The 112,734-nt window shown below is 71.4% G+C and carries 107 protein-coding genes and 2 riboswitches (2 of these 109 only partly in view); of the genes, 69 read left to right on the forward strand and 38 right to left on the reverse strand.

The features are described from left to right. The 3 genes in view from ACBR40_RS13745 to ACBR40_RS13755 are tightly spaced (at most 51 nt apart) and all read left to right on the forward strand, a layout consistent with a single transcriptional unit that may run on beyond the window. Window positions 1-2,280: the 3' portion of a hypothetical protein gene (locus tag ACBR40_RS13745; RefSeq protein WP_371248898.1), read on the forward strand. Its footprint begins 627 nt before the window's first position; only the last 2,280 of its 2,907 coding nucleotides appear in the window; its start codon lies off the left edge, out of view; its stop codon occupies window positions 2,278-2,280. Beyond that, window positions 2,277-3,500, forward strand: a complete 1,224-nt coding sequence (locus ACBR40_RS13750; RefSeq protein WP_371248899.1) for an enolase C-terminal domain-like protein — start codon at window positions 2,277-2,279, stop codon at window positions 3,498-3,500. Before ACBR40_RS13745 ends, ACBR40_RS13750 begins: the two co-directional genes overlap by 4 nt. Window positions 3,501-3,551: 51 nt before the next feature. Then, a complete protein-coding gene (locus tag ACBR40_RS13755) occupies window positions 3,552-4,946 on the forward strand; it encodes a S10 family peptidase (RefSeq protein WP_371248900.1) in 1,395 nt (464 codons plus the stop codon). Here the strand turns inward: ACBR40_RS13755 and ACBR40_RS13760 are convergent. From ACBR40_RS13760 to ACBR40_RS13780, 5 genes are all read right to left on the reverse strand, one after another. Then, window positions 4,905-5,723 (reverse strand): hypothetical protein, encoded by an 819-nt coding sequence (locus ACBR40_RS13760; protein ID WP_371248901.1) that lies wholly within the window; start codon window positions 5,721-5,723, stop codon window positions 4,905-4,907. The two genes, ACBR40_RS13755 and ACBR40_RS13760, sit on opposite strands and share 42 nt — an antisense overlap. Before the next feature lie 68 nt (window positions 5,724-5,791). Then, window positions 5,792-6,214, reverse strand: coding sequence for a peptidase inhibitor family I36 protein (locus tag ACBR40_RS13765; protein ID WP_344213629.1), 423 nt, complete (start codon window positions 6,212-6,214; stop codon window positions 5,792-5,794). 109 nt (window positions 6,215-6,323) lie between these two features. After that, window positions 6,324-7,094, reverse strand: a complete 771-nt coding sequence (locus ACBR40_RS13770; RefSeq protein WP_371248902.1) for an SDR family NAD(P)-dependent oxidoreductase — start codon at window positions 7,092-7,094, stop codon at window positions 6,324-6,326. Continuing rightward, window positions 7,091-8,104, reverse strand: a complete 1,014-nt coding sequence (locus ACBR40_RS13775) for a DUF4432 family protein (RefSeq protein ID WP_371248903.1) — start codon at window positions 8,102-8,104, stop codon at window positions 7,091-7,093. The genes ACBR40_RS13770 and ACBR40_RS13775 overlap by 4 nt, the downstream gene beginning before the upstream one ends. Next, window positions 8,101-9,222 carry a DUF4185 domain-containing protein gene (locus ACBR40_RS13780; protein ID WP_371248904.1) on the reverse strand — a complete coding sequence of 374 codons (1,122 nt, stop codon included), beginning with the start codon at window positions 9,220-9,222 and terminating at the stop codon, window positions 8,101-8,103. Before ACBR40_RS13780 ends, ACBR40_RS13775 begins: the two co-directional genes overlap by 4 nt. Before the next feature lie 133 nt (window positions 9,223-9,355). On the opposite strand from ACBR40_RS13780, the gene ACBR40_RS13785 reads away from it, so the two are divergent. The 6 genes from ACBR40_RS13785 (at window position 9,356) to ACBR40_RS13810 (ending at window position 17,028) form a co-directional block, all read left to right on the forward strand. Next, entirely contained in the window at window positions 9,356-10,360 is a 1,005-nt protein-coding gene (locus tag ACBR40_RS13785; RefSeq protein WP_371248905.1) for a hypothetical protein, read from the forward strand. 86 nt (window positions 10,361-10,446) lie between these two features. Continuing rightward, on the forward strand, window positions 10,447-11,382 hold the full coding sequence (locus tag ACBR40_RS13790; RefSeq protein ID WP_371248906.1) for a teichoic acid biosynthesis protein C: 936 nt from the start codon (window positions 10,447-10,449) through the stop codon (window positions 11,380-11,382). 45 nt (window positions 11,383-11,427) lie between these two features. Continuing rightward, window positions 11,428-13,038 (forward strand): ABC-F family ATP-binding cassette domain-containing protein, encoded by a 1,611-nt coding sequence (locus ACBR40_RS13795; RefSeq protein WP_371248907.1) that lies wholly within the window; start codon window positions 11,428-11,430, stop codon window positions 13,036-13,038. A 144-nt stretch (window positions 13,039-13,182) separates the two neighbouring features. Beyond that, window positions 13,183-13,902 (forward strand): hypothetical protein, encoded by a 720-nt coding sequence (locus tag ACBR40_RS13800; protein ID WP_344213615.1) that lies wholly within the window; start codon window positions 13,183-13,185, stop codon window positions 13,900-13,902. A gap of 104 nt (window positions 13,903-14,006) precedes the next feature. Then, window positions 14,007-15,836 carry a hypothetical protein gene (locus ACBR40_RS13805; protein ID WP_371248908.1) on the forward strand — a complete coding sequence of 610 codons (1,830 nt, stop codon included), beginning with the start codon at window positions 14,007-14,009 and terminating at the stop codon, window positions 15,834-15,836. Window positions 15,837-15,918: 82 nt separating this feature from the next. Further along, window positions 15,919-17,028, forward strand: coding sequence for an NlpC/P60 family protein (locus ACBR40_RS13810; protein ID WP_371248909.1), 1,110 nt, complete (start codon window positions 15,919-15,921; stop codon window positions 17,026-17,028). Window positions 17,029-17,047: 19 nt separating this feature from the next. Here ACBR40_RS13810 and ACBR40_RS13815 read toward each other — a convergent pair whose 3' ends face one another. Further along, on the reverse strand, window positions 17,048-17,542 hold the full coding sequence (locus tag ACBR40_RS13815) for an inorganic diphosphatase (RefSeq protein ID WP_091081296.1): 495 nt from the start codon (window positions 17,540-17,542) through the stop codon (window positions 17,048-17,050). 80 nt (window positions 17,543-17,622) lie between these two features. On the opposite strand from ACBR40_RS13815, the gene dacB reads away from it, so the two are divergent. From dacB to ACBR40_RS13870, 11 genes are all read left to right on the forward strand, one after another. After that, entirely contained in the window at window positions 17,623-19,050 is a 1,428-nt protein-coding gene (gene dacB / locus ACBR40_RS13820) for a D-alanyl-D-alanine carboxypeptidase/D-alanyl-D-alanine-endopeptidase (protein ID WP_371248910.1), read from the forward strand. Between the two features lie 24 nt (window positions 19,051-19,074). Further along, window positions 19,075-20,151, forward strand: a complete 1,077-nt coding sequence (locus ACBR40_RS13825) for a zinc-dependent metalloprotease (RefSeq protein WP_364460625.1) — start codon at window positions 19,075-19,077, stop codon at window positions 20,149-20,151. Between the two features lie 25 nt (window positions 20,152-20,176). Then, the gene (gene tilS / locus ACBR40_RS13830; protein WP_371248911.1) at window positions 20,177-21,178 is read left to right on the forward strand and encodes a tRNA lysidine(34) synthetase TilS; all 1,002 of its coding nucleotides are present in this window, start codon (window positions 20,177-20,179) and stop codon (window positions 21,176-21,178) included. A 10-nt stretch (window positions 21,179-21,188) separates the two neighbouring features. After that, entirely contained in the window at window positions 21,189-21,740 is a 552-nt protein-coding gene (gene hpt, locus ACBR40_RS13835) for a hypoxanthine phosphoribosyltransferase (protein WP_329588489.1), read from the forward strand. Window positions 21,741-21,989: 249 nt separating this feature from the next. Beyond that, window positions 21,990-23,990 (forward strand): ATP-dependent zinc metalloprotease FtsH, encoded by a 2,001-nt coding sequence (ftsH, locus tag ACBR40_RS13840; protein ID WP_344213602.1) that lies wholly within the window; start codon window positions 21,990-21,992, stop codon window positions 23,988-23,990. Further along, window positions 23,987-24,592 (forward strand): GTP cyclohydrolase I FolE, encoded by a 606-nt coding sequence (gene folE / locus ACBR40_RS13845; protein WP_051112430.1) that lies wholly within the window; start codon window positions 23,987-23,989, stop codon window positions 24,590-24,592. Before ftsH ends, folE begins: the two co-directional genes overlap by 4 nt. Window positions 24,593-24,710: 118 nt before the next feature. Further along, a complete protein-coding gene (gene folP / locus ACBR40_RS13850; RefSeq protein WP_344214076.1) occupies window positions 24,711-25,517 on the forward strand; it encodes a dihydropteroate synthase in 807 nt (268 codons plus the stop codon). Beyond that, window positions 25,514-25,960 carry a nuclear transport factor 2 family protein gene (locus tag ACBR40_RS13855; RefSeq protein WP_020540842.1) on the forward strand — a complete coding sequence of 149 codons (447 nt, stop codon included), beginning with the start codon at window positions 25,514-25,516 and terminating at the stop codon, window positions 25,958-25,960. Before folP (ACBR40_RS13850) ends, ACBR40_RS13855 begins: the two co-directional genes overlap by 4 nt. Continuing rightward, window positions 25,950-26,315 carry a dihydroneopterin aldolase gene (folB, locus tag ACBR40_RS13860; protein WP_371248912.1) on the forward strand — a complete coding sequence of 122 codons (366 nt, stop codon included), beginning with the start codon at window positions 25,950-25,952 and terminating at the stop codon, window positions 26,313-26,315. Before ACBR40_RS13855 ends, folB begins: the two co-directional genes overlap by 11 nt. After that, a complete protein-coding gene (gene folK, locus ACBR40_RS13865) occupies window positions 26,312-26,815 on the forward strand; it encodes a 2-amino-4-hydroxy-6-hydroxymethyldihydropteridine diphosphokinase (protein ID WP_344213597.1) in 504 nt (167 codons plus the stop codon). Before folB ends, folK begins: the two co-directional genes overlap by 4 nt. Beyond that, on the forward strand, window positions 26,812-27,270 hold the full coding sequence (locus tag ACBR40_RS13870) for a DUF3180 domain-containing protein (protein ID WP_344213595.1): 459 nt from the start codon (window positions 26,812-26,814) through the stop codon (window positions 27,268-27,270). Before folK ends, ACBR40_RS13870 begins: the two co-directional genes overlap by 4 nt. 77 nt (window positions 27,271-27,347) lie before the next feature. On the opposite strand, the gene ACBR40_RS13875 is transcribed toward ACBR40_RS13870, so the two are convergent. Then, window positions 27,348-28,493 carry an NADH-quinone oxidoreductase subunit D gene (locus tag ACBR40_RS13875; protein WP_344213593.1) on the reverse strand — a complete coding sequence of 382 codons (1,146 nt, stop codon included), beginning with the start codon at window positions 28,491-28,493 and terminating at the stop codon, window positions 27,348-27,350. Window positions 28,494-28,631: 138 nt separating this feature from the next. Here ACBR40_RS13875 and ACBR40_RS13880 point away from each other — a divergent pair, with 138 nt between their 5' ends. Next, a complete protein-coding gene (locus ACBR40_RS13880; RefSeq protein ID WP_371248913.1) occupies window positions 28,632-29,339 on the forward strand; it encodes a DoxX family protein in 708 nt (235 codons plus the stop codon). 23 nt (window positions 29,340-29,362) lie between these two features. On the opposite strand, the gene ACBR40_RS13885 is transcribed toward ACBR40_RS13880, so the two are convergent. Further along, window positions 29,363-30,655, reverse strand: a complete 1,293-nt coding sequence (locus ACBR40_RS13885; RefSeq protein ID WP_371248914.1) for an aminotransferase class V-fold PLP-dependent enzyme — start codon at window positions 30,653-30,655, stop codon at window positions 29,363-29,365. Window positions 30,656-30,698: 43 nt separating this feature from the next. Beyond that, window positions 30,699-30,814, reverse strand: a riboswitch (SAM riboswitch). A 114-nt stretch (window positions 30,815-30,928) separates the two neighbouring features. On the opposite strand from ACBR40_RS13885, the gene ACBR40_RS13890 reads away from it, so the two are divergent. Then, on the forward strand, window positions 30,929-31,696 hold the full coding sequence (locus ACBR40_RS13890; RefSeq protein WP_371248915.1) for a TerC family protein: 768 nt from the start codon (window positions 30,929-30,931) through the stop codon (window positions 31,694-31,696). Beyond that, complete coding sequence (locus ACBR40_RS13895) at window positions 31,696-32,892, forward strand: cytochrome P450 (protein WP_371248916.1); 1,197 nt, start codon at window positions 31,696-31,698, stop codon at window positions 32,890-32,892. The genes ACBR40_RS13890 and ACBR40_RS13895 overlap by 1 nt, the downstream gene beginning before the upstream one ends. A gap of 15 nt (window positions 32,893-32,907) precedes the next feature. On the opposite strand, the gene ACBR40_RS13900 is transcribed toward ACBR40_RS13895, so the two are convergent. Next, on the reverse strand, window positions 32,908-33,870 hold the full coding sequence (locus ACBR40_RS13900) for an SAM-dependent methyltransferase (RefSeq protein WP_344213585.1): 963 nt from the start codon (window positions 33,868-33,870) through the stop codon (window positions 32,908-32,910). Between the two features lie 198 nt (window positions 33,871-34,068). Between ACBR40_RS13900 and ACBR40_RS13905 the strand changes: the two genes are divergently transcribed. The 5 genes from ACBR40_RS13905 to ACBR40_RS13925 all read left to right on the forward strand — a co-directional run bounded on the left by ACBR40_RS13905 (window position 34,069) and on the right by ACBR40_RS13925 (window position 39,785). After that, window positions 34,069-34,296: a chaplin family protein gene (locus ACBR40_RS13905; protein WP_371248917.1), complete on the forward strand. Its 228-nt coding sequence runs from the start codon at window positions 34,069-34,071 to the stop codon at window positions 34,294-34,296. A gap of 312 nt (window positions 34,297-34,608) precedes the next feature. Next, complete coding sequence (locus ACBR40_RS13910) at window positions 34,609-35,499, forward strand: DUF2520 domain-containing protein (RefSeq protein ID WP_344213583.1); 891 nt, start codon at window positions 34,609-34,611, stop codon at window positions 35,497-35,499. Between the two features lie 55 nt (window positions 35,500-35,554). Further along, complete coding sequence (panC, locus tag ACBR40_RS13915) at window positions 35,555-36,391, forward strand: pantoate--beta-alanine ligase (protein ID WP_371248918.1); 837 nt, start codon at window positions 35,555-35,557, stop codon at window positions 36,389-36,391. A gap of 79 nt (window positions 36,392-36,470) precedes the next feature. Further along, on the forward strand, window positions 36,471-38,999 hold the full coding sequence (locus ACBR40_RS13920) for an L-aspartate oxidase (protein ID WP_371248919.1): 2,529 nt from the start codon (window positions 36,471-36,473) through the stop codon (window positions 38,997-38,999). Window positions 39,000-39,002: 3 nt separating this feature from the next. Continuing rightward, on the forward strand, window positions 39,003-39,785 hold the full coding sequence (locus tag ACBR40_RS13925) for a type III pantothenate kinase (protein WP_371248920.1): 783 nt from the start codon (window positions 39,003-39,005) through the stop codon (window positions 39,783-39,785). A 102-nt stretch (window positions 39,786-39,887) separates the two neighbouring features. Here the strand turns inward: ACBR40_RS13925 and ACBR40_RS13930 are convergent, their stop codons facing one another. Continuing rightward, entirely contained in the window at window positions 39,888-40,367 is a 480-nt protein-coding gene (locus ACBR40_RS13930) for a hypothetical protein (RefSeq protein ID WP_371248921.1), read from the reverse strand. Window positions 40,368-40,513: 146 nt separating this feature from the next. Here ACBR40_RS13930 and lysX point away from each other — a divergent pair, with 146 nt between their 5' ends. Then, window positions 40,514-41,995 (forward strand): bifunctional lysylphosphatidylglycerol synthetase/lysine--tRNA ligase LysX, encoded by a 1,482-nt coding sequence (lysX, locus tag ACBR40_RS13935; protein ID WP_344213575.1) that lies wholly within the window; start codon window positions 40,514-40,516, stop codon window positions 41,993-41,995. On the opposite strand, the gene ACBR40_RS13940 is transcribed toward lysX, so the two are convergent. Beyond that, on the reverse strand, window positions 41,989-42,981 hold the full coding sequence (locus tag ACBR40_RS13940) for a cytochrome P450 (protein ID WP_371248922.1): 993 nt from the start codon (window positions 42,979-42,981) through the stop codon (window positions 41,989-41,991). The genes lysX and ACBR40_RS13940 overlap by 7 nt on opposite strands. Before the next feature lie 469 nt (window positions 42,982-43,450). On the opposite strand from ACBR40_RS13940, the gene ACBR40_RS13945 reads away from it, so the two are divergent. Further along, window positions 43,451-43,663, forward strand: a complete 213-nt coding sequence (locus tag ACBR40_RS13945) for a LuxR C-terminal-related transcriptional regulator (protein WP_091081333.1) — start codon at window positions 43,451-43,453, stop codon at window positions 43,661-43,663. 37 nt (window positions 43,664-43,700) lie between these two features. Here the strand turns inward: ACBR40_RS13945 and ACBR40_RS13950 are convergent, their stop codons facing one another. Further along, window positions 43,701-44,642: an NlpC/P60 family protein gene (locus ACBR40_RS13950; RefSeq protein WP_371248923.1), complete on the reverse strand. Its 942-nt coding sequence runs from the start codon at window positions 44,640-44,642 to the stop codon at window positions 43,701-43,703. Between the two features lie 107 nt (window positions 44,643-44,749). Further along, a riboswitch (cyclic di-AMP (ydaO/yuaA leader) is annotated at window positions 44,750-44,900 on the reverse strand. Between the two features lie 276 nt (window positions 44,901-45,176). Here ACBR40_RS13950 and ACBR40_RS13955 point away from each other — a divergent pair. The 6 genes from ACBR40_RS13955 (at window position 45,177) to ACBR40_RS13980 (ending at window position 53,473) form a co-directional block, all read left to right on the forward strand. After that, window positions 45,177-45,746 (forward strand): amino-acid N-acetyltransferase, encoded by a 570-nt coding sequence (locus ACBR40_RS13955; protein ID WP_344213568.1) that lies wholly within the window; start codon window positions 45,177-45,179, stop codon window positions 45,744-45,746. 85 nt (window positions 45,747-45,831) lie between these two features. Beyond that, on the forward strand, window positions 45,832-47,220 hold the full coding sequence (locus tag ACBR40_RS13960) for an RDD family protein (protein ID WP_371248924.1): 1,389 nt from the start codon (window positions 45,832-45,834) through the stop codon (window positions 47,218-47,220). A 126-nt stretch (window positions 47,221-47,346) separates the two neighbouring features. Continuing rightward, on the forward strand, window positions 47,347-47,835 hold the full coding sequence (locus tag ACBR40_RS13965; RefSeq protein WP_344213564.1) for an RDD family protein: 489 nt from the start codon (window positions 47,347-47,349) through the stop codon (window positions 47,833-47,835). A 510-nt stretch (window positions 47,836-48,345) separates the two neighbouring features. Beyond that, window positions 48,346-48,678, forward strand: coding sequence for an Lsr2 family protein (locus ACBR40_RS13970; protein ID WP_329588529.1), 333 nt, complete (start codon window positions 48,346-48,348; stop codon window positions 48,676-48,678). Window positions 48,679-49,557: 879 nt separating this feature from the next. After that, window positions 49,558-52,059, forward strand: a complete 2,502-nt coding sequence (locus ACBR40_RS13975; protein WP_329588530.1) for an ATP-dependent Clp protease ATP-binding subunit — start codon at window positions 49,558-49,560, stop codon at window positions 52,057-52,059. Between the two features lie 475 nt (window positions 52,060-52,534). After that, a complete protein-coding gene (locus ACBR40_RS13980) occupies window positions 52,535-53,473 on the forward strand; it encodes a TIM barrel protein (RefSeq protein ID WP_344213562.1) in 939 nt (312 codons plus the stop codon). 6 nt (window positions 53,474-53,479) lie between these two features. Here the strand turns inward: ACBR40_RS13980 and ACBR40_RS13985 are convergent, their stop codons facing one another. Further along, window positions 53,480-53,950, reverse strand: coding sequence for a MarR family winged helix-turn-helix transcriptional regulator (locus tag ACBR40_RS13985; RefSeq protein WP_371248994.1), 471 nt, complete (start codon window positions 53,948-53,950; stop codon window positions 53,480-53,482). Window positions 53,951-54,014: 64 nt separating this feature from the next. Between ACBR40_RS13985 and ACBR40_RS13990 the strand changes: the two genes are divergently transcribed. Continuing rightward, on the forward strand, window positions 54,015-54,392 hold the full coding sequence (locus tag ACBR40_RS13990; protein WP_344213558.1) for a cupin: 378 nt from the start codon (window positions 54,015-54,017) through the stop codon (window positions 54,390-54,392). 14 nt (window positions 54,393-54,406) lie between these two features. Further along, window positions 54,407-54,823, forward strand: coding sequence for a cupin (locus ACBR40_RS13995; protein ID WP_364462200.1), 417 nt, complete (start codon window positions 54,407-54,409; stop codon window positions 54,821-54,823). A gap of 9 nt (window positions 54,824-54,832) precedes the next feature. Here the strand turns inward: ACBR40_RS13995 and ACBR40_RS14000 are convergent, their stop codons facing one another. Further along, the gene (locus ACBR40_RS14000) at window positions 54,833-55,591 is read right to left on the reverse strand and encodes an A/G-specific adenine glycosylase (protein ID WP_371248995.1); all 759 of its coding nucleotides are present in this window, start codon (window positions 55,589-55,591) and stop codon (window positions 54,833-54,835) included. A 196-nt stretch (window positions 55,592-55,787) separates the two neighbouring features. Here ACBR40_RS14000 and ACBR40_RS14005 point away from each other — a divergent pair, with 196 nt between their 5' ends. Beyond that, window positions 55,788-56,471: a hypothetical protein gene (locus ACBR40_RS14005; RefSeq protein ID WP_371248925.1), complete on the forward strand. Its 684-nt coding sequence runs from the start codon at window positions 55,788-55,790 to the stop codon at window positions 56,469-56,471. Window positions 56,472-56,484: 13 nt separating this feature from the next. Here ACBR40_RS14005 and disA read toward each other — a convergent pair whose 3' ends face one another. The 4 genes from disA to ACBR40_RS14025 form a co-directional block, all read right to left on the reverse strand. After that, on the reverse strand, window positions 56,485-57,558 hold the full coding sequence (disA, locus tag ACBR40_RS14010; RefSeq protein ID WP_344213550.1) for a DNA integrity scanning diadenylate cyclase DisA: 1,074 nt from the start codon (window positions 57,556-57,558) through the stop codon (window positions 56,485-56,487). Between the two features lie 40 nt (window positions 57,559-57,598). Beyond that, window positions 57,599-59,008, reverse strand: coding sequence for a DNA repair protein RadA (gene radA, locus ACBR40_RS14015; RefSeq protein ID WP_344213548.1), 1,410 nt, complete (start codon window positions 59,006-59,008; stop codon window positions 57,599-57,601). Window positions 59,009-59,088: 80 nt separating this feature from the next. Next, window positions 59,089-59,394, reverse strand: a complete 306-nt coding sequence (gene trxA / locus ACBR40_RS14020) for a thioredoxin (RefSeq protein WP_364462191.1) — start codon at window positions 59,392-59,394, stop codon at window positions 59,089-59,091. Between the two features lie 4 nt (window positions 59,395-59,398). Then, complete coding sequence (locus ACBR40_RS14025; RefSeq protein WP_344213544.1) at window positions 59,399-59,767, reverse strand: MerR family transcriptional regulator; 369 nt, start codon at window positions 59,765-59,767, stop codon at window positions 59,399-59,401. Between the two features lie 343 nt (window positions 59,768-60,110). Between ACBR40_RS14025 and ACBR40_RS14030 the strand changes: the two genes are divergently transcribed. Beyond that, complete coding sequence (locus ACBR40_RS14030) at window positions 60,111-60,893, forward strand: hypothetical protein (protein WP_371248926.1); 783 nt, start codon at window positions 60,111-60,113, stop codon at window positions 60,891-60,893. Between the two features lie 60 nt (window positions 60,894-60,953). Here the strand turns inward: ACBR40_RS14030 and ACBR40_RS14035 are convergent, their stop codons facing one another. Continuing rightward, the gene (locus ACBR40_RS14035) at window positions 60,954-61,652 is read right to left on the reverse strand and encodes a class I SAM-dependent methyltransferase (protein ID WP_371248927.1); all 699 of its coding nucleotides are present in this window, start codon (window positions 61,650-61,652) and stop codon (window positions 60,954-60,956) included. A gap of 57 nt (window positions 61,653-61,709) precedes the next feature. Here ACBR40_RS14035 and ACBR40_RS14040 point away from each other — a divergent pair, with 57 nt between their 5' ends. The 7 genes from ACBR40_RS14040 to ACBR40_RS14070 all read left to right on the forward strand — a co-directional run bounded on the left by ACBR40_RS14040 (window position 61,710) and on the right by ACBR40_RS14070 (window position 68,608). Next, window positions 61,710-62,519 carry a sugar phosphate isomerase/epimerase gene (locus ACBR40_RS14040; protein ID WP_344213538.1) on the forward strand — a complete coding sequence of 270 codons (810 nt, stop codon included), beginning with the start codon at window positions 61,710-61,712 and terminating at the stop codon, window positions 62,517-62,519. A gap of 11 nt (window positions 62,520-62,530) precedes the next feature. Then, window positions 62,531-63,286, forward strand: coding sequence for a class I SAM-dependent methyltransferase (locus ACBR40_RS14045; protein WP_371248928.1), 756 nt, complete (start codon window positions 62,531-62,533; stop codon window positions 63,284-63,286). 153 nt (window positions 63,287-63,439) lie between these two features. Beyond that, window positions 63,440-64,018, forward strand: a complete 579-nt coding sequence (locus tag ACBR40_RS14050; RefSeq protein ID WP_371248929.1) for a TetR family transcriptional regulator — start codon at window positions 63,440-63,442, stop codon at window positions 64,016-64,018. 149 nt (window positions 64,019-64,167) lie between these two features. Then, on the forward strand, window positions 64,168-66,273 hold the full coding sequence (locus ACBR40_RS14055) for a (Fe-S)-binding protein (protein WP_344213532.1): 2,106 nt from the start codon (window positions 64,168-64,170) through the stop codon (window positions 66,271-66,273). A gap of 148 nt (window positions 66,274-66,421) precedes the next feature. After that, window positions 66,422-67,216, forward strand: a complete 795-nt coding sequence (locus ACBR40_RS14060; protein ID WP_344213530.1) for a hypothetical protein — start codon at window positions 66,422-66,424, stop codon at window positions 67,214-67,216. Next, on the forward strand, window positions 67,213-68,289 hold the full coding sequence (locus ACBR40_RS14065) for a glycosyltransferase (protein WP_371248930.1): 1,077 nt from the start codon (window positions 67,213-67,215) through the stop codon (window positions 68,287-68,289). The genes ACBR40_RS14060 and ACBR40_RS14065 overlap by 4 nt, the downstream gene beginning before the upstream one ends. A gap of 37 nt (window positions 68,290-68,326) precedes the next feature. Then, on the forward strand, window positions 68,327-68,608 hold the full coding sequence (locus ACBR40_RS14070) for a metal-sensitive transcriptional regulator (protein ID WP_026213852.1): 282 nt from the start codon (window positions 68,327-68,329) through the stop codon (window positions 68,606-68,608). A gap of 116 nt (window positions 68,609-68,724) precedes the next feature. Here the strand turns inward: ACBR40_RS14070 and ACBR40_RS14075 are convergent, their stop codons facing one another. After that, window positions 68,725-68,886, reverse strand: a complete 162-nt coding sequence (locus tag ACBR40_RS14075; RefSeq protein WP_020540796.1) for a hypothetical protein — start codon at window positions 68,884-68,886, stop codon at window positions 68,725-68,727. 215 nt (window positions 68,887-69,101) lie between these two features. After that, complete coding sequence (locus ACBR40_RS14080; RefSeq protein WP_371248931.1) at window positions 69,102-70,442, reverse strand: hypothetical protein; 1,341 nt, start codon at window positions 70,440-70,442, stop codon at window positions 69,102-69,104. A 53-nt stretch (window positions 70,443-70,495) separates the two neighbouring features. On the opposite strand from ACBR40_RS14080, the gene ACBR40_RS14085 reads away from it, so the two are divergent. Further along, on the forward strand, window positions 70,496-71,398 hold the full coding sequence (locus ACBR40_RS14085) for a hypothetical protein (RefSeq protein WP_344213523.1): 903 nt from the start codon (window positions 70,496-70,498) through the stop codon (window positions 71,396-71,398). Here the strand turns inward: ACBR40_RS14085 and ACBR40_RS14090 are convergent. Beyond that, window positions 71,370-71,891 carry a gamma carbonic anhydrase family protein gene (locus ACBR40_RS14090; protein ID WP_371248932.1) on the reverse strand — a complete coding sequence of 174 codons (522 nt, stop codon included), beginning with the start codon at window positions 71,889-71,891 and terminating at the stop codon, window positions 71,370-71,372. The genes ACBR40_RS14085 and ACBR40_RS14090 overlap by 29 nt on opposite strands. A gap of 149 nt (window positions 71,892-72,040) precedes the next feature. Here ACBR40_RS14090 and ACBR40_RS14095 point away from each other — a divergent pair, with 149 nt between their 5' ends. Next, window positions 72,041-73,132, forward strand: coding sequence for a hypothetical protein (locus ACBR40_RS14095; RefSeq protein WP_371248933.1), 1,092 nt, complete (start codon window positions 72,041-72,043; stop codon window positions 73,130-73,132). Between the two features lie 24 nt (window positions 73,133-73,156). On the opposite strand, the gene ACBR40_RS14100 is transcribed toward ACBR40_RS14095, so the two are convergent. From ACBR40_RS14100 to ACBR40_RS14110, 3 genes are all read right to left on the reverse strand, one after another. After that, window positions 73,157-73,564 carry a hypothetical protein gene (locus tag ACBR40_RS14100; protein WP_344213517.1) on the reverse strand — a complete coding sequence of 136 codons (408 nt, stop codon included), beginning with the start codon at window positions 73,562-73,564 and terminating at the stop codon, window positions 73,157-73,159. Between the two features lie 113 nt (window positions 73,565-73,677). Further along, window positions 73,678-74,430, reverse strand: a complete 753-nt coding sequence (locus tag ACBR40_RS14105; protein WP_329588567.1) for a GntR family transcriptional regulator — start codon at window positions 74,428-74,430, stop codon at window positions 73,678-73,680. A 152-nt stretch (window positions 74,431-74,582) separates the two neighbouring features. After that, the gene (locus ACBR40_RS14110; protein WP_371248934.1) at window positions 74,583-75,125 is read right to left on the reverse strand and encodes a VanZ family protein; all 543 of its coding nucleotides are present in this window, start codon (window positions 75,123-75,125) and stop codon (window positions 74,583-74,585) included. A 164-nt stretch (window positions 75,126-75,289) separates the two neighbouring features. On the opposite strand from ACBR40_RS14110, the gene ACBR40_RS14115 reads away from it, so the two are divergent. The 5 genes from ACBR40_RS14115 to ACBR40_RS14135 are packed head-to-tail and all read left to right on the forward strand — an operon-like array spanning window position 75,290 to window position 79,410. Then, complete coding sequence (locus ACBR40_RS14115) at window positions 75,290-76,699, forward strand: aldehyde dehydrogenase family protein (protein WP_371248935.1); 1,410 nt, start codon at window positions 75,290-75,292, stop codon at window positions 76,697-76,699. Next, window positions 76,692-77,489: a 2-keto-4-pentenoate hydratase gene (locus ACBR40_RS14120; RefSeq protein ID WP_371248936.1), complete on the forward strand. Its 798-nt coding sequence runs from the start codon at window positions 76,692-76,694 to the stop codon at window positions 77,487-77,489. The genes ACBR40_RS14115 and ACBR40_RS14120 overlap by 8 nt, the downstream gene beginning before the upstream one ends. Before the next feature lie 13 nt (window positions 77,490-77,502). Further along, window positions 77,503-77,925, forward strand: coding sequence for a RidA family protein (locus tag ACBR40_RS14125; protein WP_020540786.1), 423 nt, complete (start codon window positions 77,503-77,505; stop codon window positions 77,923-77,925). Beyond that, a complete protein-coding gene (locus tag ACBR40_RS14130; RefSeq protein ID WP_344213508.1) occupies window positions 77,922-78,437 on the forward strand; it encodes a 3-hydroxyanthranilate 3,4-dioxygenase in 516 nt (171 codons plus the stop codon). Before ACBR40_RS14125 ends, ACBR40_RS14130 begins: the two co-directional genes overlap by 4 nt. A gap of 1 nt (window position 78,438) precedes the next feature. Continuing rightward, the gene (locus ACBR40_RS14135; protein ID WP_344213506.1) at window positions 78,439-79,410 is read left to right on the forward strand and encodes an amidohydrolase family protein; all 972 of its coding nucleotides are present in this window, start codon (window positions 78,439-78,441) and stop codon (window positions 79,408-79,410) included. A gap of 4 nt (window positions 79,411-79,414) precedes the next feature. On the opposite strand, the gene ACBR40_RS14140 is transcribed toward ACBR40_RS14135, so the two are convergent. Both ACBR40_RS14140 and ACBR40_RS14145 read right to left on the reverse strand, forming a co-directional pair. Beyond that, window positions 79,415-79,600, reverse strand: coding sequence for a hypothetical protein (locus ACBR40_RS14140; protein WP_344213504.1), 186 nt, complete (start codon window positions 79,598-79,600; stop codon window positions 79,415-79,417). 23 nt (window positions 79,601-79,623) lie between these two features. Beyond that, entirely contained in the window at window positions 79,624-81,297 is a 1,674-nt protein-coding gene (locus tag ACBR40_RS14145; protein ID WP_371248937.1) for a PucR family transcriptional regulator, read from the reverse strand. A 124-nt stretch (window positions 81,298-81,421) separates the two neighbouring features. Between ACBR40_RS14145 and ACBR40_RS14150 the strand changes: the two genes are divergently transcribed. Together ACBR40_RS14150 and ACBR40_RS14155 are read left to right on the forward strand one after the other, a co-directional pair. Next, on the forward strand, window positions 81,422-82,687 hold the full coding sequence (locus tag ACBR40_RS14150) for an MFS transporter (RefSeq protein WP_371248938.1): 1,266 nt from the start codon (window positions 81,422-81,424) through the stop codon (window positions 82,685-82,687). Between the two features lie 49 nt (window positions 82,688-82,736). Then, window positions 82,737-84,359, forward strand: coding sequence for an amidohydrolase (locus tag ACBR40_RS14155; protein WP_344213498.1), 1,623 nt, complete (start codon window positions 82,737-82,739; stop codon window positions 84,357-84,359). Here the strand turns inward: ACBR40_RS14155 and ACBR40_RS14160 are convergent. After that, on the reverse strand, window positions 84,356-85,402 hold the full coding sequence (locus ACBR40_RS14160) for a DUF2293 domain-containing protein (protein ID WP_371248939.1): 1,047 nt from the start codon (window positions 85,400-85,402) through the stop codon (window positions 84,356-84,358). The genes ACBR40_RS14155 and ACBR40_RS14160 overlap by 4 nt on opposite strands. 90 nt (window positions 85,403-85,492) lie before the next feature. Here ACBR40_RS14160 and ACBR40_RS14165 point away from each other — a divergent pair, with 90 nt between their 5' ends. Beyond that, on the forward strand, window positions 85,493-86,332 hold the full coding sequence (locus ACBR40_RS14165) for a hypothetical protein (RefSeq protein WP_344213494.1): 840 nt from the start codon (window positions 85,493-85,495) through the stop codon (window positions 86,330-86,332). A 3-nt stretch (window positions 86,333-86,335) separates the two neighbouring features. Here the strand turns inward: ACBR40_RS14165 and ACBR40_RS14170 are convergent, their stop codons facing one another. Then, complete coding sequence (locus ACBR40_RS14170; protein WP_371248940.1) at window positions 86,336-87,685, reverse strand: NERD domain-containing protein; 1,350 nt, start codon at window positions 87,683-87,685, stop codon at window positions 86,336-86,338. A 60-nt stretch (window positions 87,686-87,745) separates the two neighbouring features. Here ACBR40_RS14170 and ACBR40_RS14175 point away from each other — a divergent pair, with 60 nt between their 5' ends. From ACBR40_RS14175 to ACBR40_RS14185, 3 genes are all read left to right on the forward strand, one after another. Next, the gene (locus tag ACBR40_RS14175) at window positions 87,746-88,363 is read left to right on the forward strand and encodes a DJ-1/PfpI family protein (protein WP_344213490.1); all 618 of its coding nucleotides are present in this window, start codon (window positions 87,746-87,748) and stop codon (window positions 88,361-88,363) included. After that, on the forward strand, window positions 88,360-88,809 hold the full coding sequence (locus ACBR40_RS14180) for a MarR family transcriptional regulator (RefSeq protein ID WP_344213488.1): 450 nt from the start codon (window positions 88,360-88,362) through the stop codon (window positions 88,807-88,809). Before ACBR40_RS14175 ends, ACBR40_RS14180 begins: the two co-directional genes overlap by 4 nt. An 81-nt stretch (window positions 88,810-88,890) precedes the next feature. Next, the gene (locus tag ACBR40_RS14185; RefSeq protein WP_371248941.1) at window positions 88,891-89,712 is read left to right on the forward strand and encodes an SAM-dependent methyltransferase; all 822 of its coding nucleotides are present in this window, start codon (window positions 88,891-88,893) and stop codon (window positions 89,710-89,712) included. Between the two features lie 11 nt (window positions 89,713-89,723). Here the strand turns inward: ACBR40_RS14185 and ACBR40_RS14190 are convergent, their stop codons facing one another. Both ACBR40_RS14190 and ACBR40_RS14195 read right to left on the reverse strand, forming a co-directional pair. Continuing rightward, window positions 89,724-90,602, reverse strand: a complete 879-nt coding sequence (locus ACBR40_RS14190) for a helix-turn-helix transcriptional regulator (RefSeq protein ID WP_344213484.1) — start codon at window positions 90,600-90,602, stop codon at window positions 89,724-89,726. A 157-nt stretch (window positions 90,603-90,759) separates the two neighbouring features. Continuing rightward, a complete protein-coding gene (locus ACBR40_RS14195) occupies window positions 90,760-91,338 on the reverse strand; it encodes a class I SAM-dependent methyltransferase (protein WP_344213482.1) in 579 nt (192 codons plus the stop codon). A gap of 333 nt (window positions 91,339-91,671) precedes the next feature. On the opposite strand from ACBR40_RS14195, the gene ACBR40_RS14200 reads away from it, so the two are divergent. After that, window positions 91,672-91,974, forward strand: coding sequence for a hypothetical protein (locus ACBR40_RS14200; protein ID WP_344213480.1), 303 nt, complete (start codon window positions 91,672-91,674; stop codon window positions 91,972-91,974). A gap of 217 nt (window positions 91,975-92,191) precedes the next feature. Here the strand turns inward: ACBR40_RS14200 and ACBR40_RS14205 are convergent, their stop codons facing one another. Beyond that, complete coding sequence (locus ACBR40_RS14205; RefSeq protein ID WP_371248942.1) at window positions 92,192-92,722, reverse strand: C40 family peptidase; 531 nt, start codon at window positions 92,720-92,722, stop codon at window positions 92,192-92,194. 369 nt (window positions 92,723-93,091) lie between these two features. Here ACBR40_RS14205 and ACBR40_RS14210 point away from each other — a divergent pair, with 369 nt between their 5' ends. After that, entirely contained in the window at window positions 93,092-93,436 is a 345-nt protein-coding gene (locus ACBR40_RS14210; protein ID WP_371248943.1) for an STAS domain-containing protein, read from the forward strand. Between the two features lie 9 nt (window positions 93,437-93,445). Here the strand turns inward: ACBR40_RS14210 and ACBR40_RS14215 are convergent, their stop codons facing one another. The 5 genes from ACBR40_RS14215 to ACBR40_RS14235 are packed head-to-tail and all read right to left on the reverse strand — an operon-like array spanning window position 93,446 to window position 100,501. Further along, complete coding sequence (locus ACBR40_RS14215; RefSeq protein WP_371248944.1) at window positions 93,446-95,632, reverse strand: germacradienol/geosmin synthase; 2,187 nt, start codon at window positions 95,630-95,632, stop codon at window positions 93,446-93,448. Window positions 95,633-95,651: 19 nt separating this feature from the next. Further along, window positions 95,652-97,019 carry a family 2B encapsulin nanocompartment shell protein gene (locus tag ACBR40_RS14220; protein WP_371248945.1) on the reverse strand — a complete coding sequence of 456 codons (1,368 nt, stop codon included), beginning with the start codon at window positions 97,017-97,019 and terminating at the stop codon, window positions 95,652-95,654. 40 nt (window positions 97,020-97,059) lie between these two features. Then, window positions 97,060-98,469 carry a family 2B encapsulin nanocompartment shell protein gene (locus ACBR40_RS14225; protein ID WP_371248946.1) on the reverse strand — a complete coding sequence of 470 codons (1,410 nt, stop codon included), beginning with the start codon at window positions 98,467-98,469 and terminating at the stop codon, window positions 97,060-97,062. Window positions 98,470-98,495: 26 nt separating this feature from the next. Further along, entirely contained in the window at window positions 98,496-99,437 is a 942-nt protein-coding gene (locus ACBR40_RS14230) for a 4-hydroxy-3-methylbut-2-enyl diphosphate reductase (RefSeq protein ID WP_371248947.1), read from the reverse strand. A gap of 14 nt (window positions 99,438-99,451) precedes the next feature. Next, complete coding sequence (locus ACBR40_RS14235) at window positions 99,452-100,501, reverse strand: polyprenyl synthetase family protein (protein WP_344213465.1); 1,050 nt, start codon at window positions 100,499-100,501, stop codon at window positions 99,452-99,454. Between the two features lie 154 nt (window positions 100,502-100,655). Between ACBR40_RS14235 and ACBR40_RS14240 the strand changes: the two genes are divergently transcribed. The 5 genes from ACBR40_RS14240 to ACBR40_RS14260 all read left to right on the forward strand — a co-directional run bounded on the left by ACBR40_RS14240 (window position 100,656) and on the right by ACBR40_RS14260 (window position 105,065). Further along, window positions 100,656-101,837 (forward strand): zinc-dependent alcohol dehydrogenase, encoded by a 1,182-nt coding sequence (locus ACBR40_RS14240; protein ID WP_371248948.1) that lies wholly within the window; start codon window positions 100,656-100,658, stop codon window positions 101,835-101,837. Window positions 101,838-101,877: 40 nt separating this feature from the next. Continuing rightward, on the forward strand, window positions 101,878-102,927 hold the full coding sequence (locus tag ACBR40_RS14245; RefSeq protein ID WP_371248949.1) for an NAD-dependent epimerase/dehydratase family protein: 1,050 nt from the start codon (window positions 101,878-101,880) through the stop codon (window positions 102,925-102,927). A gap of 243 nt (window positions 102,928-103,170) precedes the next feature. Further along, window positions 103,171-103,641, forward strand: a complete 471-nt coding sequence (locus ACBR40_RS14250) for an ATP-binding protein (RefSeq protein ID WP_371248950.1) — start codon at window positions 103,171-103,173, stop codon at window positions 103,639-103,641. A 112-nt stretch (window positions 103,642-103,753) separates the two neighbouring features. Then, window positions 103,754-104,653, forward strand: a complete 900-nt coding sequence (folP, locus tag ACBR40_RS14255) for a dihydropteroate synthase (protein WP_371248951.1) — start codon at window positions 103,754-103,756, stop codon at window positions 104,651-104,653. A gap of 10 nt (window positions 104,654-104,663) precedes the next feature. Then, a complete protein-coding gene (locus ACBR40_RS14260) occupies window positions 104,664-105,065 on the forward strand; it encodes a DUF1992 domain-containing protein (RefSeq protein WP_364462077.1) in 402 nt (133 codons plus the stop codon). Window positions 105,066-105,201: 136 nt separating this feature from the next. On the opposite strand, the gene ACBR40_RS14265 is transcribed toward ACBR40_RS14260, so the two are convergent. Further along, on the reverse strand, window positions 105,202-107,553 hold the full coding sequence (locus tag ACBR40_RS14265; protein ID WP_371248952.1) for a glycoside hydrolase family 6 protein: 2,352 nt from the start codon (window positions 107,551-107,553) through the stop codon (window positions 105,202-105,204). A 317-nt stretch (window positions 107,554-107,870) separates the two neighbouring features. Between ACBR40_RS14265 and ACBR40_RS14270 the strand changes: the two genes are divergently transcribed. Continuing rightward, entirely contained in the window at window positions 107,871-110,771 is a 2,901-nt protein-coding gene (locus ACBR40_RS14270; RefSeq protein WP_371248953.1) for a glycoside hydrolase family 48 protein, read from the forward strand. Continuing rightward, window positions 110,714-112,734 carry the 5' portion of a glycoside hydrolase family 9 protein gene (locus tag ACBR40_RS14275; RefSeq protein ID WP_371248996.1) on the forward strand. It continues 562 nt past the right edge of the window, so only the first 2,021 of its 2,583 coding nucleotides appear in the window; it begins with the start codon at window positions 110,714-110,716; the stop codon falls past the right edge of the window. Before ACBR40_RS14270 ends, ACBR40_RS14275 begins: the two co-directional genes overlap by 58 nt.

Here is a 112,734-nt window from a genome sequence, read left to right on the forward strand (position 1 = left end):
TGCTCGACGGAGGAGCTGCACCGGCAGCTCCGCTTCGCCCGCGAGTCGGGGCTGCCGGTCACCTCCGCCATGCACACCGACGTGCCGGGCGCGGTCGTCGGGCTGGTGGACGCGCTCAGCGCGGCAGGCGTGCGCTACCTCGCGGCGGCGCACAACTGGGCCGGGCGGTCGGTGCCCTACCTGCACGGCGGCGACAAGCTCACCCGGCCGTTCCGGTGGCGGGCGCCGAGCGGGAACGAGATCCTCGTGTGGTTCACTGACACGCCGCACGGGATGGCGTACATGGAGGGCAACACGGTCGGGCTGACCGACTCCTACGAGCTGGCCGACGACCTGCTGCCGCGCTACCTGGCGGCGCTGGCCACGCGCGGTTACCCGTACGGGCCGGGGACGTTCGGGTGGCAGGGCCCTGACGCGCCCCGGGAGCCGTACGAGCTGGACGTGCTGCACCTGCGGGTGCAGGGCGCGCACGCCGACAACGCGGGTCCGTCGATCGTGCCGGCCTCGATCGCCCGCCGCTGGAACGAGCAGTGGGCCTGGCCGCGGCTGCGCTCGGCGGTCAACAGCGACTTCTTCGCGCACGTCGAGGAGCACCACCTGGACCGGCTGGCGGTGCACGAGGGCGACTGGACCGACTGGTGGGCCGACGGGCTCGGCTCGGGTGCGCGCCCGCTCGGCTACGTACGCCGGGCGCAGTCGGCGCTGCGCGTGGCCGAGACGCTGCACACGCTGGCCGGCGTGGACGTCACCGCGCAGGTGGACGCCGCCTACGACGGGGTCGCCCTGTTCAACGAGCACACCTGGGGCGCGGCCAACCCGTGGGAGGACGCCGAGGAGGCCGGCGACTCCGGCGGCCTGCAGTGGACGCGCAAGTCCTCCGGCGCCTACCAGGCCCAGGACGACGCGGCGGACCTGCTGCACGCGGCCGTGCGCCGCTTCGCCGCCGCGCTGGCCGAGGGGGAGGGTCGGCCCGCGTTCGCGGTGTTCAACCCGGCCACCCGCGCGCGGACGGACGTCGTGCGCGCGTTCCTGCCGCGCGACGTGGTGCCGGTGGACGTGCCGATCGCGCTGGTGGACGCGCGGACCGGGGAGACGGTGCCGCACCACGAGGAGTTCGTGGACCCCGACGACTGGCCGACCCGTCCGATCGGGCGGCACGTGCACGCGGTGGTCCGTGACGTGCCGGGCTTCGGGCACGTCCGGCTCGACGTGGTGCGGGCCGAGGCGCAGCCTCCCGAGCCCGCCGAGCCGCCGGTCGACGCGGTCATCGAGAACGAGTTCTACCGGGTGGCCTACGACGTGCGCGAGGGCCACCTCAGCTCGGTCTTCGACAAGCGGGCCGGGCGCGAGCTGGTCAACGGCGACGCCGCGGCCGGCTTCGGCCAGTACGTCTACGACCAGTACGCCACCGCCCCCCACTTCAACCACCTGTCCGGCCACGTCGGCGCGCACGACCGCACGCTGCTCGGCGACCGGGCCATCGGCCGGCACGCCACGGTCACCGAGTGCCGGCGCACGGCGGTCGGCGAGCGGCTGGTGGTCGAGCTGCGCGGCAAGGGCGTCGACTGGATCCGCACCACGATCGAGCTGCACTACGGCGTGCCCAGGCTCGACCTGACCTACCAGCTCGCCAAGCAGGGCACCCCGGCCAAGGAGGCGGTGTTCCTGGCCTTCCCGTTCGCCGCGGGGCCGCCCTCGGCGTGGGAGCTGACCGGGGGCGTCGGCGGGCCCGACGTGCCGCGGGTGCCGGGTTCGGCGGCGTACATGCTGCCCATCCGGCACTGGATCGCCTTCGAGGACCCCGAGCTGACCGTGGCCTGGGCCACGCTGGAGGCTCCGCTGGTGCAGCTCGGCACCATCCACATGCCGTACGCGCCGTTCCCGCCCACGCTCGACCAGGAGGACGGCACGGTCTACTCCTGGGCGCTCAACAACATCTGGGACACCAACTTCCCCGCGCAGCAGCAGGGCGAGACCACGTTCAGGTACGCCGTGGCCTCCGAGGCGGGCGCCCCCGCCCGCCGGCTGGGCGCGGCGGCGGCGGCCGGGCTCACCGAGCCGTTCGTCGGCGCGCTGGTCACCGACGCCGCGCCGGTCACCACCACGTACGCCTCGGTGGACCATCCCGACGTGCTCATCACCTCGATCGGGCAGAACGGGGTCAGGCTCCAGTCGCTGGCCGCCGAGCCGGTCGAGGCGACGGTCGCCCTGGGGAACGAGACCACAACGGTACGGCTGCCCGCCTGCGGGGTGGCGGTCGCGGAGGGAACGCGCCTGTGAAGATCGTCGACGTCCGGGCCACCACGGTGGCCGTGCCGCTGGAGGCGCCGCTGCGGCACAGCAACGGCGCGCACTGGGGGCGCTTCGTCCGTACGATCGTCGAGGTCGAGGCCGACAACGGGCTCGTCGGCCTGGGCGAGATGGGCGGCGGCGGCGAGAGCGCCGAGTCGGCCTTCCGCGCGCTGCTGCCGTACCTGAAGGGCCACGACCCGTTCCAGCTCGAAGCCCTGCGGTTCAAGATCGCCAACCCGACGGCCTCGCTCTACAACAACCGCACCCAGCTCCTCGCCGCGATCGAGTTCGCCTGCCTCGACCTCATCGGGCGGCACCTCGGGGTGGCGGTGTGCGACCTGCTCGGCGGGCGGGTGCGCGAGGAGGTGCCGTTCGCCTCCTACCTGTTCTTCCGTTACGCCGACGACGGGTACGCCGAGGTCCGCACCCCCGACCAGCTCGTGGAGCACACCCGGCGGCTGAAGGAGGCGCACGGCTTCACCGTCCACAAGCTGAAGGGCGGCGTCTTCCCGCCGGACTACGAGCTGGAGTGCTACCGGGCGCTCGCCGCGGCGTTCCCCGGCGACCGGCTCAGGTACGACCCCAACGCCGTCCTGTCGGTCGCCGAGGGGCTGCGCTTCGGCAAGGCCATCGAGGGGCTGAACAACGACTACCTGGAGGACCCGGTCTGGGGCCTGGAGGGGCTGCGCGCGGTGCGCGAGCAGGTGCGGGTGCCGCTCGCGACCAACACCGTCGTCGTCAACTTCGAGCAGCTCGCCTCCAACGTGCTGCGCAGGGCCGCCGACGTCGTGCTGCTGGACACCACGTTCTGGGGCGGGATCCGGCCGTGCGTGAAGGCGGCGGGGGTGTGCGAGACGTTCCAGCTCGGCGTGGCCGTGCACTCGTCGGGGGAGCTGGGCATCCAGCTCGCGACCATGCTGCACCTCGGCGCGGTGCTGCCCAACCTCACCTACTCCGCCGACGCCCACTACCACCAGCTCCGCGACGACGTCATCGAGGGCGGCAAGCTCGCCTACGCGGGCGGGGCCGTCGCGGTGCCGACCGGGCCGGGGCTCGGGGTGGAGCTGGACCGCGAGCGGGTGGAGCGCTACGCCGAGCTGTACCGGGAGCTCGGCGGCTATCCGTACGACCGCGATCCCGGCCGGCCCGGCTGGTACGCCACCGTCCCGAACGAGCGTTTCGCGGACCCCGAGGTAGCCACTCCATAATGGGGCGCTATGTCGGAAACATCACAGCCTGCCCCTCCCGCTGACAACCTGGTGACCACCTCCCATTCCCTCCCCTCCGGCCAGACGTACACCGCCGTGACCGGCACGATGGTGCTGCGCGAGGAGGTGTTCACCGAAGGCAGGTTCGACGGGCTCCGGCCGAAGGCCGAGGTCTTCGTGACGGCGTACACGCTGGACGGCGCCGACCCCGCGAGCCGGCCCGTCACCTTCGCCTTCAACGGCGGGCCCGGCTCGTCCAGCGTGTGGCTGCACCTCGGCGTGCTGGGGCCGCGCCGGGTGGTGATGGGCGACGCGGGAGCGCTGCTGCCGCCCCCGTACGGGCTGGCCGACAACGAGGAGACCCTGCTCACGGTGAGCGACCTCGTCTTCATCGACCCGGTCTCCACCGGCTACTCGCGGGCCGCCGAAGGGGAGAAGGCGGAGCCGTACCACGGCTTCACCGGCGACCTGGAGTCGGTCGGCGAGATCATCCGGCTCTGGACCACCAGGAACGGGCGCTGGATGTCGCCGAAGTTCCTGGCCGGCGAGTCGTACGGCACGGTCAGGGCGGCCGGCCTCGCCGACCACCTGCAGTCGCGCTACGGCATGTACCTCAACGGCGTCATGCTGATCTCCTCCGTGCTCGACTTCATCACCGGCGACTTCAACCAGGGCAACGACCTCGCCTACGCCCTCTACCTGCCGACCTACGCCGCCATCGCCCACTACCACGGGCTGCACGGCGACCGGCCGCTCGCCGACGTGCTGCGCGAGGCCGAGGAGTACGCCGCCCGCGACTACCCGTGGGCGCTGGCCCGCGGCGCCCGCCTCACCCCCGAGGAGCGCGCGGCCGCCGTCGCGAAGATCGCCGCGCTGACCGGGCTGAGCGAGGACTACGTCGACCGGGTGGACCTGCGCGTCGAGCACATCAGGTTCTTCACCGAGCTGCTGCGCTCGCGCCGCCAGGTCGTCGGGCGGCTCGACGGCCGCTTCGTCGGCTGGGACCCCGACGCCGGGCGCGAGCACTTCACGGCCGACCCCAGCATGAACGCGATCATGGGGCCGTACAGCGCCGCGCTCAACCACTACCTGCGGACCGAGCTGGACTACGCGAACGACCTGCCGTACGAGCTGCTCACCTCGCGGGTGCACCCGTGGTCGTACAAGGAGTTCGAGGGCGCGCACGTGCAGGTCGTCGACAAGCTGGCGGCGGCCATGCGGGCCAACCCGCACCTGCGGGTGCACGTGGCCTGCGGCTACCACGACGGCGCGACGCCGTACTTCGCGGCCGAGCACAGCTTCGCGCACCTGCCGGTGCCGCCCGAGCTGGCGGGCAACGTCGAGTTCGCCTACTACGAGGCCGGGCACATGATGTACGTCCACGAGCCCAGCAGGCTGCGCCAGTCAGCCGACCTGGCCGCTTTCGTGCGCGGCGAGAACGGCTGAGGCCCGCCGCAGCCGGTACGCCAGATCGGCGCGGAGCGCGGCGAAGCGGGCGGCGTTGTCGCGGACGAGCGCCCGCTGCAGCGCCGCGTCGGCCGCGTGCCAGGCGGCGACCAGGCCCGAGGACTGCTTGCACCGCGTGTCGGCGACCGCAATGCGTTTCTCGTCCTCGGTGACGGCCGGCTCGTCGAGGTTCCAGCGGCTGTCGGTGATGGCCGCCTCGGGCGACGGGTAGTCGTGGCCGGCCCGGCTCATGCACGCCCGCCAGCGGCCGGCCGCCGCGACCACCTCGGGAGCCTTGGCGGAGCGCTCCAGCGTGAGCACGTCCTGGCGGGAGAGCCACGGCCAGTCCGCCTTGCGCGCGCCGCGCTCCAGGACGAGCGAGGCCCGGTCCAGGCAGCCGCGCCGCTCGCCGGCGCCGTACAGGTAGCTCTGCGTGGCGGCGGGCAGCTCGGCCCAGGCGGCGGTCGTGTCGGGGGACGGCGGGCGGGCGAGGTGGTAGCCGTAGCGGCCGGCCGCTGCGGTGTCGGTGACGCCGTAGCGGCGCGAGTTGCCCGGGTCGAGCGCGGCGATGAGCGCCGCGTCCTCGGCGGGCGGCTCGACGGCGACGCCCCGCTCGCGCATGCACCGCGCCACCAGCAGGTTGTGCGCGTTCCCCAGCGTGGCCCGCTGCTCGGGGGTGGTCTTGTACGCGTCGAAGGGCAGCGTCAGCGGCGTGGTGGTGCTCACCGGTGCGGCTGGCTCCTCCGCCCCGCAGGCGGTCACGGCCAGCAGTGACATGCCTGCGAGAAGAGCGCGACAGCCGGTTCCCAGCGGCCAGTTCCGGGAACCGGCGCCTGCGTTCACGGTCAGCGGCACCAGATGTCGAGCGAGCTGGCGCGGTTGTTGCCGATGGCGTTGTTCTCCAGGAACCCGTCGTTGGAGTTGTGGGTGAAGGTGCTGTGCGCGCCCGTGTAACCCGGGTGCTGCCAGAGCGTGGCGCTGCAACCGACGCGGTTGCGCACCGAGCTGGTGTCGTTGTCGATGCTTCGCCAGGAATTGCTGAAGTCCCAGTTCAGCCAGTTGTTGTCGGCGAAGTTCGCGTCGTCGGCGACGAAGTCGCGCCAGAGGTCGGTCTGCCCGCGGTTGTAGTCGAAGCCCGCGTACAGGCAGACGCGCCCGCCGTAGCAGGTCGAACGGGGGCTGGCCAGCGCGCTCGCGGCCGGGGCGGCCACGGTGAACAGGGCGGCGGCCGCCACGACGAAGCCGGCGGCCTTTTTGCTGAGCCTCACGAGGGTCTCTCCTTCTGTCGGGTGGGTTGTCGCGACCACCCAATCGCGGGAGTGACCTGTGAGTTCTCGGCGTTGACGCAATTCTTGCCATTCAGGAAAGGAAAAACGCCTATTCGGGGAGCGCGGCCGGGTTCTGCGCCAGCAGGCCGCCGTCCACGCGGTGCTCGGCCCCGGTGATGAACGACGAGCGCGGCCCGGCGAGGAAGGCGACCAGCTCCGCCACCTCCTCCGCCCGCCCCACCCGGCCCAGCGGATGCGCCCGCCCCCACTGCCGGACCTGCTCCTCCTGCGACAGCTCGCCCCGCCACAGGTCGGCCGCCCAGCGCAGCATCGGCGTGTCCACCGACCCCGGGCACACCACGTTGACCCGGATGCCGTCGGCCGCGTGGTCGAGCGCCATGGCCCTGGTCAGGCCGTTGATCGCGGCCTTGCTCGCGGTGTAGGCCGCCACCTGGGCCTGCGAGGAGAACGCCTGCACCGACGACATGAGCACGATCGAGCCGCCGCCGCGCTCCCTGAGCCGGGGGACGGCGGCCTTGCAGGTGAGGTAGACGCCCTTGAGGTTGATGTCCAGGACCTCGTCCCAGACCTCCTCGGGGGTGTCCTCGACGGTGCCGTAGCGCTGCACGCCCGCGCAGGTCACCACGACGTCGAGCCCGCCGAACCTGGACACGGCCAGCTCCACCAGGTCGCGCATCTGGGCGGCGCGCCGCACGTCGGCGACCTGGCCGACGACCCGCTCGCCGTCGCACTCGGCATCCTGGTCCACCCCGCAGAACACCACGGACGCGCCTGCGGCGGCCAGCCGGTCGACCACCGCCCGCCCGATCCCCGTCGAGCCGCCCGTGACCAGCGCCACCTTGCCGTCGAACTCGCTCACGCCAGCACCTCCGCGCGCATCCGCAACCTCTTCGTCTCGTGGGGGCCGAGGGCGAGGGCCGTCCCGTTGGCCACCGCGGCGGCGAGGCCGTCGGTCGGCAGGCTGGAGAACGGTTCGAGGCCCACCGTGTACGCCCGTCCCCACCAGGGGTAGCCGGTGGACGCGCCCAGCTCCTGCCACATCCACAGGTAGGGGAGGAGCGTGGCATCCCACTCCACCCGCATGCCGATATTTTCGGAAATTTCGTACCAACCTGTGTCGCCGAAGCCCGTCACGTACACGATGTCGCTCGGCGACCCCGGCTCCTGCACCACGCTCAGATCCGTCACCCCGCCCGCGTCGGCGGGGACCAGCGGCCACTCCCACGGCCCGCCCGCGCGCACCCGCCGCCCGCCGGCGCCGATCGCGCTCGCGTGCGGGATCACCCGCACGCCCTCCGGCAGCCTGATCCTGGCCCCCGGGCGCAGGAACGGCCGGCCGTACACGATGTGCTGACCCCACATCGCGTGCAGCGGGACCGGGGCGTCGTTCGTGGCCGCCCCCTCGACCTCCAGCGCGGCCGTGCCCGCCCGCAGCCGGAGCACCTTCTCCAGCCGGTACGGCAGCCGCCGCGTCCGCACCGCGAGCCGGACCGCGACCTCGTCCTCGCGGTCGGCGACGATCTCGTACGACCACGGCAGCCCCGCGACCTCCCCGTGCTGGGCCAGCCGTGCGCCCTCGTACTCGCTGGGCGCGCCGCCGTTCGGGAAGACCTCCTGCCAGCCGCCCTCGTAGTGGTCCACGAACTGGGCGACGTCGTCGGCCGCGCCCTGGAGGTGGTCGCGCGGGCTGCGCAGGCCCTGCGGCGAGAGCCAGACGAAGTCGGTGTCGGTGGGCTTGTGCAGGAACTCCACCACGTCCCCGCCCTTGTCGACCAGGACCGTCACCCGCAACCGCTCGTTCTCCAGCACGACGGCCCGCAGCCCGTCGACCGTGACCTCCCGCAGCCGAGCTCCCCAATTGCGTCTCACTCGAAGGTCACGTCCAGGAAGCGAGGGCGGTAGATGGTGACGTCGCGGTAGTGGTCGGTGTTGACGAAGCTGTTGACGTTGTACGACACCACGAGCCCGTCCCCCGCTACGTCGGGATGGGCGTGGGCGTTGTAGGTGAAGATGTTCCCGCCGGTCTCGGGCGTCGTGTAGACGTGCTGCCTGCCGGTGAACGGCCCGGCGGGGGAGCACGAGGTGTAGGCCACGATGTTGGGGCTCAGCGGCTCGGACGTGTCATGCGTGATCAGGACATATGAGGATCCGACCTTGGTGACGCTGTACTCGTTCGCCACCCCGCTCATGATCCGCGCCGAGTCGGTCTCGTTCCGCGACCAGGTGCCGTCCGCCGTCAGGAACTCCCACGTCCCCAGCAGGCTCTGCCCCCGCACCCGCGCCAGGTGCATGTACTTCGGCGAGCCCAGGTCCTCGACCCCGTACACGTAGGTGTAACCGCCGTCCTTGAGCGTGGCGGAGGCCCAGGCGACGCCGTGCCCCGAGGGCAGGTCGTGCACGCTGATCGGCCGCTCCAGCCGTCCCGGGGCGAACCTGGCGACCACGTTGCGGTGCCAGCGCCAGTCCCACGCGCCGGTGCCGAAACGCTCGTACTCCTGGTAGGTGGCCTCGACGATGCCGCCCGCCAGCGTCGCGTCGCCGGCCCAGTACCAGTGGTTCTCGTCGCGCGGCGGCATCACGGCCGTCGGCTCGGCGGCGGTGCCGTCGTGGATGGTGGAGAGCCGGCCGTCGCGCTCGACGGCGAAGGAGTTGTTGAGGAAGACCGTCGTGCCGCCCTCCTCGACCACCGGCGGGCGCGAGCCGTCCGGGTTGACCCGGCCGAGGAAGGTGTCGGAGAAGATCCACAGCTCCTTGCCGCTCGGCAGCCGGAGCGAGTAGGTGCCGTCGGCGCCGGTCCAGTCGTCCAGGCGGCCGTTGTCGTTGCCGTACGCGGTGAACAAATTGGTCAGCCGGGCGTCCGTGGTCGCGCCGGCGACCACGGCGGGGGTGCAGGCGGCGGGGGGCGCGGCGGCGGCCGGGAGCGGCACCGCCGTGAACCCGAGCAACGCGATGGCCAGGGGTGCGAGGGCGGGACGGGATCGCGTCATGGTGGTTCCTAGGGGGGTGAGGTTCCCTACAGTTCTAGTCATTAGATCACTTGCTGTCCAGGGTCCCCCGGCTTCTCCCGAGTAGCTGCTAGCTTTGTGCGCTTTGACAGGAAAAGTTGGTGAGGTTGACTCGATGCGGCGATTGATGTGGTTGGTGGGGTTCTGGGCGATGGCGGGGTGCTCAGTCCTGCCAGGGATCGGGCCGAAGGCGCAGGCCCCGACCGCATCGCCCACCAGCACGCCGGCGGCCTCGGCCGGGCCCGGCACGCCCGAGGGGATCGCCGCGTTCCTGGCGGCCTACGTCAAGCGCAACAACGCCGCCAACAAGGCCATGAGCGCCAAACTGCTGGCGGGCTACGAGGGCGGCTCCAGCCTCGCCATCGACAAGGCGGGCTACCTCTCCCAGCTCAAGCTCGGCGACCGCGACCATGTGCCGTTCGGCTACACCCAGCCCACTCCCACCGTGACGGCCGTCAAGGGTGGGGGCTGGTTCGTGACCACGGCGTACTGGAAGGGCAAGAAGGAAACCGCCAAGGAGCCGACGTACCTGCTGTTCGCCCGCGACGGCGAGTCGTGGCTGCAGATGTACGCCCCCGACGTCTTCAGCGACCAGGCCGTGGACGAACTCCCCGAGATCGCGAAGGACGCCTCGGGAGCGGCCGTGGAAGTGGCCCAGGCCGATGCCGCCGGGCTGATGATGTCGCCCGCCGCGTTCGCCAGGAGCTACGCCGCCCACCTGGTGGGCAAGGGCGCCGCGGCGTCCAAGAGCCGCTTCGCCGCCGACCGGCTCACCACCGGCGCCGCGAGCACCCGCATCAAGATGGCCCCGTACGCCAAGCTCACCGAGAGCGCCCGCCCGGCCGCCGCGTATCCCTCCTACGCCGTGCGCACGGCCGACGGCGGAGCGCTCGCCTTCACCACCGTCGAACGGACCCGGCGCTATGACGTACGGCAGGGGCCGCAGCGCAACTACGTCCAGCAGAAGAACAGCGGGTTCCTGCCCGGCAAGTACTACACCTACATGAAGTTCACCGAGCTGATCCAGATCGTCGCCCACATCCCGCCGAGGACGGCCGGACCCGGCCAGGTCGAGGTGATCGGTTCCTACAGCGGCATCACGTCGGGCAGTGGCCGCTAGCGCGGCGAGATCGTGCTTTTCGCAGTCTTTTCCGATCTTCGCCCACTAGGGTGTTGACTCCGCGAAACACCCCGAGTGGAGGTCACATGTCGTTGAGCCGTCGCGGTCTGCTCACGATCGGCGCGGGACTCGCCGCGACCGTCGCCGCGGGCACGTCGCGTGCCTCGGCCGCCGCCGGCCGCTTCGACCTGGCCGCGCCCGCCACCCAGCTCATCTGGAAGAAGGCCCTGTACGACGAGACCGTGCTGCAGTCGTTCGCCTTCGACAACCCGAAGGGGCACATCTACGCGGTCCAGCTCAAGAACGGCGCCGCCTCGGCCGCGGCCGGCGACCTCTGCCTGACCAGGCTCAGCCTGTCGGGCGCGGTGCTCGGCCACATGTATCTCAAGGGCTTCGGCCACGGGGTGCAGATCGGCGTCGAGTCGCCGGGCGTTCTCTGGACGGAGACCGACGCCGCGCCCGACAGCTCGGGCGCCATGTGGGGCAGGCGGCTGGCCCGCTTCTCCTTCGCCGACGGGCGCACGCTGACGCCGTCCTCCTCCGGCGTCACCACGTACACGCTGATCTCCGGCGCGACCAACACCACCTGCGCGATCGACCCCTCGACCGGCCGCCTGGTCATGCGCTACCTGCTCGACGGCCAGATGCGGTACGCGGTCTACGCGCTGTCGGCCGTCAAGGCGGGCGGGAAGGACAAGCTGTACGACGTCGCGCAGCCGTCCGGGCTCGGCGTCTTCCAGGGCTACGCCGCCTACGGCGACTATCTCTACCTGCTGGACGGCACCGCCTACAGCGCCTCCAACCCCGCGCCGGGCAACACCTACATCACCTGCGTCGACCTGCGTACCGGGGAGCAGGTGCAACGCTCGCTCACCCAGGCCGGCAAGTCGCTCGACCACCGCGAGCCCGAGGGCATGGCGATCCAGATCGTCTCGGGCGCTCCCCGGCTGTGCCTGGGCCTGGCCTCCGGGGCGTCGGGGGCGCGCAGGGCGAGCATCTTCTACAAGAGCGCGCTCGTGTAGAAAAATCGGATGCGAGGGGCGGAAGCGCCCGGATAGCCTGCGCGGGTGGGCCACGTCGAAGTAGGACATCTGACATACGTGCTGCCCGACGGGCGCCCTCTGCTCAACGACGTCTCCTTCCGCATCGGCGAAGGCGTCAAGGCGGCACTCGTCGGGCCCAACGGCGCGGGCAAGACGACGCTGCTGCGCCTGATCGCCGGCGACCTCCAGCCGGTGGACGGCTCGGTCACGAGCTCCGGCGGTCTCGGCGTGATGCGCCAGTTCATCGGCAGCGTGCGCGACGGCAGCGGGGTGCGCGAGCTGCTGCTCGGCGTCGCGCCGCCGGCCGTGCGGCAGGCCGCCGAGCGGCTCGACGCGGCCGAGCTGGCGATGATGGAGCGCGACGACGAGAAGACGCAGATGCGTTACGCGCAGGCCATCGCCGACTACACCGACGCGGGCGGCTACGAGATCGAGGTGCTCTGGGACACCTGCACGGTGGCGGCGCTCGGGGTGCCGTACGAGCGGGTGAAATACCGGGACGTGGCGACGCTGTCCGGCGGCGAGCAGAAGCGGCTCGTGCTGGAGGCGCTGCTGCGCGGCCCCGACCAGACCCTGCTGCTCGACGAGCCCGACAACTACCTCGACGTGCCCGGCAAGGAGTGGCTGGAGCAGCAGCTCAGGGAGACGCCGAAGACGGTGCTGCTGGTCAGCCACGACCGCCAGCTCCTCGCCAACGCCGCCGACCGGATCGTCACGGTCGAGTCCGGCGGGGTGTGGATCCACGGCGGCGGCTTCGGGACGTACGCCGAGGCGCGCAAGGCCCGCAACGAGCGCCTGGACGAGCTGCGCCGGCGCTGGGACGAGGAGCACGCCAAGCTCAAGACCCTGGTCAACATGTTGAAGAACAAGGCCAGGTACAACGACGGCATGGCCCCCGCCTACCACGCGGCCCAGACGCGGCTGCGCAGGTTCGAGGAGGCGGGCCCGCCCGAGGTGGCCCCCGCCGAGCAGAACATCCGGATGCGGCTGCGCGGCGGACGCACCGGCAAACGCGCGGTGATCTGCGAGCGGCTGGAGCTGACCGGGCTCATGCGCCCGTTCGACCTGGAGGTCTGGTACGGCGAGCGGGTCGCGGTGCTCGGCTCCAACGGCTCGGGCAAGTCCCACTTCCTGCGCCTGGTCGCCGGCGAGCCGGTCGCGCACGAGGGCGTGGCCCGGCTGGGCGCCCGCGTGGTGCCCGGCCACTTCGCCCAGACCCACGCTAGGCCCGATCTGAGAGGCCGCACCCCGGTCGAGATCGTCATGACCGAGCACGCCCGGCTCAAGAACGAGGCCATGAAGGCCCTCGCCCGCTACGAGCTGGCCGGCCGGGTCGCCGAGCAGCGGTTCGAGACGCTGTCCGGCGGCCAGCAGGCCCGGCTGCAGATCCTGCTGCTGGAGCTGTCCGGGGCGACGCTGCTGCTGCTCGACGAGCCGACCGACAACCTCGACCTGGCCAGCGCCGAGGCGCTGCAGGCGGGGCTCGACGCCTTCGACGGCACGGTGCTGGCGGTCACCCACGACCGCTGGTTCGCCGCCGACTTCGACCGCTACCTCGTCTTCGGCTCCGACGGCAACGTCTACGAGTCGCCGCAGCCGGTGTGGGACGAGACCAGGGTGGCGCGCCCGCGTTAAAGAGTTGGTACGGCTGGCGCGTGTCACCGCCGGCCGTGCCCATGCGCGGGTTATCACGGCAAAGTGATCCCACGCAGCCGAACCGTCAGCCTTCTCGCACTCGGGGCGATCTGCCTCGCGGCGTGCTCCAGCGAGAAGCAGCCCGTGCAGGAGCTCAAGCCTCTCGCGCTCAAGGAACAGGTCTCGACCATCGCCAAGTCGGCGGACGGGTACGCCGTCAGCTGGGCCGGCGTGCTCAGCAACGCCAACCCGTGGCACTTCGGCGAGCACGTGGTGGCCACGATCGTCGGCCAGGACGCCAAGGGCGCGGAGGTCGTCCGGCTGGACCAGCCGCTCGACGCCGTGCCGCCGGGCGGGACGCTGGAGTTCACCGGCCAGGCGACCGCCGCCGAGCGGCCCGCCAAGGTGTCGATCCAGTACCGTCCCGCGCAGTGGCGGCAGGCGGCGCGGGTCCCGTCCGCGTTTCAGCGGTTTCCCGTCACTCGGGTGCAGACAATGCGCCAGAAAGACGGTTCTTACCTTATTACGGGATATGTGGGGAATCCGTACCAGCTGGTGGCCGGAAGTCTGGTGGTGAACGCGCTGCTGCGCGACAAGGCGGGCAAATTGCTCGGCGGCGGCAGCACGTTCGTGGACGACGTCAAAGCCGGCAGCCCGCCCCGCTTCATCCTGACCGTCTCGGGGCTGCCCCGCGGCACCGACGTGGCCAGGACCGACGTCACGGCCCGTACGTGGGGCTCCACCGGGCGGCCCTTCGAGGACCTGGCGCTGGCCGGGGCCGTGCCGGTGCACACGGTGAAGCCGACGACCGAGCCGTTCGCGGAGGATCGGCGCACGCAAATCATTGCGGATACTCAGCAATAGATACCGAAAAATCGGCATGTAATTCTTGGTGGTAGCGCGACAAGCGATGCCATCGGCGCGGAAACGGTAGAACTATTAGTTACCAATCCATTACCCTCGGTCATATGAACGACCGCAACCTGGTGGAAGCCCTTCGCGCCCGCGATCCCGGAGCCCCAGCCGTGCTCTACGACGCGTACGCGGAGGGCGTCTACCGCTACTGCCGGTCCCTCCTCCGCGACGCGGACGCCGCCCAGGTGGCGCTCCGCGACGCGCTCATAGCCGCCGAGGCACACGCCGACGCCCTGGCCGAGCCCGCCCGGCTGCGGTCCTGGCTGTACGCCCTGGCCCGCGCCGAATGCCTCCGCCGCCGCACCGCCACCACCCGCACCCCACCCTCCTCGACCCCGCCCAGCTCCGGCGCGGCCGGCTCGGGAGCGGCAGGTTCGGGGGCGGCCGGCTCGGGCTCGCCCGGCTTCAGCCCGCCCTCCTCTGGCTCGCCCTCCTCGGGCTTGCCCGGCTCCACCCCGCCATCCTCGGGCTCGCCGGGCTCCGCCTCGTCGGGCGCCGGTCCGCGATCCCCAGGTTCACCCGCCCCCGTCTCACCTGCCCCCGTCCCGCCCGCCGCTGTCCCGCCCGCCGCGGGCACGTCCGCCTCTGCCGCACCAGGCGCCGGCGCGCCCGACGCCGAGTGGACGCCGGACGCCGAGTGGCCCTTGGACGAGCTGCCGGACGGCCCGGGGGACTCGCGGCTGCAGATCATGGCGTGGGACGCCGTGCACAGCCTGCCGCCCGCCGACCGCGAGCTGCTGGAGCTGACGATCCAGCACGAGCTGCCGGACGCCGAGCTGGCCCTGGTGCTCGGCATCCCCGGCCGCCAGGTCGAGCCCGCGCGCGATGCCGCGCTCCGCCGCCTGCGCGACGCCATCACCGTCGAACTCCTCGCCGGCCAGGACCCGGGCGACTGCCCGCGCCGGGCCGCCATCCTGAGGGGCTTCTCCGGCCGCCTGACCACGGAGAAGCGCGAGCGGCTGGTCCGCCACCTGTCGGAGTGCGCGATCTGCGCCCCGCGCCGGGGCCGGCAGGTCGCCGCGGCCAAGGTCTTCGAGCTGCTCCCGAAGCCGGAGCTGCCCGACGCGTTGCGACTGCGGGTGCTGAGCTGCTTCGCCGACCCCGAGCTCGCGCCCTACCGCCGGTACGTCGCCCGCCGCACCTCGCGCCTGGGCGTCGCCGGGTTTCCCCTCCCCCAGAAGAAGGCGGCTCGGCGGTGGCCGAGGGCGCTGGCGTGCCTCCTGGCGGCGGTCGGGGCCGTGGTGGCGATAGCGGTCATCCTCCAGGGGCTCGGCCGGGACGGCGTCGTCTCGGACGTGGCGACGGCCGCGTTCCCGCCCGCGGGCGAGCCGCCCGCCGTACGTCTGCCCTGGCAGGACCGCCCCGAGGACGCTCCCGTGACCGTGGAGCCCGTCGCGAACGCCACGGGCATCCCGGCGGCGGCCGAGCCGGCCGCCGTCGTCACGCGCTCCGCGCCGACCGGCCGTCCCCCTGCCGCCGGCGACCCGACGGAGCCGAAAGCCGGTCCGCCCGACCGCCGGCCCGGCGATCCCGCCGCCGCCGAGCCGCCCAGCCCGATCGATCCCGGCGATCCACAAAATCCCGGCAATCCCCGTGACCCCGGCAACCCGCACGGCCCTCGCGGCCCGATCCCGGGCAGCTCGGCCACGCCCTCGCACCACGGCCGGCCCGACCGCCCCTGCCGGGGCCGCTTCCGTCCGCACTGCCTGCCGCCGCGGCCGACCCCGACGGTCACCGAGGCGCCGACGCAGCCTCCGACACAGGAGCCGACCACGCCGCCGACCACGGCACCGCCCGCGTCCTCGCCCGAGCTGCCGACCACGGCACCGACCGCGCCGACCACGACAGCCACCGCCGAGGAGCCGTCGGCCACGACCCCGTGACCCGGGCCGCTCCGTCACGTTACGTGAGTGAAACAGGTGGGAATCGTGTGCATAGAGTCACCATTGTTTCCGGGGGGGACCTATGCGCACGATTCGGGCCACGCTGCTGACGGGCTGCCTCCTGGTGGCCCTGTGCCCGGCCGCCCACCCCGAGCCGCGCCCCGGCACCCACGACCTCCGCAAGGCCCGCCAGACCGTACGCGAACGCTCCCTCGCCCTCGCCACCACCAGCGCCAGGCTGGCCACGGCGCAGTCCCGGCTCGCCACCCTGGCCGCCCACGTGGAGCGGCTGGTCGAGGCGTACAACGGCCAGCTGGTGAGCCTGCGCGCCGCCGAGGACAAGGCCCGCGAGACCCAGGCCCGCCTGGCCGCCGCCGACGCCGAGGTCGAACGGGCCAGGCAGCCGGTCGCGCTGCTCGCCGCCGAGGCGTACGGCGGACTCGGCATGCTGGGCCCGATCCTCGGCCTGCTCACCGACCACGGCGACGACGAGGGCGCGCTGCACCGCGCGAGCGTGCTCGGCCAGCTCAGCGGCGAGCGGGCGGCGATGCTCGCGAGGCTCCGCGACGCCCAGCAGGTGGCCGCGATCCTGCGGACGCAGGCGGCGGAGGCGCGGGCGGAGCAGCAGGTGATGGCCGAACGCGCCCGCGCGGCGAAGGACGCCGCCAGGGAGGCGGTGGAGAGTCAGCGCCGCGAGACGACGGCGTTGCGGGCCCGCGAGCACCGCCTGCAGCGCAGGGTGGACGCCGCCCGCACGCGGGCCGACCTGCTGGCCAGGCGGCGGGCGGTGGCCGCCTCCGCCGCCGGGCTGATGACCGGCGGCTCGGCGATGGGCGACGTGGCGGCCGACTGGGCGCTCACCCAGCTCGGCAAGCCGTACGTGTGGGCGGCCGACGGCCCCGCGACCTTCGACTGCTCGGGCCTGACCATGCGCGCGTGGGAGCGGGCCGGCGTCGCGCTCGACCACTGGACGGGCACCCAGTGGACGGCCGGCCCGCACGTCCCGCTCGACCGGCTACGCCGCGGCGACCTGCTGTTCTTCGCGCACGTGACGAGCGACCCGAGCACGATCCACCATGTCGGGATCTATGTGGGCCGCGGCCTGATGGTGCACGCCCCGCAGACCGGCGACGTGGTGCGGGTGGCCTCCATCTGGCGGGGGGACCTGGTGGGCGCCACCAGGCCCCTGTGAAACGCGCCCCATGAGCGTGTCAGTGATGCCCGCCGGACTCCTTGAGCCGCTGGAAGGAGCGCTCGATTTCGGCCTCGGCCTCGGCGCGGCCCACCCAGTTGGCGCCCTCGACGGACTTGCCGGGCTCCAGATCCTTGTAGACCTCGAAGAAGTGCTGGATCTCCAGCCGGTCGAACTCCGACACGTGATGGATGTCCTGGATGTGGTGCATCCGCGGGTCGGTGGACGGCACGCACAGGACCTTGTCGTCGCCGCCCTTCTCGTCGGTCATCCGGAACATGCCCACCGCCCGGCACGTGATGTAGCAGCCGGGGAACGTCGGCTCCTGGAGCAGCACCAGGGCGTCCAGCGGGTCGCCGTCCTCGCCCAGGGTGTTCTCGATGAAGCCGTAGTCGGCGGGGTACTGCGTGGAGGTGAACAGGAGCCGGTCGAGCCTGATCTTCCCGGTTTCGTGGTCCACTTCGTACTTGTTCCGTTGCCCCTTGGGAATCTCAACGACAACGTCGAACTCCACCGCGGTTCCTCCGCTCAAGCCCCCGGGCACCCCCGGACGGGCGTTAATGTCTCTAGGCGAACACAGGAGAGAGGGCAGACGTGGCGCGGCACGACCGGTTGGTGATGCTGGCCACCCTCGCCGTGCTCCAGGTGCTGACGGTCGTCACCGGCGTGTACGCGATGACCACCGACTTCAGCCTGGGCGCGCTGACGAGGCAGACGTCACCGACCGAGCCGACGGCGTCCTCGCCGGAAGGGTCTCCTCCTCCCGCCCCCGTGGTCACCTCGGGGCCGGTGCTGGCCGGGCTTTCGGTGAAGTCAGGAGGCGGACCTCTCCCGACCAAGGGTACTTTGACGCGACAGCTCACCGACGCGCTGGGTGACGAAGCGCTCGGAAAACGAGTGGGCGCCGTGGTCCTCGACGCGGCCACCGGCGAGCGGATCTTCGCGGCCGGCGCCGACACCCCGATCACCCCCGCCTCCACCACCAAGATCGTCACCTGCGTCGCGGCGCTCGCCTCGCTGGGCCCCGACGCCCGGCTGTCCACCCGCGTGGTGCAGGGCGCGGCTCCTGACACGGTGGTGCTCGTCGGCGGCGGCGACCCGCTGCTGGCCGGCCCGTCGGCCCGGCAGGGCGGCTACCCGAAGCAGGCGAGCCTCGCCACCCTGGCCTCCCGTACGGCCGCCGCGCTCAAGGCCCGCAACGTGAAGAAGGTCACCCTCACCTACGACACGTCTCTGTACACCGGCCCCGCCACGGCCCCCGGCTGGAAGCCCGGCTACATCCCCGAGGGCAACGTGGCCCCCGTCCACGCGCTCGCCATCGACGAGGGCCGCCAGAACCCGCGCTCCAACACCCCGCGCGTGTCCGACCCGCCCGCCCACGCCGCCGCGGCCTTCGCCCGGCTGCTGCGCGGGAAGGGCGTCACGGTGGCCAAGCCGGTCCGGCCGGGCAAGGCCCCCGCCGGGGCCGCCGAGCTGGGCCGGGTCGACTCGGCACCCGTCTACGCGCTGGTCGAGCACACCCTGACCCACAGCGACAACGACCTGGCCGAGGCCCTCGCCCGGCACGTGGCGATCAAGGAGGGGCAGCCCGCGTCGTTCGACGGCGGGACGAAGGCGATCATCGCGGTGCTCCAGCGGCTCGGCGCCGCCCAGGGGGTCGCGCTGTCCGACGCCAGCGGCCTGTCCATCCGCAACCGCATCAGCGCCGCCGCCCTCGCCAAGCTGGTGGCCATGGCGGGCTCGCCGGCCTCGCCCGGCCTGCACGCGGTCGCCTCCGGCATGCCGATCGCGGGGTTCTCCGGCACGCTCGGCAACGGCCGCCGCTTCACCGGCCGCGACAGCCGCGGCCAGGTGGGCCTCGTACGCGCCAAGACCGGCACGCTCAACAACGTCAACACCCTGGCCGGGCTGGCCACGACGAAGGACGGCCGGCTGGTCACCTTCGCCTTCCTGGCCGACCAGGTGCCGGTCAACGCCGAGCCCGTGCTCGACCGGCTCGCGGCCATCGTCGCGCGGTCTTGACCGGAAGCACGTACGGTGGACGGTATGCAGGTGATCGACTGGGATCTGGCCGTCACGACCGGCACGCGCCTCGTGCGCCCCGGTCCTCAAGTGAGCCGGGAGGAGGCCAGGCAGGCCGTCACCGAGCTCCGCACCCTGTCGCGTGAGGCAGAGGGCCACGTACGCGAGTTCACGAAGATCCACACGGAGACTGCGCCGCAGCCGGCGACCATCGTGGACCGGCCCGGCTGGATCAGGGCCAACGTCGAGGGCTTCCGCGTGGTGCTCGAACCACTGACCCAGCGCGTGGGCAACAGCCCCAACCCGCCGCCCGCCATCGTCACCGCCGTGGGCTCGCGGATCACCGGCGTCGAGGTCGGCGCGGTGCTGGCCTTCCTCGCCTCGCGCGTGCTCGGCCAGTACGAGCTGTTCCTGCCGCCCGACCCGACCGGTCAGGAGCCGGCCGGGCGGCTGACGCTCGTCGCGCCCAACATCGTCCACGCCGAGCGCGAGATGGGCGTCGACCCGCACGACTTCCGGCTGTGGGTGTGCCTGCACGAGGAGACCCACCGCGTGCAGTTCACGGGCGTGCCCTGGCTGCGCGAATACGTCCGCTCGCAGATGACCGAGTTCCTGCTGGCCTCCGACCTCGACCTGCCCACGCTGCTCGAACGCCTGCGCGGCGCCGCCGACACGGTCGCCGACGTGGTGCGGGGCGGCGAGGGCAACCTCATCGACGTCATCCAGTCGCCCGCCCAGAAGGCCATTCTCGACCGCCTCACGGCCGTGATGACCCTCGTGGAGGGGCACGGCGACTACGTGATGGACGCCGTCGGCCCGTCCGTGGTGCCGTCGGTGGCCGAGATCCGCGGCAAGTTCGCCCATCGCCGTGAGGGCGGCTCCCGCCTCGACCGCACCGTCCGCCGGCTGCTCGGCATCGAGGTCAAGATGAAGCAGTACGCCGAGGGCTCGGCCTTCGTGCGCACGGTCGTCGGCCGCGTCGGCATGGACGGCTTCAACAAGATCTGGACCAGCGCCGAGACCCTGCCCACCACCCAGGAGATCGCCGACCCCGGCCTGTGGATCAACCGGGTGATCGACACCCCGGCCCTGCCCGCCTGACCCGGAGCGGCCCGGACCCGCGACAATGACGGTCGTGGGCCCACATCCAGCCGTAGCCGACGTCCGCAGAGCCGTACGGGAGGCGCTCGCCGACCTGCCGCCCGAGGCCCTGGTGCTGGCGGCGTGCAGCGGCGGGGCCGACTCCACCGCGCTGGCCGCCGCGCTGGCGTTCACCGCCCCGCGGGCCGGGTTGCGCGGCGGGCTGCTCACCGTCGACCACCGGCTCCAGGAGGGGTCGGGCGAGCGGGCGCGGGCGGTCGCCGCCCAGGGCGCGCGGCTGGGGCTCGACCCCGCGGAGGTGCTCACCGTCACGGTGGGCACGGCGGGCGGTCCCGAGGCCGCGGCCAGGGAGGCCCGTTACGCCGCGCTCGCCGCGGCCGCCGACCGGCACGGCGCCGCGGCCGTGCTGCTCGGCCACACCAGGGACGACCAGGCCGAGACCGTGCTGCTCGGGCTGGCCAGGGGGAGCGGGCCGCGCTCGCTGTCCGGGATGGCGGCGCGGGCCGGTCTCTACCGCCGCCCCTTCCTCGACCTGCCGCGGGCCACCACCGTGGCCGCCTGCCGGGCGCTCGGGCTCGACCCCTGGGACGACCCCCACAACGACGACCCCCGCTACACCCGGGTCCGCGTCCGCCGCCGGGTGCTGCCCGTGCTGGAGGAGGAGCTCGGGCCGGGGGTGGCGGACGCGCTCGCGCGTACCGCGCGGATGGCTCGCGAGGACGCCGACGCGCTCGACGCATGGGCCGATTCGGCCTACCGGGATTGCGCTCTAAGCGATATCGCCGGATCCGTCACCCTCTCGGTGGCGGAGCTGGAGCGGCTGCCGGACGCCGTCAGGCGGCGGGTGCTGCGCCGGGCGGCCATCGCCGCGGGAGCGCCGTCCGGGGCGCTCTCCGCGACGCACGTGCTGGCCGTGGACCGGCTGGTCACCCGCTGGCGCGGGCAGAAGCCCGCCGATCTGCCCGGGGGTCTGAGCGCCGCACGGCGGTATGGCACCCTGATACTCGCCAAGAGTCCCCACGCGTAAGGAACCACAGGTGGACGCTGCCGACATGGGCAATGACCTGGAAAAAGTGCTCATCTCCGAGGACGACCTCCAGGCCAGGATCAAAGAGCTGGCCGGGCGCATCGACGACGATTACGCGGGCAAGGACGTTCTGCTCGTGGGCGTGCTCAAGGGCGCCGTCATGGTGATGGCCGACCTGGCCAGGGCCTTGCACGTGCCCGTGCAGATGGACTGGATGGCGGTGTCGTCCTACGGCGCAGGCACCAAGTCGTCCGGGGTGGTCCGCGTGCTGAAAGACCTGGACACCGACATCTTGAACCGCCATGTGCTGATCGTCGAGGACATCATCGACTCCGGGCTGACGCTGCACTGGCTGCTGGAGAACCTGAAGTCGCGCAATCCCGCCTCGCTGGAGATCTGCACCGCGCTGCGCAAACCCGACGCCGTGAAGGTGCCCATCGACGTCAAATACGTCGGCTTCGACATTCCCAGCGAGTTCGTCATCGGTTATGGGCTCGACTACGCCGAGCGTTACCGCAACCTGCCGTTCATCGGCACTCTCGCGCCCCACGTTTACCGTTAGAACGTTAAGCGTTCTCTCTTGCCACGGCCGGGAACATCGCGCAACGTGACGTACGTTGATAGGGCAAGGCCGGTGTAGCGGGCGGTCCCTCCGCCCGCTCTGCCGGTGTACCTTCAGACTCCGGAAGGGTGACCTTGAGTCCCCTTCGGGTAGTCAGAAGTCGCGGTGCCGGATGCCGCGGCCCCGGGCACGCCCGGGGTTCCAGGCCATGGTCAGGAAGGGACGGGCCCGCAAGGGGTTCCGCATCGGATGGATCTCAAGCGATTTACACGTGGGCCACTGCTGTGGATCCTGGGCATCGTCGTGCTGCTCCTGCTCGTCACCCAGCTGTGGAGTGGCGGCGGAAACTTCAAGCAGGCCGACACGTCCTTGGTGCTCCAGCAGATTCGCGCCGGCAATGTCAGCAACGCCAAGGTCGTCGACAAGGACAACCGCATCGAGGTGACGCTGAAGAACCCCGTCACCGTGCGCAAAGGCGACCAGCCGACCAAGCTCGTCCAGGCCTACTGGGTCACGGGCTACGGCAGCAAGCTGACCGACGAGCTCCAGGCGCAGGTCGACGCCAAGAAGACGGACAGCTTCACCACTGAGGTGCCCCAGGAGAACCTCCTGGTCAGCATCCTCATGAGCTTCCTGCCGATCGTCATCATCGTGCTGATCTTCCTGTTCATGCTGAACCAGATGCAGGGCGGCGGCTCCCGGGTGATGAACTTCGGCAAGTCGAAGGCCAAGCTCATCAGCAAGGACACTCCCAAGACCACGTTCGCCGACGTCGCGGGTGCCGACGAGGCCATCGAGGAGCTCCAGGAGATCAAGGAGTTCCTGCAGGCCCCGGCCAAGTTCCAGGCGATCGGCGCCAAGATCCCCAAGGGCGTGCTGCTCTACGGCCCGCCCGGCACCGGCAAGACCCTGCTGGCCCGCGCGGTCGCGGGCGAGGCGGGCGTGCCGTTCTACTCGATCTCCGGCTCCGACTTCGTCGAGATGTTCGTCGGCGTCGGCGCCTCCCGCGTGCGCGACCTGTTCGAGCAGGCGAAGGCCAACGCCCCGGCGATCATCTTCATCGACGAGATCGACGCGGTCGGCCGTCACCGCGGCGCCGGCCTCGGCGGCGGTCACGACGAGCGCGAGCAGACGCTCAACCAGCTCCTCGTCGAGATGGACGGCTTCGACGTCAAGGGCGGCGTGATCCTCATCGCCGCGACCAACCGGCCCGACATCCTCGACCCGGCGCTGCTGCGTCCGGGCCGCTTCGACCGGCAGGTCACCGTCGACCGTCCCGACCTGGAGGGCCGCAAGGGCATCCTCAAGGTCCACGGCCGGGGCAAGCCGTTCGCGCCCGACGTCGACCTCGACACCATCGCCCGCCGCACCCCCGGGTTCACCGGCGCCGACCTGGCCAACGTGATCAACGAGGCCGCCCTGCTCACCGCGCGGGCCGACCAGAAGCTGATCACGATGGAGCTCCTCGAGGAGTCGATCGACCGTGTCATGGCAGGGCCCGAGCGCAAGACGCGGGTCATGTCCGACAAGGAGAAGAAGATGATCGCCTACCACGAGGGCGGTCACGCGCTGGTGGCGCACGCGCTGCCCAACTCCGACCCGGTGCACAAGATCACGATCCTGTCCCGCGGCCGCGCGCTCGGCTACACGATGACGCTGCCGATGGAGGACAAGTTCCTCGCCACCAGGTCCGAGATGATGGACCAGCTCGCGATGCTGCTCGGCGGCCGCGCGGCGGAGGAGCTCGTCTTCCACGAGCCCACCACCGGCGCCTCCAACGACATCGAGAAGGCCACGGCGGTCGCCCGCCGCATGGTGACCGAATACGGCATGAGCGAGCAGCTCGGCGCCCGCAAGTTCGGCAGCGGCCAGGCCGAGGTGTTCCTCGGCCGCGAGATGGGCCACGAGCGCGACTACTCCGAGAAGATCGCCTCCACGATCGACGAGGAGGTCCGCCGGATGATCGAGACGGCGCACGACCAGGCGTGGGACATCCTGGTCCAATACCGCGACGTCCTCGACAACCTCGTCCTGGAGCTCATGGAGAAGGAGACGCTCTCCCGCGAGCAGGTCCTGCAGATCTTCGCGCCGGTGGTCGTCAAGGAGCACCGTCCGTCCTACGCGGGATACGGCAAGCGCCTGCCCTCGGACCGGCCGCCCATCCTGACGCCGAAGGAGAAGCAGTCGGCCAACGGCTCGCTGACCTCGGGCCACCAGGACGCGCTGCCGGCCGGCGGCGACGGCGTCTGAAGCAAGCACCACCGGAGCACTTTGTGACACAGCACGACGTCGACCTCGCCCGCATCGAGAAGGCCGTCCGCGAGATCCTCGCCGCCATCGGCGAGGACCCCGACCGCGACGGCCTGGTCGAGACGCCCGCCCGCGTGGCGAGGGCCATGGCCGAGCAGTTCTCCGGCCTCGGCCAGACGCCCGAAGACGTGCTCAACAAGGTGTTCGACGTCGATCACGACGAGATGGTGCTCGTCCGGGACATCGAGGTCTACTCGACCTGCGAGCACCATCTGGTCCCGTTCCACGGCCTGGCCCACGTCGGCTACATCCCCAACCAGCGGGGCCAGGTGACGGGCCTGTCCAAGCTGGCCAGGCTGGTGGACGTCTTCGCCCGCCGCCCGCAGGTGCAGGAGCGGATGACGTCTCAGATCGCCGACGCGCTGATGCGCGTGCTGGAGCCGCGCGGCGTGATCGTGGTGGTCGAGTGCGAGCACCTGTGCATGACCATGCGCGGCGTACGCAAACCGGGCGCGAAGACCGTGACCTCGGCGGTCCGCGGCGACTTCCGCACCAGCGACAAGACCCGTTCCGAGGCGATGGCGCTCATCCTCGGCAGGTGAGCCATCCTTATCCACAACCGGGGACCCGCGATGTCAGCAGGTGTGGTGGAACGCCTAGGCTTGGCCCATGACTAGCATGCCCATCAGCGTGCCGGGAGGGGCGGAGCGGTGTCTCGTCATGGGCGTGGTCAACGTGACCCCCGACTCCTTCTCCGACGGCGGCCGCTGGTTCGACGAGGCGGCCGCGATCAGGCACGGCTTCGAGCTGGTCGATGAGGGGGCCGACCTCGTCGACGTGGGCGGCGAGTCCACCCGTCCCGGCGCCGCCCGGGTCTCCCTGGAGGAGGAGCTGGCGCGGGTCGTCCCGGTGATCAGGGCGCTGGCCGCCGAGGGCGTGGCCGTCAGCGTCGACACCATGCGCGCCGAGGTGGCGCGGGCCGCGGTCGAGGCGGGCGCGCGGCTGGTCAACGACGTCAGCGGCGGGCTCGCCGATCCCGAGATGCCGCGCGTGGTGGCCGCGACCGGCGTCTCCTACGTCGTGATGCACTGGCGCGGCCACAGCCACGACATGCACACCAGGGCCGTCTACCACGACGTGGTCGGCGAGGTGCGCGAGGAGCTGAGCAAGCGGGTGAGCCTGGTGCTGGCCGAGGGCGTGTCGGAGCAGCAGATCGTGCTCGACCCCGGCCTCGGCTTCGCCAAGAACGCCGAGCACAACTGGGCGGTGCTGGCCGGCATCCCCCAGCTGGCGGAGCTGGGTTATCCGCTGCTCATCGGGGCGTCGCGCAAGAGGTTCCTGGGGCGGCTGCTGGCCGACCCCGACGGCACACCCCGGCCGTTCAGCAGGAGCGACGACGCCACCCTGGCCGTGACCGCCCTGGCGGCTCAGGCGGGCGCTTGGTGCGTACGCGTGCACGAGGTCGGCCCCAACGCCGACGCGGTGCGCGTGGCCGCCGCATGGACACGAGCGGGAGCAGGCACATGAGCGTCGACACGGCCGCCATCGAGACGGTCAACCAGGAGTTCTACACCGCGATCGAGGGCGGCGACCTCGACAAGATGACCGAGATCTGGGCCGAGGACACCGCCGACGACCAGGTGAGCTGCGTGCACCCCGGGTGGGCGCTGCTGACCGGGCGGTCCGAGGTGCTGCGTTCGTGGGCCCTGATCATGGCCAACACGACCTACATCCAGTTCGTGCTGACCGACGTCAACACCACCGTGCTGGGCGACGTGGCCGTCCTCACCTGCGTCGAGAACATCCTCACCGCCGGCGACGAGGGGGAGGCGAGCTTCGCGGCGGGCAAGGTGGTCGCGAGCAACGTCTACCTCCGCACCTCCCAGGGCTGGCGGCTGTGGATGCACCACGGCTCGCCGGTGCTCCAGGGCGACGACGACGAGGAGGAGGACGGCGAGCTTGAGCCTTGATCGCATCGCGCTCAGGGGCCTGCGGGCCCGCGGGCGGCACGGCGTGCTCCCGGCCGAGCGCGAGCTGGGCCAGGAGTTCGTGATCGACGCCACGCTGTTCCTCGACACCGCGCCGGCCGCGGCCGGCGACGACCTCACGGCGACCGTCCACTACGGCGAGCTGGCCGAGGAGTTGACGCGGGTGGTGTCGGGCGAGCCGGTTCAGCTCATCGAGACGCTGGCGCAGCGCCTCGCCGAGGTCTGCCTGGCGTACGAGCCGGTGGTCAAGGTCGAGGTGAGCGTGCACAAGCCGGCGGCGCCCATCCCGCTGCCCTTCGACGACGTGGTCGTGACGATCGAGCGGAGTCGCGTATGAAGACCGTCATCGCGCTCGGCAGCAACCTGGGCAACCGCTTCCAGATCCTCCAGGGAGCGGTCGACGCCCTGTTCGACGCGCCGGGCCTCAAATTCGTGAAAGCGTCCCCGGTCTACGAGACCGATCCGGTGGGCGGCCCCGAGGGGCAGGACCCCTACCTCAACGCGATCGTGGTCGCCGAGACCACGCTGGAGCCGCGCACGCTCCTGGAGCGGGCGCTCAGCGTCGAGAACGCCTTCGGGCGGGAGCGCGCCGAGCGCTGGGGGCCGCGCACCCTCGACGTCGATCTCATCGTCGTGGGCGAGACCGTCTGCGACGACCCCGACCTGACGCTGCCGCACCCGAGGGCGCACGAGCGGGCGTTCGTGCTGGTGCCCTGGCTGGAGGCCGACCCGGCGGCCGTGGTGCCCGGCCACGGCCGGGTGGTCGACCTGCTGGCCGGGCTCGACCGGCAGGGCGTGCGGCCGCGGCCCGACCTGACCTTGCAGAGGCCCGATTGAGGCCCACGCACCCCGGCCACCTGGTCGGCATCCTCGTCGTTCTCGCGCTGCTCACCTGGGCGCTGCTGCACCGGTTCTATGGCGACATCGCGTGGCTCCTGCCGTGGACCGCGATCCCGACCCTGCTGCTGCTGGCACTCGGCGAGGGCTACAGCGGCTGGATCACCAAGGCCAGGATCGCCCGCAAGCCGGGCACCAAGCCGGTGGAGCCGCTGGCCGTGGCCCGGCTGGCGGCGCTGGCCAAGGCGTCGGCGTACGCGGGGGCGGCCTTCGGCGGCGGGTTCGCCGGCTTCGCGCTGCACACGGTGGGCATCCTCGACCGCGAGACGCCGCGCTCGGAGTTCTTCATCGCCACGGGGTCGTTCGCGGCGTGCGTGGTGCTGGTGGTCGCGGCGCTCTACCTGGAGCACGCCTGCCGGGTGCCGAAGGACCCGGAGGATCAGAAGCCCCGGTAGCGCCGGTCGTCGTCCTGCTCGTCCGGCAGGCCGGCGCCGGGCGCGCGCCGGGCGTCGGCCCGTCCCGGCTTTGAGCGCTATTTGTCGATGTCCCCCACGACGAAGAACATCGAGCCGAGGATGGCGACCATGTCGGCCACGAGGTGTCCTGGCAGCATCTCGCGCAGCACCTGGACGTTGTTGTACGAGGCCGAGCGCAGCTTGAGCCGCCACGGCGTCTTGTCGCCCTTGGAGACCAGGTAGTAGCCGTTGATGCCGAGCGGGTTCTCGGTCCACGCGTACGTGTGCCCCTCCGGCACCTTCAGCACCTTCGGCAGCCGCTGGTTGATCGGCCCGGGTGGCAGCGAGCGCAGCCGTTCGACGCACATGTCGGCCAGGTCGAGCGAGACCTTGACCTGCTCGAACAGGACCTCGAAGCGGGCCTGGCAGTCGCCGGCGTCGCGGGTGACGACCTTGACGGGCAGCTCGGGGTAGGCGAGGTAGGGGTCGTCGCGGCGCAGGTCGAGGTCGACGCCGGAGGCGCGGGCGATGGGGCCGCTGACGCCGTACTGCATGACCTGCTCGCGGGTCAGCACGCCGACGCCCTTGGTGCGGGCGACGAAGATGTCGTTGTGCAGGATGAGGTCCTCGATGACCGGCACCCGGCGGCGGGTCTCGGCGACGGCCTCCGACACCCGGTCCAGCCAGCCCAGCGGCAGGTCCTCCTTGAGCCCGCCGACCCGGTTGAACATGTAGTGCATGCGTCCGCCGGAGATCTCCTCCATGACGGCCTGGATGCGCTCGCGCTCGTTGAAGGAGTAGAAGATCGGCGTCATCGCGCCCAGCTCCAGCGGGTAGGAGCCGAGGAACATGAGGTGGCTCAGCACCCGGTTGAGCTCGGCCAGCAGGGTGCGCGCCCACACGGCCCGCACCGGCGGCTCCATGCCGAGGAGGCGTTCGGCGGCGAGCACCACGCCCAGCTCGTTGGCGAACCCGGCGAGCCAGTCGTGCCGGTTGGCCAGCATGATGATCTGGCGGTAGTCGCGGACCTCGAACAGCTTCTCCGCGCCCCGGTGCATGTAGCCGATGATCGGCTCGGCGGTGGCGATGCGCTCGCCGTCGAGCGTGAGCCGGAGGCGGAGGACGCCGTGCGTCGAGGGGTGCTGGGGGCCGATGTTGAGGATCATGTCCTCGGTGGCCAGCTCCTTCGCGCCCGCGCCCATCCCGACCACACGTTCCGTCATACGGCCATGCTCCCACCGTCCCTGGAGGTGAGCCAGCGCGGGGCACGGTCGTTGGTCAAGGATCGGTACGGATTCACCGCACCTGCGGGGACTTGGGGTGGTCGTGGGGAGAAGACGGGAGACGGGGGGAGAAGCACCATGAAGAGAGTTGTGTTCGATGTGGCGGCCCTGATCGCCCGGGTGGTCACCGGTGTGATCTTCGTGGCGCACGGCTTGCAGAAGTGGCAGGGCGGTCTCGGCGCGACGACGCAGATGTTCGGCGGGATGGGGATCCCGCTGCCCGGCGCGGCCGCCGGCTTCGCCACCGTGGTCGAGACCGTCGGCGGCGTCTTCCTCATTCTCGGGCTGCTGGTGCGGCCGGTGGCGTTGCTGCTGCTGATCGACATGATCGGCGCGATCGTCTTCGTGCACGGGAACAGGGGCGTCCTGGTGGGCGAGGGCGGATGGGAGCTGGCGGGCGCGCTCGGCGCGCTGTGCCTGCTGTTCCTGGCGCTCGGCGGCGGCCGGATCGGGCTGGACGGGCTGTTCGGCGCGATCTTCCGGCGCCGCGCGCGGCAGCGGGTCGCCGAGGACGAGCTGATCGAGCACCGGCGCGGCCCGGCCATGGGTCCGGGCCCGTCCAACGTCAACGTCAGGCCCGGCGGCGCGGAGGGCGCCTACCAGCCGGGCGCCGGAGGGCCGATGACGCCCGCGGAGCCGGGGATGCCCGCCGAGCGGCCGGAGGCCCCCCGGCAGCCGGCCGCGCCGCGCACCCACGCGGGCGGGCTCGACGACGCGGACATGCGCGACATCGACGCCCTGGTCTCCGAGGACCAGCCGGAGCACCGCAAGCCGCCGAACCGCTGACCGGGCGCCCGGGTCGCCCGCGGTCAGCGGGAGACGATGGCGCGCAGAGCCTCGATGAGCCGGTCCACGTGCTCCTGCGTGGTCCCGATGCCGATGGAGGCCCGTACGGCCGAGGCCGTGCCGTCCTCGCACCCGCCGTCGGCCGTGCCCAGCAGGTGCCGGACGAACGGGTGCGCGCAGAACTTGCCGTCGCGCACCCCGATGCCGTACTCGCCGGACAGCGCCTCGGCCACCTCCCGCGCCGTGTGCCCGTCCACGGTGAACGACACGATGCCCACGCGCGGGTGGTCGTCACCCCACAGGGCCAGCTCGCGTACGCCCTCGATGGTGGCGAGCCCGGCGCGCAGCCGCGCGAGCAGCCTCTCCTCCTCGCGCACCAGCGCGGTCCAGCCGGTGGCGCTGAGCGCGTCGCAGGCCGCGGCGAGCGCGATCGCGCCGAGCACGTTGGGGGTGCCCGCCTCGTGGCGCGGCTCGGGGTCCTCGTGCCACTCGGCCTCCTCGCCCACCGCGCGCACCGCGCCGCCGCCCTTCAGGTACGGCTCCCCGCCCGCCAGCCAGTCCCCGCGTCCCACCAGCGCCCCCGCGCCGAACGGCGCGTACAGCTTGTGCCCGGAGAAGGCCACGTAGTCGAGGTCCAGGGCGGTCAGGTTGAGCCGCCGGTGCGGCACGAGCTGCGCGGCGTCCACCAGGATGCGCGCCCCGTGGCGGTGCGCTATGTGCGCCAGCGCGGCGATCGGCCACAGCTCGCCGGTGACGTTGGAGGCGGCGGTGACGACGAGCAGCTTGGGCCCGTCGATGGCGGCCAGTGCCTCGTCGGCGGCCCGTACGGCCTCGCCGGGGAAGGCGGGCGGGGCCAGCCGGACGGCCTCGCCCCAGGGCAGGAGCGAGGCGTGGTGCTCGGTGTCGAAGACCACGACGGTGGTGCCGGCGGGCAGGCAGCGGGCCAGCAGGTTGGTGGCGTCGGTGGTGTTGCGGGTGAAGATCACGGCGTCGGAGGGGCGGGCGCCGACGAACGCCCGTACGGTGTGGCGGGCCTGCTCGTACCTGGCGGTGGTGAGCTGGGAGGCGTAGCCGGCGCCGCGGTGGACGCTGGAGTAGGCCGGGAGCGCGGCGGCGACGGCGGCGCTGACCGGCTCGAGACAGGGCGCGCTGGCGGCGTAGTCGAGGTTGGCGTACCGGACGAGCCGGCCGCCCTTGACCGGCACCTCCAGGTCGGCCCCGACCACGGCGGGGATGGGCCGGTCGCTCTCCGGCGCGGCGGCGGCGGGGGCCTCGGCGGGGGCGGCGGCGTCGTTGAAGATCGTCAGCGTGGGCACAGCACTGCTCCTCGGGTCATCGGACCCCAGGAAACGGCCTCGGAGCCCGCGCTTGCCCGCCACACCTCGTGACGGACCAGGTCTTCACCCGGGGCACCCCGCCGCGGACGCGAGGGTTGCCGGCCAGCTAGCCGGGGCTTGTCGCTGGCACTCATGACCTACGCCCGCACTATAACCGACACCCCGCGGCCGGACGCAAGCCCGTGAACTTATGCGGCGGGTAATGCGTTGTGCCCGAAAAGTTCTCGGCCCGCGTGTCACGGAGGTATGCAGATGTTGGAATGGGCCGCCGATCCCCAAATCTGGATCGGCTTCTTCACCCTCGTCACCCTGGAGATCGTCCTGGGGATCGACAACATCATCTTCATCTCCATCCTGGCCGGGAAGCTGCCGCCCGAGCAGCGCGACAGGGCCCGGGTGCTCGGCCTGGCCGCGGCCCTGGTCAGCCGGCTGCTCCTGCTGCTCGGCCTGTCGTGGGTGGTGCAGCTCACCGAGCCGCTGTTCACGGTGCTCGGGCACGAGATCTCGGGACGCGACCTCATCCTGCTGCTGGGAGGGCTCTTCCTGCTCGGCAAGAGCGTCACCGAGATCGGTCACACCATGGACGGCCCGGCGGGCAAGGACGGCAAGAACGCCGCCGCCGTCTCGTTCACGTCGGTGATCGTGCAGATCATGGTCCTGGACGTGGTCTTCTCGCTGGACTCGGTCATCACCGCGGTCGGCATGGTGGACGAGCTCGGCGTGATGATCGCGGCGGTCGTGGTGGCGGTGCTGGTGATGTTGTTCGCCTCGGGGCCGATCAGCCGCTTCGTGGACCAGCACCCGAGCGTCAAGATGCTGGCGCTGGCGTTCCTGGTGCTGATCGGCGTGGTGCTCGTGGCCGAGGGGCTGGACCAGCACATCCCGAAGGGCTACATCTACTTTGCTATGGCGTTCTCGGTGGTCGTGGAGCTGCTGAACATCCGGGTGCGCAGCAAGAACGCCAGGCAGCGGCAGGTGGAGGCTGCCGAGCAGGAGGGGGAGCCTCCTAAGATGCAATAGTGCACTTTGACCCCTGGAATCCGGATTTCGTAGCCCATCCGTACCCGGTCTACGACGAGCTGCGGCGCGAGCGGCCCGTCTGCTACTACGAGCCCACGAACCAGTGGCTCGTCTCCCGCCACGCGGACGTCAACGCCCTGCTGAGGGACCGCCGCCTGGGCCGGTCGTACCTGCACGTGGCCACGCACGAGGAGTTCGGCAGGCCGCGGGAGCCGGAGTTCCAGGAGTCGTTCTGGCGGGTGATCAGGGCGGGCATGCTGGACGTCGAGCCGCCGGTGCACACGAGGCTGCGTCGGCTGGTGTCGAAGGCGTTCACGCCGCGCATGGTCGAGTCCCTGCGGCCGCGCGTGCGGGCCATCGCGGGCGGCCTCGCGGACGCGTTCGTGGCGAAGGGAGGGGGCGACCTGCTCGCCGAGGTCGCCGAGCCGCTGCCGGTCACGGTGATCGCGGAGATGCTCGGCATCCCCGAGGCCGACCGCCACCTGCTGCGCCCCTGGTCGGCCGACATCTGCGGCATGTACGAGCTCAACCCGGCCGTCGAGGCGCAGCACACCGCCGTCCGCGCGGCCACGGAGTTCGCCGCCTACCTCAGGGACCTGGCCCGCGCCCGCCGCGCCGCCCCCGGCGACGACCTGATCAGCGCGCTCGCCCAGATCCCCGAGCTGACCGAGGACGAGCTGATCGGCACCTGCGTGCTGCTGCTCAACGCCGGCCACGAGGCCACCGTGAACGTCACCGGCAACGGCTGGTGGTCGCTGTTCAGGAACCCGGAGGAGCTGGCCCGGCTGCGCGCCGACCGTTCGCTGCTGCCCACCGCCGTCGAGGAGCTGCTGCGCTGGGACACGCCGCTGCAGATGTTCGAGCGGTGGGTGCTGGAGGACATCGAGGTCCACGGGGTGGAGATCCCGCGCGGGGCCGAGGTGGCGCTGCTGTTCGGCTCGGCCAACCGGGACCCGGCCGTGTTCGAGGACCCGGACCGGCTGGACGTGGGCCGGGCCGACAACCCGCACATCTCCTTCGGCGCCGGCATCCACTTCTGCCTGGGGGCGCCGCTGGCCCGCATCGAGCTGATCGAGTCGTTCGGGGCGCTGCTGGACCGTACGGCGAGCCTGGAGCTGCGCGAGGAGCCCTCGTGGAAGCCCGGCTACGTCATCCGCGGCCTGGAGGCACTCCACCTCACCGCCACCCCCGCCTGAGCGCCGTCAGCGCCGTCAGCGGCGCTGGTCGAGCCAGCCGAAGCCGCCGAGCCCGGACGGGTCGATGAGCTCGCCCTCCTCCGACGCCCGGGCCAGCGCCCGCAGGTAGCCGCGCGGATCCCGGTGCGCCAGCTCGACCGGCGGCCGGGCGCCGGTCAGCCCCAGGGAGCGCAGCGCCGCGCGCTGTGTGGACAAGGTTGTGGATATCGCGCCCGCCCGGCGGCCCGCCTCGGCGCACGCGTCGAGCGCCACGTGCGCGGTGATGTCGCAGGTGCCGTCGGGTATGGGGCTGACGACCGCCCCGTCCCGATAGCCGGTCAGCGTGCCGCAGGGGGGACGGTTGTCCACAGGGTGTGCATAATCGACGGCGATCGCCCGGCCCCTGGTGAGGCGGGTGACGACGGCCGCCCACGCCTCGTCGCGCGGCCGGCCGATCTCGGCTCGCGCCCCCACCCGGGGCAGCGGCCACCACCGTTCCAGCCACTCCCGGTCGGCCGGCCGCAGGGGTCCGCCGATCCGCTCCTCGCCCGTGTGGACGTCCACCATGACCAGCCGCGGCCCGCCGGCGGTCTGCTCGACGACGTCCACTGGCACGTTGTCGAGCCATTCGTTGGCGATGGCGAGGCCCTGGATGGAGTCGGGCAGCCCGCCGCGCCACTCGATCCGCTCGGGCAGACCCTCGGGCCGGGACGACAGATCGACCGCCGTGACCCGCAGCCGCTCGCTCAGGCCGGGCTCGGCGGCGGCCAGCACACGGGTGACCAGCGTGCCCTCACCGGCCCCGATGTCCACCAGGTCGAGCGCGTCGGGCTTGCCCAGCTCGGCGTCCACCTCGCGGAGCAGCGCGAGCACCGCCTCGGCGAACGCCGCCGAGGCGCTGACGGACGTGCGGAAGTGGCCCGAGGGGCGCTCGCGGAGGTAGAAGCCCGCCTCGCCGTACAGCGCTCGCTGGGTCGCCGCGCGCCAGGTCAGCCACATGTCATGGACTATCTCACGACCGGCCGACGGCACGCTTGGTCATCATGTGACTACTCATTGTCGTGTGCTTGCGCTATTGTTTACGTTCTGTCGCCAGACGGTCGCGTTGCGCCAACCCCCAGTGGCGACTGCGGCGGCCGTTCCCGGCACAAGCCAACGTCCGCGGCCCCAGTGCCGCGCTGTCAAGAAGGAGCACACATGCTGAAGAAGACCCTGGTCCTGGTCGGTGCCGCCGCGGCTCTCGCGCTGGGCGCGCCGGCCGCCCACGCCGACATCACCAGCGGCAACGGCAGCATCCTCGGTGGCAACCAGATCCGCGTCCCGATCAGCGCGCCGATCAACGTCTGCGGCAACACCGTCGCGGTCATCGGCCTCGGCATCGCCGGCTGCAAGGGCGGGGCCTACTCCCACCAGACGAGCCGCTGACGAAGCGGGGAGCCCGGACCGGCGCGGTCCGGTCCGGGCTCGGACTCCCGGCCGGGCAGTCGGCGGTCGCGCCGGCCAGGCGCACCTCCAAGAGGTCACACCCCGCGGGCGTCGGGTCCACTGCGGACTCGGCGCCCGCTGCTATGCGGTGAACCCCTCTCCTCATCTCTTCCGACAGGGGGTGCACTATTTGTCTGCCCTTGTCGCTTTTGCCAATAACTCAACCTCCAGCAAAGCACCAGTCACATTCCCTGGACGGAGAGGCCGTTACGCTGGGCGGCAGTGCCATCCGGTCGACAGGGGTGAGACGTCATGGAGGCAGGAGATCGCCCGGCGCGGCTCAGCGTGGGCGTGCTCGGGGCGGGCAAGGTCGGCTCGGCCCTCGGGGCCGCGTTGCGGCAGGCAGGCCACCGCGTCGTCGCCGCCAGCGGCTTGTCCGACAACTCCCAGCGCTGGGCGGCCGAGCGGCTCGGCGTGACGCCGTCGCGGCCCGACGAGGTGGTGAACGCGGCCCAGCTCATCCTGCTGACCGTGCCCGACGACGCGCTGCCCGACCTCGTGGGCGGCCTCGCCGCCACCGGCGCCGACCTGCAGGGCAAGCTGGTCGTGCACACCAGCGGCGCGTACGGGCTGTCGGTGCTCGACCCGGCCGCCGAGCGCGGCGCGCTGCCGCTCGCGCTGCATCCCGTGATGACGTTCACCGGCCGCGACGACGACCTCAACAAGCTCACCGGCATCTCCTACGGCGTCACCGCCCCCGACGCGCTGCGCCCGATCGCCGAGGCCCTGGTGATCGAGATGGGCGGCGAGCCGGTCTGGATCGCCGACGCCGACCGCGCGCTCTACCACGCGGCCCTGGCCGGAGCCGCCAACCACATGGTCACCCTCATCGCCGAGTCCTCCGACCTGCTCGGGCGCATCGGCGTCGAGCATCCTGGCCGGATGCTGGGACCGCTGCTCGGCGCCGCGCTCGACAACGTCCTGCGGCTCGGCATCGCCGGCCTCACCGGCCCGGTCGTACGCGGCGACGCCGGCACCGTGCGCAAGCACGTCGACGCGCTCATCCTGGCCGCCCCCGAGGCGGCCGACGCCTACATCGCGCTGGCCAGGCTCACGGCCGACCGCGCGCTCGCCGCCGGGCTGCTCAAACCGGAGGAGGCGGAGCGGCTGCTCGACGCGCTGGGCGGCAATATATGGACCTGACCGTGCGAGGAAGCGCCGCCGCGAAGCGGAGGCCATGAACGCGAGGGGCCGCCCGATGGACTTGATCGTCGCCAGGAACAGGGAAGACCTGGTCAAGGCGCGTGGCGGTGGCGAGGTGGCGCTGGTGCCGACCATGGGCGCGCTGCACGAGGGCCACCGCTCGCTCATGCGGCTCGCCCGGTCGCGGGCCGACCAGGTGGTGGTCAGCGTCTTCGTCAACCCGCTGCAGTTCGGGCCCAACGAGGATTTCTCCCGCTATCCCCGTACGTTCGAGGCGGACCTGGAGGTGTGCCGGGCCGAGGGCGTGGACGTGGTCTTCCACCCGTCGGCCGAGGACATGTACCGCCCCGACCGCCAGGTGAGCCTCCTGGCCGGCCGGATGGGCGAGATCGTGGAGGGCGAGTCCCGCCCCGGGCACTTCGACGGGGTGCTGACGGTGGTGCTCAAGCTGTTCAACCTCGTCCAGCCGAGCGTGGCGGTCTTCGGCCAGAAGGACGCCCAGCAGCTCGCCCTGATCCGCCGCATGGTCGCCGACCTGGACGTGCCGGTCGAGATCGTCGGCGCGCCCACCGTACGCGAGCACGACGGCCTGGCCCTGTCCAGCCGCAACCGCTACCTGTCCGAGGACGACCGGCAGGTGGCGCTGGCGCTCTCCCGCGCCCTGCGCGCCGGCGAGGCCGAGCGGCGGCCCGGCGCGATCCGTGAGGCCGCCCGCGCGGTCCTCGCCGCCGCCGGCCCCCGGCTCGACCTGGACTACGTGGTGCTGGTCGATCCCGCGACGTTCACCGAGGTGGGCGAGGAGCACGCGGGCGAGGCCGTGCTCGCCGTCGCGGCCAGGATCGGCGCCACCCGGCTGATCGACAACGTCGTCCTGACGGTGGATCCGGCCTGAGCCTGACCCCTGGGCATGCACGCGCTCCCGGAGGCGTTATCGTCATGTTGACGAAATCGCCCGAGTGGAGGAGAGCCCAATGAGCGCACCGGCGATTCCCCTGCGGCTGACCGCTCCCGCGCCCGGCTGGAGCGCCGAGGCCGACCTGGTCGTCGTGGGCTCCGGCATCGCGGGCCTGACCGTGGCCCTGCGCTACACGGAGCTGGAGCCCGAGGCCAAGGTCCTGGTCGTCACCAAGGACGTGCTGTCCTCGGGCTCGACGCGCTGGGCGCAGGGCGGCATCGCGGCCGTGCTCGACCCCCGCGACACGCCCGAGGAGCACCTGAACGACACGCTCATCGCCGGCGTCGGGCTGTGCGACGTACGTGCGGTGCGGACGCTGGTCACCGAGGGCCCCGGCGCGCTGCGCCGGCTGATCGAGCGGGGCGCCCGCTTCGACCGCACCCCGGACGGCGAGCTCCAGCTCACCCGCGAGGGCGGCCACCGCCGCAGCCGCATCGTGCACGCGGGCGGCGACGCGACCGGCGCCGAGGTGCAGCGGGCGCTCATCGAGGCGGTACGCGCCCGCCCCTCCATCGAGGTCATCGAGCACGCCCTGGTGCTCGACCTGCTCAAGGACGCCCACGGCCGGGCCAGGGGCGTCACCCTCCACGTGATGGGCGAGGGCGCTCGCGACGGCGTCGGCGCGGTGCTCGCGCGGGCCGTCGTGCTCGCCACCGGCGGCATGGGCCAGGTGTACGCGGCCACCACCAACCCCGTGGTCTCCACCGGCGACGGCGTCGCGCTGGCGCTGCGGGCCGGGGCGGTGGTGCGCGACCTGGAGTTCGTGCAGTTCCACCCCACCGTGCTCTGGCTCGGCGCGGACTCGACCGGCCAGCAGCCGCTGATCTCGGAGGCGGTGCGGGGCGAGGGGGCGTACCTCACCGACCACGAGGGCAACCGCTTCATGGCCGACGCGCACGAGCTGGCCGACCTGGCCCCGCGCGACGTCGTGGCCAAGGGGATCATGCGGACGATGCGCGCGACCGGCCGCGACCACGTCTTCCTCGACGGCCGCCACTTCGGCCGGCGCAAGTGGGAGACCCGGTTCCCCACCATCTACGCGGTCTGCCGTGAGCACGGCATCGACCCGGTGACCCAGCCGATCCCCGTGGCCCCGGCCGCCCACTACGCCAGCGGCGGCGTACGGACCGACCTGCGCGGCCGTACCTCGATCGACGGCCTCTACGCCTGCGGCGAGGTGGCCTGCACCGGCGTGCACGGCGCCAACCGGCTGGCCTCCAACTCGCTGCTGGAGGGCCTGGTGTTCGCCGAGCGCATCGCCGAGGACGTGCACGCGGCCCGCCCGGCCCCCGGCGACCCGGTGCCGGCCGAGGGAGAGTCCGGGCTGGTGGATCCGCGCGTCCGGGCCCGGATCCAGGCGCACATGAGCAGGGGCGCGGGCGTGCTGCGCAGCCGCGAGTCGCTGCGCGCCACCGCCAAAGCGCTGCTCGACGCCCGCTGGACGCCGGTCGCGGTGCCGCCGTGCACCGAGTCCTGGGAGGCGGCGAACCTGCTCACCGTCGCCACCGTGCTCACCGGCGCGGCGGCGGCCCGGCTGGAGACCCGTGGCTCACACTGGCGCGAGGATCATGAGACGCGCGACGACAACGAATGGCTGGGCCACCTCGACGTGACCCTGACGGAGGAGGGCCTTCGCATGACGTACACGCCGCACGAGGACACGATGCCGGCCCGGCTGGCGCAGGAGCTGTCGGCCGCCGGGCTCGACCCGGCCGAGGTGGACGCGCTCATCGCCCGTGCGCTGGAGGAGGACCTGTGGGAGGCCGGTGACGTGACGAGCCTCGCCACCATCCCCGCCGACCAGCGCTCGTCGGGCGACGTGGTGGCGCGCAAGGACGGCGTCGTGGCGGGACTGGCGGTGGCGGAGGCGGTGTTCGTCCGGCTGGGGGCGGACCGGACCGAGCGCCGGGCCAAGGACGGCGAGCGGGTCCGGGTGGGCGACGTGCTGCTCACCGTCGAGGGGCCCACGCGCGCGCTGCTGACCGCCGAGCGCACGGCGCTCAACCTGCTCACGCACCTGTCCGGGGTGGCGACGCTCACCGGCAGGTGGGTCGAGGCGATCAAGGGCACCGGGGCCCGCGTCCGCGACAGCCGCAAGACGCTGCCCGGCCTGCGCGCGCTGGAGAAGTACGCCGTACGCTGCGGCGGCGGCGTCAACCACCGCATGTCGCTGTCGGACGCCGCGCTGATCAAGGACAACCACGTGGTGGCGGCCGGCGGCGTGGCCGAGGCGTTCCGGGCGGTCCGCGAGCGCCACCCCGACCTGCCCATCGAGGTGGAGATCGACCGGCTCGACCAGCTCCAGCCGGTGCTCGACGAGGGCGCGCGGGAGGTGCTGCTGGACAACTTCACGGTGGAGGACACAGAGCGTGCCGTACAACTCGTGAAAAAGCAGGCGAAAAACAGGGTTGCCCTTGAGGCGAGCGGGGGATTGACCTTGGAATCGGCCCGTGCTGTGGCCGAAACTGGCGTTGACTACCTGGCGGTAGGGGCGTTGACGCACTCGGCGCCGGCCCTGGACATCGCACTGGATCTACGGGGGTAATTGATGCTGCTCACGATCGACGTCGGCAACACGCACACGGTGCTCGGGCTCTTCGAGGGCGAGGACGTCATCGAGCACTGGCGGCTGGCCACCGACGCCCGCCGCACCGCCGACGAGATCGCGGTCGTCCTGCAAGGGCTGCTGGCGCAGTCGCCGCTGCTCAAGGGCGCCGACGTCGACGGCATCGCCATCTGCTCGACGGTCCCGAGCGTGCTCAACGAGATGCGGGAGATGTGCCGCCGCTACTACGGCGACGTCACGGCGGTGATCGTGGAGCCGGGCATCCGCACCGGCGTGCCGGTCCGCATGGACAACCCCAAGGAGGTCGGCAGCGACCGCATCGTCAACGCACTCGCCGCCATCGACCAGTACGGCGGCCCCTGCGTGATCGTCGACTTCGGCACCGCCACGTCCTTCGACGCGGTCTCGGCCAAGGGCGAGTACATCGGGGCGGTCACCGCGCCCAGCATCGAGATCTCGGTGGACGCCCTCGCCTCCGCCGGCGCGCAACTGCACAAGGTGGAGCTGGTCAGGCCGCGCTCGGTGATCGCCAAGAACACCGTCGAGGCCCTGCAGGCCGGCATCATCTACGGCTTCGCCGGCCAGGTGGACGGCATCGTCGAGCGCATGACGGCCGAGCTGGCCGACGACCCCGACGAGGTCACGGTCGTCGCCACCGGCGGGCACGCCGGGCTGGTGGTCGGCGAGTCGCGCTCGATCGACGTGCACGAGCCGTGGCTCACGCTCATCGGCCTGCGCCTGATCTACCACCGCAACGCGGGCTGACACAGGAGCAGGCGGCCCCCCGCTCGGATAAGGGGCCGCCCGCGGTCTTCGGGTGCTCGGTCGTCATGGCGCCAGGGTGCTCGGATGCGAGCTCAGGCGTCACTACTCGTTCTCGTTGGTGTAGATGTAGTCCCAGCGGCCGCACTTGGTGGGGAACTTGCTGTTGAGGCCGATCTGGCAGACCTGCACGCGCAGGGTCTGGACGTCGTTCTCCTCGAAGTGGAAGCGCTGGAAGCTGGGGTAGCCGCAGTACTTCCGCCAGAAGACCGGCGACCAGTCGCCGTCGAAGTCCTCGGCCTGGAAGCGCACGTACGCGCACTTGCCGCCCTCGTCGTAGCTGCGGTTGTCGCGGTCCCAGAGCTTGCCGCGCACGTGGACCTCGTTCGACTCGCCGTCGTCGTCCCAGTTGACCGTGACGCTGCCCTCGGCCTTGGCCTGGAAGTGCTTGGCGTAGACCGGGCCCCAGTGCGAGGAGTAGTCGTCGGCGTGGGGCGCGGAGGCGAAGGCGGCGGTGGGCATCGACAGGGCGACTGCGGTGGTGGCGGCGGCGGCGAGGGTGCCGATCGCGAGCTTCTTGAACATTTCTCTCTCCTGGAGCTCCCCTGGGCCGGCTCCCTGCCGGCCTCCCCCTGAGCTCGTGAGTCATTGATAAAAGAGCCCTCTTGCAGGCACCCTGCAACGGGCCGACGAGCCCTTGCAGTTCGCCATATCCCCTACGCTTTAGTGCTGTGAGCGAAGAACTTCCCGAGCAGATGCGGATCCGGAGGGAGAAGCTCGACCGCCTTCGCAGTGAGGGCGTCGATCCTTACCCGGTGAATTTCCCCCGTACGGCGACCAACGCCGAGGTCAGGGAGAAATACCAGGGCCTTGAGCCCGACACCGCCACCGGCGAGAGCGTGTCGGTGGCCGGTCGCGTCATGCTCAGCCGCGTCGGCGGGAAGCTCTGCTTCGCCACCCTCCGCGACGGCGAGGCCGACCTGCAGGTCATGATCTCCCTCGACCGGGTGGGCGAGGAGTCGCTGGCCCGCTGGAAGCGCGACGTCGACCTCGGCGACCACGTCGGCATCACCGGCGAGGTCATCACCTCGCGGCGCGGCGAGCTGTCCGTGCTCGCCGACGACTGGCAGATCACCGCCAAGTGCCTGCGCCCGCTGCCGGAGAAGCACGTCGGCCTCACCGACCCCGAGGCCCGCGTACGCCAGCGCTACGTCGACCTCATCGTCAACGACGAGGCCAGGAAGATGGCCCGCGTCCGCAGCGCCACCGTGCGCGCCGTGCGCGAGTTCTGGCACGAGGAGGGCTACCTCGAGGTCGAGACGCCGATGTTGCAGCCGATCCACGGCGGCGCGGCGGCCCGGCCCTTCCGCACCCACATCAACGCCTACGACATGGAGCTCTATCTGCGCATCGCGATCGAGCTCTATCTCAAGCGGCTCGTGGTCGGCGGCGTCGAGAAGGTCTTCGAGATCAACCGCAACTTCCGCAACGAGGGCGCCGACTCGACGCACAACCCCGAGTTCACCATGCTCGAGGCGTACGGCACCTACCTCGACTATCACGACATCGCCGACCTGACGCAGCGGATGTACCAGAAGGCCGTCGTGGCCGCCCTGGACACCACGGTCGTGGTGCACGACGGCGTCGAGATCGACCTCGGCATGGCCGAATGGCCCCGGGCGACGCTCTACGGCCTGGTCTCCGAGGCCGTCGGCGAGGAGATCACCACCTCCACCACGCTGGAGGAGCTACGCAAGATCGCCGACCGGCGCGAGGTCCACTGGGACCCGAAGTGGGGCTCGGGCAAGCTCGTGCAGGAGCTGTTCGAGGCGCTGGTGGAGCACACGCTGGTGCAGCCGACGTTCGTCATGGACTATCCGCTGGAGACCTCGCCGCTGGCCCGCCTCCACCGCGACAACCCGCTGCTCACCGAGAAGTGGGACCTCATCGGCTTCGGCACCGAGCTGGGCACCGGCTACTCCGAGCTCAACGACCCGATCGACCAGCGGCACCGGCTGGTCGAGCAGTCGCTGCTCGCCGCCGGCGGCGACCCCGAGGCGATGCAGCTCGACGAGGACTTCCTGGCGGCCCTCGAGTACGGCATGCCGCCCACGGGCGGCATGGGCGCGGGCATCGATCGGATGATTATGGCGTTCACCGGCAAGAACATCCGCGAGACGATCCTGTTCCCGCTGGTGAAGCCCACTCACTGACGATTGAGCCGCACGGGGAGCCGCGCGAGCCCCCGCAGCACCAGGTTCGGCTTGTACGGCGGCGCGGGATCGAGCAGCTCCATCCGTGGCGCCGCGGCGGCCAGGGCGGAGAGCGCGATCTCGCCCTCCATCCTGGCCAGCGTCGCCCCGAGACAGAAGTGGATGCCGAGCCCGAAGGCGAGATGCCGCCCCGGCTCACGAGCGCCATCCGAGCGGGTGGCGTCGGATCGGCCGGGGCCGGATCGGCCGGGGTCCGATCGGGTGGGGTCGGATCGGCCGGGGTCGAAGTGGTCGGGGTCGGGGAAGATCGCGGGGTCGCGATTGGCCGCGCCGATCAGCGCGACCACGGCCGTCCCCGCGGGCACCGGCGTCCCGCCGAGCTCCGCGTCGCGCAGCGCCACCCGTCCGGTGAGCTGGACCGGCGGGTCGTAGCGCAGCACCTCCTCGACGACCTGTCGCGGCCGCTCGGCGGCGTACGCGAGCAGGCCGTGCCGGACCAGGGCGAGCACCCCGTTGGCGATGAGGTTGACGGTCGTCTCGTGCCCGGCCACGAGCAGCAGCACGCAGGTGGCCAGCAGCTCGCCCTCGGTCAGCTCCTCGACCCGGGTGAGCGCGCTCAGCAGGTCGTCGCCGGGCTGCCGGCGCCGGAGCTCCAGGAGGTCGCGGAAGTAGTCGCGGAACTCTCTTCCTGACCGCCCGCTCTCCGATATCAGCTCCGCTGTAAGCATCGGGTCAAGGCTGCGGGCGGCCGTCTCGCTCCAGCCCTGGAAGCGCTCGTGATCTTCCGGCGGCACCCCCAGCATCTCGCAGATCACCCTGACCGGCAGCGGGTACGCGAAGCCGGAAACCAGGTCGCCCTCCTCGGGCAGCGCCGCGATCAGCCCGGCGGTGACGGCCTCGACGCGCGGGCGCAGCCGTTCGACCATGCGGGGCGTGAACGCCCTGCTGACCAGACCGCGTAACCGGGTGTGATCGGGCGGATCCATACGCAGAAATGACTCGACAGGCTGACCTGGATTGACGCGGTTGATGGGACTGGGGCCGTGACCGAAACGCGGATCGCGGAGCATGGCACCGCACAATTCGTGATCGGTCAGGACGAACAGCCCCGCCGGCGTACGGAAGATCGGCCCGCGTTCGCGCAGCGCGTGGTAGCGCGCATAGGGATCAGCCAGAAATCCGGGGTCCGCGGGATCAAAACCCAGAAGGTCCGCCGAACCCGAAGGGGAGGGAGATGAGCCTCCGGACTGATCAACGAGATCGGTCATCGCGCGTCCAGCATCCGGTCGGCATATGGCGAGTAGGTCACATATACGCGATCATGTCAATAGCGCTCGTCAAGGGCGGGATTTATCACGCTTGACGACCTTTCAGAGATGCGTTTACCTTCTGCGAGACGAGCGGCTTTGGCCCGTTGTGAGGTCCAAATTCTGCTGTTGGGGGGGAGGGCTCCCGATGGAAGTGCTCACTGAAGGCGTTGAGCTGAGCCACGCGGATCTGGCTTTACTCGGCGAGCTGGCCAAGGGCGTCACTGTGGATCGAGTGGGGAGACGTCTGGACATCAGCGGACGCACGGTGCGCCGAAGACTGCGCGGCATCTGCGACCGCATCGGTGTGGCCACGGCCATCGAGGCCGTGGCCTGGGCGGCACGCCGCCATCTCATCTGAAGGGACGCTTGAGCAAAGGTCACCGGGTCATGCCGGCTCAGTCTGCGATGCGCACCGCGCCCGCGAAGGGCCGGTTGCCGAGCGCGGCCACCCGTACGACGTCGCCGGTGCGCGGGGCGTGCACCATCATGCCCCCGCCGATGTAGATGCCGACGTGGTGCAGGTCGCTGTAGAAGAAGACCAGGTCGCCGGGGCGCATCTCCTCACGGGAGATGTGCCGGCCCGCGGTCCACTGGTCGCCGGTGTAGTGCGGCAGCGAGATGCCGACGCGCCTGAAGGCGGCCATGACCAGGCCGGAGCAGTCGTAGGAGCTGGGGCCTCCCGCGCCCCACACGTACGGCTTGAGCTGCTGCGTGAGCGCCCACCTGGCGGCCGCGGCGGCCTTGCCGGTGCCGGGGATCGGCAGGTTGACGCGTACGGCGCGGGTGCCGGGCTGCCCGGCCTCGCCGAGGGCGCGGCGGAAGAGGCTGCTCTCCGTCTTGGCCACGAGGGCGGTGATCTTGTCGCGCTTGGCGTCGAGGTCGGCCACGATCCCGCGCAGCTCCTCCATGCGGGTCTTGGCGCCGGCCTCGGCGCGGGTGGCCGCGTCCATGGCCTTGAGCAGCTGGTTGACCTCTTCGCTCTGCTGCGTCTCCAGCGCGTGCGTGGTCGCGGCCCGGTCGAGGAACTCTTCAGGATCGTCGGACTGCATGAAGGTGAGCGAGCGGTTGAGCCCGCCGGTGATGTAGGCGTTCTGGGCGAGCATGACGGCCTTCGCGCGCTTGGCGGCGAGGTCGGCCTGGCTGTCGGCCAAGGTCTTCTGGGCGGAGTCGGCGGCCTTCTTGGCGGTTTTGTACTTCTCCCGCTGGCCGTTGTACTGCTCCGTGAGCGTCTCGATCTCGACGTGCATCTTCTCGACCCGCTCCGACAGCTCCTTGAGCGAGGGCTTGGGCTCCGCGGACGCCGGGGCGATGGGGGCCGCCAGTAACGCGCCGGCCATCAGGGCCGCCGCTCCGAGGCGGAACGGTCGCCGGAACCGCTCCCGACGGGGGGCGCTCCCGCCCGCCGTCCTCTCGTCCCCACGCGTGCGCGTGCGCTTCACCAACCGACTCCCTTCCTCGACGCCTACCGGGTTAGCTGACGGGTTCGGGCCGGAGGAGCCCTACCGAACGTTTCGGATTCACCCCAGTGATGGCGTGCGGCGGGCGCCATCGGCGGGTCCCCGGCTTCCCTTGCGGGAATTGGGCGTGTCTCCCGCGCGCGACACGCGGGGAACGTCGTCGCTGGACACTAATGCACTCCCGGTTCCTGCTCAACCAGAACTGCTTGATCTGTTGAGGTTTCACAACCGAAGGGTCACAAGGTGATCTCGTGATCAAGCGTACACGAGAGACTTTATGTCCTTTTTGCCCTTGGTTTTGCCTGACGTCGGCGAACGTCGGACCTGCGCCTGGACAGTCGTACCGGACCCCGGGTACGGGGCGGTTGAGGGAGTTAGGTCCGAGCCGTAATGACATCTGTACTCTGGAGAGCCATGGAGCAGGTGGCCGAGCTGACAGCGCCCGAGACCGCGGTGGTGGTCCGGCGTGCCCGCACGCCCGACGTCCGCGGCATCAGGCGCCTGGTCGACACCTACGCGGGCGCGGGTCCCCGGCTCCTGGAGAAGACCACGGTGACGCTGTACGAGGACGTACAGGAGTTCTGGGTGGCCGATCTCGGCGGGCGGGTCGCCGGCTGCGGCGCCCTGCACGTCCTGTGGGAGGATCTCGCCGAGGTCCGCACGGTCGCCGTCGATCCGGAGTGCCGGGGCATGGGCATCGGCCACCGGATCGTGGAGGCCCTCATACAGCAGGCTAAGGATCTGGGTCTGCGGCGCGTATTCTGTCTCACTTTCGAGATCGAATTCTTCGCCCGGCACGGGTTCCGGCCCATCCAGGGGACACCGGTCTCACCGGAGGTCTACGCCGAACTTCTGGCCTCGTACGACGAGGGTGTGGCCGAGTTCCTCGACCTGGAGCACGTCAAGCCGAACACCCTGGGCAACACCCGCATGCTGCTCCATCTGACATCGGGTGACGCGGACCTTGACCAATTGGAAAGGTGATTGTTGATACCTATGTCGATACGTTGGGCAGCACAGGCATGTGCCCTGACACGTGCCACATGCGCACGCGAAGCGAGGTGACACGGTGAGCACCGGACAGCCGCCGTATCCGCAAGACGAATCCGGCGAGAACTCCGCGCCTGGCAATCCCCCCTACGGCCAGCAGCACCAGGGCCGTCACCCCGGCGAGCCCGACCCCGACGCCACCGTGGTCGGCTACCGCACGGACGACGCCTTCGGCCAGTCCTCCTACAACCAGCAGCAGCCCGGCTACGGCCAGCAGCCTCAATACGGCCAGCAGCCGCAGTCCCAGCCCGACTACGGCCAGCAGCAGGGCTACGGGCAGCAGCCCCAGTACGGCGGCCAGCAGGGCTACGGCCAGCAACCGCAGTACGGCCAGCAGCAGGGCTACGGCCAGCAGCCCCAGTACGGTCAGCAGCCGCAGTCCCAGCCTGACTACGGTCAGCAGGGCTACGGCCAGCAGGGCCAGTCCCAGCCGGGCTACGGCCAGCAGGGTCAGTCCCAGCCGGGTTACGGCCAGCAGCCCCAGTACGGCCAGCAGCCGCAGTCACAGCCCGGCTACGGCCAGCAGCCCTCCTCGGGCCAGTACGGCACCCAGCCGGGCTACGGCCAGCAACCGCAGTACGGCCAGCAGCCGCAGTCCCAGCCCGACTACGGCCAGGGCTACGGCCAGCAGCCGCAGTCCCAGCCCGACTACGGTCAGCAGCAGGGCTACGGCCAGCAGGCCCAGTACGGTCAGCAGCCGCAGTCCCAGCCTGACTACGGTCAGCAGGGTTACGGCCAGCAGGGCCAGTCCCAGCCGGGCTACGGCCAGCAGTACGGCGACCAGCAGTACGGTCAGCAGGGCTACGGCCAGCAGCAAGGCTACGGACAGCAGGGCTACGGCCAGCAGCAGGGCTATGGCCAGCCCGGCTACGGCCAGCCGGTCGGCGTCCAGCCGCCCGGCGCGCCCGCCCCGCTCGCCGAGTGGTGGCAGCGCCTGGTGGCCAGGTTGATCGACGGCGTCATCCTGTTCGTCATCAACTTCGTCGTGGGCCTGATCCTCGGCATCTTCTTCGTGGCGAGCTACAGCTCGCTCGACGGCACCAGCAGCGGCATCGGCACGTCGTTCCTCGCCAGCATCCTGGCGGCGCTCGTCGCGGCGGCCCTCTGGGTGGCTTACGACTTCTTCCTGCTGAAGATGAGCGGCCAGACCGTCGGCAAGATGGTGATGGGCATCAAGGTCGTCCTCGTCGGCCAGCCGATGCCTGCCAAGGGCCTGCCGAACGACGCCGCGCTCAAGCGGGCCGGCGTCACGTGGGGCTGGTGGGTGTTCAACGCCATCCCGCTGCTCGGCTGGGTGCTCGCCTACGCGGGCGTGGGAGTCAACGGCGCATCCCAGCTCTGGGACAAGCCGTTGCAGCAGACGTTCGCCGACAAGGTCGCGCGTACGGTGGTCGTGAAGATCAAGTAGTCCGCGCGGGACGCGAACCTGGGGGCCGGCTTACCGCCGGCCCCTATGTTTTGCCCGCCGGGCCGTACCAGAATGGGGACACCCGCACACCCCATTCGGGGCCGCCGACGACGCGAGGTGGAGGTTATGACCGGGACCGCGCCGCGAGCGGACACGCTGCCGGCGGAATGGTGGGAACGCCTCGGCGCCCGGCTGATTGAAGGGCTCGTCTTCGGGGTCTTCTATTACATTCTGTTCATCGCGCTCTGGGGCGTCTTCCGGACTGTCGGGTTGTTGGAGCTGTTCGACGGCAGGTTGCCCGGTGTGGGCGCCTCCCTGGTCGCCGGAGCCGGTTATACCGGCTACGACTGGTGGGCCCATTCCCGCGGGGGCCGGACGTTCGGCAAGGCGATCATGCGGATTCGCCTGTCCCCCGAGGCGCCGGCGTCCAGGGCCGCGCTGAAACGGGCCCTGGTCTATCCAGGGGCGCTCATGCTGATCGGCATTCCGGTGGTCAATCTCCTGGCCGGAATGCTGCTGTTCGCGGTGGGGCTGCTGATCCTGATGGACAAGCCGCTGGAGCGCGGCCCGCACGACCGGCTGGCCGGAACGCGTGTGGTAAAAGATCTTCGCTGAGCCTTCCACACCTGGGCGGATGCCTTTCGCAAAATTTCCGCTTGATCCGGTAAGGAGTCTGGAGAGACTGCCATTAGGCTATGGGGCGTCCGGGTTGCCGGATGTCGGCGCCCCTGAGACTCGCAGGGCATGTGTGTGCCGCTATGGTCAGTTGCGGGCGGTTGCCGCCGTACGCTGCACTGGGGTCACGCTCCTCCGGGCAGCGGCCCCGGGCGCATATAGCGCCCTCGAAACCCCGTCAGCCGTGGAGGCGAGGACGAATGGAAGCCCTAACAGATGTATTGTCAGCGCTCATCCCCCCGGTCGTGGTCGGCGGAGCCTTCATCTTTGGCGTGGTGAAGTTGGTCCGCCACGAGGGCGCCGGGCGCCGGCCTAAGGCTCAGCAGCCCGCCGAGAAGCAGAACTGATCGGCCAGTCAGCGAATCCCCGCTGTGCTGAATTGTCTCCGCGCCTTTTCGGGTATATGTTTGGGCAGGCGAATGAAACAATGCCCGCGAAAGGATTGCGTAGATGGCCAAGCACATCCAGGAGATTCTCATCGATGACCTCGATGGGGGCGAGGCCAATGAGACGGTCAGCTTCGCTATTGACGGCTCCTCCTATGAGATTGACCTCAGCGACCTTAACGCCAAGAAGCTGAGGGACGCGCTCTCGCCTTTCGTGCAGCACGCGCGCCGGGCGGGCGCCACCACCACGCGTCGTCGCACCCGCGGCGGCAACCGTGCGATGACCCGGGAGAAGAGCTCGGAGATCCGGCAGTGGGCGAAGTCCCGCGGCCTGCCGGTCAGCGAGCGCGGCCGTATCGCCTCCACCGTCGTCGAGCAGTACGAGGCGGCTCACTGAAAGAGTCGTCGCTCGACCGTGCGCTTATGCCGTTCGCCTTGGACCCCGGCGGCCGCCATAAGCGCATGATCGTATTCAGGGGCGTCTCGAATGGTGGAACGCCCCAGAGGACGATCTGCTGATGCGCTCACATATGCGGGCGTTTTGATCGGCTGTCGCGGCTGGTGTCGGCCGCCGATTCGCCGGCCGCGCCCGCATATGTGAAGCGTCGTCCCCGGCCTGCTCCAAAGCCGAAAGGCCCCCGCTGTCCGTTCCTCCGGGCATGCGCGCGGGCTCCTCCACCGCGTTCCTCGTGCTGTTCCTCGCGGGTGTTCCTGAGTAAAAGCTGGGAAGCGTCTGCGAGAGGCGGGGCAAAACCGGCTTGGCGGGGCGGGTGCGCACAATGCCCGGTCCCCACGCGCCCGCGTGATGAGGCCGGTAACCCGGCTGACCGGATGAGCTTTTGCGACGGGAGCGGTAGGTGCCGGGTCATGCTCAGGGCGTAGTGACCGCGCTTGGCCATCCCCGCCACACGACATAGGATGATTACGCATGAGAAACGGACGCGGCATCATCGGCGATGCGGCGGGCGCGACCCCTTCGCCGGGCCGCACACCCGGGCGTCCGGCGGCCGATCCGTGTCGATCTGCATACGCCGCGGCGGCAATTCGGTGTCGTCTCCCCGTAGCGGCCTAAACATCGTTCGCTTGCGGCGTATCGGGAACACGTGACCCCCGAACAGTAGTTGGATAGAGGGTGAACGCCCTGCTCTCGGGGAACGTCTCTGCTATAGAGCGTGTCAGAGGCGAGTGGGCACGGTTCGCCGAGCCAGGGCTAGCATGCGGGAGGACGGGACCGGATTTACCGGCCCTGACTGACCGCTCTGTGAGGAGCGACGAGATGTTCGAGAGGTTCACCGACCGAGCGAGGCGTGTTGTCGTCTTGGCCCAAGAAGAGGCCAGGATGCTCAACCACAACTACATCGGCACTGAGCACATTCTTCTTGGTTTGATCCACGAAGGTGAGGGCGTTGCCGCCAAGGCTCTGGAGAGCCTGGGCATCAGCCTTGAGGGTGTGCGCCAGCAGGTCGAGGAGATCATCGGCCAGGGCCAGTCGGCTCCGTCGGGGCACATTCCCTTCACCCCGCGGGCCAAGAAGGTCCTCGAGCTGTCGCTCCGTGAGGCTCTGCAGCTGGGCCACAACTACATCGGCACCGAGCACATCCTGCTCGGGCTCATCCGCGAGGGTGAGGGTGTGGCGGCCCAGGTGCTGGTCAAGCTTGGAGCTGATCTCAACCGTGTCCGGCAGCAGGTGATCCAGTTGCTGCACGGTTACCAGGGCAAGGAGCCGGCGGCCGCGGGCGGCCCCCAGGAGTCGGCCCCGTCCACGTCCCTGGTGCTCGACCAGTTCGGCCGCAACCTGACCCAGGCGGCCCGCGAGGGCAAGCTGGATCCGGTCATCGGCCGTGAGAAGGAGATCGAGCGGGTCATGCAGGTCCTCTCCCGGAGGACCAAGAACAACCCCGTTCTCATCGGCGAGCCCGGCGTCGGCAAGACCGCCGTCGTCGAGGGCCTGTCGCAGAAGATCGTCAGGGGCGAGGTGCCCGAGACGCTGAAGGACAAGCAGCTCTACACGCTTGACCTCGGCGCCCTGGTCGCCGGCTCCCGTTACCGCGGCGACTTCGAAGAGCGCCTGAAGAAGGTGCTCAAGGAGATCCGCACGCGCGGCGACATCATCCTGTTCATCGACGAGCTGCACACGCTCGTGGGTGCGGGCGCCGCGGAGGGCGCGATCGACGCCGCCAGCATCCTCAAGCCGATGCTGGCCCGCGGCGAGCTGCAGACGATCGGCGCGACCACGCTCGACGAATACCGCAAATACCTTGAGAAGGACGCCGCGCTCGAGCGCCGCTTCCAGCCGATCCAGGTGGCCGAGCCCTCGCTCAGCCACACGATCGAGATCCTCAAGGGTCTGCGTGACCGCTACGAGGCGCACCACCGCGTGTCCATCACGGACGACGCGCTGGTGGCCGCGGCGCAGCTGGCCGACCGCTACATCAGCGACCGCTACCTGCCCGACAAGGCGATCGACCTCATCGACGAGGCCGGCTCCCGGATGCGCATCCGCCGGATGACCGCTCCGCCGGACCTGCGCGAGTACGACGAGAAGATCGCCAACGTGCGTCGCGACAAGGAGTCCGCGATCGACGCGCAGGACTTCGAGAAGGCCGCCGCTCTCCGCGACCAGGAGAAGCAGCTCCAGCTCAAGCGCGAGCGCCGGGAGAAGGAGTGGAAGGCCGGCGACATGGACGTCGTGGCCGAGGTCACCCAGGAGCTCATCGCCGAGGTCCTGGCGACCGCCACCGGCATCCCGGTCTTCAAGCTGACCGAGGAGGAGTCGCAGCGCCTGCTCCGCATGGAGGACGAGCTCCACAAGCGGATCATCGGCCAGGACGACGCCATCAAGGGCCTGTCGCGGTCCATCCGGCGCACCCGCGCCGGGCTGAAGGACCCGCGCCGTCCCGGCGGCTCGTTCATCTTCGCCGGCCCCTCGGGCGTCGGCAAGACCGAGCTGTCCAAGGCTCTGGCGGAGTTCCTCTTCGGTGACGAGGACGCGCTGATCAGCCTGGACATGTCGGAGTTCATGGAGAAGCACACCGTCTCCCGGCTGTTCGGCTCGCCTCCCGGCTACGTCGGCTACGAGGAGGGCGGCCAGCTCACCGAGAAGGTGCGGCGCAAGCCGTTCTCCGTGGTCCTGTTCGACGAGATCGAGAAGGCCCACCCCGACATCTTCAACTCGCTGCTGCAGATCCTGGAGGACGGTCGCCTGACCGACGCCCAGGGTCGCGTGGTCGACTTCAAGAACACGGTCATCATCATGACCACCAACCTCGGCACCCGTGACATCTCCAAGGGCATCGGGGTCGGGTTCGCGAAGTCCAACGACACCGAGTCCAACTACGAGCGGATGAAGGCGAAGGTCCAGGAGGAGCTCAAGCAGCACTTCCGGCCCGAGTTCCTCAACCGTGTCGACGACATCGTGGTCTTCCACCAGCTCACGCCGGTCGAGATCATCCAGATCGTGGATCTGATGCTCGCCCAGGTCGACGCGAGGCTGAAGGACCGCGACATGGGGCTCGAGGTCTCGCAGGAGGCCAAGCAGCTGCTGGCCGACCGCGGCTACGACCCGGTTATGGGCGCCCGGCCGCTGCGCCGGACCATCCAGCGCGAGCTGGAGGACTCCCTGTCCGAGAAGATCCTCTACGGCGAGCTCCGTCCGGGGCAGGTCGTGAAGGTGACGATCGAGGGCGAGGGCGACGAGGCCAAGTTCATCTTCCGGGGCGAGACGTCCTCGAAGGTGCCCGACTCGGCGGCGGCCATCGCGGCTCCGATCCAGCACTGACCCGTCCGGCGCTCCGGCGCCGGCGTGACACCGGAGAGCTCCCGTGTGCTTCGTCACACGGGAGCTTTTCGCGTCTCCGGGGCGCGTCGCTCTGTGGCATCGTGTGGCGTCACAGGTCACGGACGTGAGGAAGTTCGTCGCCACCCAGGTCGGGGAGCGCTCTCCGTGGCTCCTGGGGCCGGCCAGTGCCCCTTTCGGGCGTCGGCTCGCCCGTCGTCACCACGTCGTTGCGTAATTGTTGGACGACCGGGTATCCCGCCACCGGTGGTAGTACTACACTGCGTAGAGTAGAGCCAAGTCTCATCCAAGTGAGCCGCAAGAGCGCGTCCCTAACGTGGGGGCCTGCTCCCCGGGGAGTAGTCAGGAATCAACTCTGGGCGGACGCCGGCGGGACCCGCGAGCAGGCATGCTCGACGAGGTCCGGCACGTCCGAGGCGGGCGACGGACACACATAAGCAAGCCGTGGAGGAAACCGATGCGCCTGCGTCACGATGACGGAACGCTCGTTCACCTCGCCTACAACGCAGGCGTCCATCCCGCTGAAGACCTGGAGAACCTGATCGCCCATCTCACTCGCTACGCCGTGCCGGTGCGCAAGCGGCTCGGCGTCGAGCGGATGGGCATCGGCCTGTGGCTGTCGCCGAGCGTCGCCGACCACCTCACCGCCGACCGCATCGAGCTCGTCCGGCTGCGCCGCTCCCTGGAGGAGCGCGGCCTGGAGGTCGTGAGCCTCAACGGCACCGGCGGCCGCAACCAGGAGGTCCCCGGCCCCGACTGGGCCAAGCCCGAGCGCTACCGCTACACCATGGCGCTGGCCCGCATCCTCGCGTTCCTGCTGCCCGAGGACGTACGCTTCGGCAGCATCTCGACCATACCGATCGGCTGGCGGCGTGACTGGCCGGCCGACCTGCACAGCATTGCCACCCGCCGCCTGGAGCGGCTGGCCCGCGAGCTGCGCGGCATCCACAGCGTCACCGGCAAGACGATCCGCGTCGGCTTCGAGCCGTGGCCCGGCTGCGTGCTGGAGACCACCGAGCAGGCGCTGGAGCGGGTCGGCGGCATCGACTCCGAGCATCTCGGCGTGTGCCTGGACGCCTGCCACCTCGCCTCCGGCGACGAGGAGCCGGGCGCGGCGCTCAAGAACCTGGCCGCGGCAGGGGCGCCGGTCGTCAAGCTCGGCCACGTGCACAACCACACCGGCCGCACGTCCAGCACCGGCGAGGTGCTGCACGACACGCTGACGGCCATGCTGTCGGGCGCGGTCAGCGGCAGCGCCCACATCGAGGTCGAGACGCACAACCTGGCCGTGCCGGGACGCGCCAAGGGGCCGGGGGCGCTGGTGTCGCTGCTGGCCGAGGAGCTGGACTGGGCCCGCAGCAACCTGACCGGCCTGGGCCTCCAGCTGGCCGCCTGACCTCACTCAGAGTGAGGTGAACCAGGCGGGCGTGTCCAGCCGCCACGGATTGGCCGGCGTGACCTTGCGCAGGTCGGCCTCCAGCGCCCGCAGCCGCTCCGCGCCCAGCTCGGCGGCCCAGCGGGCGCGGAGCTCGTCGAAGATGCGGGCCGAGCGGTGGAGCGCGTCCATCCCGTACGGCGTCAGCCGTACGATCTTGCGCCGGCTGTCGTGCGGATCGGTGGCGCGCTCCACGTAGCCGACGCGCTCCAGCGACTCGACGGTCTTGCCGGCCGCCTGCTTGGAGACGCCCAGCGCGCGGCCCAGCTCGACGGCCGTCGTGCCGGCGGGGCCGATGGCCTGCATGACGAATCCGTGCATGGGTCTGATGTGGGGATGTCCCTGCCGGGACAGCTCGGCGTGCAGCTCGTCGATGAGCGCACGGAACGCCAGCAGCAGGCGCAGCGGCAACTCGAACCCAGGGGCGTCGCTTGACACAATAGACAACCTGATTGACTATATTGATGGACAACGTGGTTGCCTATTCTAAGGGGTTTCCCGCATGACCGTCATTCGTGCCGCCGACGCGCGGCGTACCGAGACACCCGGCGGCGTCATGACGACCTTCGCCTCGCCCACCCAGGGAGCGGCCGGGCGGTCGCTCTGGCGCGTGGAGGCCAAGCCCGGCGTGGCGGGGCCGCTCCACGACTTCGACGTCGAGCAGGTGTGGAGCTGGCTCGACGGGGCGGCGACCGTCGAGCTCGGCGAGGAGAGCTTCGCCGTGGCGGCGGGCGACACCGTCGTCATGCCGGCGCGCACGCCGCGCCGCGTCACCGCCGGCCCGGACGCCGGCTACACCGCCGTCGTCACCGCCCGGGCCGGCGCCCGTGCCATGTCCGCCGACGGGGCCGACCTCGGCACCCCGCCGTGGATCGCGTGAAAGGGAGGATGCCCGTGTCTGTCGTGCCGAACGCCGAATGCCGGCGTACCGAGACGCCCAACGGCGTGATGACCACGCTCGCCTCCCCGACGCAGGGGCAGGCGGAGCAGGCCGTGTGGCGGGTGGACGCCCGTCCCGGCATGGAGGGGCCGGTGCACGCCTTCGACGCCGAGGTGCTGTGGACGTGGCTCGACGGGGCCGCGGTGGTGGAGCTGGGCGAGGAACGCCACGAGGTCGCGGCGGGGGACACGATGGTGCTGCCCGCGGACGTGAGCCGGCGGATGTTCGCCGATCCGGTGCGGGGGTTCGTGTCGATCGTGACCGCCCCGGCCGGGACGAAGGTCTACAACCCGGACGGCACATCCGCCCCGGACGCCTGCGACCTGGCCCCGAAGGGCTCCGAACGCCTGGTGCCGCCCTGGGTCAGCTGACCCTGAAGGTCAGGCGTGGGGGAGGCGGTAGGTGTCGTCGTCGAGGGCTTCGGCCAGGCCGTCGGCGATGAGGCCGTCCAGGGCGCGTTCGCGCTGGACCGCGTCGTCCCACACCACGTCGAGCGCCGCCTTCGGCACCGGGCCGTGGGCCTCGCGCAGCACCGCCAGCAGCCGCCCCCGGCACTGGCGGTCGGTGCCGGCGTAGGTCTGGCCCTTGCGCGCGGGGCCGGCGTGCGGCGGCTTGCCCGCCAGCCGCCAGGCGCACACGTCGGCGATGGGGCAGTCGGCGCAGCGCGGCGCGCGGGCCGAGCACACCAGGGCGCCCAGCTCCATCACCGCCACACCCCAGCGGGCCGCGCCCAGCTCGGGCAGCAGGGACTCGGCGAGCCGCCGTTCGGCCGCCGAGGTGGCCGTAGGAGGGTATTCCTCGGCGCGTACGGCCCTGGCGAACACCCTCCGGACGTTGGTGTCCAGCACCGCGTGCCGTCCGCCGTAGGCGAAGCTGGCGACCGCGGCGGCGGTGTACTCGCCGATGCCCGGCAGGGCCAGCAGCGTCGCGTGATCGGCGGGCACCTCGCCGCCGTGCTCGTCGGTGATCGCCCGGGCGCAGGCGTGCAGGCGCAGCGCCCGCCGCGGGTAGCCGAGCCTTCCCCAGTGCCGGACCGCCTCGCCCGGCTGCTCGGCCGCGAGATCCTTGGGGGCCGGCCAACGTTCCATCCACTCGTGCCAGACGGGCAGGACGCGGACGACCGGGGTCTGCTGCAGCATGATCTCGCTGACCAGCACCCCCCAGGGCGTGGCGTCGGCGGCCCGCCAGGGGAGGTCTCTCGCGTTGTCTTCGTACCAACTGAGGACAGCGTTGTGCAGAAGATGAGGCTCAACCACGCCGACAAGGGTATGCCGATGGGAATGACCTCGGCGTGTCGTCACCCTGAGTGACCTTCTGGTTACCATGCTGGGTCTCATGGATCCGGAGACGATGCGTGGCGACGGCGGTGACGTTTACTGGCGGCGCCGGATGAGCGTGCTGGTGGCGGTGCTCGTCGTGGTGGCCGTGGTGGCCTGGGCGTGCTCCAGCGGGGGCAAGGGCGGGCCGGAGCAGAGCTCCTCTGAGGCCAAGGTCTCGCCCAGCGTCTCGCCGGCGGTCGACCCGCTGCTGGCCGGGCTGCGTACGCTCGCCATGGGCACCGCCACCCCCTCGCCCACGCCCAGCGCGCGACGGCCGAGCCCGTCGCCCAGCCGCGTCAGGCGGGCGGGCGCGCCCTGCGCCGAGGAGGACCTCGTGCTGAGCCTGCAGGGCGGCAAGGACCAGATCTACGCGGCCGGCTCCCGGCCGTCCTTCATCGTCACGCTCGTCAACACGGGGCCCGTGATGTGCAGGGCCGACGTCGGGCCGCGGGCCATGGAGATCCGCATCATGTCCGGCCAGGACCGCATCTGGTCGACGGCCGACTGCGTGAGCGGGGCCGGCGAGGACGTCGCCGAGCTGCAGCGCGGGGTGCCGTACGTGCGGACGCTGAACTGGGACAGGAAGCGCTCCAGCGCCGACTGCCGCGCCACGCCGCCGCCCGCGCTGCCCGGCACGTACGTCGCCATGGCCCGCTTCGGCAAGCTCCGCAGCCCCAAGGGCGTCTTCCACCTCCGGTGACGCCCCTCGCCGGTCAGACGTAGCGTTCGAGTATCGAGGACTCGGCGAGGCGGGAGAGGCCCTCGCGGACGCTGCGCGCGCGGGACTCGCCGACCCCGCCCACGGCCTGCAGGTCGTCGATGCTGGCCGCGAGCAGCTTCTGCAGCCCGCCGAAGTGGTTGACCAGCCGGTCGACGACGGTGGCGGGCAGGCGGGGGACCTTGGCGAGCAGCCGGAAGCCGCGCGGGCTGACCGGACTGTCGAGCTTGTCGGCCCCGTGCCCCAGGACGTGGGCGACCGCCGACAGGTCGAGCAGGTCGGCGCCGGAGAGCTGGTCGAGGTCGTGCATGGCCTCGGGCAGCCGTTTGTGGCGCCGGCCCGAGGGCGCGGGGAGGTAGTCGCGCACGACCAGCTCCCGCTCGGAGTCGACCCCGGCCACCAGCTCGTCGAGCTGCAGGGACAGCAGCCGCCCGTCGGTGCCGAGCTCGACGACGTAGCCCTTGATCTCGTCGGAGATGCGCCGCACCATCTCCAGCCGCTGCGCGACGGCGGCGACGTCGCGGACGGTGACGAGGTCCTCGATCTCCAGGGCCGACAGCGTGCCGGAGACCTCGTCGAGGCGGTGCTTGTAGCGTTCGAGCGTGGCGAGGGCCTGGTTGGCCTTGGACAGGATGGCCGCCGACTCCTCCAGGACGTAGCGGATGCCGTCGAGGTAGAGGGCGATGATGCGCATCGACTTGCTGATCGCGATGATGGGCAGGCCGGTCTGCCGGGCCACGCGCTGGGCCGTGCGGTGGCGGGTGCCGGACTCGTCGGTGGGGATGGCCGGGTCGGGCACGAGGTGCACGGCGGCGCGTACGATCTTGTCGTCGCCGCTGATCACGATGGCGCCGTCCATCTTGGCGAGCTCGCGCAGCCGGGTCGCCGAGAAGTCGACGTCGAGGGTGAACCCGCCGCTGCAGACCGCTTCGACGTCGTCGTTGTAGCCGAGAACGATCAGCCCGCCGGTGGACCCGCGCAGGATGCGCTCCAGGCCGTCGCGCAGGGGCGTGCCCGGCGCCACCGCCGCCAGAGCTTCGCGCCGGCGGTCGTCCAGACTCCTATCCACCTGACCCCCGTGTCGATCGGTCACGCCCAGCTTAGCGGCGCTATGTGACGTGTGTGAGTGCGTCCCAGACGTTCTCCGCCTGGACGACCTCGAACCCGGGGGCGAACGCGACGGGCCCGACGGGCACGAGCGCGCGCTGGCCGTTGTGCCTGCGGGTGCCGTCCTCCAGCGACCCCGCGGGGACGAGCGCCCGCTTGAAGCCGAGCCGGGCGGCCTCGTTGAGCCGCCTGCGGACGTCCTTGACCGGCCGCAGCTCGCCGGCCAGGCCGACCTCGCCGAGCGCCACCAGCCCGGGGGGCAGCGGCTTGTCGCCGGCGGCGCTCGCCACCGCGAGCATGACCGACAGGTCGACCGCGGGGTCGGCCAGCTTGATGCCGCCGACGGTGGCGGTGAAGACGTCGCAGCCGCCGAGGCGGGCGTTGAGCCGCCGCTCCAGGACGGCGAGGATCATCTGCACGCGGAAGGTGTCGAGGCCGGAGGAGGTGCGCCGGGGCTGCTGCGCCTCGGTGCGCGCCACCAGGGCCTGGACCTCGGCGGGCAGCGGCCGGGTGCCCTCGACGGTGACGGTGACGCAGGTGCCCGGCACCGGCTCGCTGCGCCGGGAGACGAACAGGCCGCTGGGATCGGTGATGCCCTCGATGCCGCGCTCGTGCAGGTCGAAGCAGCCGACCTCGTCGGTGGGGCCGAACCTGTTCTTGATCGCGCGGACCATGCGGAGCCGGGAGTAGCGGTCGCCCTCGAAGTTGAGCACGACGTCGACCAGGTGCTCCAGGGTGCGCGGACCGGCGATGGAGCCTTCCTTGGTGACGTGGCCGACGAGGACGGTGGCCATGTTGCGCTCCTTGGCCAGGCGCACGAGGTTGGCCGCGACCTCGCGGACCTGGGTGACGCCGCCGGGCACGCCGGTGGCCTGCGCGGAGCCGATCGTCTGCACCGAGTCGACGACGAGCAGCGTGGGCTGGACCTTCTCGACGTGGGTGACCAGCGCCGACAGCTCGGTCTCGGCGGCGAGGTAGAGCTGGGGCCGGATGGCGTCGATGCGGTCGGCGCGCAGCCGCACCTGGGCGGAGGACTCCTCGCCGGTGACGTAGAGGACGGTCTCGCGCTCGGCGATGCGGGCGGCGGCCTCCAGCAGCAGCGTGGACTTGCCGATGCCGGGCTCGCCGGCCAGCAGCACGACCGCGCCGGGGACCAGGCCGCCGCCGAGCACCCGGTCGAGCTCGCTCACGCCGGTGGTGCGGGCCGTGGCGACCTCGGCCTTGACCTGGCCGATCGGCAGGGCGGGCGCGGTGGTGGCGCCACCCTGGACGATGGTGACGCCGGCCCGGCCGCCCTCCGCGTCGACCGTGCCCCACGCCTGGCACTCGCCGCACCGGCCGACCCACTTGGTGGTGCGCCAACCGCACTCGGCGCAGCGGTAACCGGGCTTCGGGGCAGACGTCTTCGCCATGCCGAGCAGGCTAGCGCCGCGCACCGACAAACGGCTCCGACGATCCGCCCCGACAGGCGCGCCAGATCGGGCAGGCCGGGCTAGATCAGGCCCAGGTCGGACTCCAGGAGGCGCTTGGGCTTGGCGCCGACGACCCGCTTGACCGGCTCGCCGTTCTCGAACAGCAGCAGCGTCGGGATGCCCATGACGCCGTACTTGGCCATGATCTCGGGGTTCTCGTCGGTGTTGAGCTTGCCGATGGTGAGGCCGCGCTCGGCCTCGATCTGCTCCAGCACGGGCGCCACCATGCGGCACGGCCCGCACCATTCGGCCCAGAAGTCGACCAGCACCGGCCGGTCGCTCTTGAGCACCTGCTCCTCGAAGTTCTCGGTGGTCAACGTGATCATGTCCTCATCCCCTCACGAAACATCCTGGGCACGACTGGGAGAGCTGGGCGGCGACCTCGGCGCGGCGGCCGAGCAGGACCCGGATCTCGGCGTCGATCTCGTCGAGCTTGCGCTGGTAGACCTCGACGGACTCGGCGCACGAGCCTCCCGTGCTGTGCCCTCTGCGCAGGCAGTCGACGAACGGCCGGGTGTCCTCCAGGGAGAACCCGACCGCGAGCAGGGCGCGGATCTCGGTGACGAGCCGCACGTCCTCCTCGGTGTACTGCCGGTAGCCGTTGGGGCCGCGCCGGGCCTGGAGCAGACCGTGCTGCTCGTAGTACCGGAGCGAGCGGGTGCTCGCCCCGGTGCGTTCCGCCAGCTCTCCGATGCGCATGCCCCCACGGTAAACGTTGACACCGGCGTCAAGGGAAGCAGGCCCGCGGCGGCCGTACTCGTTCCTGATTTCGTAAAGGCTTGAATAGCTCCTTGTCATATATGACCCGCTTTTGCTTTCATGCCCGATAAGTCATGCGTGTAAGGGTGATCGTCCCCGGGGATGACCGTTCACGCTCACTACTGCGCATTTCGCGATCAGTACGATTCGGGGGAACAATTAAATGCGTGCAAACAGGATCCACCGGGCTGCCGGGGGCGCCATTCTCGCGGCCGCGGCGCTCATGGCCGGAATGCCGGCGGCAAACGCGCTGGCGACCGTGCCGTGCTCCGGGAGCGCCCTGGTGAACGCGATCAGAAACGCCGCGTCGGGCGCCACGCTCAACCTCACGCCCGGCTGCACCTACGTGCTGACCAACAGCACCTTCAACCCGATCAACACGACCGGCCTGTCGATCAACAGACCCCTCACCATCCACGGGCGCAACAGCACGATCCAGCGGAGCGCGACCGCGAAGTTCCGCCTGTTCACCGTCAACGCCAACTTCACCCTCGACCGCGTCAGGCTCAGGGAGGGCGACGCGACGACCTCTCCGGGCGGGCTCGGCGGAGCCATCGCGGTCAACAGCGGGACCACGAACCTCGACGCGGTGCTCATCCAGAAGAACACCGCCACCTTCTCCGGCGGCATCGGCGCTGTCAGCGGAACCATCGTCAACGTGACGAACAGCATCATTCAAGGAAATTCCGCGACCAGGAACGGCGGCGGCATCGGAAACAACGGAAGAATGACGGTCGCCAACAGCGTCATCAACGGCAACCGCGCCGGGGAGAAAGGCGGCGGAATAGCGAACGACGGAACCCTCGCGGTGGTCCAGAGCCTCATCACCCGCAATGAGGCCGGCACCGTCGGAGGAGGCATCGCGAATTTCGTTCCCGGCACCGTGACCGTCACCCGCAGCCTGGTCAACAGCAACAAGGCGACCACCGCCCCCGGAGGCATCGACAACGAGAACGGCGTCGGCGCCGTGGTGCGGTCGGCCGCGATCGTGCAGGGCAACACCCCGACCAACTGCTCACCCGTTCCCGCGCCGGCCGTGTCTCCCGTCACCGGGTGCCGGAACTAGGCCCGTCCCCGCGTGGAGCCTCCGTGGGGACGGCTCGTCCCGCCGGAGGCTCCACGCGGCTCAGTAGTGGCGCCAGCGGAGCACGTTCGGGTAGTCGAGCTCCAGGCCCGGGGTCTCGGCGATGGCCTGCTCGGCCACCTGGGGCGCGAACTCGATGCGCAGCACCGCCTCCAGGTCGGCCCGGCGCTCGAAGGCCATGCGCAGGTCGAGCGGGCGGCGCTGCCAGCCGTGGCGGTCCCAGAACGCCTCGACCTCGCGGGCCGAGTACGCCGGCACCGTCCGCGAGAACCACCGGCCGAACGCGCCGCGCGTGGCGTCCAGGTCGATGACGAACGCGGTGCCGCCGCGCCGCAGCACCCGGGACAGCTCACGCAGCCCCGGCTCGCAGCCCGGCCCGAAGAAGTACGCCCACCGCGCCATGGCCACGTCCACGCTCGCGTCCGGCAGCGGCAGGTCCTGGGCCACGGCGGTGTGCACGTCCACGTTGGCGAGCGCGGCGCAGCGGCGGCGGGCCAGCGCGGCGAGGTCGCCGTGCGGCTCCACGCCGATCACGCGGGCGGCGGCCGCGGCGAGGCCCGGCAGGTGGTAGCCGGTGCCGCAACCAATGTCCAGAACGGTGGCGCCCTCCCAGGAGCGCACCGCGCGCATCGCCGCGTCGGCGGCCCGCTCGGGATCGACGGCGCGGTTCTCCACCTCGTAGACCTGCGGAGTGTTCCAGATGTTCGGGCTGGGAATCGCCCCCCTCGCAATGCGTGGCATGCCCCCAACGCTAGGGCGTCGCGCGCCTTATCGGCTTCTCCGGCTTAGGCTGGCAACGTGGCTGATGTCATCCGCGTGCCCAATGCGAAGATCGCATTGTCCACCGCCTCGGTATATCCGGAACGCACTCCTGACGCGTTCGAGCTGGCCGCGCGCCTGGGCTACGACGGCGTTGAGATCATGGTCGGAGCAGACCCCGTGAGCCAGGACATCGACGTGATCGAGCGGCTCTCCGACCACTATCAGGTCCCCGTGCTGGCGATCCACGCCCCCTGCTTGCTGGTCACGCAGCGGGTGTGGGGGCGCGACCCGTGGGCCAAGCTGCTCAAGGCCCAGAAGGCGGCCGAGCGGCTCGGGGCCTCGGCGGTCGTGGTCCATCCTCCGTTCCGCTGGCAGCGCGACTACGCCCGCGAGTTCGAGGTCGGGCTCGCGAGAATGCGCGACGAGACGAATGTCACGTTCGCGGTCGAGAACATGTTCCCGCTGCGGGCCAGGGGGAGTGACGTGGTGCCGTACGCGCCCGACTGGAACCCGATCGACTACGACTTCCCGCAGGTCACGCTCGACCTGTCGCACACGGCCGTGTCGGGCTCCGACGCCATGGAGATGGCGACCAAGCTCGGCGACCGGCTCGCCCACCTGCACCTCGCCGACGGCATCGGCGTGACCAACAAGGACGAGCACCTGGTGCCGGGACGGGGCAACCAGCCGTGCGCCCAGGTCCTGGAGCGCCTGGCCAACACCGGCTACTCCGGGCTGGTCGTGTTGGAGGTCAACACCCGCAAGGCGGCCAGCCGCACCGAGCGCATCGACGACCTGGCGGAGGGGCTGGCCTTCGCCCGGCTCCATCTGGCGGCCACCACATGAACATCGGTCCGATGCGGGAGCTGGGCGGGGTCTTCGACCGCGTGGCCGACGCCTACGAGGCCGGGCGGCCCAGCTATCCCGACGAGATGTTCCGCGCGGTGTGCGAGCTGACGGGCGTGGACCTCGACGGCGCGACGACGGTCGACGTCGGGGCGGGCACCGGCATCCTCACGCGGGCGCTGCGGGCGCGCGGCTCCCGCGTGGTCGCCGTGGACCCGGCCGCGGTGATGCTGGGCCGGCTGCGGTCGCGCGCCGACGGCGAGCCGCCGCTGGTCGCCGCCGTGCAGGGCGACGGCAACGCGCTGCCGGTGGCCGACGGGGTGGCCGACCTGGTGACGTACGGGCAGTCGTGGCACTGGCTCGACCCCGCGGCCTCCATCGCCGAGGCCCGGCGGGTGCTGCGGCCCCACGGGGCCATCGTGGGCTGCTGGAATCTGCACCACGCGGCGCAGGCCGACTGGCTGGCGGCGTACGAGGCCCGGCTGGCCGAGGAGGTGCCCGCCTACTGGGGGCCGGCGGTGGAGGAGTGGGCGGTGCCGCCGATCGCCGCGGCCTTCGAGGTGATCGCCGAGCGGTGGCTGCCGTGGACCCGCCTGGTCGGCATCGAGGACTTCCTGCTCGCCCTGCGCTCCCACTCGTACATGGCGGCGCTGCCGGCGGAGACGGCCGACGCGCTGGTGGAACGGCAGCGTACGGAGCTGCGCCGCGAGTTCCCCGAGGGCATGCTCTCGGTGCCGATGCGCGTCTACCTGGCCGTGGGCCGGTGACGAACGGCGTATGGCGACCGAGCCCGCCTCGCGGAGCGAGGCCATGAACTCGCGAGGGAGTGCCGTCGTCTGGAGGAGCGGCGGGAGCGGAGCGACCAGAGCGGGGGAAGACGGCGGCGTATGGCGACCGAGCGAGCCTCGCGGAGCGAGGCCATGAGCAAGAGGGGGCCCGGGCGGCGGCCCGGGTCGGCGGACACGCGTGGGGAGATTCTGACGGCGGCCCGGCGGGTGTTCGCGGAGAAGGGGTTCGACAAGGCCACCGTGCGCGGCATCGCCAGGGAGGCGAACGTCGACCCGGCGCTCGTCCATCACTATTTCGCCACGAAAGAGGGCATTTTCGCGGCGGCCATGCGCCTGCCGCTGAACCCGGAGACGATCCTGCCCGAGCTGCTGGAGGGGCCGCGCGAGGAGGTGGGGGAGCGGCTGGTGCGCCTGCTCCTCCGGGTGACGGCCGCGCCGGAGACCCGGGAGCCGATGGTGGCGTTGCTGCGCTCGGCGATGACGAACGAGCAGGCGCAGGCGATGTTCCGCGAGTTCATCACGAACGCGCTGCTGTTCAAGGTGGCCAACGGGCTCGGGGTGCCGCACCTGCGGATCGAGGCCGCCTTCGCGCAGATGTTCGGCGTGGTGATGGCCCGCTACGTCCTCAAGCTGGAGCCGATGGCGAGCGCGGACCCGGAGGAGCTGGTGGCGCTGCTCGCCCCGACGCTCCAGAGGTACTTCACAGGCTAGAGCATTGTTCTGGAGGGGCCTGCCACCTTAGGGTATGTCGCGTACCCCGGATAAGTTACCGGCCGGTAGGATCCGGGGTGAGGTCTGTATAAAGGCTGCACGTACGCTTGACAGCCAGCGACAGCCAACGTCGTCTGTGGGAGGACCCCGTGCTCTGGGTAGCCATCATCGGGCTCGTCATGACCGTCCTGGCGGTGGCCGTCGCCGGCCGCCGGGTTCAGTTCCTGTACAAGCTCGCCACTGTGGGGCCGCCCGCGCCCGAACGCGTCGAGTACGCCAAGGCGAATGCGGGCGAGGAGCTGAAGGCGCAGCTGGTCGAGGTCTTCGGTCAGAAGAAGCTGCTGAAGTGGACGCCCTCCGGCGTGGCGCATTTCTTCGTCATGTGGGCGTTCTTCATCCTGCTGACCGTCTACATCGAGGCGTACGGCGCGATCATCCAGGGCGCGATCACCGGCCGCGCGAACTTCCACATCCCGATCGTCGGGCAGTGGCCGGTCCTCGGGTTCCTCCAGGACTTCATCGCGGTCGCCTGTCTCCTCGGCCTGGTCGCCTTCGCGATCATCCGGCTCAAGAACTCGCCGAAGACGCTGGGCCGCAAGTCCCGCTTCTCCGGCTCGCACCTGGGCGGCGCCTGGCTCGTCCTGTTCATGATCTTCAACATCATCTGGACGCTGTTCCTGGCCCGCGGCGCGGCCGCCGCCAACGGCAACCTCCCCTACTCCTCCGGCGCGTTCGCGTCGCTGGCGCTCGGCGAGGTGCTCCCGGCGAGCGGGCTGCTGGAGGAGATCGCGCTGCTCCTGCACATCGGCTTCATGCTGGTGTTCCTGGTCATCGTGGTGAACTCCAAGCACCTGCACATCTTCACCGCGCCGCTCAACGTGCTGTTCTCGCGCCGCCCCGACGGGCTCGGCGCCGCGCCGGAGATGCGGGTGGACGGCAAGCCGGTCGACTTCGAGGACGAGGACCTCGACCCCGAGCGGCTCGGCCGGGGCAAGATCGCCGACACCACGTGGAAGGGCTTCCTCGACTTCTACTCCTGCACCGAGTGCGGCCGCTGCCAGTCGCAGTGCCCGGCCTGGAACACCGACAAGCCGCTGTCGCCCAAGATGCTCATCCTCGACCAGCGCGACCACGCCTTCCAGGTGGCCCCCTACCTGCTGGCCGCCGCGAACGGCGTCGAGCACAAGGACACCGACGTGCTGGCGCTGCTGGACAAGCCGCTGGTCGGCGAGGACGGCGTGATCCACCCCGACGTGCTCTGGTCGTGCACCAACTGCGGCGCCTGCGTCGAGCAGTGCCCGGTGGACATCGAGCACATCGACCACATCCTCGACATGCGCCGCTACCAGGTGATGGTGGAGTCGTCGTTCCCGTCCGAGGCGGGCGTGATGGTCAAGAACCTGGAGAACAAGGGCAACCCGTGGGGGATGTCCGAGATGAAGCGGGCCGACTGGATCGAGGAGCTCGACTTCGAGGTCGAGATCGTCGAGGACAAGATGCCCGAGGGCACCGAATACCTGTTCTGGGTCGGCTGCGCGGGCGCGCTGGAGGACCGCGCCAAGCGCACCACCAAGGCGGTCGCCGAGCTGCTGCACATCGCCGGCGTGAAGTTCGCGGTGCTCGGCCCGATGGAGGCCTGCTCCGGCGACCCGGCCCGCCGGCTCGGCATGGAATACCTGTTCAACATGCTCGCCCAGCAGAACATCGAGACGCTGAACGAGGCGGGCGTCAAGAAGATCGTCGCGACCTGCCCGCACTGCTTCAACACCCTCGCCAACGAGTACCCACAGCTCGGCGGCACGTACGAGGTGGTGCACCACACCCAGCTCCTCGCCAAGCTGGTCGACGAGGGCCTGCTCACCCCGGTCACGCCGATCGAGGAGAAGATCACCTACCACGACCCGTGCTTCCTCGGCCGGCACAACAAGGTCTACTCCCAGCCCCGCGACATCATGGCCAAGGTGCCCGGCGTCCAGGCGCAGGAGATGCACCGGCACAAGGACCGCGGCTTCTGCTGCGGCGCGGGCGGCGCGCGCATGTGGATGGAGGAGCGCATCGGCAAGCGCATCAACACCGAGCGCGTGGACGAGGCGCTGACCACCAACCCCGACACCGTCTCCACCGCGTGCCCCTTCTGCATGGTGATGCTCGGTGACGCGATCAACGAGAAGAAGAACAGCGGCGAGGCCAAGGAGTCGCTGGAAGTCGTGGACGTCGCCCAGCTCCTGATCAAATCGGTCAAGGGCGCTTCCTGAGGACGCGAAACGCAGCTCCTCCACACCCCGTGTGGAGGAGTTTCGCGTGTCGACAAGGGCGACGACAAGAAATCTGCCATCCACATAACGGGAAAATCACGGTAACCTCAACGTCGCATGGGTCTATTCGACGGGGAGGGGGCTCGCGATGGGCGTCGTCGTCACCGACGCCGAGGTGACCCTGGCGGACGTGCTCTCCCTGCGACTGGCCATCGACGAACCACTCCGCGAAGGCACCGAGCTCGTCCTGCGGCACCGCACCACGGGGGTGGAGCGTGAGGTGCGCCTCGGCACGCCGGGGGCGCGGGCGCGCGAGGCCACGCTGGCGGTCTCGCTGGCGCCGCTCGGCCTCACGGCCGGCCGCTGGGACGCCTACCTGCGCCACGACGGCCGGCGCAGCCGGCTGCTGAGCGTCGACCCCGGCTTCTCGCTCGACCATCTCGACGCGTACGCCCTGTGCAGGCGCACCCTCGCCTACCGCTCCTACCGGACCCGCAACGGCTACCTGGCCCTGAAGATCACCGACGCCGAGCCGGGGGCCGAGGTGCGCAGGGTGTGGTTCAGGGAGGGCCGCTTCGAGGTCATGGGGCTGCTCACCTACACCGGGCTGGAGGACGACGACTCCCGCCACGAGGCCACGCTCACCCTCGACCGGCGGCAGGCCGGCGCCCGGGTGTCGGCCACGGCGTACGTCCAGGGCGTGCGCTTCCACGCGGCCGTCTCGCTCGTGGACGTGCTGGCCGCCGACCCCGACGGCGCGGGCACGTGGGAGCCCGCGCTCCAGGTCGCGGGGGTGCCCGCGCCGCTGCGGCTCGCCTCGCGCCTCGACGACGTCGACGGCAAGCGCCGCCGGCTCCACTATCCGGCGGCCGAGGTGGACGGCGTGCCCGTACGGCCCTGCTACACCGCCGACGACGAGCTGCGCATCGAGGTGGGCGCATGAGGATCGCCCTGCTCCTGCCGTCCGCCTACGGCATGCGGGGTGATGTACGCGCGACGCTCAACCTGGCCAACGCCCTCGCCGAGCGGCACGAGGTCGAGGTGATCAGCGTACGGCGGCAGAAGGAGAAGCCGTTCTTCCCCGTCGGCCCGAACGTCGTCATGCGCAGCGTCGTGGACGCCCGGCCGGGGGTGCGGCACCTGCTGCCGCGCGGCCAGGTGCGCACCGAGGTCGCGCTCTGGCGGGTGCTGCGCGGGCTCAGGTGCGACGTGCTCGTCACGACCAGGCCGGGGCTCGGTGTCCAGGCCGCCAGGCACGCGCCGCGCGAGGTGCTGAAGCTCGCCAGGGAGTGGACCAGGCCCGCCGTGCCGGCGCCCGTCAGACGGTTCTACCCGCGCCTCAACGCCGTCGTGGCGGCCACGGAGGCCGGTCAGGAGGAATGGGGCAGGCTGCTCGGCGAGGGGCTCACCGGGCCCGCCGTGCGCTTCGTGCAGGACGCCCTGCCGGCCGGCCCCTGGCCGCGCTCGCGCATGGACAACAGGATCGTCGCGGCCGGAGGCCGCTGGGTGGCGGTCAAGGGCTACGACCGGCTGATCCGGGCGTTCGCCGTCGTGGCCGACAAGCGCCCCGACTGGCAGCTCCGCCTGTACGGCGGCGGCCCGGAGGAGCGCCGGCTGCGCGCCCTGGCGCAGGAGCTCGACCTGCACAACCACGTCTACTTCATGGGCACCACGCCCGACCTCGCCGGCGAGTTCGCCAAGGCGTCGATCGTGGCCAACCCCTCGCGCGGCGACGACCAGGCCATGACCGTGCTGGAGGCCATGAGCTGCGGGGTGCCGGTGGTGGCGTACGAGGGGGCGCGGGCCCCGGCCGAGTTCGTGGCCACGGGCTACAACGGGGTGCTGGTGCCGGAGTCCGGCGCCGACGAGGAGATGTTCGCGGCGGCGCTGCTGGCCCTGATCGACGACGAGCGCAGGCGGCGCTCGCTCGCGGCCGGCGCCCTCGACACCGCGACCCGGCACGCGGCGGCCGAGGTCGCCGGTCAGTGGGAGAAGCTGATCGCGGATCTCCGCTGACCCCGCTCCCCATACGGGTTACGGGTACCGTAGAACCATGCATGGGTACAGCGGAGACAAGCAGGCATATCTGACGCGCCTCCGGCGAATCGAGGGCCAGGTCAGGGGCCTGCAGCGCATGGTCGAGGACGACGCCTACTGCATCGACATCCTCACCCAGGTCTCCGCCGCCACGCGCGCACTCCAGGCGGTGGCGCTGGGCCTGCTGGAGGAGCACATCTCCCACTGCGTGGCCGACGCGATCAACACCGGCGGCCCGGAGGCCGAGGCGAAGGTGAAGGAGGCCTCGGCGGCCATCGCGCGCCTCGTCCGGTCTTAAGGATCTTGTGACTGGCGGGCATCCTCCTTTCGTAGGAGGCGGCCCGCGCAAGTGACTAGTTATGCGAAACCCCGGGAACTAGGTCCCCGGGGCTCGGTAATCGTCGTGATGCTTCTTCAGCGGCTCGCCGAAGTCCGCAATCCGAGCGCGTCGTCGAGTTCGTCCAAGGTCAGCCGCCGCTCGCTGACAGCCACGGCCGTGAGCACCTCGGCGTAGAGCGCAATCTCGTCCAACGCGACACGGTCGTGGACCCGAGAGTCCAGGTCGTCGTGCCCCACCGCGTCGTCCTTTCCTTCCGCAGCCCACACCCTCTCCGAGGTTACGGGGGGACCCCCTTCGGGCGACATGGCCCATCGGAGTCATTCCTTTCGGCGCCCCGGGGCCCCAGTGGGGTCATTTCCCGAAGTGGAGATCACAATTCAGCGAAATTACTGATCCTTCGGGTGTTAGAACGATACAGGCGAGGTAAGAGGGAAATAGCGGGATTAGTGGTTTAGATGTGACCGGTGTCGCTCACGTGATGATCATCGCGTTCGTGCACCAGCTTGCTCACGAGCGCCGACTGCCCCGCGAGGCCCCGCTCCGGCACCTTGGCGCCCGTCAGGCGCTCCCAGGCCCGTCCCATCGCGTACGCCGCCCCCAGCACCCCCGCCGCGCTCGTCCGGTCGGGCGGCGCCACCTCCAGCACCGGCGCGGGCACGGTCGACACCCCGCCCCGCGGGCCGGCGGGGAACCCCTCGGGCGCGGTCGTCTCGGCGACCGAGGTCTCGGTCATCCCCGCCCGCTCCAGCTCCTCGTACGCCGCCCGCAGCCGATGGTCGAGCAGCGCGGGCAGCCGCCGCCGAGAGTCGGACAGGTCGGCCAGGAACCCCGCCGTGGCCCGCGCGGGATCGGGCGTGAACGCCAGCGCCTCGGCCAGGTCGTAGACCGCGTGCCGGAAGTGCGCCGCGACGTCGGTCTCCGGCAGCAGCGCCCGGCCCAGCCGCGCCGGAGTGCGCCCCAGCCACGCCCGGCGCACCTCCTCCGCGCCCGCCAGGCCGTCGTCGAGACCGGGGTCGCGCAGCGCGGGCTCGACCATGGTGAGCAGCGCGAGCGCCCGCGGCCTGAACCGGGTGTCGGACATCAGGACCTGCGCGGTGTCGGCCATCACGGCGGCCAGCCGGCGCGACTCCCTGGCCCGCCCGGCCTCCGCCCGCTCCACGACCATCGTGACGAGGTCCAGCAGCGGCGGCGCGGGCAGCCAGCGCACCCACTCGTCGCCGGGGAGCGGCCGGCGCAGGTATTCGCCGAAGACGGTGAGCAGCCGCTCGTTGCCGTCGAAGGCCGGCGCGTACGAGCACCACATGATCGTGCCCCACACGGCCGCGACCGTGCTCGGCACGTCCCTGGCGAAGATGTCGTCGAAGGCGGTCAGCGGGTAGTCGAGCTCGGACTTGCGCCCGCAGGCCCGTACGAGCACGCGCAGCCGCTCGGTGAGGTCGGCGGAGACGTCGGGGCCGATGAAGGCCATCGTGGAGCCGGGCTCGGCGTGGAAGTCGGGTCCTGACGGCACCACGTCCTCCGGCAGGTCGGCGGCGGCGTGCCGGACCTCGCGGGCCCGCTCGCCCCGGGGCGGGGGCGCGAGGTGCCAGCGGCCGGAGGCAGGGTCGTGCAGGTGCCAGCGGGCGTGCGCGCCGAACAACCACCGGTCGCCGTCGCGAGTGACGAGGACCCTGGCGGCCAGGACGTGGGCGCGATCGGGCACCGGGAGCTCAGGCCAGCGCGGGTCGGCGACCATCGCGCGGACCGCCGCCTCGGTGGCGGTGAACGCATCCCAGGGTGGCACGGGCGTCATCGTACTTGCCGGTCGTGGATCATCCGACGGCCGGACACGGCAGAATGTGCCCTATGAGGGCGAAGGTAGCAGGGACGTTGGCGGTCGCGAGCGTGCTCGCCGGATGCGGCACGACGACCTCGGCCGACCCCACGGTCACCGGCCCCGGCATGCTGACGCTTGAGCGGGCCACCCCTCCCGCGCCCGGCGGCGAGGTGGGCGAGGCCTCCACGGAGTTCGCGAAGGCGACCGACCTCGCCATGTGGACGAAGCTGAGCGACACCGAGAAGGACGTCGACCGGATCGCCAAGCTGGACGTGAACAAGACCGCGAAGGGCGCGCTCTACCTGGAGCCCAGGACCTCGGCCTGGTTCGACGGCTTCCGCGGCCCCTTCCTCTACCAGGACCTCGCCGGCGACATCGTCATGCACGCGCGGGTCAAGGTCGAGGGGAAGAACGGCGGCCGGCCCAAGCGGAAGTTCTCGCTCGGCGGGCTCATGGCCCGCCAGCCGGGCTCGTACGCCACCCCCAACTGGGTCTCCATCACCACCGGCACCGGCGAGAAGAGCGGCCAGATCGAGGTCAAGTGGACCGAGAACGGCAGCTCCAAGCCGAAGGAGATCCCGGTCAAGGCCGGCTGGGTCGACCTCGTCCTCGCCCGCGCCGGGCGCGCCTTCGCGGCGCTCTACAAGGAGGAGGGCGGCACCTGGAAGGTGGGGCAGCGCTGGGCCTCCACCCTCCCCGACGCCCTCCAGTGGGGCGTCACCGCCTACACCGACTGGGACAGCTACGGCGCCGTCAAGCAGGACCCGGCGAAGGCCAACGCCCAGCTGGTCAAGGGCCTGCCCGACTTAAAACTGACCGTCGACTTCGTCCGGTTCCTCCGGCCCGAGCTGCCGGAGTACGCCGACCCGCTCAACGACAAGTCGGTGCCGGACGACGTGCTCGTCAAAGCCTTGACGCCTGCCGGTGCCTGAGTGCCTTGGCGATGTAGTTGTCCGGGGTGCGGGCGAAGGAGGCCCGGTCGTCGTCGGTGAGCTCGCGTACGATCCGGCCGGGCACCCCGGCGACCAGCACGCCCGACGGGATCTTCTTGCCGGGGCCCACCAGCGCTCCCGCGGCCACCAGCGTGCCCGCGCCGACGCGGGCGCCGCCGAGCACGATCGCGCCGATGCCGATCAGCGCGCCGGACTCGACGTGGGCGCCGTGGACCATGGCCTTGTGGCCGAGACTCACCCGATCCTCCAGGACGGCGGGCTCACCGGGGTCGGAGTGGAGGCAGCACAGGTCCTGTACGTTGCACTCCTCGCCGATCTCGATCCGCTCGTCGTCGCCCCGCAGAACGGAGCCGTACCAGATGCTCGACGCCCGGCCGACGCTGACCCGGCCGACCACGGTCGCGCCGGGGGCGATGAACGCCTCGGGATGGATGTCGGGGGAGGCCCCGGCATCCAGCGCTGCTATGTACATTCGACACATCGTAATTGCCGGTCCGGGTATGGCGTTCCGGTTGCGGACGTGGGCAGATGGCAGGAAAGTCGATTCCTGAGTCTCGCTGTCAGACCCTCACAACCCGCAGTTGTTCCCCGCCTCACGCAATCCACCCTTAGGTAACCTCCATGATGAACCAGCACGACAGCAGCTTCCCCGACCTGATGCAAGAGGACACCTTCGAGGTCGTCATGCGCGGCTACAACCGCCGCCAGGTCCATGACTACATGCTCCGCACCCGCAACCAGATCCGCGATCTGGAGGAGCGGCTGGCGCGGGCCATCGACCAGGCCGAGCAGGGCCGCATCGAGCTGGCGGAGGCCCGGCGGCGCATGGTCGAGACGCCGCAGAGCTACGAGGACCTGAGCCCGCGGCTCGCCCAGATACTCCAGCTCGGCGAGGAGGAGGCCGCGGCCAAGAGGGCGGAGGCCGAGGCCGAGGCCGCCCACCTGCGTGAGACGGCGAGCGCCGAGGCCGCCCACCTGCGTGAGACGTCGACCGCCGAGGCCCAGCGGCTGCTGACCACCTCCCGCGAGACCGCCGACAACATCCTCACCTCCGCGCAGGCGGAGGCGGAGCGCCGGGTGAACGAGGCCACGCAGGCCGCCGAGCGCATGCTGTCCCAGGCGAGCGCCGACGCCGACGAGCAGCTCACCTCGGCCCGCGCCGAGGCGGAGGAGACCGTGCGCGGGGCGCGGAGCGAGGCGGAGCGCCTGCTGACCACGGCCCAGGCCGAGTCCGAGCAGCTCATGAAGGACGCCGCCGCCCAGGCGGAGCAGATCCTCATGAGCGCGCGGGCCGAGGGCGAGGCGATGCTGGAGACCGCGCGCCGGCGTACGGCGGCGCTGGACGAGCAGGCCGGCCGGCGGGTGGACTACCTCACCAACACGCACACCGAGGTGGTGCGGCGGCTCAACGAGATCGGCTCGGTGCTCGGCGACCTCATGCGCACCGAGGCGGGCGCCGGGCCGCTGGTGCCGGAGGCCATCGCGCCCCCGCGGCAGCAGCCCCAGATCGCGGCCCCGTCCGAGTCCGAGTCCGAGTCCGAGCCCCAGTCCCAGTCCCAGTCCCAGGAGCGGCAGCAGCCCCACCCGCAGGACGACGTGCGGGTGATCGTCGAGGACGACGACGAGGAGGAGCGGCCGCGGGAGGCCGGCGCGGAGGAGCGGCCGGTCTCCGACGACACTGAGGTCACCGTCGTCCGCGTGCCCCCGAAGTGACGCCGGCCTCCTGAGCCGGCGGCGTCAGGAGCGGAAGCCTCCGCCCCCGATCGGGTCGGAGGCTTCCGCGCTCGTGGCCCCGCCGTTCTGGTGGCCCGGTGCCGGGGCCGCCGAGACGCTGGACCCGGCACCGGGCTGCTCGTGTGCGCCCGCGGCGGGTCGTTCCCGCTGCGGACGCCTGGGTGGACGTCGGGGTGGTGCGGGGCCGGCTCCCCAGTCCTGCGGCTCGCCGGCCCGTCGTTCCTGGTCCCGGAGGTGGTCCCGCAGGCCCTCCGGGTCGTCCGCGTCGATGGTCATCGCGCATCCGGCGTCGCGCTGTTCGGCGCTCAGCGGATGGTGTCTCGTGGCCCACCAGCGGCCCGCGTCGCTCCGCCAGATGGTCCACTGGGGATACTCCCGGGCGATCTCGGCGAGATGCCGGTCAAAGGACATCGCTGCCCGCCTTCCGGGGGCCCCAGGTGAGGTTTCCATCTCCTTAGACGATGAATGACTTCTCTAGAGAATTCAAGGGCAGGTCAACCTAACGCTTGACAGATCGGGTTGAACTAGGCGTCGAAGTCGTACTGGAGTACGTATGCCGCCGAGTCCAGCACCATCTCGTTGACCTCCACGGGAAGCCCGCCCGACGTGTACGCCGTGCGCGCGATGACGATGACGGGGGTGCCGCCCGGCAGGTCGAGCAGCGCGCTCTCGCGCGGTCGCGGCATGCGGGCGCGTACCTCCTCGGTGAAGTGGGCGGGGGCCGCGCCGAGGTCGCCCAGCCGGGCGTAGACGCCGCCGGGGCCGGTGTCGGTGAGGGTGATCGCGCTGTCCTGGACCAGGTGCGCGGGGAAGTAGGAGGCCGCGAGCTGCACGGGCCTGGCGTCGACCGAGTAGCGGCGGCGGCGTACCCACACCTCGGCGCTGTCGAGGATGCCCGCCACGTGCTCGGCCGCGCGCTCCAGAGCCACCTCCAGGTGATCGACGGTGAACGGCCGGCCACGGGTGTCCGCGTCCCAGATGGCCCGGCCCTGGCCCCACTGCTCGCGTGACAGCCGGCGTGAGCCGTGCCGCCGGATGGGTTTGAACAGCCGCACGTAAACCCCCGAACCTCGTCTGGGCACCGCCAGCCCTTCGTTGATCAGTACGGCGAGCGCCTGTCTGGCGGTGGCTCGCGCGATCGCGTAGTCGGCCATGAGTGCGTTCTCGCCCGGCAGTCGGTCCCCGTCACGCAGCTCGCCGGCCAGGATCCGGGCGCGCAGACCGTCGGCGATGCGGCGATAGATAGGGGGCTCGTGGGGTACCGGGGATTCAGACAACTTTGATCACCCTCTGTCACCAACCAGGTTGTGGCGTCTCCAGAGAACTTGCCCCGTCTTGTCCACGATCGCACAGATACAGAGGTTGGTCGCGAGCTGTTTTTGAGCTGATCGTGCCCGTGTGGTGAACTACGCCGTGTTTGAGCGGACCGTTACCGGGCAACTGTCCCGGCCGGTATTCGCCCGGCCCACCAGCGGCGAGTAACCGACGCGGAGATCACCGCGCCCGCCGTGTTGAGCAGGACGTCGTCGACGGACGAGAAACGTCCGAGTTGCAGCACGAGTTGCAGCACCTCGACGAGGACCGAAAAGGCCGCCGCGACCGCCGCAACCCGGGCCGTCGAAGCCATCGCCGCGGTGCGTACCGGCAGCAGCGCGCCCAGCGCGGCGAACACCAGCAGATTGCCCCCGACCTGCACGAACACCGTCTGCCACGGGGCCGAGGCGAGATCGGCCAGGTCCGCGAACGGGATCAGCCCGACGCCGCCGGGACCGCTCGCGGGGGTCAGGATCATCCAGATCCACGGAGCCGTGCCGACCACGATGCCCACCTCGGCGATCGCGGTGCGCAGCGGCGCGGGGCGGCCGGCGTGGGCGCGGCGGCGGAAGAGCAGCACGACCGCGAGCGGGGTCAGGAACAGCGCAAACGTACCAGCAATAATGACGGATCCCCACAATTCCCACGTCTGCGCCATCCGATCATGATGGACAGCGATCAAGGGGTACCGGAAGATGTCCATTCGGACAGGTCTTCTCCGCGTCCTCTCCTGCCTGGTCGGGGGAGACGATGGCGATCGAGGGGCCCGTCGTCCCCCGGATGTCATCCCCCGGATGTCGTCCCCGGAAGGAGGAGACCGCAGTGCTGACCCACTTCATCGGCGGCGAGCCGGTGGCCGCGGGCACGGCCTTCCCGGTTCACGATCCGATGACCGGCGCGGTGATCAGACAGGTCGGCGAGGCCGACCCGGAGGTGGTGGACCGGGCGGTGCGCGCCGCGCGGGAGGCCGCCCGCGACTGGGCCGCGCTGCCGGTGGCCGAGCGGGCGGGGTGGCTGCGGCGCCTCGCCGAGGGCATCGAGGAGCGCTTCGACGACCTCGTGGCCGCCGAGATCGCCGACACCGGCAAGCCGCTCGACCAGACCCGCACCATCGACATCCCGCGCGGCATCGCGAACTTCCGCGCCTTCGCCGAGATCGCCGCCCACCGCCCCGACGAGGCCTTCCACCTGTCGGGCGTGCTCTCCTACACCGTGCGCCGGCCGCTCGGCGTGGTCGCGGTGATCGTCCCGTGGAACCTGCCGTTCCTGCTCATGACGTGGAAGCTGGCCCCCGCCCTGGTGGCCGGCAACACCGTGGTGGTCAAGCCGTCGGAGCACACGCCGGGCTCGGCCGCCGTGTTCGCCGAGATCTGCGCCGCCGCCGGGCTGCCGCCGGGCGTGGTCAACATCATCTACGGCCACGGCTCCGCCGGGCAGCTCCTGGTCGAGCACCCCTGGGTGGACGCCGTGACGTTCACCGGCTCGACCAGGACCGGATCGGCGATCATGAAGGCGGTGGCCGACCGGGTCAAGCCGGTCTCGTTCGAGCTGGGCGGCAAGAACGCCGCCCTGGTCTTCGAGGACTGCGACCTGGACCGCGCGGTCGAGGGCTGCGTCAGGTCCGTCTTCACCAACGGCGGCCAGGTCTGCCTGTGCACCGAGCGCCTCTACGTCCAGCGCCCGATCTTCGAGGAGTTCTGCACCCGGCTGGCCGCCCGCGCCCAGGAGGTCGTGCCGCAGCCGATGATCTCGGCCGAGCACCGCGAGAAGGTCCTGTCCTACTACGCCTTGGCCCGCTCGGAGGGAGCCAAGGTGCTCGCGGGAGGCGGCACGCCGTCCTTCGGGGACAAGCGCGACGCGGGCTATTTCGTGGATCCCACCGTGGTGACAGGCTTGTCCGAGTGGTCCCGCTTCAACAGGGAGGAGATCTTCGGCCCGGTGTGTCACGTGGCCCACTTCGACACCGAGTCCGAGGCGATCGACCTGGCCAACAACAGCGAGTACGGCCTGGCCGCGGCGATCTGGACCGGCGGCCTCGACCGCGCCCACAGGGTGGCGCAGCGTCTGGAGGCCGGGCTGGTCTGGGTCAACACCTGGTATCTGCGCGACCTGCGCACGCCCTTCGGCGGGCTGCGCCTGTCGGGCATCGGCAGGGAGGGCGGCACCCAGTCGCTGGACTTCTACTCCGAACCCACCACGATCACCATCAAGATGGAGCAACCCGATGCATGACGAATGGTCGCAGGCGGTGGACGCGCGTGCGCAGGCCGCCGACCGGCTGGCCGAGGCGGCGCGCACCGGCAAACCGTGCGCGCCGGTCCGTGACCTGATCGGCACGCTCGCCGACGCCTACGCCGTCCAGGACCTCGCCACCGAGACGGCGCTGGCCGAGGGGCGGCGGCCGGTCGGCCGCAAGGTCGGCGTCACCAACCCCGACGTCCAACGGCAGCTCGGCATCGACCATCCGACCTGCGCCCCGCTCTTCGCCGACGCGGCCTACCTCGACGGGCTGCCCATCCCGTACGAGCGGCTGCTGCAGCCGCGCGCCGAGGCCGAGATCGCGCTGGTGCTCGGCGCGGACCTCGCGGGCGGCCCGTTCACGGCCGCCGAGGTGCTGAGGGCGGTGGACTTCGCGCTGGTCGCCATCGAGATCGCCGACTCCCGCGTGGCCGGCTGGGACATCGGCCTGTTCGACACCGTGGCCGACAACGCCTCCTCCGGCGTGTACGTGCTCGGCAACACCCCGGTCCCGCTGCACGGGCTCGACCTGCGCGCCGCCGCCATGACGATGACCAGGGCCGGCGAGCAGGTCTCCGCGGGGACGGGCGCCGCCTGCCTCGGCCATCCGGTCAACGCCGCCGTCTGGCTGGCCAACCGGCTCGGCCGCACCGAGCGGCCGCTGCGGGCCGGCGAGGTCGTGCTGACCGGCACGCTCGGCCCGGTCGTGCCGGTACGCCCCGGCGACGAGCTGGAGGCCCACGTCGACGGGCTCGGATCGGTCCGGGCGGTGTTCACGCAGTGAGGACGACCCCGTGATGGCCAAGGGCATCCGCGTGCCCGGCAAGGCCACGCCGCGCGGCCGGTTCCCGCACGTCAAGCGGGCCGGCGACTTCCTGTACGTCTCTGGCACGAGCTGCCGCCGCCACGACGACACGTTCGTGGGCGTGGAGGTGGACAAGTACGGGGCGACGAACCTGGACATCCGCGCCCAGACCAGGGCGGTCATCGAGAACATCGGCGACATACTCAAGGCCGCCGGCGGCTCGCTCGCCGACCTCGTCCAGATCACCACCTATCTGGTGAACATGAACGACTTCAAGGGATACAACGAGGTCTACGCCGAGTTCTTCGACGAGGAGGGCCCGACGCGGACCACGGTGGCGGTGCACCAGCTTCCGCACCCGCACCTGCTCATCGAGATGCAAGCCGTCGCCTACCACCCCCAGGAGCGATCGTGATTCCCCCCATTGACTTCACCAAGTGGATCGACGAGCACGCCCACCTGCTCAAGCCACCGGTGGGCAACAAGCTGGTCTTCGAGGAGGCCGAGGACTTCATCGTGATGGTGGTGGGCGGGCCCAACGCGCGCACCGACTTCCACGTGGATCCGTACGAGGAGCTGTTCTACCAGGTGCGCGGCAACATGCACGTCAACGTGGTCACCGAGAACGGCCCCGAGACCGTGCACGTCCGCGAGGGCCAGATGTGGCTGCTGCCCGGCGGGATGCCGCACTCGCCGCAGCGGCCGGAGGAGGGCTCGGTCGGGCTGGTGATCGAGCGGATCAGGCCGGAGGGCACGCTGGAGCGCTTCCAGTGGTACTGCGCGGAGTGCGGCGGCCTGGTGCACGACGTCGAGCTGCAGGTACGCGACATCGTCAAGGACCTGCCCCCGGTCTTCGAGGCGTTCTACGCCGACGAGAAGGCCCGCACCTGCGGCCGCTGCGGCGCCCTCCACCCTGGCAAGGGCTGAAGTGATCGTTGACGTCCACACGCACCACGTGCCCAAGGGCTGGCCCGACCTGGGCCGGCCCGGGGCGCCCCGGCTGCGCGTCGACTCCGAGCGCGAGGCGACCATCCTCGTGGGGGAGCGCGAGTTCCGCCGGATCCAGGACGACTGCTGGGACCCTGAGGTCCGGCTGGCCAGGATGGACGCCGACGGCGTGGACCGGCAGGTGGTCTCGCCCACCCCGGTCTTCTTCGGCTACGACCTGCCGGCCGAGGAGGGCGTGCGGATCGCGAAGATCTTCAACGACCTGGCGCTGGAGATCTGCGCGCACGAGCGGTTGATCCCGTTCTGCCAGGTGCCGTTGCAGGATCCCGAGCTGGCCTGCGCCGAGCTCGACCGCTGCCTGGCGAACGGCCACCGCGGCGTCGAGATCGGCAACCACGTCGGCGACCGCGATCTCGACGACCCCGGCGTGGTCGCGTTCCTGCGGCACTGCGCCGAGCGCGGCGCGCCCGTCTTCGTGCACCCGTGGGACCTGCCGGCCGGGCCGCGCGTCGAGCGCTGGATGGCCCAGTGGCTCGTCGGGATGCCCGCCGAGACCCACCTGTCGATCCTCGCCATGATCCTCGGGGGCGTGTTCGACCAGGTGCCCGAGAGCCTGCGGATCTGCTTCGCGCACGGCGGCGGCTCCTTCGCCTTCTGGCTCGGCCGCTTCGAGAACGCCTGGCATCGCCGCCCCGGCGTGGTCGGCGTCTCGGAACATCCGCCGTCGCACTACCTCGGCAGGTTCGGCGTCGACTCCGCGGTCTTCGACGAGCGGGCGCTGCGCCTGCTCGTCGACACCTTCGGCGAGGACCACGTGCTGCTCGGCAGCGACTTCCCCTACCCGCTCGGCGAGTCGCCGGCGGGCGGGCTGATCCGGCGCGCCGGGTTCCTGTCCGGGACCGCGCGGGCCAAGCTGCTCGGCGGCAACGCCCAGGCGTTCCTGGGCGCCTGACCGGTCACACCGGGCGCTTGTAGCCCGTGTCGCCGTCGGCGAGCACCAGGCCCACCTGCGGGGTGCGGACGATGGTGGCGGCGGTGCCCGCGCAGCCGTCGTCCGCCCCTGCGGGCGCGGCGGGGACGGTGCTCAGCGCGAGCGCCGCCGCGCAGGCGGCGGCGCAGCGGGTCCAGGTGCGGATGGTCATGGGTACGCTCCCAACCGAGCGAATCAGGGGTGCCGACCTTCAGCATCGGCGTCACGGGCGGCTCTGTCCAGACCCAGCGCGGCGCGGGACGAGCCGGGCGGCACGAGGTCCGGCAGCGACAGGGCCAGCCACAGGCGCAGCCGGTGGCCGGGGTCGGTGAGCGGGCCGCCGGAGACCCGCTCGGCGGCGGCCAGCCGGCGTCGCAGCGTGTTGCGGTGCACGCCGAGGCGGCGCGCGGCGGTCTCCGCGTTGTCGCCCGCCTCCAGGTACGCGCGGAGCGTGCCCACGAGGTCGCCGCCGTGCCTCGCCTCGTGCTCGCGCAGCGGGCGCAGCACGGCGGTGGAGAAGCGGCGGGCCGCCTCGGGCACGAAGGCGTCCCGCAGCAGCGCCTGCGGCTCCAGGTCGTCCACGTGCGCGTAGCCGTCGCCGCCGCGCGCGACCAGCGCGGCCGCGTGCCGCACGGCGGCCGGCACCTCCTCCAGCCCACCCGCCCGGCAGCCACCCCCGGCCACCCCGAGCCGCGCACACAGCCGGCCACCGAGCCGCCCATCCGCCCGCCCGAAGAGCCGCCCATCCGTCCGCTCGCCGGGCCGCCCGCCCATCTGCTCGCCGAGCCGTCCGCCCGCCTGCTCGCCGAGCCGCCCGCCCGCCTGCTCCCCGGGCACGCCACTGCTCTCCGGCAGGACGAACACCGTGCCCTCCGGCCGTTCGCACACCAGGGTCGTCTCCTCGTCGCCGGCCTCGGCCACCTCCTCCAGCGCCTCGACCGCCGCCTCCAGGCTCACGCCCGGCCGGACCACCACCACCTCGTACGGCGCCGCCGCCACCGAGCACAGCTCGCCGAGCCGCGCCGCGGGCAGCCGCCCGTCGAGCACGGCGGCCAGCAGCGCCCCCCGCTGGGCGTGCATCCTGGACCGCCCCACCCGCAGCCCGAGCAGCTCGATGGCGAGCAGGCAGGCGGCGTGGCTGGTGAGCATCCGCACGTGCCAGTCGAGCGGTGACGCGGTGCGCACCGCGAGCCAGCCGGTGGCCGGGCCGGAGAACCCGAGGCTGTGCACCTGGACGGCCTCGATCCCGTCGTCCAGCACCCCGGCGCTGCGCCCGCCGCCGCTCGCCGCCGCGGCCTCGGCGGCGCGGGCGTGCCAGGGCCGCTCCCGCGCCGGCACCGCGTGCTTGTGCTCGCCGTGCGGCCCGAGCAGCAGGACCTCGCCTCCGGCGTGCTCGGCCAGGGCGCGCAGGATGCCGGCGGTGCCGTGCGCGAGCGCCGCCCGCGCCATGGCCTCCTGCGCCGCGACGACCCGGCGCTCGCCGCGTACGCGCTCGTCGGCGTGCCAGCGCGCGACCGCCTCGGTCACCGAGATGAACGAGGTCAGCACCTCCAGGACGGGCAGCCCGCAGGCGTCGGCGGCGTCGAGCAGGTCGCGCGGCACCTCGTCCACATGCTCGTGCAGGGCGAAGGCGAGCGCCGCGCAGCCGGCCGCGGCGAGCCGTTCGACGTAGGCCCTGCGGCCCTCGGGCTCGGCGGGCAGCCCCAGCCCGATGGTCATGACGAACTCGCCGCCGGACAGCCACGGCACGGGGTCGGCCAGCTCCGACACGTGCGCCCAGCGCACGGCCCGCCAGGTGCCGGTGCGCCCGGCCAGCAGCCGCATGCGCATCCCGGGAAGCGCCATCGTACGGGCGACCGTCAGCGACATGAGCGCCTCTCCGTGTGGTGCATACCGCACTCTAACGCACCCCCCGGAGTGCGTTTTGGCTCGACCCCATCCGGCTGACCTGCGCTTATCGTCATCGCAGCCCCCAGACACCCCGGAGGATCCCTTGAACCGTGCCACCCGGGCGGCCGGAGCCGCTTTCATCGGGACCACCATTGAGTGGTACGACTTCTACGTCTACGCGACGGCCGCCGCACTGATCTTCGACGATCTGTTCTTCCCCAACGCGAGCAGTCCGGCCGTCGCGCTCATGGCGTCCTTCGCGACCTACGCGGTCGGCTTCTTCGCCCGGCCGCTCGGCGGCATCGTGTTCGGCCACTTCGGTGACCGGGTGGGGCGCAAGTCGGCGTTGGTGGTCACGCTGCTCATGATGGGTGCGGCGACGTTCGCGGTCGGCGTGCTGCCGACGTACGCCTCGATCGGCGCGCTCGCCCCCGCGCTGCTGGTGCTGCTGCGCTTCATCCAGGGCCTCGCGGTCGGCGGCGAGTGGGGCGGTGCGGTGCTGATGGCGGTCGAGCACGCCCCCGAGGGCCGCAAGACCTTCTACGGCGGGTTCGCCCAGCTCGGCAACCCCGCCGGAGCGCTGCTCGCGACCGGCGCCTTCAGCCTGATCACGCTGTTCGGCGGCGACGCGCTGATGTCGTGGGGCTGGCGGGTGCCGTTCATCGTCTCGGCCGTGCTGGTGCTGGTCGGCCTCCTGATCAGGCTCCGCGTGGAGGAGTCGCCGGTCTTCGCGCGGACCGAGAAGAGCGCGATGCCGATCAAGGCCGTCTTCCGCACGTCCTGGCGCTCGGTGCTGCTCGGCATCGGCACGCTGCCGGTCGCGATCGGCGGCTACTACATCCTCACGACGTTCCTGCTGGCGTACGCCACAGGGTCTTCGGTCGGCGAGTCCGAGCAGCTCATTCTCAACGGCCTGAGCTTCGCCGCGTTCGTCGAGCTGGTGGCCACGCTCGGCATCGCCTACCTGGGCGACAAGTTCGGCTCGCGCAAGGTCGCCATCTGGTTCCTGGTCGCCACCGCCGTGCTCGCCGTGCCGCAGTTCGCGGTGCTCGGCTCGCACAGCACGTTCCTGATCTTCGGGATGCTCGGCCTCATGCGGCTGGCCACCTCGGGCACCTATGGGCCCATGGCGGCCATCCTGTCCGAGATGTTCCCGCCGCAGGTGCGCTACACGGGCATCTCGCTCGCCTACCAGGGCGCCGGCGCGATCTTCGGCGGCCTGTCGCCGCTGGTCGCCACGGCGCTGGTGGCCGGGGCCGGCGGCGCCGCGTGGCCGGCCGTGGCGCTGCTCGTCGGCATGTGCGCGCTCAGCGTCGTCTGCCTCGCCGTGGCGCCCCGCCACCGCGACCCCGTGCCCACGACCGTCTGACCGCGCCCGCCCGCCCGTACAAGCAAGTCCTCACCGACAAGGAGACCTAGTGTCCACCACCGTCATCACCGGCGCGAAGGTCCTCACCATGGACCCCGCGAACCCCTCCGCCGAGGCCGTCGCCGTCCGCGACGGGCGGATCCTGGCCGTGGGCCGCGAGGCCGACGTGCTGGCCGCCGCCGGGCCGGGCGCCGAGGTCGTGCGGGCGGGCGGGCGCAGCGTGCTGCCGGGCTTCATCGACCCGCACAACCACCTGCTGTCCACGGCCGAGACCCTGGTGGCGGTGGACGCGCGCTACCCGGCGGTGGGGAGCGCGGCCGACCTGGTCGCGGCCGTCGCCGCCGAGGCGGCCCGCACGCCCGCCGGGCAGTGGATCCGCGCGTACGGCATGGACGACGCCAAGTACCCCGGCGGCCGGCCCACCCGCGCGCAGCTCGACGAGGCCACCACCGAGCACCCGGTGATCGTCTACCACGTGTCGGGGCACCAGGCCGTGGTCAACTCGGCGGCGCTCGCCTGGCGCGGCATCGGCGACGACGTGGCCGACCCGGCGGGCGGGTCGTTCCTGCGCGACGAGGGCGGCCGGCTCACCGGCATGGTGCTGGACTCCGCCATGGAGCTGCTGCTGCCGGTGGCCGTCGACATCGGCTGCCACGGCCCGAACTTCCACGTGGACCTGCCGGGCGAGCAGCTTCTCGGCTGGCTGGAGGGGGCGCGGGAGACGTACCTGCGGGCCGGGGTGACGACGGTCTGCGACCCCCAGGTCTCGCGGCGCGAGCTCAAGGTCTACCGGGCCGCGCACGCGGCGGGCACGCTGCCGGTGCGTACGGTCGTCATGCCCCTCTCCCACCTCCTGGACGAGCTGACGGAGGTGGGACTCGCCGGGCCGTTCGGCGACGACCGGCTGCGCTTCGGCGCCATGAAGTTCTACTGCGATGGCACGCTGCTCGGCGGCACCGCCATGTTCGACGAGCCGTACGGCGACAACTTCACCGGCTCGCTCTACCACCACCCCGACGAGCTCACGGACCTGGTGCGCCGGGCCGCCGTCGCAGGCTGGCAGGTCGGCATCCACACCCAGGGCGACCGCGCGATGGGCTACTCCCTGGAGGCGATCAAGGCGGCGGTGGCGGTCTCGGGCGACGACGCCCGCCCGCGCATCGAGCACTGCGGCCACCCGACGCCCGCCCAGGTGCGGGAGTTCGCCTCGCTCGGCGTGATCCCGGTCAACCAGCCGAACTTCCTGTACGACAGCGGCACCGACTTCGTGCGCCGCCTCGGCGAGCGGCGGGCGCACCGGCTCCAGCCGATGCGCGAGGAGATCGACGCCGGGCTGCGGCCGGTGCTGTCCAGCGACTCGTTCGTCTCCTCGCTGCGGCCCATGGAGACGGTCTCGAACGCGGTGCGCCGGCGCACCCGCGAGGACGGGCCGATCGGCGCGGAGCAGGCCATCACGCTGGAGGAGGCGCTGCGCGCCCACACCATCGACGCGGCGTACGCGCTGCGCATGGAGGACCGGATCGGCTCGCTCACGCCCGGCAAGCTGGCCGACGTGGTGGTGCTGGACGCGGACGTGACCGCGCTCGCCGCCGACCAGCTGTCCGGCGTGGACGCGTGGCTGACCATGCTGGACGGCCGCGTCGTCCACCGCAGCCCGGCCGCCTCCCGTTAGGGCGTGCGGCCGCGGAACTCGGCGAGCTTGCCCTCGATGCGGTCCTTGATCCGTTCGCGGGCGGTCATCCGCGGCACCCCGGACATCAGCAGCTCGTCGTAGTCGGTGTCCAGGTGGCGGATGGACGCGATCACGGCCAGGGTGATCGCGTTCTCGTCGAGCGCCCTGGCCGCCGCCGTCCGGCCGACCCGGCCGCTGCCGCGCTGGCCGGCGTGCTCGGCGATGTCCCGCGCCCGTTGCTCGGGGCAGCCGGGGAACAGCCGGGCGATCTCGGCCGCCATCCTGGCCTGGAACTCCACGTCCTGCTCGGCCCGGCGGACCCGGTCGCGTTCGCGGCGGCGCTCGCGGGCCTCCTCGTCGGCCAGGCACCGCTCCTCGGCCGCCTCCAGCGCGGCCTGCTCGACCAGCAGGCCGACGCGCTGGTAGACCTTGCGCCGCCGGTTGTAGCGCACGACCAGGGCGGCGAGACGGCTCTCCTGCTTGGCCCGGCGGCTCAGCGCCGCGTTCCCCGACGGCAGGAACACCAGGTGGTCGAGGTCGGCGCAGGTCAGGCAGTGGGGACGGTCGTCCTCCATGATCAGGTAGGGGCCGGTGTCGCCGCAGGCCGCGCACGTCCAGGACTCCAGCGGCGCCACCGCCACCAGGTCGGGCGCCTTGCTCTGCCGCTCGGTGAGCCGGCGCACCCGCGCCTCGCTCAGCTCGGGCGAGATCCAGTGGACGCGGAACGGCTCCTGCGGATGTCCGGCGGTGAACCGCAGCTCGCGGCGGTCGCGGGTGCCCGCGACGTAAGGGGTGTCGACCGGCTTGAGCCCCTTGGCCAGCGCCCAGTCCTTCAGCAGCGCGGCCGTCGCCACCAGGCGGTCCTCGTCCACGGCCGCCAGGCCGGCCAGCGTGGGCGCCCGGCCCTGCCGCCATTGGTCCACGTGCCGCGAGTGCAGCCAGCGGAGCCCGGTGACCACGTCGATGAACGTCACGTACTTGCGGGTGGTCAGCGCGATCTCGGCCGCGTCCGCGACCCTCCGCGCCAGGCTGGGCTTGCTCACGGATCCCAGTCTCCCGCGCCTTTGTCGGGAGATGGACGAAGCCCGGGCTTTGCTTGTGCGCTCCACGGCGAAGAACCTCTCGGATCTTTCGTGCCCTGGAGGAAGACCGTGCGCCTGTTCTGGCCCGCCATGCTGATGCTCGCCACCTCGTGCGGCTCCGCCTCGCACACGGGGGCCGAGGAGGGCGCGCAGCCCGTCGTCAGCGGCGGCTTCGGCAGCAGGCCGGTCGTGTCCATCCCCGCGGGCAAGCCCGGCCGCATGCCCCGGATCACCGTGCTGTCGGCGGGCAGCGGGCGGCGCACCCTGCCGGGGGACGTCGTGCTCGCCGACGTCGACATCCGCCGCTGGGCCGGCAACCGGCCGTACCTCAGCACCTTCGACGGCAACCAGCCCGCCACCGTCGTCTTCGACGGCCGGCAGGTGCCGGAGGTCTGGCGGCGCTCGCTCATCGGCCGTCCGGCGGGCAGCCGGGTCATGCTGGTCGGACCGGCCGCCGACGCGCTCGGGCCCGGCCTGCCGTGGGCCGGGGTGTCGCCCTCGGACACGCTCGTCGTCGTCTTCGACATCCTGGGCGGCTACCCGCCGGACGCCCGGCTGGTGGGGCGGACCCTGCCGGTCGTGCCGGCCGACCTGACGCCCGCCGGCCCGCCCCGCCTCCTCATCGACGGCTCCGGCGAGGAGATCCTGGCGGGGTCGAAGGTCATCGTCCAGTACGTCGCCGCCGCCTGGCCGTCGCGGGCGCTCGTGGACTCGTCGTACCGGCGGGGCGGGCCGAGCGCCTTCACCCTGAAGCCGGGCGCGGCGCCCCCGGCCTGGCTGGACGCGCTGCCCGGCCGCCACGTCGGCTGCCGCCTCGCGGTCCCGTCGCCGGGGGACGAGCCCAGGATCTACGTCATCGACGTCCTCGACACCATCACGGCGCCGAGCTGACCGTCAGGGGCGGGAGACCAGGCGGCGGACCAGGCCACCGAAGCGGGAGCGCCGGGGCGGCGGCGGCGCGGTCAGGGCCTGCAGCGCCTCGGCCGCCGACGGCCGCTTGGCGGGGGAGTGGTCGAGCATCCGGCGCACCACCTCCGGCACGTCGGGGCCGTCGGCGTCGGCGCTGGTGGGCAGCTCGCCGGTGAGGAGCTGGTGGGCGATCACCCCGGCGGAGTAGACGTCGGAGGCCGTCGTCATCCGGTCGGGCCGCTCGTGGCACTCGGGGGCGACGTAGTGGGCGTCGAGCACGTTGCCCAGCTCGTGGGCGACGGTGTAGTTGCGCGGGCCGAGCTTGGCGTAGTCGAAGCCGGTCAGCACGGCGTGGCCGTCGTCGGTGACCAGCACGCTGGCCGGGGTGAGCGCGCGGTGCACGACGCCGTTGGCGTGGGCGTGCGCGAGCCCGCTCAGCAGGTCTTGAAGCACGCTCATGCGCGCGCCCCGGGGCGGCGACAGGTGCAGCGACCGACCGTGCACGTCGTCGAGCACCAGCACGAACCGGCTCTCGTCGTCGATGGCGAAGAAGTCGCGCGAGCGCACCACGCACGGGTGCGGCGGGATGCGGGCCAGGCTCTGGTAGGCGTTGGCGATGCGCTGCCGCTCGGCCGCCCGCGACTCGTGGTCGGCGAGCGGGTCGGCCTGGTAGACCCGCAGCAGCACGGTCTCGCTGCCCGGCAGCGTGGCGTTGAAGGCGCGGTATTCGGTGACCTTGGCGTCGCCGCCGAGCTGCTCCTCGACCTCCCAGTTGCCGAAGCGGGGCGGGGCGGTGCTGCGGCGTACGGTCTGGTTGAGCGCGTCGAGCACGGCCGTCATGTAGGGGCGTACGTGCGGGCTGCACCCGCGCCGCACCCGCGAGACGTCGCTCAGCGTGGCCACCAGCTCGGGCACGGTCGTGACGTTGACGGCGTCGCGCCCGGCCGGGTCGATCAGCTCGGCGTCGGGGGAGCTGAGCACGACCAGGCTGTCGACGTAGACGCGTTCGAGCTGGGTGGACCTGGACACCAGCAGGCCCTTCAGCGCCTTGGCGGTGCCCCGCAGCTTGGCCACCGGCGAGCCGAACGCCTCCCGCCGGGGCGGGAACCAGCGCGTGCCGGACACCTCGATGCGTCCCCGCGTGCCCTTGACGTCGACGACCACGAGCGAGTGGCCGGTCAGCACGAGCAGGTCGACCTCGAAGACGTCGTTGCCGCGCGGGACCTCGATGTTGTGCAGCAGCAGCCAGTCGGCGGGCGCGTGGTCGCGCAGATATGCGATGACGCGCCGTTCGGCGTCGTTGACCGGACGTCCACCGCCGACGATCTCTGCCATGGGCCTATCCTCGCACGGCTGGCGATTGACAACATGATGTCCAAATGACAGAATGTTGTCATGAAGCCCACCGTGCACCACGCCGTCTACGACACGCTCGCCGACTGGGAGACCGGTCACGCCACCGCGCACCTGCGCAGCGGCGTCTACCAGCGCGAACCCGGCGGCTACGAGATCGTCACCGTCGGGCTCACCACCGATCCCGTCGTCACCATGGGCGGCGCCAGGATCGTCCCCGACCTCACGCTCGACCGGCTCTCCCCGGAGGACAGCGCGCTGCTGATCCTGCCGGGCGCCGCGCTCTGGGACGCGGGCGACCTGCTCGCCCCCTTCGCCCGCAAAGCAGGGGAGTTCCTGGCGGCCGGCGTGCCGGTCGCGGCCATCTGCGGCGCCACGGCCGGGCTCGCCAGGGAGGGCCTGCTCGACGAGCGCGAGCACACCAGCGGCGCCGTCCAGTACCTGGAGGCCCAGCAGGGTTACGCGGGCGCGAAGCGCTACCTCGACCACGACGCCGTGCTCGACGGCGACCTCATCACCGCCGGGCCCACGGAGCCGGTGGCCTTCGCCAGGGAGATCTTCCGCAGGCTCGACGCCTACCGTCCCGAGGTCCTGGACGCCTGGTTCCGGCTGTTCTCGCGGAGCGACCCGAGCGCGTACGAGGTGCTGATGACCGCATGAGCGAGAACGCGCGGCTGGTGTCCGGGCTGGCGCTCGGCGTCTTCCGCCTCAACGGCCAGTTCCTCCACGTCGCGGAGGGGCTGGCCCGGCCCGCGGGCATCACGGCGGCCTGGTGGCAGGTGCTCGGCGCGGTGCTGCGCGAGCCGCTGCCGGTCTCCGGGATCGCCCGCGAGATGGGGATGACCAGGCAGGGCGTGCAGCGCATCGCCGACCTGCTGGTGGAGCGGGGCCTCGCCGAATACCGGCCGAACCCCGCGCACCGCAGGGCCAAGCTGCTCCAACCGACGGCGGCCGGGCGGGAGGCCATCGCCAAGATCAACCCGGGGCACGGGGAGTTCTCCGACCGGCTCGTCGCGGAGCTGGGCGCGGAGGAGGCCGAGCGGTGCCTGGAGGCCGTACGCCTCCTGTCCGCCGCCCTCGACCGGATCGGCGACCAAGATCGATGAAACCGCTCCCGGGCCTGGAAGACGGACAGTCCGGACGCTAGGTTGAAGATCCCGCGGATCCGACATCACTGGAGCAGCTCCATGACCGGAGAACCGTACGCCGCCGGAGAGGCCGTCTCGCCCCGCATCGACACCGGCGTCCCGCACGCCGCCCGCATGTGGAACTACTGGCTCGGCGGCAAGGATCACTACGACGTGGACCGGGAGGCCGGCGACCAGTTCAGCGCCGCCTTCCCCGACATCGTCGAGATCGCGCGCCTGTCCCGGCACCTGCTCGCCCGCATCGTGCGGCACCTGGTCGAGGAGGCGGGGGTGCGGCAGTTCCTCGACGTCGGCACCGGCCTGCCGACCGTGGACAACACGCACGAGGTCGCCCAGCGCGCCGACCCGGCCTGCCGGGTGGTCTACGTCGACAACGACCCCCTGGTGCTCGCCCACGCCCGCGCCCTCCTGGTCGGCACCCCCGAGGGTGCGACCGACTACGTGGACGCCGACCTGCGCGAGCCCGAGAAGATCATCGCCGCCGCGGCGGGCACCCTCGACCTCACGCAGCCGGTCGCGCTCATGCTCATGGGCATCGCGGGCTACGTGAGCGAGGAGGACGGGGCCTACTCGATCGTCGGGCGGCTGATGGAGGCCCTGCCGTCCGGCAGCTACCTCGCCATGTGGGACGGCGTCAATGTGGTCACCGGCGAGGCGCTCGACCGGGCCCAGGAGGAGCACAACGAGGGGCCGGGGGCGCCGTACCATCTGCGGAGCCGCGCGGAGTTCGCCCGCTTCTTCGACGGGCTGGAGCTGGTCGAGCCGGGCGTGGTGTCGATCACGCGCTGGCGGCCCGACCCCGACCCCATGGCCTCGCTCGCCGAGGTGGACGCGCTGTGCGGGGTCGCGCGCAAGCCCTGACCAGGCTCGCGTCAGAGACGCTGGATCATCCCGTGCAGGATCGCCGGCGTCTCGGCCGGGGGCGGGGCGTGCACGCCCAGCTCGTTGAGCAGGTGGCGGTAGTGGCGCACCTCGCTCTCCTTGTTGAGGTATTGGGCGCCGGTGAGGTGTTCGAGGTAGACCACGTCGGGCAGCTCCTCCTGGGCGAAGCGCAGGAGGGTGACCGGGCCGACCCCGCCGAGCGCGGAGCCGTTGGCGAACGGGAACACCTGGAGCGTGACATTGGGCAGCTCGGCCATGCGGGCGAGGTGTTCGAGCTGGGCCCGCATGACGTCCGTGTCGCCCACCACGCGGCGCAGCGCGCCTTCGTCCAGCACCGCCCAGAGCTTGCGCGGGGCGGGCGCGTCGAGGGCGCGGCGGCGGAGCAGGCGCACCGTGAGCAGGCGCGCGATCCGCTCAGCGGGCTCGCCCTCGTGGTTGCGGGTGATGACCTCGCGGGCGTAGTCCTCGGTCTGCAGCAGGGCGGGGACGTGCTGGACGCCGTAGGTGCGGATGAGCGCGGCGTCCTGCTCCAGCCCGAGGTAGGGCTCGAACCAGTCGGGGACGACGTCGCGGTATTCGTGCCACCAGCTCGGCGCGTTGGCCTGCGCGACCAGCGCGAGCAGGCTGTCGCGCTCGGCCCGGTCGCGTACGCCGTAGAGGGCGAGCAGGTCGGCCACGTCGCGCGGCTTGAAGCTGGTGCGGCCGGCCTCCAGGCGGCTGATCTTCGACTGTGAGCCGCGGATGGCGTAGGCGGCGGCCTCGCGGGTGACGTCGGCCGCCTCGCGGAGGCGGCGCAGGTGAGCGCCGATGAGCAGGCGCAGCGCGCTCGGCCCGGATTGCAGGGAATCACTATCGGGTATTTCGGTCATGTCGCCCATATTGTGAGCACCCCGCATCTATGCTCCTCAAATCGGCATCTCGCCACGGCTCCGGCCCGTGCCAATCCTGCCACGGCTTCCGCCCCGTGTACTGTATTTCCCGCTGAACGAAAAGCGTCGGCTATTTGTGCATTTACTGCGGATTTGCCTAATTTCTGGCCGTGGCGAGGATGACGCCCGAGCCGTGACCGCCCAGCTCGACGGCCGCCAGCCGGGCATGGCCGAGCAGAGTGCGCCGCACCGCCTCCTGCCTGGCCGCGAACTCGGCGTCCCAGGTCGAGCCGGGCGCCGGCGTCATGTCGTCCACCACCAGCACCCCGTGCGGGGCGAGCGCGGCGATGGTCAGCTCCAGCCCCACCTGCTTGCCGGCCACGGTGTCGGCGAAGATCAGGTCGAAGGCGCCGAGCCTGGGGAGCAACTTCAGCGCGTCGCCCGTACGGAAGTCCACGAAGCCGGGCCAGTCGCCGGACGCGGCCAGCGCGGACCGCACCTGATCCAGCTCCACGCTCGTCACCGTCGCGTCCTGCCGCGGCCGCAGCCCGCTCACCAGCCAGGCGGTGCCCACACCCGTGCCCGTGCCGAGCTCCAGCACCCGCCCGCGGTCCGGCACCGCCGCTGCCAGCACGGCGAGCAGGCGGCCGACGTCCGGGTCGCAGGAGTAGGCGAACCCGGCGGCACGCGCCCGCTCCGCCGCCGCCCGGACGAGTTCTGGCGTTTCAGGATTCATGACTGATTACTATCCCACCGAGGCGCGCGCGAACGGCACCCCAAGTTTGGGGTGATCGTTCCTCATCCCGAGGTTAAAGCCGATCGAGCATTTCTCGCCCCCGGCTAAAACGCCTGCCTTTCGGCGGCTCGGGCGAGCGAAATATATGTAGTACCTCGCCGATGCGCGTCAAAACCTCATGCCAAGAAACCGAGGCGTCCGCTTGACCATAGGAATGGCAATCCGAGTTGCGGAACCCGCGACCTGCCGCGATTGTTATTCCCGGCACCTCACAGCCCTGCACAAACGACTATGGCGTCGGGAATTCCGCGCCGATCCATGGAGGAAACAATCATGATCCGTCGTATCCTCGCCGGTGCAGCGATCGCGGCCGTCGCTTTCGGCTTCTCGGCCTCTGCTGCCACCGCCAACGCCGACCCCCGCCCCTACAACAGCGGCCAGAACGTCCTGAGCCAGTGGCAGATCATCGACGACGTCCTGAACGACGTGGCCAACCACTCGCTCAACAACCTCGACGTCAACATCATCCAGCTCGCGGACGAGATCGACCTCGACCTGCTGAACAACAACCAGCCCGAGGTCGGCGACGGCAACAAGGGCGTCAACCTCAGCAACGCCGGCACCTACGTCAGCTAGGACGGCGCGAGCAGGAAGGTCGATCGCGGCTCCCGTGCGCGGAGCCGCCTGGCCAGTCGCCTTCCTGATGCCCAGGTGAGCGACCGGGGCTCGGCGTGGTGATTCGCGAGACCACGAAGAGCCCGGTCGGCCGCCGCATCCTTACGGGCGTGCTGTGCGGTCCCGGGCCGGCCCTTTCGCGAGGGGCCGGCCGGGGGCCGCACTGCTTTTTCCCCGATCACACCTCCGCACCGCCGGCCCCCGGCCGTACCGCTCCCAGGAAGTCGGCCCGGTCGAGCGGGTCCGTCCGCACGAACGCCCCCGTGTACGGCGCGTGCACCATCGTCGTCGCGTCCACCGCGATCCCCACGTGCTCCGGCCCGGGACTGTCGGGGTCGTTGTCGAAGAACACCAGGTCGCCGGGCTCGATCAGCTCCTTCGGCACCCGCGGCCCCGAGCGCCACTGCTCCTGGGAGGTGGTGCCGATGGCCGTCCCCGCCCGCGCGTAGGCGAACTCGGTGAGCCCCGAGCAGTCGAAGCCCTTCGTGCCGGCGCCTTTCCCGATGCCGTAGCCGGGCCCGTTCACCCCGCCGCCGCCCCACGAGTAGGGGACGCCGATCATCTCCAGCGCCGCGCGCAGCGCGATGCCTCCTGCGGCGGCCGCGCGCGTCTTCCGCGCGGCCAGCGCCGCGTCCGCCTGAAGAGCGGACGCCAGCACGCACGCCAGCCCGCACGCGAGCACCCGCGCCGCCGTTCCTTTCCCGGTCACGTGTCTTCACCATCCCCGCAAGGCCCGTTTGTGAGCGTTGTCTGCTGTGTGGCTTTGTACCGCCGAAAATCGCGACAAGTCTTCCGACATAAACGGACGAGTCACAAAATTTCGGGGCCGGGAAGATCCACGGCAAAACGGGCAGAAGGGGCATCTAGCTCCGGCCTACACGGCCCTGCCGTAGGACCGGATCACCTACGAAAAGGCCACCGGGTGCACCTCTTCAGGATTCCGCGCGAATTCGGTCATAATCTCGCGAAGATTACATAGTGAAACATACTTCGTGTAGCCTTGGTTCTGGCTGACGCGCCGACATGACGCACGGCCACAAACCCCCGGGGAGCGTGCGTGTAGGGGGGTGTGAGGAGCGTGAACCGTCTCGAAGAGCGGCTGCTCTACCAGGACGAGCAGCTCAAGGCCACGGTGCGCGCGGCGGCCGAGGGGCCCGTCGTCACGCTGTTCGGCCAGGTCGACGCCTCCAACAGCTGCGCCCTGGCCATCGCCCTGACGGGCTGCAGCCAGGGCCGGCACGTCGTCGTCGACACCGGCGGGCTGACCTTCATCGACGTCTCGGGGCTGCGCGTGCTGGCCCTGCCCGGGTTGCCGCCGGAGCAGCGCTGGATCAGGTTGCGCAACCTGACGTCGTACCAGCTCCGGCTGTTGCGGCTGATGGGCTGGCACCACGAGTCCCGAGCCCATCGACTGCCCATCTGAGGAGCGTTCTCACCTGCCGGACAGTGTGGCGAAGGCGACCGCCGCCGAGGTGCCGAGCCCGGTGGGGCCGCCGAGCGTGAAACGCGGCGGCCGGTGGTGCCGGCGCAGGCTCTCCTCGTCGTAGCGGAAGCAGCCCCGGTGCCAGTTGAGGATGGCGGCGAGCCAGTCGCGCAGCCCGGTCAGGAAGCCGTCGACGCCGGCGCGCGCCTCGGCGTCGAGGCCGAGGTCGGCGCAGACGATCGGCAGCTCGTTCGCCACGATGTGCTCGAACTGCCGGACCCGTGAGGCCAGCAGGTCGGTGACGATGCGCAGCGCGGCCGGATAGCCGCAGTCGAAGAAGCTCTGGACGACGAGCACGCAGTTGTGCACCTCGCCCTCGAACTCGATCTCCTTCTGGTAGGAGAAGATGTCGTTGACCAGGCAGCCCGCGTCCATCATGGCGTTCTCCAGCGCCCGCATCGGGCCGCTGGCGTAGACCTCGTCCGGCACGGCCTGGGCGTGGCGCAGCCGGCAGAGGTTCATGGTCAGGTCGGAGCCGAAGGTCAGCCGGCGCATCTCCAGATAGTCGACCGGGTCGGGCACCCGATGCGCGAGCTCGCCCGCCAGCTCCCACAGCCACCCCTGGCACATCTTCTCCACCGCCTCGCGCAGCCTGCGGCGATGCCCGGCCGGCATGGGACCGGCCGTACGGGCCCAGACGTCGGCGAGGCCGCGCTCCAGCGCGTTCGCGGGCGGCGGCGCCGGCGAGCCGTCGAGCGGCATGCACGCCGAGAACCGGTCGACCGCGATCTTCGCGGCGGCCAGGTTGCCGGTGCGGCCGAAGACCACGGGGAAGTAGTCGTCGCCGTACGTCCCCCAGGCCAGCCAGAACGAGGCGAGGTCCAGCTCCTCGGGCGTGGCGTCGGGATGCAGCCCCGCGGCGCACAGCGCCAGGTCGTAGTCGACCAGCTTCCGCTCGTCCCACACCGCCGAGCCGGCCACCCCCGGCTGGGCCTCCAGGATGCCCATCGCCGCGCACCACTCGACGATGTGCCGCCGGGCGTCGTCGAGATGCGGCGAGAGCCGCAGCGGGAACGGCACGTAGAGATCGTCGGGGATCACGCTCGGCCCCACCCGCTCGTACGGCACCCGCGTGAAGTTCCTGACCCGCTTGGCGCCCAGCAGGTCGACGACCGACGACATGCCGAGCGGCCGGCTCGCCCCGGCCCGCTGGTTCATGTAGCGGCTGGAGCGCAGGTGCCACTCGTGCCCGCCGGACTGCCAGTCCTGCAGCCCCTTGACGTAGGCCAGCACCCCGGCCGCCGACACCGGGTCGATGCCGTGCTCGGCGAACAGCGGCCCGAGCTCCGTCACCGCCGTGTGCTCGAACTGCTGCAGCCGCGAGGTCAGCAGGTCGTTGACCGCGTTCGCGGCCTCCTGGGTGGTGCAGCCGAGGAAGGTCTCCAGCACCAGCACGCCGTTGCTCAGCTCGCCCTCGTCGCGGACCTCCCGCTCGTACGAGAACAGGTCGTTGCGCAGGTGGACGGCGTCGGAGAAGGTGTCCTTGAGCACCCGCAGCGGCCGGGTCGCGGCCAGCCGGGCCGGCACCTCGGCCCCCACGGCGTGCTCCACCAGCCCCGCCGACCAGGGGGCGCCGCCCACCTTGCGGCGCATCTCGATGTACTCGACCGGGTTGGAGATCCGGCCCTTGTTGATGTTGGCCAGCTCCCACAGCGACTCGTTCAGCAGGTTGCGGGTGCTCTCGGCGAAGCGTTCCCGCCAGTCCTGCGACATGCCGGGCACCGTGCGCACCCACAGGTCGGCCAGCCCCGCCTCCACCGGGTTGGCCGGCTCCGGCATGGACAGGTCGCCGCCCATCGGCATGAACGCGGCCAGCCGGGCCAGGTAGCCCCGGCTGCCCTCCAGGTCGCCTGAACGCTTGAACACCTCCAGGAAATGGTCGTCGAAGAAGAACACCCACACGTACCAGTCGGTGATCAGGCACAGCTCGTCGGCGTCGCAGTCGGGATGGGTGTAGGCGCACATCAACGGGTAGTCGTGGGCGTCGAGGTCGGACTCCTCCCACACCCCCGAGCCCTCCAGCATGCCCATGTCGCGCGCCCACTGCTTGGAGTGCGTCTTAGCCGCCTCCAGATGGGGGTTGAGCCGGGCCGGGTACGGGACGTAGAAGTCCGGCAGTTCGAACGGTTGGCTCATCGAAGCTCCTTCAAAAGGTTCAGCCGGCCACCTCGACGTGCTCCAGCGCGCCGAGCGCGTCCGGCACCAGGACCGCGCCCGAGTAGTAGGCGCTGACCAGGTAGGAGGCGATGCCCCGCGCGTCGATGCCGGTGAAGCGGACGCTCAGCCCCGGCTCGCGCTGGTCGGGGACGGCGGCGGGCCGCAGCCCGACCACGCCCTGGTCGTCCTCGCCGGTGCGCAGGACGAGGATGGTGCTGGTGCCCCGCCGGGTGACCGGGATCTTGTCGCAGGGCAGGACGGGCACGCCCCGCCAGGCGGTCAGCCGCGTCCCGTGCAGCTCGACGCTGTCGGGGTAGACGCCGCGGGCGCTGCACTGCCGGTGGAAGGCGGCGATGGCCCGCGGGTGGGCGAGGAAGAAACGGGACTTCTTCCTGCGGCACAGCAGCTCGTCGAGGTCGTCGGGACCGGGCGGCCCCGACCGGGTGTAGAGCCGCTGCCGGGGATCGACGTTGTGCAGCAGCCCGAACTCGCGGTTGTTGAGCAGCTCGTGCTCCTGGGACTCGCGCAGCGCCTCGACCGTGAGGCGGAGCTGCTGCTCGGTCTGGTCCATCGGCTCGCCGTAGAGGTCGGCGACGCGGGTGTGGACGCGCAGCACGGTCTGCGACAGGCTCATGGGGTATTCGCGCGGCCCCGGGTCGTAGTCGACGAACGTGCCGGGCAGCGGGTGCTCGCCCCGGTGCCCGGCGGCGAGCGCGACGGCCGCCTCGCCGTGTTTGTTCTGCGGCCTGGCCAGCCGGTCGCGGTGCCGCTCGATCTGGGCGAGCAGCGCCGGCGAGCGCGCGGCCAGGGCGTCCAGCTCCTCGCGCGGCAGGGCCAGCACCGTGCAGGGGGTGCTGGTCTCCAGCGTGAAGTCCCACGTCGCGCCCGGCAGTCCGCCGCCCGCGTGGTCGCCGTCGGCGAGGGCGCCGCGCACCAGCCGGTCGCCGTGGCCGCCGGCCTGGAGCTGGGCGACCTTGCCGTGCGCGATCAGCAGGATCTCGTCGGCCGGGCGGCCGGCGCGGGCGATCGTGTCGCCCGCGCCGTACTCCCGCTGCCGGAACGAGCGGGCGAGCAGCTCCAGCTCCTCGCCGCCGGCCATCCCGTGCAGCAGGGGCAGCTCCGTCAGGCTCGGTGGGATCACCTGGAGCCGGGCCCCGGTGCGGTAGAAGCTCACCCGGCCGCCCCCGACCGGGTAGGTGAGCCGCCGGTTCACCCGGTAGGTGCCGGCCGTCACGTCGACCCACGGCAGCATCCGCAGCAGCCAGCGCGGGGTGATCTCCCGCGCCTGAGGAGGCGTCTTGGTCGTCGTGGCGAGCCTGCGCGCCGCCTGGGTGTCGAGGCTGAGCCTCTGGTCCGACTCCGTCACGTGTGAAACACCACCAATCCCCCGGCGGATCAGGTCCGGGCTAGTCGTTCCTGCCGAGCTCGACGTCCTCCAGGACGCCGAGCGCGTCGGGCACCAGGACCGCGCACGAGTAGTAGGCGCTGACCAGGTAGGACACCACGGCCTTCTCGTTGATGTTCATGAAGCGCACCGACAGGCTCGGTTGGTACTCGTCAGGGATGCCGGTCTGGTGCAGGCCCACCACGCCCTGGTTCTCCTGGCCGGTCCGCATGAGCAGGAACGACGTCGTACGGCTGCCCGAGACCGGGATCTTGTTGCAGGGGAAGATCGGCACACCTCGCCAGGCCGGCACCCGGTGCCCGCTGACCTCGCTGGCCTGCGGGTAGACGCCGCGCTTGCTGCACTCCCTGCCGAAGGCGGCGATGGCCTGCGGATGGGCCAGGAAGAACGCCGGCTCCTTCCACACGGTGGCGAGCAGGTCGTCGAGGTCGTCGGGGGTCGGCGGGCCGGAACGGGTGCGGATGCGCTGGCTGAAGTCGGCGTTGTGGAGCAGGCCGAACTCGCGGTTGTTGATCAGCTCGTGCTCCTGGCGCTCGCGCAGCGCCTCGATCGTGAGGCGGAGCTGCTGGTCGAGCTGGCTCATCGGCTGGTTGTACAGATCGGAGACGCGGCTGTGGACCCGCAGGATGGTCTGGGCGACGCTCAGTTCGTACTCGCGGGGGCTCAGCTCGTAGTCGACGAACGTGCCGGGCAGTGTGGCCTCGCCGGTGTGGCCCGAGGACATCTCGATGGCGGCCTCGCCGTAGTCGTTCTGGGCGTGGGCGCCGCTGCTGGCCAGGCTCTCCAGGTGGGCGCGCAGCGCGGGCGACTGCTCGGCGACCTGCTCGAAGTCCTGCCGCGACAGCGTCAGCAGGGTCGTGGCGGTCTTGGCCCGCGCGCTGAAGGCGTACGGGGCGCCGTCGGTGAGCGCCTGCTCGCCGAAGTGGTCGCCGTCGGCCAGCACGCCGAGCTCCTGGTCGTCGCCGTACGCGCCGCGGGCCACCTTGTCCACCCGGCCGTGCGCGATGAGGACGAGCCGGTCACCCTCCGCGCCCTCGGCGACGATCTGCTCGCCGGGCTCCACCTCCCGCTGGGTGAAGCGGGCGGCCAGCGCCTCCAGCACCTCCATGTCGTCGAAGCCGCGCAGCACGGGCAGCTCGGTCAGCTCCGCCGGGATGACGCGGACCTCCGAGCCGGTGGTGCTGAAGGTGATGCGGCCGTCCCCGAGGGTGTAGGTCAGCCGCCGGTTCACCCGGAAAACGCCGCCCGAGCACTGCACCCAAGGCAGCAGCCGCAGCAGCCACCGCGAGGTGATCTCCTGCATCTGCGGCGGCGTCTTGGTGGTGGTGGAGAGCTGCCTCGCGGCTTCGGTGCTCAGGCTGAGCTGGCCGTTGCCGTTCTCGGGGGCGGCGGACTGGGTGGTTTCTGTCATCTCTTACCTGCCTGTTCCGTGCTGGATTAGCCGGGATTGCGGGTCGGTCGTAGTTCGGGGGGAAGAGAGAAGGTCAGGGTCTCCGCGGTGAGGGTCACCTGAGTGACGTCGGCGAAGCCGCGGGCCGCGAGCCAGTCGAGCAGGCCGCTGACCAGCCGCTCCGGTGCCGAGGCGCCGGAGGTGACGCCGACCGTCCGCACGCCGCGCAGCCATCGCTCGTCGGCCTCTCCGGCGTGGTCCACCAGGTGGGCCGCCCGCGCCCCCGCTTCCAGCGCGACCTCGACCAGGCGCTGGGAGTTGGAGGAGTTGGCGGAGCCGACGACGAGGACCAGCTCGCACTCGGGCGCGATCCTGGTCACCGCCTCCTGGCGGTTCTGGCTGGCGTAGCAGATGTCGTCGCTGGGCGGGTCGGCGAGCTGCGGGAAGCGCTCGCGCAGCGCGCCGACCGCGCGCATGGTCTCGTCCACCGACAGGGTGGTCTGCGACAGCCAGCTCACCGGGCCGTCGCCGATGGCGCTCACCTCCTCGGGGCGGGCCGGGTCGACGACGTGGATGTGGCCGGGGGCCTCGCCGACGGTGCCCTCGACCTCCTCGTGCTCGGCGTGGCCGATGAGCACGATCTCGTGGCCGTCGGCGGCGAGCCTGACCGCCTCCTTGTGGACCTTGGTGACCAGCGGGCAGGTGGCGTCGATGGTGCGCAGCCCGCGCCGCTCGGCCTCGGCCTTCACCTCCGGCGACACGCCGTGGGCACTGAAGATCACCAGCGCGCCGTCGGGGACCTCGTCGAGCTCGTCGACGAAGACCGCGCCGCGCCGGGTCAGCTCGCCGACCACGGAGGTGTTGTGGACGATCTGTTTGCGGACGTGGACGGGCGGGCCGAAGCGCTCCAGCGCCCGCTCCACCGTCACGATCGCGCGATCGACGCCCGCGCAGTAGCCACGCGGGGCCGCGAGAAGTACGCGTCCCATCGGGAAAAACCCTTCTAGCTGGTGCGGTGTGCGAGCCGGTCGGCGAGCACGGTGAGCGCGGCGGCCGCGTCCGGCTTGATCTCGGCCTCGGCCAGCGCCGCGACCGCCTCGCGCACCCGGCTCGCGATCATGTCCTCGACCGCGGCGACCGCTCCGGTGTCGCACAGGATCTGGCGCAGCTCGGCGGCGCGCTCCTCGTCCAGCCCGGGATCGCCGTGCCAGCGCCGCAGGTGCTCGCGCTGGGCGGCCGAGGCGCGGCGCAGGGCCTGCGCGATCAGCACGGTGTGCTTGCCCTCGCGCAGGTCGTCGAGCGCCGACTTGCCGGTCTCGGCGGCCGAGCCGAAGGTGCCGAGCACGTCGTCGCGGAGCTGGAACGCCTCGCCCAGCGGCACCCCGAACCGGGAGTAGGACGCCAGCAGCTCGGCGTCGGCCCCGGCGAGCGCGCCGCCGATCTGCAGCGGCCGCTCCACGGTGTATTTGGCCGTCTTGTAGCGGATGACGGTCAGCGCCTCGTCGACGCTCGCCCCGGCCCGCAGTTGCGCGAGCATGTCGAGGTACTGGCCGCTGATCACCTCGGTGCGCATGGTGTCGAAGAGGTGGTGCGCGGCGCGCAGCCGGTGCGGCTGGACCCCGCAGGACGACAGCATGGCGTCGGACCAGGCCAGGCTCAGCGTGCCGAGCAGGATGCCGCCCGCCTGGCCGAAGACCTCCGCGCCCGGCCCCGCGTGCAGTCGCTCCAGGCTCTTGTGCACGGTGGCGCGGCCCCGGCGCAGCTCGCTGCCGTCCATGATGTCGTCGTGGATGAGCAGGCCGGCGTGGCACAGCTCCAGCGCGGCGGCGGCCATGATGATCTCGTCGCAGTCGTCGCCGCCCGCCCCGCGCCACCCCCAGTAGCACAGCTGCGGCCGGATGCGCTTGCCGCCGCCCAGCACGAACTCGCGCAGCACGTTGTACGCGACCGCGACGTCGGGATCGGACAGCGGCGCCCGCCAGGTCTCCAGGAACGCGCTCAGGTGGTGGTCGATGCGCGAGCCGAGGCATGGCTCAGTGAGGCCCAATGGCATGCGCGCGCTCCTTCGGTCGATCGGATATCACCAATAGTTACTCACCCAACACTGAGCGTGTAAAGAGTCTGGGGCTGCCCATGACTTCATCCGTCTCACCGGTCACAGGAGCAGGCCGTCCGTTTAGTGGCTTTTGTAGGGGTATGCGCTGTGCATGAGAGCAGTCACATGGCACGGCAAGCGGGACGTGCGGGTCGAGGACGTGCCCGACCCGGTGATCAAGGAGCCGAACGACGCGGTCATCAGGGTGACCAGCACCGGCATCTGCGGCTCCGACCTGCACCTGTACGAGGTGCTCGGCCCGTTCATGGCCGAGGGCGACATCCTGGGCCACGAGGCCATGGGCGTCGTCGAGGAGGTCGGCCCGGAGATCACCCATCTCAAGCCGGGCGACCGGGTCGTCATCCCGTTCAACATCGCCTGCGGCCACTGCCACATGTGCGGCATGGAGCTGTACGCCCAGTGCGAGACCACCCAGGTGCGCGAGCAGGGCACCGGCGCCGCCCTGTTCGGCTACACCCGCCTCTACGGCCAGGTCCCCGGCGGCCAGGCGGAGTACCTGCGGGTGCCCGAGGCCCAGTTCGGCCCGATCCGGGTGCCGGACGGCCCGCCGGACGAGCGGTTCGTCTACCTGTCGGACGTGCTGCCCACGGCGTGGCAGGCGGTCGCGTACGCGGAGATCCCCGAGGGCGGCAGCGTGACCGTGCTCGGGCTCGGGCCCATCGGCCAGATGTGCGCCCGCATCGCCCGGCACCTCGGCCACCGGGTGATCGGCGTCGACGGCGTCGCCGACAGGCTGGAGCTGGCCGCCCGCCACGGGATCGAGGTCATCGACGCGAGCGAGGTGACCGCCGTGCCCGACGAGATCCGCGCCCGCACGGCCGGCCGCGGCACCGACTCGGTGATCGACGCCGTCGGAATGGAGGCCCACGGCTCGCCCGCCGCCAAGATCGCGCAGACCCTCACAGGACTGCTGCCCGACGCCCTCGCGGCCCCGCTCATGACCAACGCCGGAGTGGACCGCCTGGCCGCGCTCAACCAGGCCATCGACGGCGTGCGCAGGGGCGGCGTCATCTCCGTCATCGGCGTGTACGGCGGCATGACCGACCCGCTGCCCATGCTCCGCATGTTCGACAAGGGCATCACCCTGCGCATGGGGCAGGCGCACGTGCGCCGGTGGATCGGCCCGCTGATGCCGCTCGTGACCGACGACGCCGACCCGCTCGGCGTCATGGATCTCGCCACCCACAAGCTGCCACTGGAAGATGCGGCAAAGGCGTACGAAATGTTCCAGAAGAAGGCCGACGGGGCCATCAAGGTCCTCCTACGGCCCTGATGGGCGTTTCACCGGACGGACAGCGGGCAGCGGTGCCTTCATGAGAGTCGTCGTGGTGGGAGCAACCGGGAACGTCGGCACCAGCGTGGTGCGCGCGCTGAGCACCGACGAGCGGGTGACCTCGATCGTCGGGGTCGCCCGGCGGCTTCCCGGCTGGCGCGTCGACCGCACGGAATGGCGGCAGGCCGACGTGGCCTCCGCCGACCTGACCCGGATCTTCGACGGCGCGGACGCCGTGGTCCATCTGGCGTGGCTGTTCCAGCCGACCAGGGACCCGGCGACCACCTGGCGGGCCAACGTGCTCGGCAGCATGCGGGTCTTCCGCGCCGCGGCGGAGGCCGGGGTGCAGGCGCTGGTGCACGCCTCGTCCGTGGGCGCGTACTCGCCGGGGCCCAAGGACCGGCGGGTGGACGAGAGCTGGCCCACGCACGGGTGGCCGGGAGCCGCGTACGGGCGGGAGAAGGCCTACGTCGAGCGGGTGCTCGACGTCTTCGAGCACGACCACCCGAGCATCCGCGTGGTGCGGATGCGGCCCGGCTTCATCTTCCAGCGGGCGGCGGCCTCGGAGCAGCGCAGGCTGTTCGCCGGGCCGCTGGTGCCGCGGCGGCTGATCGGCGCGGGGCGCATCCCGTTCGTGCCGGACATCCCCGGGCTGCGGCTGCAGGTGCTGCACGCCGAGGACGCGGCCGAGGCCTACCGGCTCGCGGTCGTGCGCGAGGTCAGGGGCGCGTTCAACATCGCCGCGGAACCCGTGCTCACTCCCGGCGACCTCGCCGAGCTGCTCGGCACCCGTACGGTGCCGGTGCCGCGCGGCCTCGCCAAGGCGGCCGTCTCGGCGGCCTGGCGGCTCAGGCTGGTGCCCGCCTCGCCCGGGCTGCTCGACCTCGCCATGCGGCTGCCCGTCATGACCACCGACCGCGCGCGCGAGGTGCTGGGCTGGCGGCCGCGGCACTCGTCGCTGGACGCCATGCGTGAGCTGTTCGAAGGACTGCACGACGGCGCCGGCATGGACACCGCGCCGCTCGCCCCCGACGGCGGCCCGGCCGGCCGCGTCAAGGAGCTCGCCTCCGGCATGGGCGCACGCCCGTGACGCCGATCCGCCCCGAGCGCGGAGTGTAATCCCCCTCCTGACGGGAAGGGGGGGAAACGAGGTCCAGAGGCGCGGCCCCCGGGTGTCACCACGACACGGAGGAACGCCATGGACCCTTTTCCCCGGACCGGTTTCCGCCAGGTCCTTCGCCTCGATCTTCCCGATCTGAGCCAGTGCGGCGGAGGCGGCACGTCCCCGCCGCCCGGGCGCCGGCGCGTCCAGGCCAGGTCGGAGGAGCCTGCCATGCGCACCCTTCTGACCCAGCCCTTCACGCTCCAGGACGTGACCAGGCTCCGCCGTACGGTGGCCGAGAAGGCCGAGCACTGCGGGCTGAGCGGTCCCCGCCTGGACGACTTCGTCCTCGCCGTGCACGAGTCCGTGGTCAACGCCGTCGAGCACGCGGGCGGGCACGGGCACTTCAAGCTGTGGACCGTGGACGGCGTGATCCGCTCCGAGACCACCGACCGGGGCGAGGGCATCCCCGACGGGTACGTCGCCGGCGACCACCGGCCGTCCGACATGAGCTACGACGGCCGCGGCATCTACCTCATCCGCCGCCTGTGCGACATGGTGGACTTCAGCACCGGCCCCCTCGGCACGACGGTCCGCATCACCATGCGGCTGCCGAAGGCCGCGGGGCACGCCGCGCGGGGCCACATGCGACGCGTCCGGGTCGCGGGCCAGGCCCATCCGCCCGGACGCTTCACCGCCTGAGCCCGCCGCCCGCAGCGCCGCCCGCAGTGCCGCCCGCAGCGCCGTCCTCAGCGCCGTCCTCAGGGGCCCGCCGCCCGGTGGTGCCCGTGTAGCGGCAGGTAGGGTCGGAAGGGTGAGCCGCGAGCAGCCTTCCCCCGCGATCATCGCCCCGGTCCGGCGCATCGGCCGGCGGGAGTTCGACTTCGCGCGCCAGGTCGCCGTGATGGCGATCGTCAACCGCACCCCCAACTCCTTCCACGACCAGGGCCGCACCTACGCGCTGGACAGCGCCGTCGCGGCGGCCAGGCAGGCGGTCGACGACGGGGCCGACTGGGTCGACATCGGCGGTTTCGCCTTCAGCGCCGCGCAGGCCGAGATCGGCGCCGCCGAGGAGATCGACCGGGTCGCCCCCGTCATCGCCGAGGTCCGTGCCGTCACCGACGCGGTCATCTCGGTCGACACCCACCGCCCCGAGGTCGCGCGGGCGGCGATCGAGGCCGGCGCCGACGTCATCAACGACACCAACGGGCTGCGCGAGCCCGGCCTCGCCGAGGTGGCCGCCGCCACCGGGGCCGGCGTGGTGGTCACCCACAGCCTGGGCGGCCCCGGCCGGCGGGTCTTCCGGCCCAGCTACGACGACGTGGTGGCGGAGGTGGCGGGCTTCCTGCGGGAGCGGGTGGCGTACGCGCTGGAGGCCGGCATCGCGCCCGCCAAGATCATCATCGACCCCGGCCACGACCTCAACAAGAACACCTTCCACTCGCTGGAGCTGACCCGCCGCCTGGAGGAGATCACCGCGATCGGCTACCCGACGCTGGTCGCGCTGTCCAACAAGGACTTCATCGGCGAGACCCTCGACCGGCCGCAGGGCCGGCGGACCGAGGGCACCATCGCCGCCAACGTCGTCGCCGTGCTCAAGGGGGCGCGGATCCTGCGGGTGCACGACGTGCCCGCGACCGTCGCCGCCGTACGCATGACCGAAGCCGTCCTCGGCTGGCGTGCCCCCCTCGCGCCCAGCCACAATCTGGCGTGAAGGAGCGCACGTGAGCGACCGCAAGCCGATCGGGATGCCCTTCGAGAGCTGGGTCGACCGGCAGATCCGCGAGGCGGAGGAACGCGGGGAGTTCGACGACCTGCCGGGCGCGGGCAAGCCGCTGCCGGGGCTGGACAAGCCGCAGGACGACATGTGGTGGATCAAGCAGAAGGTGGAGAGCGAAGGGCTCGCCATGCCGCTGCCGCCCACGCTGGCGCTGCGCAGGGACGCGGAGGAGGCGCTGCGGGAGGCGCGCGGGGCGCGCACCGAGGCCGAGGTGCGGCGCGTCCTGGAGGCGGTCAACGAGCGGATCCGCGAGGCGATCAGGACGGGGCTGTCGGGGCCGCCGCTCAACCTGATGCCGTTCGACGTGGACGAGGAGATCTCGGAGTGGCGGCGCGCCCAGGGGTGACCCCCATGGGAACGGGGCCCGGGCGCGACGGCCCGGACCCCGGTCCGGTTGCTGAGGGGCCCGGGTCAGGCGGGTCCCTCTGGCCGGCCGGAGCCCCGGGTCAGGCGGGGTCCCGGCCGGCCGGGTTCAGGTGATCTCAGTTGACCGGCGGGTAGGCGTTCGCCAGCAGCTCGCGGAACTGCGCCGAGAACCACTGGCCGGAGAGCGGCGCGTCGCCCTTGGCGCCGGACATGTTGTTGCCGTTGAGGCTGTTGCCGGTGTACGTGGGGTCGCACATCCGGTCGAACCTCTTGCCCTCGTCGTTCGGGATGTCCCGGCTGGCGCCGTCGGACTCGCCCGGAGGCTTGATCCAGACGTAGGCGTCGAGGCCGGCGACGGGGGCGGCGGTCGGGCGGGCGCCCAGGCCGGCGCCGGCCTGGTTGCACCAGTTGCCGGCGTGGATGCGCCGGTCGACGCGCGAGCCGTTCACGAACTCGTCCACGTTGAGCGAGGAGCTCGGCCCGGACGGGCGGGCGCTGCCGCCCCAGCCGTTGCGCGAGGTGTCGATCAGCATGCCGAGCCCGGAGCGGAAGCCCTTGGCGATCAGGGCGGTGCGCAGGGCGAGGGCGAAGGACTGCTCGTCCACGTACCAGTTCCAGTCCACCCACTTGGACTGGCGGACCGAGACGTTGTTCACCATGGTGTTGACGGTGAAGTGCGGCTCGGTCGTGGCCCCGTAGTTGGCGGTGTTGACGATGAAGCCGTCCACGCTGTCCACGCCGGCGGCGGTGCCGGCGACGGTCTCGTAGAAGAGGTTGACGGAGGGCTGGAAGTTCGAGTCCCAGCCGAGCCACGCGTGGTGGGCGGCGTCGATGTAGGTGTAGACGTTGGGGATGGCGTGGAGCTTGTCGAGCGCGTACCGGACGCCGTCACGGTAGCCGCCGGGGCCGTTGGCCTCGCGGCAGTCGGCGAAGTTGTTGAGGTTGGTGACGAGGTTCGGCAGCGAGTCGGGCTCGATGATGGTGACGATGCGCAGGTTCGCGTAGGTGGAGTCGCGGAGGATGGCCGCGATCGGGTCGATGTACTCCGTCTTGTAGCGGTTGAAGCCGTCCTGGGAGATGCGCAGCTCGCCGTTGGAGGCCAGGGCGGAGCAGTCGCGGTTGGGCAGGTCGTAGATGACGACCTGGATGGTCAGCGGCGTCGAGCCGTTGGCGGCGTCCTGCCGGACGGCCTCGTCCAGGTGGGCGCGCAGGCCCATGGCGCTGCTGGAGCCGGCGATGGCGGCGATGCGGTCCATCCACACGGCGGTGGAGGTGTTCGCGACCGCCGAGCCGCCGGGCTCGGCCGCGGCCTTGGCGCTCCAGTTGGGGTTCACGTAGCCGGTGGCGCCGGCGTACGGGTTCTCCACGTGGGTGGGGGTGGGGCCGCCGTCGTCGTCGGCCTCGGTGGCGGTGACCGTACGCGAGGTCAGGCCGGTGGAGGCGACGGTGAACGTGCGGCTGCCGTTGGCCGTGTCGGAGTCCTGCGCGGCGGCCAGGGTGACCGTCTGCGGGGTGTTCCAGTTCGACGTGGTGAAGGAGAGCGAGGCGCCCGAGCTGACGGTGAGGTCGGCGTCGCCGCTGCCCGCCGTCGTGGTGACGGTCACGCCGGAGGAGGGCTGGGCGGCCAGGCGCACGGTGAACGTCCCGGTCGAGCCCTCGGGGACGGTCACCGAGGTCGGCGTCACGATGATGGACTGCTCCACCGTGGCGTCGTCGTCCACCTCGGTCGCGGTGAGCGTGGCGCCGGTGACGCCGCTGCCGCCGACGCTGAAGCTCGCGGTGCCCGCGGTGGTGTCGGCGTCCTGGGCCGCGGCCAGGGTGACCGTCTGCGGGGTGTTCCAGTTGCTCGGGGTGAAGGTGAGCGAGGCGCCGGAGCTGACGGTCAGGTCGGTGTCACCGCTGGTACGGGCGGTGGTGACGGTGACGTTCGAGCTGGGCGCGGAGGAGAGGCGCGCGGTGAACGTGGCCGTCGAGCCCTCGTTGACCGCGACCGAGCTGGCCGACAGCACCACGGACGGCGTGACCGGGCCGGTGCCGCCGCAGCTCACGCCGTTGACGCTGAACGACGTGGGGTTGGGGTTGGTGCCGGTCCAGGTGCCGTTGAAGCCGACGGAGACCGAGGCGCCGGTCGCGAGGCTGCCGTTGTAGGGCATGTTCGTGCCGGTGACGCGGGTGCCGCTCTGGCTCCAGTTGGCGCCCCAGCCACTGGGCGTGTACTTCTGCCCGGTGGTCGGGTAGTCGAAGGCCAGCGACCACGACGAGATCGGGTCACCGGTGTTCTTCAACGTGATGTTCGCGGTGAAACCGCCCTGACCAGGGCTGCTCGTCCACGAGTTGGCAGAGTAGGTCACGTCGCAGGCGACCGCGGCGTTGGCGGCCGTGCCCTGGCCGGCGACGAGTCCTAGGGCCGCGACACTCGCGGCGGTCACGGTCACGGCCCATTTGCGGAGGCCGCGTTGGAGTCTCACGAGCGATCATCTCCAGTGCTAGGTGGCTGGGAGCGCTCCCATCGTGAGCCGCCGTCGGGTTGCTGTACAGAGGGAGGTCCGCGCGCCGCCGCCGGGGGGCCCGCATGCTCCGTGAATGCCCTCTAACGATGATGAAACTTTCATCTAGGGCAGGCAGGTGAGAGGAAACAGAGGGGTTACCGGGCGGCCATTTCGTTGACATACGCCGGAGCACACCCACAATCCCGATTGGGAGCGCTCCCACACCCCTACTCCCTGGAGACCCCGTGAAATTCAGACCTCCGCCCCTTCTGACGCGCTTATCGAGGCGGCTCGCCGTGGCCACGACCCTCGTCCTCGTGGCCGGCGCGACCACGGCCGTGGCGGCCGCCCCCGCCCAGGCCGCGGTCTCGTGCGACGTGACGTACGCGGCCAACCAGTGGACGAGCGGCACGAACCAGGGCGGCTTCACCGCCAACATCACGCTGAAGAACACCGGTGACCCCATCACCTCCTGGACGCTCGCCTTCGACTACCCGACCACCGGGCAGAAGTACACACCGAGTGGCTGGGGCGCCAACTGGAGCCAGAGCGGCACCCGCGTCACCGGCACGAACATGCCGTGGAACGGCAGCCTCGCGACCGGCGCCTCCACCAACATCGGCTTCAACGGGACCTGGACCGGCAGCAACCCCAGCCCGACGTCGTTCACCGTGAACGGCGTCACCTGCGGCGGCACCGGCCCGACCGCGCCCACGGTCTCGCTGACCTCGCCCACGGCCGGGCAGACCTTCACCGCCCCCGCCACCGTGCCGATCGCGGCCGACGCCGCCGACGCCGACGGCACGATCGCCAAGGTCGACTTCTACCAGGGCAGCACGCTGCTCGGCACCGACACCACCTCCCCGTACAGCTACAACTGGACGAACGTGGCGGCCGGCAGCTACTCGATCACCGCCCGCGCCACCGACAACAGCGGCGCGGCCACGACCTCCTCGCCGGTCGGCATCACCGTCTCGCCGCCGAGCACCGGCCCGGCGCTGGTCGTCAGCCCGACCACGCTGTCGGTGCCCGAGGGCGGCACGGCCGCCTTCGGCGTCAAGCTGTCGCAGGCGCCCTCCTCCAACGTGACCGTCAGCGTGGCCCGCGCCAGCGGCGACGCCGACATCACGGTCTCCGGCGGCGCGAGCCTCACCTTCACGCCGTCGAACTGGAACACCGCGCAGAACGTCACCCTGGCGGCCGCGCAGGACTCCGACACGACCAGCGGCTCGGCCGTGATCCGGGTCAGCGCGAGCGGCCTCACGCCGGTCGACGTGACCGTCAGCGAGGCCGACGACGACGTGGGCGGCGACAACACCTACGTGCAGCGCTTCGTCGAGCTCTACAACGAGATCCACGACCCGGCCAACGGCTACTTCTCGCCGGACGGCGTGCCGTACCACTCGGTCGAGACGTTCATGGTCGAGGCGCCGGACCACGGGCACGAGACCACGTCCGAGGCCTACAGCTACTACCTGTGGCTGGAGGCGACCTACGGCCAGGTGACCGGCGACTGGTCGAAGTTCAACGCCGCCTGGGCGTCGATGGAGAAGTACATCATCCCGGCCACCGCCGACCAGCCGACGAACTCCTTCTACAACGCGTCCAAGCCGGCGACGTACGCGGCCGAGCACAACTCGATCAGCAACTACCCGTCGCAGATCGACTCCGGCGTGTCCGTCGGCACCGACCCGATCGCCAGTGAGCTGCAGACCGCGTACGGCACCCGCGACATCTACGGCATGCACTGGCTGCTCGACGTCGACAACACCTACGGCTTCGGCCGCTGCGGCGACGGCACCACCAAGCCCGCCTACATCAACACCTACCAGCGCGGCCCGGAGGAGTCGGTCTTCGAGACGATCCCGCAGCCGTCCTGCGACACCTTCAAGCACGGCGGCACCAACGGCTACCTGGACCTGTTCATCAAGGACGCCTCCTACGCCAAGCAGTGGAAGTACACCAACGCCCCCGACGCCGACGCGCGCGCCGTCCAGGCCGCCTACTGGGCGCTGACCTGGGCCAAGGCGCAGGGCAAGTCCGCCGACGTCTCGGCCAGCGTGGCCAAGGCCGCCAAGATGGGCGACTACCTGCGCTACGCGATGTACGACAAGTACTTCAAGAAGCCGGGCTGCACGAGCACGAGCTGCGCGGCCGGGACCGGCAAGGACGCCTCGGCGTACCTGCTGTCGTGGTACTACGCGTGGGGCGGCGCGACCGACTCCAACGCCGGATGGGCCTGGCGCATCGGCTCCAGCCACAACCACTCCGGCTACCAGAACCCGTTCGCGGCCTGGGCGCTCGCCAACGTGGCCGAGCTCAAGCCCAAGAGCTCGACCGGCGCCTCCGACTGGAGCACCAGCCTCAACCGGCAGCTCCAGTTCTACAAGTGGCTGCAGTCCGACGAGGGCGCCATCGCCGGCGGCGCGACCAACAGCTGGGAGGGCCACTACGCCAGCCCGCCGAGCGGCCTGCCGAAGTTCTTCGGCATGACCTACGACTGGCAGCCCGTCTACCACGACCCGCCGTCGAACCAGTGGTTCGGCTTCCAGGCGTGGACGATGGAGCGGGTGGCCGAGCTGTACAACCAGACCGGCAACGCCAACGCCAAGGCCATCCTCGACAAGTGGGTGACCTGGGCGCTGGCCAACACCACGATCAACGCCGACGGCACCTACCAGATGCCCTCGACGCTGCGCTGGACCGGCCAGCCGGCCGGCGACTTCAGCTCGCCGACCGACGTCCCGCCGGCCAACCCCAACCTGCACGTGACCGTCGTGGACCACACGACGGACGTGGGCGTCGCCGGCGCCTACGCCAAGGTGCTGATGTACTACGCGGCGCGGGCCAACCACACCGAGGCGAAGAACACCGCCAAGGCCCTGCTCGACGGCGTCTGGAAGAACCGCGACGCCAAGGGCGTGTCGGTGCCGGAGACCAAGACCGACTACAACCGCATCGACGACCCGGTGTACGTCCCGGCCGGCTGGAGCGGCAAGATGCCGAACGGCGACACCATCAACTCCAGCTCGACCTTCATCTCCATCCGCTCGTTCTACAAGAACGACCCGGACTGGCCGAAGGTGGACGCCTTCCTCAAGGGCACCGGCCCCGCGCCGGTGTTCAACTACCACCGGTTCTGGGCGCAGGTGGACGTGGCCGTCGCCCTGGCCGAGTACGGGCGGCTCTTCCCGTGAGATCCGCAAGGAAAGCAGCGCTGATCGCTGCGGTGTCGCTGGTCCTGCCCCTGGTCACAGGGGTAGGGCCGGCGGCCCCCGCCGCCCACGCGGCGCCCGCCTACAACTACGGCGAGGCGCTGCAGAAGTCCCTGTGGTTCTACGAGGCCCAGCAGTCGGGCGACCTGCCCTCCTGGAACCGCGTCTCCTGGCGCGGCGACTCGGGTCTCAACGACGGCAAGGACGCCGGCCTGGACCTGACGGGCGGCTGGTACGACGCGGGCGATCACGTGAAGTTCGGGCTCCCGATGGCGTACAGCGCCACCATGCTGGCCTGGGGCGCGGTCGAGTACCGCGACGCCTACAGCTCCTCCGGCCAGCTCACCCACCTGCTGAACAACCTCAAGTTCGTCAACGACTACTTCATCAAGGCCCACCCGTCGGCCAACGTGCTGTACGGGCAGGTCGGCAACGGCGGCACGGACCACGCCTGGTGGGGTCCGGCCGAGGCGATGCAGATGGCGCGGCCGGCGTACAAGATCGACGCCTCGTGCGGCGGCTCCGACCTGGCCGGTGAGACGGCGGCGGCGATGGCGGCCTCCTCGATGGTCTTCAGGCCGACGAACGCGGCCTACGCCGACACGCTGCTGACGCACGCCAAGCAGCTCTACTCCTTCGCCGACACCGTGCGGAGGAAGTACAGCGACTGCATCACCGACGCCCAGGGCTACTACAACTCCTGGAGCGGCTACAACGACGAGCTGGTGTGGGGCGCGATCTGGCTCTACCGGGCCACGAACGACGCCTCCTACCTGGCCAAGGCCGAGGCCGGCTACGACAATCTGTCCAACGAGCCGCAGAGCACCACGAAGTCGTACAGGTGGACGCTGGCCTGGGACGACAAGTCGTACGGGGCGTACGTGCTGCTCAGCAAGCTCACCGGCAAGCAGCGCTATCTCGACGACGCCAACCGCTGGCTCGACTGGTGGACGGTCGGGGTCAACGGGTCGAAGGTGGCGTACTCGCCGGGCGGGCAGGCCGTGCTCGACCGCTGGGGCTCGCTGCGGTACGCGGCCAACACCGCGTTCGCGGCGCTGGTGCACAGCGACTCGATCAGCGACGCCACGCGTAAGGCCCGCTACCACGACTTCGCGGTCCGGCAGATCAACTACGCGCTCGGCGACAACCCGCGCAACTCGTCGTACATGATCGGGTTCGGCGCCAACCCGCCGAAGAACCCGCACCACCGCACGGCGCACGGCTCGTGGACCGACCAGATCACGAACCCCGAGCAGACCCGCCACACCCTGTACGGCGCGCTCGTCGGCGGCCCGCCCGACCCGAACGACGCCTACACCGACAAACGCGACGACTACGTCATGAACGAGGTCGCCACCGACTACAACGCCGCCTTCACCGGCGCGCTGGCCCGCCTCCACAAGGAGTACGGGGGCACGCCCGCGGCCAACTTCCCGCCCGCGGAGACGCCGGACGGTCCCGAGATCTTCGTCGAGGCGGGCGTGAACGCCTCCGGCACCAACTTCACGGAGATCAAGGCCATCGTCCGCAACCAGTCGGCCTGGCCCGCCCGGGTCCTGTCCGACGGCTCGTTCCGCTACTACTTCACGCTCGACGGCTCGACGACGCTCTCGCAGATCAGCGTGTCGTCGGCCTACACGCAGTGCAAGGCGCCCACCCTCGGCTCGCTGGGCGGCGGCGTGCACTACGTCAACATCGACTGCTCCGGGCAGGTCATCGCCCCGGCCGGGCAGTCGCAGCACCGCAGGGAGGTGCAGTTCAGGATCAGCAGCGCGGGCACGTGGGACCCGGCCAACGACTGGTCGTACCGGAACATCCCCACCACGCCCGGCGCGACGCCGGTCCGCACCCCGAACATCACCCTCTACAGCGGCGCCACCAAGATCTGGGGTGAGCCCCCGGGTCCGGAGGAAGAGGACGACACCCCGCCCAGCAAGCCGGGCAG

Source organism: Nonomuraea sp. AD125B, assembly GCF_041402765.1.
Classification (GTDB): domain Bacteria; phylum Actinomycetota; class Actinomycetes; order Streptosporangiales; family Streptosporangiaceae; genus Nonomuraea; species Nonomuraea bangladeshensis.

What these genes read in the sequence shown, in the direction of transcription:
- ACBR40_RS13875 (WP_344213593.1), bottom strand. Translation starts at nt 28,493, where the DNA reads ATGACGGAACGTGTGGTCGGGATGGGCGCGGGCGCGAAGGAGCTGGCC.
- ACBR40_RS14240 (WP_371248948.1), top strand. Translation starts at nt 100,656, where the DNA reads ATGAGAGCAGTCACATGGCACGGCAAGCGGGACGTGCGGGTCGAGGAC.
- radA (WP_344213548.1), bottom strand. Translation starts at nt 59,008, where the DNA reads ATGGCGAAGACGTCTGCCCCGAAGCCCGGTTACCGCTGCGCCGAGTGC.
- ACBR40_RS14000 (WP_371248995.1), bottom strand. Translation starts at nt 55,591, where the DNA reads ATGCTGCAGCAGACCCCGGTCGTCCGCGTCCTGCCCGTCTGGCACGAG.
- ACBR40_RS13930 (WP_371248921.1), bottom strand. Translation starts at nt 40,367, where the DNA reads ATGTTCAAGAAGCTCGCGATCGGCACCCTCGCCGCCGCCGCCACCACC.
- ACBR40_RS13910 (WP_344213583.1), top strand. Translation starts at nt 34,609, where the DNA reads ATGGAGGCAGGAGATCGCCCGGCGCGGCTCAGCGTGGGCGTGCTCGGG.
- ACBR40_RS14120 (WP_371248936.1), top strand. Translation starts at nt 76,692, where the DNA reads ATGCATGACGAATGGTCGCAGGCGGTGGACGCGCGTGCGCAGGCCGCC.
- ACBR40_RS14125 (WP_020540786.1), top strand. Translation starts at nt 77,503, where the DNA reads ATGGCCAAGGGCATCCGCGTGCCCGGCAAGGCCACGCCGCGCGGCCGG.
- ACBR40_RS14170 (WP_371248940.1), bottom strand. Translation starts at nt 87,685, where the DNA reads ATGGCAGAGATCGTCGGCGGTGGACGTCCGGTCAACGACGCCGAACGG.
- ACBR40_RS14085 (WP_344213523.1), top strand. Translation starts at nt 70,496, where the DNA reads ATGAGGGCGAAGGTAGCAGGGACGTTGGCGGTCGCGAGCGTGCTCGCC.
- ACBR40_RS13760 (WP_371248901.1), bottom strand. Translation starts at nt 5,723, where the DNA reads ATGTCACTGCTGGCCGTGACCGCCTGCGGGGCGGAGGAGCCAGCCGCA.
- ACBR40_RS13925 (WP_371248920.1), top strand. Translation starts at nt 39,003, where the DNA reads ATGCTGCTCACGATCGACGTCGGCAACACGCACACGGTGCTCGGGCTC.
- ACBR40_RS14145 (WP_371248937.1), bottom strand. Translation starts at nt 81,297, where the DNA reads ATGTCGCTGACGGTCGCCCGTACGATGGCGCTTCCCGGGATGCGCATG.
- ACBR40_RS13965 (WP_344213564.1), top strand. Translation starts at nt 47,347, where the DNA reads ATGACCGGGACCGCGCCGCGAGCGGACACGCTGCCGGCGGAATGGTGG.
- ACBR40_RS13790 (WP_371248906.1), top strand. Translation starts at nt 10,447, where the DNA reads ATGTCGTTGAGCCGTCGCGGTCTGCTCACGATCGGCGCGGGACTCGCC.
- ACBR40_RS14235 (WP_344213465.1), bottom strand. Translation starts at nt 100,501, where the DNA reads ATGCCATTGGGCCTCACTGAGCCATGCCTCGGCTCGCGCATCGACCAC.
- ACBR40_RS13975 (WP_329588530.1), top strand. Translation starts at nt 49,558, where the DNA reads ATGTTCGAGAGGTTCACCGACCGAGCGAGGCGTGTTGTCGTCTTGGCC.
- ACBR40_RS13880 (WP_371248913.1), top strand. Translation starts at nt 28,632, where the DNA reads ATGAAGAGAGTTGTGTTCGATGTGGCGGCCCTGATCGCCCGGGTGGTC.
- ACBR40_RS13900 (WP_344213585.1), bottom strand. Translation starts at nt 33,870, where the DNA reads ATGTGGCTGACCTGGCGCGCGGCGACCCAGCGAGCGCTGTACGGCGAG.
- ACBR40_RS14065 (WP_371248930.1), top strand. Translation starts at nt 67,213, where the DNA reads ATGAGGATCGCCCTGCTCCTGCCGTCCGCCTACGGCATGCGGGGTGAT.
- ACBR40_RS14190 (WP_344213484.1), bottom strand. Translation starts at nt 90,602, where the DNA reads ATGACCGAAATACCCGATAGTGATTCCCTGCAATCCGGGCCGAGCGCG.
- folK (WP_344213597.1), top strand. Translation starts at nt 26,312, where the DNA reads ATGAAGACCGTCATCGCGCTCGGCAGCAACCTGGGCAACCGCTTCCAG.
- ACBR40_RS14035 (WP_371248927.1), bottom strand. Translation starts at nt 61,652, where the DNA reads ATGCCACGCATTGCGAGGGGGGCGATTCCCAGCCCGAACATCTGGAAC.
- ACBR40_RS13980 (WP_344213562.1), top strand. Translation starts at nt 52,535, where the DNA reads ATGCGCCTGCGTCACGATGACGGAACGCTCGTTCACCTCGCCTACAAC.
- ACBR40_RS14110 (WP_371248934.1), bottom strand. Translation starts at nt 75,125, where the DNA reads ATGGCGCAGACGTGGGAATTGTGGGGATCCGTCATTATTGCTGGTACG.
- ACBR40_RS14005 (WP_371248925.1), top strand. Translation starts at nt 55,788, where the DNA reads ATGGATCCGGAGACGATGCGTGGCGACGGCGGTGACGTTTACTGGCGG.
- trxA (WP_364462191.1), bottom strand. Translation starts at nt 59,394, where the DNA reads ATGATCACGTTGACCACCGAGAACTTCGAGGAGCAGGTGCTCAAGAGC.
- ACBR40_RS13955 (WP_344213568.1), top strand. Translation starts at nt 45,177, where the DNA reads ATGGAGCAGGTGGCCGAGCTGACAGCGCCCGAGACCGCGGTGGTGGTC.
- ACBR40_RS14080 (WP_371248931.1), bottom strand. Translation starts at nt 70,442, where the DNA reads ATGACGCCCGTGCCACCCTGGGATGCGTTCACCGCCACCGAGGCGGCG.
- ACBR40_RS14180 (WP_344213488.1), top strand. Translation starts at nt 88,360, where the DNA reads ATGAGCGAGAACGCGCGGCTGGTGTCCGGGCTGGCGCTCGGCGTCTTC.
- ACBR40_RS14175 (WP_344213490.1), top strand. Translation starts at nt 87,746, where the DNA reads ATGAAGCCCACCGTGCACCACGCCGTCTACGACACGCTCGCCGACTGG.
- ACBR40_RS14100 (WP_344213517.1), bottom strand. Translation starts at nt 73,564, where the DNA reads ATGTCCTTTGACCGGCATCTCGCCGAGATCGCCCGGGAGTATCCCCAG.
- ACBR40_RS13780 (WP_371248904.1), bottom strand. Translation starts at nt 9,222, where the DNA reads ATGACGCGATCCCGTCCCGCCCTCGCACCCCTGGCCATCGCGTTGCTC.
- ACBR40_RS14095 (WP_371248933.1), top strand. Translation starts at nt 72,041, where the DNA reads ATGATGAACCAGCACGACAGCAGCTTCCCCGACCTGATGCAAGAGGAC.
- tilS (WP_371248911.1), top strand. Translation starts at nt 20,177, where the DNA reads ATGACGGTCGTGGGCCCACATCCAGCCGTAGCCGACGTCCGCAGAGCC.
- ACBR40_RS13825 (WP_364460625.1), top strand. Translation starts at nt 19,075, where the DNA reads ATGCAGGTGATCGACTGGGATCTGGCCGTCACGACCGGCACGCGCCTC.
- ACBR40_RS14245 (WP_371248949.1), top strand. Translation starts at nt 101,878, where the DNA reads ATGAGAGTCGTCGTGGTGGGAGCAACCGGGAACGTCGGCACCAGCGTG.
- ACBR40_RS14250 (WP_371248950.1), top strand. Translation starts at nt 103,171, where the DNA reads ATGCGCACCCTTCTGACCCAGCCCTTCACGCTCCAGGACGTGACCAGG.
- ACBR40_RS13945 (WP_091081333.1), top strand. Translation starts at nt 43,451, where the DNA reads ATGGAAGTGCTCACTGAAGGCGTTGAGCTGAGCCACGCGGATCTGGCT.
- ACBR40_RS14045 (WP_371248928.1), top strand. Translation starts at nt 62,531, where the DNA reads ATGCGGGAGCTGGGCGGGGTCTTCGACCGCGTGGCCGACGCCTACGAG.
- ACBR40_RS14185 (WP_371248941.1), top strand. Translation starts at nt 88,891, where the DNA reads ATGACCGGAGAACCGTACGCCGCCGGAGAGGCCGTCTCGCCCCGCATC.
- ACBR40_RS13990 (WP_344213558.1), top strand. Translation starts at nt 54,015, where the DNA reads ATGACCGTCATTCGTGCCGCCGACGCGCGGCGTACCGAGACACCCGGC.
- ACBR40_RS13810 (WP_371248909.1), top strand. Translation starts at nt 15,919, where the DNA reads ATGCGCACGATTCGGGCCACGCTGCTGACGGGCTGCCTCCTGGTGGCC.
- ACBR40_RS13785 (WP_371248905.1), top strand. Translation starts at nt 9,356, where the DNA reads ATGCGGCGATTGATGTGGTTGGTGGGGTTCTGGGCGATGGCGGGGTGC.
- ACBR40_RS13855 (WP_020540842.1), top strand. Translation starts at nt 25,514, where the DNA reads ATGAGCGTCGACACGGCCGCCATCGAGACGGTCAACCAGGAGTTCTAC.
- ACBR40_RS14070 (WP_026213852.1), top strand. Translation starts at nt 68,327, where the DNA reads ATGCATGGGTACAGCGGAGACAAGCAGGCATATCTGACGCGCCTCCGG.
- ACBR40_RS14195 (WP_344213482.1), bottom strand. Translation starts at nt 91,338, where the DNA reads ATGAATCCTGAAACGCCAGAACTCGTCCGGGCGGCGGCGGAGCGGGCG.
- ACBR40_RS14025 (WP_344213544.1), bottom strand. Translation starts at nt 59,767, where the DNA reads ATGCGCATCGGAGAGCTGGCGGAACGCACCGGGGCGAGCACCCGCTCG.
- ACBR40_RS13920 (WP_371248919.1), top strand. Translation starts at nt 36,471, where the DNA reads ATGAGCGCACCGGCGATTCCCCTGCGGCTGACCGCTCCCGCGCCCGGC.
- ACBR40_RS13805 (WP_371248908.1), top strand. Translation starts at nt 14,007, where the DNA reads ATGAACGACCGCAACCTGGTGGAAGCCCTTCGCGCCCGCGATCCCGGA.
- folP (WP_344214076.1), top strand. Translation starts at nt 24,711, where the DNA reads ATGGGCGTGGTCAACGTGACCCCCGACTCCTTCTCCGACGGCGGCCGC.
- ACBR40_RS14140 (WP_344213504.1), bottom strand. Translation starts at nt 79,600, where the DNA reads ATGACCATCCGCACCTGGACCCGCTGCGCCGCCGCCTGCGCGGCGGCG.
- ACBR40_RS14090 (WP_371248932.1), bottom strand. Translation starts at nt 71,891, where the DNA reads ATGTACATAGCAGCGCTGGATGCCGGGGCCTCCCCCGACATCCATCCC.
- ACBR40_RS14050 (WP_371248929.1), top strand. Translation starts at nt 63,440, where the DNA reads ATGAGCAAGAGGGGGCCCGGGCGGCGGCCCGGGTCGGCGGACACGCGT.
- ACBR40_RS14230 (WP_371248947.1), bottom strand. Translation starts at nt 99,437, where the DNA reads ATGGGACGCGTACTTCTCGCGGCCCCGCGTGGCTACTGCGCGGGCGTC.
- ACBR40_RS13890 (WP_371248915.1), top strand. Translation starts at nt 30,929, where the DNA reads ATGTTGGAATGGGCCGCCGATCCCCAAATCTGGATCGGCTTCTTCACC.
- ACBR40_RS14060 (WP_344213530.1), top strand. Translation starts at nt 66,422, where the DNA reads ATGGGCGTCGTCGTCACCGACGCCGAGGTGACCCTGGCGGACGTGCTC.
- ACBR40_RS13905 (WP_371248917.1), top strand. Translation starts at nt 34,069, where the DNA reads ATGCTGAAGAAGACCCTGGTCCTGGTCGGTGCCGCCGCGGCTCTCGCG.
- ACBR40_RS13970 (WP_329588529.1), top strand. Translation starts at nt 48,346, where the DNA reads ATGGCCAAGCACATCCAGGAGATTCTCATCGATGACCTCGATGGGGGC.
- panC (WP_371248918.1), top strand. Translation starts at nt 35,555, where the DNA reads ATGGACTTGATCGTCGCCAGGAACAGGGAAGACCTGGTCAAGGCGCGT.
- ACBR40_RS14225 (WP_371248946.1), bottom strand. Translation starts at nt 98,469, where the DNA reads ATGACAGAAACCACCCAGTCCGCCGCCCCCGAGAACGGCAACGGCCAG.
- ACBR40_RS14215 (WP_371248944.1), bottom strand. Translation starts at nt 95,632, where the DNA reads ATGAGCCAACCGTTCGAACTGCCGGACTTCTACGTCCCGTACCCGGCC.
- ACBR40_RS13950 (WP_371248923.1), bottom strand. Translation starts at nt 44,642, where the DNA reads ATGGCCGGCGCGTTACTGGCGGCCCCCATCGCCCCGGCGTCCGCGGAG.
- ftsH (WP_344213602.1), top strand. Translation starts at nt 21,990, where the DNA reads ATGGATCTCAAGCGATTTACACGTGGGCCACTGCTGTGGATCCTGGGC.
- ACBR40_RS14200 (WP_344213480.1), top strand. Translation starts at nt 91,672, where the DNA reads ATGATCCGTCGTATCCTCGCCGGTGCAGCGATCGCGGCCGTCGCTTTC.
- ACBR40_RS13940 (WP_371248922.1), bottom strand. Translation starts at nt 42,981, where the DNA reads ATGGATCCGCCCGATCACACCCGGTTACGCGGTCTGGTCAGCAGGGCG.